General features: G+C 53.6%; 89 protein-coding genes (2 of these 89 cut by a window edge). 38 read left to right on the forward strand and 51 right to left on the reverse strand.

Annotation, left to right across the window (positions count from 1 at the left end; translation table 11 throughout):
- On the reverse strand, positions 1-297 hold the beginning of the coding sequence (locus ACRQ84_RS11305) for an IclR family transcriptional regulator (RefSeq protein WP_483816092.1). It extends 402 nt beyond the left edge of the window; the window shows 297 of its 699 coding nt (coding positions 1-297); it begins with the start codon at positions 295-297; the stop codon falls past the left edge of the window.
- 57 nt (positions 298-354) lie between these two features.
- Here ACRQ84_RS11305 and ACRQ84_RS11310 point away from each other — a divergent pair, with 57 nt between their 5' ends.
- Positions 355-2,613, forward strand: a complete 2,259-nt coding sequence (locus ACRQ84_RS11310; protein WP_483817916.1) for an FAD-dependent oxidoreductase — start codon at positions 355-357, stop codon at positions 2,611-2,613.
- Here the strand turns inward: ACRQ84_RS11310 and argO are convergent.
- The 6 genes from argO to tkt form a co-directional block, all read right to left on the reverse strand.
- The gene (gene argO, locus ACRQ84_RS11315) at positions 2,610-3,233 is read right to left on the reverse strand and encodes an arginine exporter ArgO (RefSeq protein ID WP_483816093.1); all 624 of its coding nucleotides are present in this window, start codon (positions 3,231-3,233) and stop codon (positions 2,610-2,612) included. The two genes, ACRQ84_RS11310 and argO, sit on opposite strands and share 4 nt — an antisense overlap.
- Before the next feature lie 127 nt (positions 3,234-3,360).
- Positions 3,361-4,236, reverse strand: coding sequence for a small-conductance mechanosensitive channel MscS (gene mscS / locus ACRQ84_RS11320; protein WP_064738115.1), 876 nt, complete (start codon positions 4,234-4,236; stop codon positions 3,361-3,363).
- Positions 4,237-4,424: 188 nt separating this feature from the next.
- On the reverse strand, positions 4,425-5,504 hold the full coding sequence (gene fbaA / locus ACRQ84_RS11325; protein ID WP_007890299.1) for a class II fructose-bisphosphate aldolase: 1,080 nt from the start codon (positions 5,502-5,504) through the stop codon (positions 4,425-4,427).
- Positions 5,505-5,610: 106 nt separating this feature from the next.
- The gene (gene pgk, locus ACRQ84_RS11330; protein ID WP_483816094.1) at positions 5,611-6,774 is read right to left on the reverse strand and encodes a phosphoglycerate kinase; all 1,164 of its coding nucleotides are present in this window, start codon (positions 6,772-6,774) and stop codon (positions 5,611-5,613) included.
- 51 nt (positions 6,775-6,825) lie between these two features.
- On the reverse strand, positions 6,826-7,845 hold the full coding sequence (gene epd / locus ACRQ84_RS11335) for an erythrose-4-phosphate dehydrogenase (RefSeq protein ID WP_064738117.1): 1,020 nt from the start codon (positions 7,843-7,845) through the stop codon (positions 6,826-6,828).
- Positions 7,846-8,187: 342 nt separating this feature from the next.
- Entirely contained in the window at positions 8,188-10,179 is a 1,992-nt protein-coding gene (tkt, locus tag ACRQ84_RS11340; RefSeq protein ID WP_483816095.1) for a transketolase, read from the reverse strand.
- Between the two features lie 273 nt (positions 10,180-10,452).
- Between tkt and ACRQ84_RS11345 the strand changes: the two genes are divergently transcribed.
- Positions 10,453-11,208, forward strand: a complete 756-nt coding sequence (locus ACRQ84_RS11345) for a metalloprotease LoiP (protein WP_064738630.1) — start codon at positions 10,453-10,455, stop codon at positions 11,206-11,208.
- Between the two features lie 147 nt (positions 11,209-11,355).
- Here the strand turns inward: ACRQ84_RS11345 and ACRQ84_RS11350 are convergent, their stop codons facing one another.
- Entirely contained in the window at positions 11,356-11,760 is a 405-nt protein-coding gene (locus ACRQ84_RS11350) for a YidB family protein (protein WP_064738629.1), read from the reverse strand.
- Positions 11,761-11,814: 54 nt separating this feature from the next.
- The gene (gene speB, locus ACRQ84_RS11355; RefSeq protein ID WP_007890305.1) at positions 11,815-12,735 is read right to left on the reverse strand and encodes an agmatinase; all 921 of its coding nucleotides are present in this window, start codon (positions 12,733-12,735) and stop codon (positions 11,815-11,817) included.
- A 650-nt stretch (positions 12,736-13,385) separates the two neighbouring features.
- On the opposite strand from speB, the gene ACRQ84_RS11360 reads away from it, so the two are divergent.
- From ACRQ84_RS11360 to ACRQ84_RS11385, 6 genes are read left to right on the forward strand one after another with little or no spacing between them, the layout of a single operon-like run.
- A complete protein-coding gene (locus tag ACRQ84_RS11360) occupies positions 13,386-14,162 on the forward strand; it encodes an ABC transporter permease (RefSeq protein WP_483816096.1) in 777 nt (258 codons plus the stop codon).
- A complete protein-coding gene (locus ACRQ84_RS11365; protein ID WP_483816097.1) occupies positions 14,159-14,824 on the forward strand; it encodes an ABC transporter ATP-binding protein in 666 nt (221 codons plus the stop codon). Before ACRQ84_RS11360 ends, ACRQ84_RS11365 begins: the two co-directional genes overlap by 4 nt.
- A 4-nt stretch (positions 14,825-14,828) precedes the next feature.
- Positions 14,829-15,827 (forward strand): galactosyltransferase-related protein, encoded by a 999-nt coding sequence (locus ACRQ84_RS11370; protein ID WP_483816098.1) that lies wholly within the window; start codon positions 14,829-14,831, stop codon positions 15,825-15,827.
- A gap of 15 nt (positions 15,828-15,842) precedes the next feature.
- A complete protein-coding gene (locus ACRQ84_RS11375; protein ID WP_483816099.1) occupies positions 15,843-19,580 on the forward strand; it encodes a CDP-glycerol glycerophosphotransferase family protein in 3,738 nt (1,245 codons plus the stop codon).
- Between the two features lie 47 nt (positions 19,581-19,627).
- Entirely contained in the window at positions 19,628-20,491 is an 864-nt protein-coding gene (locus tag ACRQ84_RS11380; RefSeq protein ID WP_483816100.1) for a hypothetical protein, read from the forward strand.
- A 20-nt stretch (positions 20,492-20,511) separates the two neighbouring features.
- Positions 20,512-21,294: an LbetaH domain-containing protein gene (locus ACRQ84_RS11385; RefSeq protein WP_483816101.1), complete on the forward strand. Its 783-nt coding sequence runs from the start codon at positions 20,512-20,514 to the stop codon at positions 21,292-21,294.
- A gap of 71 nt (positions 21,295-21,365) precedes the next feature.
- Here ACRQ84_RS11385 and ACRQ84_RS11390 read toward each other — a convergent pair whose 3' ends face one another.
- The 10 genes from ACRQ84_RS11390 to speA all read right to left on the reverse strand — a co-directional run bounded on the left by ACRQ84_RS11390 (position 21,366) and on the right by speA (position 52,052).
- Complete coding sequence (locus ACRQ84_RS11390; RefSeq protein WP_483816102.1) at positions 21,366-22,565, reverse strand: capsule biosynthesis protein; 1,200 nt, start codon at positions 22,563-22,565, stop codon at positions 21,366-21,368.
- Between the two features lie 3 nt (positions 22,566-22,568).
- Positions 22,569-24,596 carry a capsular polysaccharide biosynthesis protein gene (locus ACRQ84_RS11395; RefSeq protein WP_483816103.1) on the reverse strand — a complete coding sequence of 676 codons (2,028 nt, stop codon included), beginning with the start codon at positions 24,594-24,596 and terminating at the stop codon, positions 22,569-22,571.
- Between the two features lie 12 nt (positions 24,597-24,608).
- Positions 24,609-26,282: a polysaccharide biosynthesis/export family protein gene (locus ACRQ84_RS11400; RefSeq protein WP_483816104.1), complete on the reverse strand. Its 1,674-nt coding sequence runs from the start codon at positions 26,280-26,282 to the stop codon at positions 24,609-24,611.
- Positions 26,283-26,305: 23 nt separating this feature from the next.
- Positions 26,306-27,448, reverse strand: coding sequence for a capsule biosynthesis protein (locus ACRQ84_RS11405; protein WP_483816105.1), 1,143 nt, complete (start codon positions 27,446-27,448; stop codon positions 26,306-26,308).
- 276 nt (positions 27,449-27,724) lie between these two features.
- Positions 27,725-28,951, reverse strand: coding sequence for an HlyD family type I secretion periplasmic adaptor subunit (locus tag ACRQ84_RS11410; protein ID WP_483816106.1), 1,227 nt, complete (start codon positions 28,949-28,951; stop codon positions 27,725-27,727).
- Positions 28,948-31,119, reverse strand: a complete 2,172-nt coding sequence (locus ACRQ84_RS11415) for a type I secretion system permease/ATPase (protein ID WP_483816107.1) — start codon at positions 31,117-31,119, stop codon at positions 28,948-28,950. The genes ACRQ84_RS11410 and ACRQ84_RS11415 overlap by 4 nt, the downstream gene beginning before the upstream one ends.
- Positions 31,116-32,567 (reverse strand): TolC family outer membrane protein, encoded by a 1,452-nt coding sequence (locus ACRQ84_RS11420; RefSeq protein ID WP_064738618.1) that lies wholly within the window; start codon positions 32,565-32,567, stop codon positions 31,116-31,118. The genes ACRQ84_RS11415 and ACRQ84_RS11420 overlap by 4 nt, the downstream gene beginning before the upstream one ends.
- Before the next feature lie 74 nt (positions 32,568-32,641).
- A complete protein-coding gene (locus ACRQ84_RS11425; RefSeq protein WP_483816108.1) occupies positions 32,642-48,364 on the reverse strand; it encodes an Ig-like domain-containing protein in 15,723 nt (5,240 codons plus the stop codon).
- A gap of 386 nt (positions 48,365-48,750) precedes the next feature.
- On the reverse strand, positions 48,751-49,359 hold the full coding sequence (locus ACRQ84_RS11430; RefSeq protein WP_483816109.1) for an EAL domain-containing protein: 609 nt from the start codon (positions 49,357-49,359) through the stop codon (positions 48,751-48,753).
- Between the two features lie 713 nt (positions 49,360-50,072).
- On the reverse strand, positions 50,073-52,052 hold the full coding sequence (gene speA / locus ACRQ84_RS11435; RefSeq protein WP_064738615.1) for a biosynthetic arginine decarboxylase: 1,980 nt from the start codon (positions 52,050-52,052) through the stop codon (positions 50,073-50,075).
- A gap of 793 nt (positions 52,053-52,845) precedes the next feature.
- On the opposite strand from speA, the gene metK reads away from it, so the two are divergent.
- From metK to ruvX, 8 genes are all read left to right on the forward strand, one after another.
- On the forward strand, positions 52,846-54,000 hold the full coding sequence (gene metK / locus ACRQ84_RS11440; RefSeq protein WP_064738614.1) for a methionine adenosyltransferase: 1,155 nt from the start codon (positions 52,846-52,848) through the stop codon (positions 53,998-54,000).
- Positions 54,001-54,636: 636 nt separating this feature from the next.
- Positions 54,637-56,031 (forward strand): sugar porter family MFS transporter, encoded by a 1,395-nt coding sequence (locus ACRQ84_RS11445; RefSeq protein ID WP_064738613.1) that lies wholly within the window; start codon positions 54,637-54,639, stop codon positions 56,029-56,031.
- A 235-nt stretch (positions 56,032-56,266) separates the two neighbouring features.
- The gene (locus ACRQ84_RS11450) at positions 56,267-56,779 is read left to right on the forward strand and encodes a SprT family zinc-dependent metalloprotease (protein WP_483816110.1); all 513 of its coding nucleotides are present in this window, start codon (positions 56,267-56,269) and stop codon (positions 56,777-56,779) included.
- A gap of 75 nt (positions 56,780-56,854) precedes the next feature.
- The gene (gene endA / locus ACRQ84_RS11455; protein WP_483816111.1) at positions 56,855-57,562 is read left to right on the forward strand and encodes a deoxyribonuclease I; all 708 of its coding nucleotides are present in this window, start codon (positions 56,855-56,857) and stop codon (positions 57,560-57,562) included.
- Between the two features lie 73 nt (positions 57,563-57,635).
- A complete protein-coding gene (gene rsmE, locus ACRQ84_RS11460; protein ID WP_483816112.1) occupies positions 57,636-58,367 on the forward strand; it encodes a 16S rRNA (uracil(1498)-N(3))-methyltransferase in 732 nt (243 codons plus the stop codon).
- Between the two features lie 77 nt (positions 58,368-58,444).
- On the forward strand, positions 58,445-59,389 hold the full coding sequence (gene gshB, locus ACRQ84_RS11465; RefSeq protein ID WP_064738610.1) for a glutathione synthase: 945 nt from the start codon (positions 58,445-58,447) through the stop codon (positions 59,387-59,389).
- An 82-nt stretch (positions 59,390-59,471) separates the two neighbouring features.
- Positions 59,472-60,035, forward strand: coding sequence for a YqgE/AlgH family protein (locus ACRQ84_RS11470; protein ID WP_064738609.1), 564 nt, complete (start codon positions 59,472-59,474; stop codon positions 60,033-60,035).
- Positions 60,035-60,451 (forward strand): Holliday junction resolvase RuvX, encoded by a 417-nt coding sequence (gene ruvX / locus ACRQ84_RS11475; RefSeq protein WP_064738608.1) that lies wholly within the window; start codon positions 60,035-60,037, stop codon positions 60,449-60,451. Before ACRQ84_RS11470 ends, ruvX begins: the two co-directional genes overlap by 1 nt.
- 134 nt (positions 60,452-60,585) lie before the next feature.
- Here the strand turns inward: ruvX and ACRQ84_RS11480 are convergent, their stop codons facing one another.
- Complete coding sequence (locus tag ACRQ84_RS11480) at positions 60,586-61,578, reverse strand: type IV pilus twitching motility protein PilT (protein WP_483816113.1); 993 nt, start codon at positions 61,576-61,578, stop codon at positions 60,586-60,588.
- Positions 61,579-61,594: 16 nt separating this feature from the next.
- On the opposite strand from ACRQ84_RS11480, the gene ACRQ84_RS11485 reads away from it, so the two are divergent.
- From ACRQ84_RS11485 to hemW, 4 genes are read left to right on the forward strand one after another with little or no spacing between them, the layout of a single operon-like run.
- Entirely contained in the window at positions 61,595-62,302 is a 708-nt protein-coding gene (locus ACRQ84_RS11485; RefSeq protein WP_064738606.1) for a YggS family pyridoxal phosphate-dependent enzyme, read from the forward strand.
- 12 nt (positions 62,303-62,314) lie between these two features.
- The gene (locus ACRQ84_RS11490; protein ID WP_064738605.1) at positions 62,315-62,869 is read left to right on the forward strand and encodes a YggT family protein; all 555 of its coding nucleotides are present in this window, start codon (positions 62,315-62,317) and stop codon (positions 62,867-62,869) included.
- 20 nt (positions 62,870-62,889) lie between these two features.
- Positions 62,890-63,483, forward strand: a complete 594-nt coding sequence (locus ACRQ84_RS11495; protein ID WP_064738604.1) for an XTP/dITP diphosphatase — start codon at positions 62,890-62,892, stop codon at positions 63,481-63,483.
- Positions 63,476-64,618, forward strand: coding sequence for a radical SAM family heme chaperone HemW (hemW, locus tag ACRQ84_RS11500; protein WP_483816114.1), 1,143 nt, complete (start codon positions 63,476-63,478; stop codon positions 64,616-64,618). Before ACRQ84_RS11495 ends, hemW begins: the two co-directional genes overlap by 8 nt.
- 132 nt (positions 64,619-64,750) lie before the next feature.
- Here the strand turns inward: hemW and ACRQ84_RS11505 are convergent, their stop codons facing one another.
- The 4 genes from ACRQ84_RS11505 to trmB all read right to left on the reverse strand — a co-directional run bounded on the left by ACRQ84_RS11505 (position 64,751) and on the right by trmB (position 69,307).
- Entirely contained in the window at positions 64,751-67,117 is a 2,367-nt protein-coding gene (locus ACRQ84_RS11505; RefSeq protein ID WP_483816115.1) for an Ig-like domain-containing protein, read from the reverse strand.
- 273 nt (positions 67,118-67,390) lie between these two features.
- Positions 67,391-68,104: a YggN family protein gene (locus tag ACRQ84_RS11510; RefSeq protein ID WP_483816116.1), complete on the reverse strand. Its 714-nt coding sequence runs from the start codon at positions 68,102-68,104 to the stop codon at positions 67,391-67,393.
- Between the two features lie 157 nt (positions 68,105-68,261).
- Positions 68,262-68,588 (reverse strand): YggL family protein, encoded by a 327-nt coding sequence (locus tag ACRQ84_RS11515; protein WP_483816117.1) that lies wholly within the window; start codon positions 68,586-68,588, stop codon positions 68,262-68,264.
- Entirely contained in the window at positions 68,588-69,307 is a 720-nt protein-coding gene (trmB, locus tag ACRQ84_RS11520; RefSeq protein ID WP_064738600.1) for a tRNA (guanosine(46)-N7)-methyltransferase TrmB, read from the reverse strand. Before trmB ends, ACRQ84_RS11515 begins: the two co-directional genes overlap by 1 nt.
- A gap of 154 nt (positions 69,308-69,461) precedes the next feature.
- On the opposite strand from trmB, the gene mutY reads away from it, so the two are divergent.
- From mutY to mltC, 3 genes are read left to right on the forward strand one after another with little or no spacing between them, the layout of a single operon-like run.
- Positions 69,462-70,547, forward strand: coding sequence for an A/G-specific adenine glycosylase (mutY, locus tag ACRQ84_RS11525; protein ID WP_483816118.1), 1,086 nt, complete (start codon positions 69,462-69,464; stop codon positions 70,545-70,547).
- Positions 70,547-70,819, forward strand: a complete 273-nt coding sequence (locus tag ACRQ84_RS11530) for an oxidative damage protection protein (RefSeq protein WP_007890330.1) — start codon at positions 70,547-70,549, stop codon at positions 70,817-70,819. Before mutY ends, ACRQ84_RS11530 begins: the two co-directional genes overlap by 1 nt.
- Before the next feature lie 55 nt (positions 70,820-70,874).
- Positions 70,875-71,954 carry a membrane-bound lytic murein transglycosylase MltC gene (mltC, locus tag ACRQ84_RS11535; RefSeq protein WP_064738598.1) on the forward strand — a complete coding sequence of 360 codons (1,080 nt, stop codon included), beginning with the start codon at positions 70,875-70,877 and terminating at the stop codon, positions 71,952-71,954.
- Positions 71,955-72,027: 73 nt separating this feature from the next.
- Here the strand turns inward: mltC and ACRQ84_RS11540 are convergent, their stop codons facing one another.
- The gene (locus ACRQ84_RS11540; protein WP_483816119.1) at positions 72,028-74,175 is read right to left on the reverse strand and encodes an ornithine decarboxylase; all 2,148 of its coding nucleotides are present in this window, start codon (positions 74,173-74,175) and stop codon (positions 72,028-72,030) included.
- Positions 74,176-74,383: 208 nt separating this feature from the next.
- Here ACRQ84_RS11540 and acuI point away from each other — a divergent pair, with 208 nt between their 5' ends.
- Positions 74,384-75,367 carry an acrylyl-CoA reductase (NADPH) gene (gene acuI, locus ACRQ84_RS11545; RefSeq protein WP_483816120.1) on the forward strand — a complete coding sequence of 328 codons (984 nt, stop codon included), beginning with the start codon at positions 74,384-74,386 and terminating at the stop codon, positions 75,365-75,367.
- 96 nt (positions 75,368-75,463) lie between these two features.
- Here acuI and ACRQ84_RS11550 read toward each other — a convergent pair whose 3' ends face one another.
- From ACRQ84_RS11550 to ACRQ84_RS11570, 5 genes are all read right to left on the reverse strand, one after another.
- Entirely contained in the window at positions 75,464-76,243 is a 780-nt protein-coding gene (locus tag ACRQ84_RS11550; RefSeq protein WP_483816121.1) for a heme ABC transporter ATP-binding protein, read from the reverse strand.
- Entirely contained in the window at positions 76,240-77,238 is a 999-nt protein-coding gene (locus tag ACRQ84_RS11555) for a FecCD family ABC transporter permease (protein ID WP_483816122.1), read from the reverse strand. Before ACRQ84_RS11555 ends, ACRQ84_RS11550 begins: the two co-directional genes overlap by 4 nt.
- A gap of 95 nt (positions 77,239-77,333) precedes the next feature.
- The gene (locus ACRQ84_RS11560) at positions 77,334-78,176 is read right to left on the reverse strand and encodes a heme/hemin ABC transporter substrate-binding protein (protein ID WP_483816123.1); all 843 of its coding nucleotides are present in this window, start codon (positions 78,174-78,176) and stop codon (positions 77,334-77,336) included.
- Entirely contained in the window at positions 78,173-79,195 is a 1,023-nt protein-coding gene (locus ACRQ84_RS11565) for a hemin-degrading factor (protein ID WP_483816124.1), read from the reverse strand. Before ACRQ84_RS11565 ends, ACRQ84_RS11560 begins: the two co-directional genes overlap by 4 nt.
- Before the next feature lie 48 nt (positions 79,196-79,243).
- The gene (locus ACRQ84_RS11570; RefSeq protein WP_483816125.1) at positions 79,244-81,565 is read right to left on the reverse strand and encodes a TonB-dependent receptor domain-containing protein; all 2,322 of its coding nucleotides are present in this window, start codon (positions 81,563-81,565) and stop codon (positions 79,244-79,246) included.
- Between the two features lie 230 nt (positions 81,566-81,795).
- Here ACRQ84_RS11570 and ACRQ84_RS11575 point away from each other — a divergent pair, with 230 nt between their 5' ends.
- Positions 81,796-82,083, forward strand: coding sequence for an Rdx family protein (locus ACRQ84_RS11575; RefSeq protein ID WP_483816126.1), 288 nt, complete (start codon positions 81,796-81,798; stop codon positions 82,081-82,083).
- A 55-nt stretch (positions 82,084-82,138) separates the two neighbouring features.
- Here the strand turns inward: ACRQ84_RS11575 and ACRQ84_RS11580 are convergent, their stop codons facing one another.
- The 3 genes from ACRQ84_RS11580 to ACRQ84_RS11590 all read right to left on the reverse strand — a co-directional run bounded on the left by ACRQ84_RS11580 (position 82,139) and on the right by ACRQ84_RS11590 (position 84,046).
- On the reverse strand, positions 82,139-82,678 hold the full coding sequence (locus tag ACRQ84_RS11580; protein ID WP_064738590.1) for a PadR family transcriptional regulator: 540 nt from the start codon (positions 82,676-82,678) through the stop codon (positions 82,139-82,141).
- 88 nt (positions 82,679-82,766) lie between these two features.
- Positions 82,767-83,567 (reverse strand): siderophore-interacting protein, encoded by an 801-nt coding sequence (locus ACRQ84_RS11585; RefSeq protein WP_483816127.1) that lies wholly within the window; start codon positions 83,565-83,567, stop codon positions 82,767-82,769.
- Positions 83,568-83,902: 335 nt separating this feature from the next.
- Positions 83,903-84,046 (reverse strand): hypothetical protein, encoded by a 144-nt coding sequence (locus ACRQ84_RS11590; protein ID WP_231102700.1) that lies wholly within the window; start codon positions 84,044-84,046, stop codon positions 83,903-83,905.
- On the opposite strand from ACRQ84_RS11590, the gene ACRQ84_RS11595 reads away from it, so the two are divergent.
- On the forward strand, positions 84,047-84,103 hold the full coding sequence (locus tag ACRQ84_RS11595) for an SEC-C metal-binding domain-containing protein (protein WP_483817917.1): 57 nt from the start codon (positions 84,047-84,049) through the stop codon (positions 84,101-84,103).
- Between the two features lie 196 nt (positions 84,104-84,299).
- Here ACRQ84_RS11595 and ACRQ84_RS11600 read toward each other — a convergent pair whose 3' ends face one another.
- The 4 genes from ACRQ84_RS11600 to ACRQ84_RS11615 form a co-directional block, all read right to left on the reverse strand.
- Positions 84,300-85,166 carry a helix-turn-helix domain-containing protein gene (locus ACRQ84_RS11600; protein WP_483816128.1) on the reverse strand — a complete coding sequence of 289 codons (867 nt, stop codon included), beginning with the start codon at positions 85,164-85,166 and terminating at the stop codon, positions 84,300-84,302.
- A 215-nt stretch (positions 85,167-85,381) separates the two neighbouring features.
- Positions 85,382-85,549, reverse strand: coding sequence for a DUF2474 domain-containing protein (locus tag ACRQ84_RS11605; RefSeq protein ID WP_073991652.1), 168 nt, complete (start codon positions 85,547-85,549; stop codon positions 85,382-85,384).
- 1 nt (position 85,550) lies between these two features.
- Entirely contained in the window at positions 85,551-86,555 is a 1,005-nt protein-coding gene (cydB, locus tag ACRQ84_RS11610) for a cytochrome d ubiquinol oxidase subunit II (RefSeq protein ID WP_064738586.1), read from the reverse strand.
- Between the two features lies 1 nt (position 86,556).
- Complete coding sequence (locus ACRQ84_RS11615; RefSeq protein WP_064738585.1) at positions 86,557-87,978, reverse strand: cytochrome ubiquinol oxidase subunit I; 1,422 nt, start codon at positions 87,976-87,978, stop codon at positions 86,557-86,559.
- A 566-nt stretch (positions 87,979-88,544) separates the two neighbouring features.
- Here ACRQ84_RS11615 and yghX point away from each other — a divergent pair.
- Positions 88,545-89,435: a YghX family hydrolase gene (gene yghX / locus ACRQ84_RS11620; RefSeq protein ID WP_064738584.1), complete on the forward strand. Its 891-nt coding sequence runs from the start codon at positions 88,545-88,547 to the stop codon at positions 89,433-89,435.
- Between the two features lie 45 nt (positions 89,436-89,480).
- Here the strand turns inward: yghX and ACRQ84_RS11625 are convergent, their stop codons facing one another.
- On the reverse strand, positions 89,481-89,846 hold the full coding sequence (locus ACRQ84_RS11625) for a winged helix-turn-helix transcriptional regulator (protein WP_483816129.1): 366 nt from the start codon (positions 89,844-89,846) through the stop codon (positions 89,481-89,483).
- 97 nt (positions 89,847-89,943) lie between these two features.
- On the opposite strand from ACRQ84_RS11625, the gene ACRQ84_RS11630 reads away from it, so the two are divergent.
- Both ACRQ84_RS11630 and treF read left to right on the forward strand, forming a co-directional pair.
- The gene (locus tag ACRQ84_RS11630; protein ID WP_483816130.1) at positions 89,944-90,798 is read left to right on the forward strand and encodes an SDR family oxidoreductase; all 855 of its coding nucleotides are present in this window, start codon (positions 89,944-89,946) and stop codon (positions 90,796-90,798) included.
- A 358-nt stretch (positions 90,799-91,156) separates the two neighbouring features.
- Entirely contained in the window at positions 91,157-92,815 is a 1,659-nt protein-coding gene (treF, locus tag ACRQ84_RS11635; protein ID WP_064738645.1) for an alpha,alpha-trehalase TreF, read from the forward strand.
- A 317-nt stretch (positions 92,816-93,132) separates the two neighbouring features.
- On the opposite strand, the gene ACRQ84_RS11640 is transcribed toward treF, so the two are convergent.
- Positions 93,133-94,080 carry a diguanylate cyclase domain-containing protein gene (locus ACRQ84_RS11640; protein WP_483816131.1) on the reverse strand — a complete coding sequence of 316 codons (948 nt, stop codon included), beginning with the start codon at positions 94,078-94,080 and terminating at the stop codon, positions 93,133-93,135.
- Between the two features lie 281 nt (positions 94,081-94,361).
- Here ACRQ84_RS11640 and ACRQ84_RS11645 point away from each other — a divergent pair, with 281 nt between their 5' ends.
- The 4 genes from ACRQ84_RS11645 (at position 94,362) to ACRQ84_RS11660 (ending at position 100,102) form a co-directional block, all read left to right on the forward strand.
- Complete coding sequence (locus ACRQ84_RS11645; protein ID WP_483816132.1) at positions 94,362-97,613, forward strand: transporter substrate-binding domain-containing protein; 3,252 nt, start codon at positions 94,362-94,364, stop codon at positions 97,611-97,613.
- Positions 97,610-98,314 (forward strand): response regulator, encoded by a 705-nt coding sequence (locus tag ACRQ84_RS11650; RefSeq protein WP_483816133.1) that lies wholly within the window; start codon positions 97,610-97,612, stop codon positions 98,312-98,314. The genes ACRQ84_RS11645 and ACRQ84_RS11650 overlap by 4 nt, the downstream gene beginning before the upstream one ends.
- Positions 98,315-98,444: 130 nt before the next feature.
- On the forward strand, positions 98,445-99,509 hold the full coding sequence (gene uxuA / locus ACRQ84_RS11655) for a mannonate dehydratase (protein WP_483816134.1): 1,065 nt from the start codon (positions 98,445-98,447) through the stop codon (positions 99,507-99,509).
- 170 nt (positions 99,510-99,679) lie between these two features.
- A complete protein-coding gene (locus tag ACRQ84_RS11660; protein ID WP_064738577.1) occupies positions 99,680-100,102 on the forward strand; it encodes an ester cyclase in 423 nt (140 codons plus the stop codon).
- On the opposite strand, the gene ACRQ84_RS11665 is transcribed toward ACRQ84_RS11660, so the two are convergent.
- From ACRQ84_RS11665 to ACRQ84_RS11720, 12 genes are all read right to left on the reverse strand, one after another.
- A complete protein-coding gene (locus ACRQ84_RS11665) occupies positions 100,099-100,530 on the reverse strand; it encodes a MarR family winged helix-turn-helix transcriptional regulator (RefSeq protein ID WP_483816135.1) in 432 nt (143 codons plus the stop codon). The genes ACRQ84_RS11660 and ACRQ84_RS11665 overlap by 4 nt on opposite strands.
- Before the next feature lie 35 nt (positions 100,531-100,565).
- A complete protein-coding gene (gene fabF / locus ACRQ84_RS11670; RefSeq protein WP_483816136.1) occupies positions 100,566-101,831 on the reverse strand; it encodes a beta-ketoacyl-ACP synthase II in 1,266 nt (421 codons plus the stop codon).
- A 42-nt stretch (positions 101,832-101,873) separates the two neighbouring features.
- Complete coding sequence (locus tag ACRQ84_RS11675; protein ID WP_483816137.1) at positions 101,874-102,404, reverse strand: winged helix-turn-helix transcriptional regulator; 531 nt, start codon at positions 102,402-102,404, stop codon at positions 101,874-101,876.
- Positions 102,405-102,576: 172 nt separating this feature from the next.
- On the reverse strand, positions 102,577-103,269 hold the full coding sequence (locus ACRQ84_RS11680) for an amino acid ABC transporter permease (RefSeq protein ID WP_483816138.1): 693 nt from the start codon (positions 103,267-103,269) through the stop codon (positions 102,577-102,579).
- A gap of 15 nt (positions 103,270-103,284) precedes the next feature.
- Positions 103,285-103,971: an amino acid ABC transporter permease gene (locus ACRQ84_RS11685; RefSeq protein ID WP_196762321.1), complete on the reverse strand. Its 687-nt coding sequence runs from the start codon at positions 103,969-103,971 to the stop codon at positions 103,285-103,287.
- A gap of 111 nt (positions 103,972-104,082) precedes the next feature.
- Positions 104,083-104,898, reverse strand: coding sequence for a transporter substrate-binding domain-containing protein (locus tag ACRQ84_RS11690; protein WP_483816139.1), 816 nt, complete (start codon positions 104,896-104,898; stop codon positions 104,083-104,085).
- A gap of 20 nt (positions 104,899-104,918) precedes the next feature.
- A complete protein-coding gene (locus ACRQ84_RS11695) occupies positions 104,919-105,656 on the reverse strand; it encodes an amino acid ABC transporter ATP-binding protein (protein ID WP_064738570.1) in 738 nt (245 codons plus the stop codon).
- A gap of 10 nt (positions 105,657-105,666) precedes the next feature.
- Entirely contained in the window at positions 105,667-106,233 is a 567-nt protein-coding gene (locus ACRQ84_RS11700) for a peroxidase-related enzyme (protein WP_483816140.1), read from the reverse strand.
- Entirely contained in the window at positions 106,230-106,712 is a 483-nt protein-coding gene (locus tag ACRQ84_RS11705; RefSeq protein WP_483816141.1) for a CMD domain-containing protein, read from the reverse strand. Before ACRQ84_RS11705 ends, ACRQ84_RS11700 begins: the two co-directional genes overlap by 4 nt.
- Positions 106,709-108,163, reverse strand: a complete 1,455-nt coding sequence (locus ACRQ84_RS11710; RefSeq protein WP_483816142.1) for an NAD(P)-binding domain-containing protein — start codon at positions 108,161-108,163, stop codon at positions 106,709-106,711. Before ACRQ84_RS11710 ends, ACRQ84_RS11705 begins: the two co-directional genes overlap by 4 nt.
- 353 nt (positions 108,164-108,516) lie before the next feature.
- Positions 108,517-109,476, reverse strand: a complete 960-nt coding sequence (locus tag ACRQ84_RS11715) for a LysR family transcriptional regulator (RefSeq protein ID WP_196762317.1) — start codon at positions 109,474-109,476, stop codon at positions 108,517-108,519.
- 102 nt (positions 109,477-109,578) lie between these two features.
- Positions 109,579-110,487 (reverse strand): LysR family transcriptional regulator, encoded by a 909-nt coding sequence (locus tag ACRQ84_RS11720; RefSeq protein WP_483816143.1) that lies wholly within the window; start codon positions 110,485-110,487, stop codon positions 109,579-109,581.
- A gap of 131 nt (positions 110,488-110,618) precedes the next feature.
- Between ACRQ84_RS11720 and ACRQ84_RS11725 the strand changes: the two genes are divergently transcribed.
- From ACRQ84_RS11725 to ACRQ84_RS11745, 5 genes are all read left to right on the forward strand, one after another.
- Positions 110,619-111,929 carry an MFS transporter gene (locus ACRQ84_RS11725; RefSeq protein ID WP_483816144.1) on the forward strand — a complete coding sequence of 437 codons (1,311 nt, stop codon included), beginning with the start codon at positions 110,619-110,621 and terminating at the stop codon, positions 111,927-111,929.
- A 14-nt stretch (positions 111,930-111,943) separates the two neighbouring features.
- Positions 111,944-113,032, forward strand: coding sequence for a tartrate dehydrogenase (locus tag ACRQ84_RS11730; protein WP_064738563.1), 1,089 nt, complete (start codon positions 111,944-111,946; stop codon positions 113,030-113,032).
- Positions 113,033-113,191: 159 nt separating this feature from the next.
- On the forward strand, positions 113,192-114,598 hold the full coding sequence (locus tag ACRQ84_RS11735) for an MFS transporter (RefSeq protein ID WP_483816145.1): 1,407 nt from the start codon (positions 113,192-113,194) through the stop codon (positions 114,596-114,598).
- Between the two features lie 357 nt (positions 114,599-114,955).
- Positions 114,956-115,138 (forward strand): con-10 family general stress protein, encoded by a 183-nt coding sequence (locus ACRQ84_RS11740; protein WP_007893075.1) that lies wholly within the window; start codon positions 114,956-114,958, stop codon positions 115,136-115,138.
- Between the two features lie 71 nt (positions 115,139-115,209).
- Positions 115,210-115,343 carry the 5' portion of a ferritin-like domain-containing protein gene (locus ACRQ84_RS11745; RefSeq protein ID WP_483816146.1) on the forward strand. The gene runs 379 nt beyond the window's last position, so 134 of the gene's 513 nt are visible here — the first part of the coding sequence; the start codon lies at positions 115,210-115,212; its stop codon lies beyond the right edge, outside the window.

Below are 115,343 nucleotides of genomic sequence, written 5' to 3' on the forward strand. Positions count from 1 at the left end.
CACGATATCGCGCGGTGCATGGCGTTCCAGCTGCGGCAGCGCCTGTGCAAACAGCGAAGAACCGCGTATCGCCTGTGCCGCCAGCGCGTGAATGCCGGGGCCGGGCAGATAGCGGCGATGCTCATCCTGCGTTGTCAGTCCAATCGCCGCCATGGTCATCAGCAGACGATTGACGCGCGTACTGTTCATCCCCATCTGGCGCGCCAATTCACGACAACCTACGGCTTTATCACTGGACACCAGATATTGCAGGCAGCGAATACCGTCAATCAGGCTTTGGTTGGGTTGAGAAGACATAGATCACCTGCGGCGGGCAAAATCCAATCTTAGCCTTAGAGTCAGAGGAATGAAATGATGCAGACTTTCTCTTCACAAAATGTGCGCCACTTTCCGCAACAACGGCTACAAACGGACTTACTGATCGCCGGGGGTGGACTCGCGGGGGTGTGTGCCGCCCTGGCCGCTGCGCGCGATGGCCTTGACGTGGTGCTGATTCAGGATCGCCCGGTGTTAGGCGGTAACGCCTCGAGTGAAGTGCGTCTTTGGGCCAACGGCGCCACCTCACACATGGGTAACAACAACCGTTGGGCGCGTGAAGGCGGCATTATGGGCGAAATCATGGAGGAGAACCTGTGGCGTAATAAAGAAGGCAATCCAGTGCTGTTTGATATGGTGCTGCTGGATCTCGTGCAATCACAACCCGGTCTCACGCTGTTGCTCAACACGGTTGTTACCGATATCGAAAAATCGGGCCGCCGCTTGCAGTCGGTACAGGCGTTTAATGCCATCAACCAAACGCGTTATCAGGTTTCGGCTCAACAGTTTATCGATGCCAGCGGCGACGGTGTGTTGGGCTATTTGGCCGGCGCAGCGCATCGCGTTGGGGCTGAGTCCGTGGAAGAGTTAGGTGAGAAGATGGCACCGGGCGAGAATTTCGGCCACAAACTCGGCCACTCCATTTACTTCTACACCCAGCGCGTAGCGCAACCGGTGCGTTTTATACCGCCCTCTTTCGCACTGAAAGAGATCACCGCCATTCCGCGCTATAAACGCCTCAGCTCGCAACTGAACGGCTGCGATTTATGGTGGCTGGAATGGGGCGGACGCCTTGATACCGTGCATGAGAGCGAAACCATCAAGTGGGAACTGTGGAAAATTGTTTGGGGCGTGTGGGATTACATCAAAAACTCTGGCGAATTCCCGGATGCCGACAACCTCACCATCGAATGGGTTGGCCTGATTCCTGGCAAGCGCGAGAGTCGGCGCTTTCTCGGCGATACGATGCTTTGCCAGCAGGACATTATCGAGCAGCGCGATCATTACGATGCCGTCGCTTATGGCGGCTGGTCGATTGATCTGCATCCAGCCGACGGTGTGTACAGCGAACACGATGGCTGCCGCCAGTTCCACAGCAAAGGCACCTACACCATTCCCTTCCGCGCGCTCTACAGTCAATCGCTGGACAATCTGTTCTTAACTGGTCGCCTGATCTCCGCGACACACGTCGCCTTCGGTAGCGCCCGTGTGATGTGTACCTGCGGTGTATTAGGCGAGGTGGTTGGACGTGCGGCCGCAATCTGCCAGCAACAGCAGCTAACACCCACCGAGCTGGCGCAGCCGCAACGCGTTGGACAGTTGCAGCAGCATTTGCTGCGCCAGGGTGCGTTTATTCCGCGGCATCGGCTGTCGAATCCGGTGCGAAATGCGCATGTCACGGTAAGCAGCACTTTGCAGCTGCGCGACTTGCCCGCCGATGCCGGTTGGCAACCGCTGAAATCACGCTGTGCGCTGCTGCTGCCACTCAAAGCGGGTGAACGCTTACCCGCAATCAGCGTACAGCTACGCGTCACAAACGCGCAGAAAATGCAGGTATCGCTGCTCACCAGCGCTAATCCCGCCAATACCTGCGGCGACCGTCAACTCGCCACGCAAACTGCCACGGTAGATCAACCAGGCACTTATCGTCTGAGCTTTGATTATCTTGCCGATTACGATCGCTACGTGTTTATCGCCTTTGAGGACAACCCCGCAATTGAAGTCGCGTTGACCAGCCAGCGCTTGCCGGGCGTAATGATGGTTTTCAACAGTCTGAATCCGCGCGTGGCGAAACGCACACGTCAGATTAACGATGGCGATTACGGTGTTGATGAGTTTGATTTCTGGCTACCGCGCCGCGCGCCACAGCAGATTTTGCTGGCCTTTGCACTGGAGACGCCGCTGCAACTTTGGCACCGCGACTATCTGCTCAATGGCAGGTTACGTCCGGAACAGCACACCAACAGCTGGGTTCCGGCGCTGGATGATGCGCATCCCAGCGTGAGCTGGCAATGGGCCGAGCCGCAGCAGGCACAACACCTCACCTTACTGTTCGATAACGATTTCGATCACGCGATGGAAACCGTGCAAATGGGCCATGCACAGGCGGTGACGCCACACTGCACCACGCATTATCGCCTGTGGCTGGATGAGAGGCTATTGGCTGAAGTGACGGAAAATCACCATTCGCTCTGTCATCACGTGGTGCCAGAAGGCGTGAGTTTTAGCCAGATTCGGCTGGAGTTGATCGCCAGTGCAGGCGCGCTGCCTGCACTGTACGGATTACATCTGCATTAGAGAGCGGCAATACCCTGTCGTGCCAGCTGCATGGCGATAAACCACATCACGCCGCCAACCAGCAAATTGATGATGCGTTGTGCCCGCAGGGTGCGCAGCCGTGGTGACAGCCACGCCGCCAGCAATGCCAGGCCGAAGAACCAGATTATTGATGCGCTCACGGTGCCAAAGGCAAACCAACGGCGCGCGTCCGCTGATGGCAATTGGCTGCCGAGACTGCCGAGCACCACAAAGGTGTCGAGATAGACGTGCGGATTGAGCCAGGTGACCGCGAGAATGGTGGCGATGATGCGCCAGCGTCCTTGTTTTATCTCCGCATCAGACGCCAGCGACACATCACCCTGCCACGCACTGCGCAGCGCGCCCCAGCCGTACCACAGCAGAAACGCCACGCCCGCCCAGGTTATCAGCATCAATAAAACCGGCGATTGATTAAGCAACGCGCTGCCGCCAAAAATCCCACCGCAGATCAGTGCAATATCGCTGAGGGTACATAATGATGCAGTCATCAGATGGTAATGGCGCTTAATACCCTGATTCATGACAAAAGCATTTTGCGGACCTAACGGCAGAATCAGCGCAGCGCCAAGGGCAAGCCCTTGTAAATAAACAGATAACACAGAGTGAATCCTGAAGCTATGAAAGATGCTGTGCAGTATAGAGAGGCAAAGATATTAGAGGAAATTGAAAGAATTAATTGGCTATTAGAGTAGCTAATAAAAAGGCACCCGCAGGTGCCTTTCTTTTTTATTCGGTGCGCGCGAGCTGTTGTTGTTCGCTCTTCACCTGATGCAGATGCACATCCATCTGCGGATAAGGAATGCCGATGCCGTTCGCATCCAGCGCACGCTTGAAGTTTTTCATCAGATCCCAGTAGACGTTTTGCAGATCGCTGCTTTTGCTCCAGCAACGCACCACAAAGTTAAGTGATGAGGCCGCCAATTCATTCAGGCCGATCTGCACGCCAAGGTCTTGCAGCACGCGATCGTCCGCATCAACCACTTCACGTAACAGGCTAATGACCTGATCGACATCCGCATCGTAAGCCACGCCAATAATAAACTCGTTACGACGGATCGGTTCGCGTGAGTAGTTAACGATGTTTCCGGCAATAATTTTACCGTTTGGCACCACCACAATTTTGCCATCAGCACTTTTCAACGTGGTGGAGAAAATCTGTACGTTCTGCACGGTACCCATTACGCCGCCGAGATCGACAAACTCACCGGTTTTGAATGGACGGAAGGTCACCAGCAGCACGCCAGCCGCGAGGTTCGACAGCGACCCCTGCAACGCCAAACCCACCGCTAAACCGGCGGCACCCAGCACGGCGATCACCGAAGCGGTCTGCACCCCGACTCGTCCCAGTGCGGCAATGATAGTGAAGGCGATAACGCCGTAGCGCACCATCGCAGAGAGGAAATCCGCGACGGTGGCATCAATGTGACGTGCCAACAGTACGCGGTTAATCGCATTAGAGATGATGCGAGCGATGAACATACCGATGATGATGGTAATAATCGCCGCCACAATATTCACCGCATAGCTCAGGATCAGCGCCTGATTGCGTACCAGCCATCCACCAGCACTGTTAATGCCATCAACGACATTTAAGTCTTCCATTTGTAAGCCCTGTTATTGAGTTTCCCGCGGGAAAATGCAAAAAACTGCCAGATTGACTCCGACACTCCGAATACAAGGGTAAACAAAAATAAGGCGAAGCGCCAAAATTGGCCTGAATTCGTGGGATTTTCCGGATGAGACGCATAAAAAAAGGCCCTTTCGGGCCTTTTTTGTACTGTAAGGAAAAATTACAGTACGTCGACAGCGTTAAGCTCTTTGAAAGCTTGTTCCAGGCGAACAACCATTGAAGCCTGAGCAGAACGCAGCCAAACGCGTGGATCGTAGTATTTCTTGTTCGGGCTATCTACGCCGTTCGGGTTGCCCAGCTGAGCTTGCAGATAGTCTTCGTTCTTTTTGTAGTACTGCAGAATACCGTCCCATGTTGCCCATTGGGTGTCGGTATCGATGTTCATCTTGATTACGCCGTAACCAATAGACTCTTCGATTTCTGCAGCAGAAGAACCGGAACCACCGTGGAACACGAAGTCCAGCGCGTTGTGCGGCAGATTGTGTTTCTTAGTCACGTATTCCTGAGAATCACGCAGGATGGTCGGGGTCAGTTTCACGTTGCCTGGCTTGTACACGCCGTGCACGTTACCGAATGAAGCGGCAATGGTGAAACGTGGGCTGATTTTGCTCAGCTCGGTGTACGCGTAATCAACGTCTTCTGGCTGGGTGTACAGCGCAGATGCGTCCATGTGGCTGTTGTCCACGCCGTCTTCTTCGCCGCCGGTGCAACCCAGTTCGATTTCCAGCGTCATATCCAATTTAGCCATGCGCGCCAGGTACTTAGAAGAGATCTCGATATTCTCTTCCAGTGACTCTTCAGACAGGTCAATCATGTGAGAAGAGAACAGCGGCTTGCCGGTTTTCTTAAAGTGCTCTTCACCCGCGTCCAGCAGACCGTCGATCCACGGCAGCAGTTTCTTGGCGCAGTGGTCGGTGTGCAGAATGACTGGCACGCCATACTGTTCAGCCATCAGATGCACATGGTAAGCACCGGCGATAGCACCGAAGATTGCTGCGCCCTGTGGTTTGTCGGTTTTGAAGCCTTTACCGGCGATGAAGGCAGCACCACCATTGGAGAACTGAACGATGACCGGCGCTTTCACCTTGGCCGCAGCTTCCAATACTGCATTGATGGAGTCCGTGCCGACGCAGTTAACTGCTGGCAGAGCGAATTTGTTCTCTTTCGCTACCTGGAAAATTTTCTGAACGTCGTCACCAGTGACAACGCCGGGTTTTACGAAATCAAAAATTTTAGACATGGTTGTGTCCCGTTTCGTTACCGTTCATCCCCAACAGGGGATTGCGATTTGATTGCCCAACACAGGGCAAGCTTTCAGGCGACGCCAAAGCGCCGCCCCCAAAGAGTTACTGCTTAGCGCGCTCTTCCAGCATAGCAACTGCTGGCAGTTTTTTGCCTTCCACGAATTCGAGGAATGCGCCGCCGCCGGTAGAGATATAAGAGATCTTATCTTCGATACCGAACAGATCGATAGCAGCCAGGGTATCGCCGCCACCCGCAACAGAGAACGCATCGCTATCGGCGATAGCATTCGCCACAATTTCGGTGCCTTTACGGAAGTTCGGGAACTCGAACACGCCAACCGGACCGTTCCACAGAATGGTTTTTGCGCCTTTCAGGATGGCAGCCATTGCCTGAGCGGTTTCGTCACCGAAGTCCATAATCTCTTCGTTATCCGCTACTTCGGAAACCTTTTTCACGGTTGCCGGTGCAGTTTCAGAGAATTCCGTGCCTACGCGAGAATCGGTAGGAACCGGAATGCCGTGCTCATCACGCAGCTTTTTCGCGGCTTCAACGAAGTCTGGCTCGTACAGAGATTTACCGACGTTATTGTCGATAGCCACGAAGGTGTTCGCGATACCGCCGCCGACGATTACGGTGTCAGCAATCTTCACCAGCGACTGCAGGACATCAAATTTGGTAGAGACTTTAGAACCGCCAACCACAGCAACCAGCGGACGTTCTGGGTTGCTCATCACTTTACCCAGCGCTTCCAGCTCAGCTGACAACAGCGGACCGGCACAGGCGATAGGAGCGAATTTGGCCACGCCATGGGTAGACGCCTGAGCGCGGTGCGCAGTACCGAAGGCATCCATTACGAACACGTCGCACAGTGCAGCATATTTCTTCGACAGGCCTTCTTCGTCTTTCTTCTCGCCTTTGTTAAAGCGCACGTTTTCCAGCACCACCAGTTCGCCAGCGCCCACTTCCACGCCGTCGAGGTACTCTTTCGCCAGGGTCACGTTGGTGCCGTTCAGTTTTTCTTTCAGGTAGTTAACAACCGGCAGCAGGGAGAACTCTTCGTTGTATTCACCTTCGGTCGGACGACCCAGGTGAGAGGTAACCATCACTTTCGCGCCCTGTTTCAACGCCGCTTCGATGGTAGGCAGAGAAGCACGAATACGTGCATCTGACGTCACTTTCCCTTCTTTCACTGGCACGTTGAGATCGGCACGGATCAGAACGCGTTTACCAGCAAGATCCAGATCGGTCATCTTAATTACAGACATGGTGAACCCTCTCGTTGACTCTCATAAGTTTTGCCAGACGCAGTCCGCGTCTTACCTGAAACCGCTTGCGGCCATTGCTAACGTGGTGTCGATCATACGGTTAGCAAAGCCCCATTCGTTGTCACACCAAACCAGCGTTTTGATAAGGTGATGACCACTGACCCGCGTTTGCGTGCCATCGACTATGGCACTGTGCGGATCATGGTTAAAATCTACTGAGACTAACGGTAATTCCGTATAGTCAACTATACCACGAAACGCCCCTTCTGACGCGTTTTGCAGCAACGCATTGACCTCACACGCCTTCACCGCTTCGCGCACAGACACGCTCAAATCAATGGCTGTCACGTTGATAGTAGGCACGCGCACGGCAATCGCTTCAAAGCGATCGTTAAATTTCGGAAAAATACGGGTAATGCCAGCAGCAAGACGCGTATCTACCGGAATGATCGATTGGCTGGCAGCGCGCGTACGCCGCAAGTCGCTGTGATAAGCGTCAATCACCTGTTGATCGTGCATCGCCGAGTGAATGGTGGTCACAGTGCCCGACTCAATGCCAAAGGCGTCATCCAGCAACTTGATCACCGGGATAATGCAGTTGGTGGTGCAGGATGCGTTGGAGACAATGCAGTCAGTTTGTTTAAGAGCTTGTTCGTTTACGCCGAACACGACGGTGGCATCGAGATCGTTGCCGCCCGGATGCGAGAACAACACTTTCTTCGCACCCGCCTGCAAATGGGCTTCGCCATCAGCACGACTGCCGTACACGCCGGTACAATCCAGCACGATATCGACATTCAGTTCGCGCCACGGCAGCACATCAATTTCCGCCTGATGCAGGATGCGAATGGTGTCGTCGCCAACAAACAGCAGATCGCGTTCCTGGCGCACATCAAAGGCAAAACGTCCGTGGCTGGTGTCGTACTTCAGCAGATGCGCCATACCGGCGGCGTCTGCCAATTCGTTAATGGCGACCACGGTGATTTCAGCCCGGCGACCGGTTTCATACAGGGCACGTAATACGTTACGCCCGATACGACCAAAACCATTTATTGCTACGCGAACGGTCATCTCTACCTTCAACAACACCAGAAAAACGTGCCGATTAGCCTGAGCGTTTCACACCTTTTTGTACAGGGAATTATTACCTGTACACTCCGGAAAGCCACACGGTTTCGCTCACGACTGAAACGGTTCAGCTAGAGTAATGCAAGAGAGGAATAACGGGAATGATTGCGATCAAATGAGTGGCAGAATATTGGATCTGCGTCACAAAATTTGCCTTGGTGAATTATTACTACAGGAATAATTGAACCGTTTCAGGTCAGATACCCGTGCACTGCAGATGTGCGCGATGAATCGCGCCGCTACAGGCGGTGCATAACCGGTAGCGGCGCAATTTATTGCGCAAAATTACAGAATCGATTTCGCCGTTTTAACCACGTTTTCAACGGTGAAGCCAAACGCTTTGAACAGCTGATCCGCCGGCGCTGACTCACCGAAGGTGGTCATGCCGACGATCGCGCCGTTCAGGCCGGTGTATTTGAACCAGTAATCTGCGATTCCCGCTTCAATCGCCACGCGCGCCGCCACCGCTTTCGGCAGCACGGATTCACGGTACGCCGCGTCCTGCTTGTCGAAGGCGTCGGTGGAAGGCATGGAGACCACGCGCACCTTGCGGCCTTCTGCCGTCAGCTGCTCGTAAGCGCTCACCGCCAGTTCCACTTCCGAACCGGTGGCGATCAGGATCAGCTCCGGCGTGCCGCTGCTGTCCTTCAGCACGTAACCGCCGCGCGCCACGTTAGCCAGCTGCTCAGCGGTACGATCCTGCTGCGCCAGGTTCTGACGCGAGAAGATCAGCGCCGACGGGCCGTCAACGCGTTCGATGGCGTATTTCCACGCCACCGCCGATTCAACCTGGTCGCACGGGCGCCACAGGCTCATGTTTGGCGTCACGCGCAGGCTGGCCATCTGCTCAACCGGCTGGTGCGTCGGGCCATCTTCGCCCAGACCAATGGAGTCGTGGGTGTAGACCATAATCTGACGGATTTTCATCAGCGCGGCCATGCGTGCGGCGTTGCGCGCGTACTCGACGAACATCAGGAAGGTGGCGGTGTACGGCAGGAAGCCGCCGTGCAGCGCCAGACCGTTGGCAATCGCGGTCATACCGAACTCGCGCACGCCGTAATGGATGTAGTTGCCCGCCGCGTCTTCGTTGATTGGCTTCGAGCCGGACCACATGGTGAGGTTGCTTGGCGCAAGGTCAGCGGAGCCGCCCAGGTATTCCGGCAGGATTTTACCAAAGGCTTCGATGGCGTTCTGCGAGGCTTTACGGCTGGCGATTTTCGCCGGGTTGGCCTGCAGCTGCTCAATGAACTTCTGCGACTCGCTGGCCCAGTTTTCTGGCAGCGCGTTGTTGACGCGACGCTTGAACTCCGCGGCCAGCGCCGGATGCGCAGCGGCGTAGGCGGCAAACTTTTTGTCCCACGCGGACTCTTTCGCCTGGCCGGCTTCTTTGGCGTCCCACTGCGCGTAGATGTCGGAAGGAATTTCAAACGGACCGTGGTTCCAGCCCAGCTGCTTGCGGGTCAGCGCGATTTCATCGGCACCCAGCGGCGCGCCGTGCGAATCGTGCGTACCGGCTTTGTTCGGCGAGCCGAAGCCAATCACGGTTTTGCACATCAGCAGTGAAGGCTTATCGGACACCGCTTTGGCTTCTTCAACGGCTTTCCTGATGGCTTCTGCATCGTGACCGTCCACGCCGCGCACCACGTGCCAGCCGTAGGCTTCAAAGCGTTTGGCGGTGTCGTCGGTGAACCAGCCGTCGACGTGACCGTCGATGGAGATGCCGTTGTCGTCATAGAAGGCCACCAGTTTGCCCAGCTTCAGGGTGCCGGCGATGGAGCACACCTCGTGCGAGATGCCTTCCATCATGCAGCCGTCGCCCATAAACACGTAGGTGTTATGGTCTACGATGTCATGACCCGGACGGTTGAACTGCGCCGCCAGCGTGCGCTCAGCGATGGCGAAACCGACCGCGTTAGCGATGCCCTGACCCAGCGGGCCGGTGGTAGTTTCAACGCCCGCGGTGTAGCCGTATTCCGGGTGGCCTGGAGTTTTAGAGTGCAGCTGACGGAAGTTCTGCAGTTCGCTCATTGGCAGATTGTAGCCGGTGAGGTGCAGCAGGCTGTAAATCAGCATTGAGCCGTGACCGTTCGACAGCACGAAGCGGTCGCGATCTGCCCACAGCGGGTTAGTAGGGTTATGGTTCAGGAAGTCACGCCATAGCACTTCGGCGATGTCCGCCATGCCCATCGGGGCACCCGGATGTCCCGAATTGGCTTTCTGTACTGCATCCATACTTAACGCGCGAATGGCGTTGGCAAGCTCTTTACGAGAGGGCATCTTCTACTCCAGGTCGGATTAATGCTCCGCCACGCTTAACTTATTGTAATTAATCAGTTATAAGGCGAAGCGAGAAAAAAGTCGCACATCAATGTACATGAACATAAGGGCAAAAGTACATGCATCAGGGTGCTAAATAGCGGGTAAACGGTTGCATTTCCGGGCTTGTCTGCTAGCCATTGCACAATATGCGAGCTATAACCAAAGCGTTTAAACATCTGCGACTGTTTCAGGTGTTTGTTTTCTTTACCTTGTTACCTAAAGGATGCTGATATGAAAATGAGAGCCACCATCGTTGCTCTGGGAATGGCTTCGCTACTTAGCGGCTGTGAAGGAATGGATAATAACGCGCTGCTGCAATCCGGTGCGCAGGCTTACCAGGCCTATGCATTAAATGACTCACAGGTGAAGGCGTTAAGCGACCAATCCTGTGCGCAGATGGACAAAGATAATCAGGTTGCTCCCGCCAACAGTGAATATCAGCAGCGCCTGAATAAAATCGCCGCTGCACTGGGCGACAACATTAATGGCGTACCCGCCAACTACAAGGTGTATCAAACCAAAGACGTTAATGCGTGGGCGATGGCAAATGGCTGTATCCGCGTCTATAGCGGTTTAATGGATATGATGACCGACAACGAAGTGGAAGGCGTACTCGGCCATGAAATGGGGCACGTTGCGCTAGGACACACGCGAAAAGCGATGCAGGTGGCACTTACCACCACCGCGACACGCACTGCAGCAGCATCCGTCGGCGGCGTGATTGGCTCGCTTTCGCAGTCGCAGTTGGGTGAAATGGGTGAGAAATTAGTGAATGCGCAATTCTCGCAAACTCAGGAATCACAGGCCGATGATTACTCCTTCGATCTGCTGAAAAAGCGCGGCATCGATCCTATGGGATTAGCGACCAGCTTTGAGAAGCTCGCAAAACTGGAACAGGGCCGTCAGAGTTCGATGTTTGATTCACACCCGGATTCTGAAGCGCGCGCGCAGCACATTCGTGAACGTATTGCCGCAGACGGGAAGTAAATAGTGCTCGCGGTCCCCCATCCCGGCCTTCCCCCGTTAACGGGGGAAGGAGACGCAGCCATAGGCAGCTTCTGAACACACATATTGCAGCATCGTCCTCCCCCGTTAACGGGGGAGGACCGAGGTGGGGCAGCCCGCAAAGAACCATTAACGCTTAAACAACCCATCCACCATTGCACCCAGATCCTGGGTGTTCGATGTCTCGATGTGGCCTTGCGGCGACAGCTTATCAATCACCTGCGGCAACAAAGTGGCCAGCGTACCGGAAGCACCCTGCACATCGGTACCGAGCTTATCTGCCAGCGACTGCAGCTGATCCTGCCCAAGTGCGTTTTGGATGTCGCCGCCACCAATCGACTGATTGTCACCGCTCCCAATCCAGGTATTCAGCACCTGCCCCAGTCCGCCCTGCTGAAATTTTTGTAGCAGAACCTCAACGCCGCCTTGCTCCTGCACCCAATTCCAGATAGCCATCAATTGTTGGATTTGATTGCCCTGCCCGCTTCCGTTGCTATTTCCTAGCGATCCGACTAAATCGTCCAGTAAGCCCATAGTAGCCTCCGCAGATTAAATAAACGCCAGTAAGTGTAGCCGCAGTCAACAGGATTAACCTTTATTTGCCGCCTGCACGTGCAGCATGTCCAGCGCCAGCGTGGCTGCAGCCAGCGACGTAAGATCGGCGTGATCGTAACCTGGCGCCACTTCAACCAGGTCCATGCCGACGATGTTCATGCCCTGCAAACCGCGAATCAGCTTGGTCGCTTTATCGCTGCTCAGGCCACCAATCACCGGCGTACCGGTGCCCGGCGCGTGTGCGGGATCAAGGCAGTCGATATCAAAGGTCAGGTACACCGGCAGATCGCCGACGGTGCGCTTCACTTCCGCCAGGATATCGTCGACGCTGCGATCGTTGACCTGCGCCGCATCCAGCACGTTGAAACCCAGGCTCTTATCGAACTCGGTACGAATGCCGATCTGCACAGAGTGCTGCGGATCAATCAAACCTTCTTTCGGCGCGGTGAAGAACATGGTGCCGTGATCGAACGTTGGGCCGTTGGAATAGGTGTCGGTATGCGCATCGAAGTGGACCAGCGCCATTTTGCCAAAGTGCTTAGCGTGCGCACGCAGCAATGGCAACGTCACATAATGATCGCCACCAAAGGTCAGCATACGTTTGCCGTTAGCCAATAGTTTTTCAGCATGCGCCTGCAGTTTGTCCGACAGATCCTGTGAATCACCGAAGGCGTAAACCAGATCGCCGCAGTCCACGACGTTCAGACGCTGACGCAGATCGAAGTCCCACGGCCAACGGCAGCCTTCCCACGCCAGGTTGGTCGAGATTTGACGAATCGCGCCCGGCCCTAAGCGGCTGCCCGGACGACCCGACGTCGCCGCATCAAAAGGAACGCCAGTGATGACCCACTCAGCGTCGCTATCGTAAGGCTGGAAATTAAGCGGGAAGCGCATGAAACCGAAGGCGTTAGAAACCAGGGAGTTATCGTATTGATTGCCCAGGGTGTTATACATAATTCGTCCTCATTAAGGCGGTAATCGTTTCACCAGTTTAGGGTAAAAATAAAAAATCCCCTCCGCGTCGTTAACCCGACGAGGAAGGGATGGGTTATGGAGATTATCGCGGAGATTTCAGCCCCCTGCAATCAGCGTTCGTTTTTCAGTCAGTAAATATACGCCGGTAAAATAACGTTAACTTTGGCCTTAAAAACATGAATAAATTTAATTAACAAACCGTCAGCCATAAATAAATTAAGCCATTTCTTAAATAATAAAAAGAATTAATAAGGTAAATACGTCAAATAAAAAACAAAACTTAAATCTATCAAGTAAATTAAATTGATAGCCAAAAACACTTAGTATTATTAAACACCATTATGTAACGTTATTTAAATAAAACAGGAAAGGATTTTTAGGTGTCAGGGAATGATGTTCACCGCCATACGAGACCATGCTTTAAGAATCATCTGGTTGTGAGTAGGTTTGTGATTTATTTTTCCTCTACACATTTTACTCCTTTAAAAGTGAGATGAAGGCACCTCTTCTCTTACAGCCCTCTTAATATTTTTTCCAACATTACTGCCGCATTGTACTCAGCACATTGGTATCTGTTAAGCCAGGGGCGGTAGCGTGCAAATTATTTTATTTAGCCGATGAGAGAGTCAATGAGCAGAAGCGGATATGATGTGCAGAAATCTGCCATTAATGCATTGTTTTTTAGGGAAATACGCACGCGATTCGGCAAGTATCGCCTGGGATATCTATGGGCAGTATTGGAACCTTCAGCGCATTTACTTGTGCTACTGTTTTTTTTTGGTTTTATCATGCATCGCACCATGCCAGACATTTCATTCCCGCTTTTTTTACTGAATGGTATTATCCCCTACTTTATTTTCTCTAACATCACCCAGCGTTCGATTGGAGCAATAGAGGCTAACCAGGGATTATTCAACTATCGCCCGATAAAACCCATCGATACGATTATCGCCAGAGCTAAGTTAGAAACGGTTATTTACCTCCTGGTGTATATCATTTTAATGATTGTCGTGGGAATGACAGGAGAAACCATCACCCTTAATAATGTGCTGAAATTGGTTTTTGCGTGGGGATTGCTAATCCTGTTCTCATGCGGGATAGGGATGATATTTATGGTCACAGGACACTCTATCCCAGAAGCACAGAAGCTTTTACCCATTGTGCTAAAACCACTCTACTTTATTTCAGGAATTATGTTTCCGTTACACGCTATTCCTAAAGAGTATTGGCCCTACTTGCTGTGGAATCCGATTCTTCACGCGGTGGAACTGAGTCGGGAAGCTGTTGTAGTGGGCTATGTCAGTGATGGCGTGAGCCTGGAATATCTGGCAATTGTTACCCTGGCCACGCTCTTTATCGGCCTGGCAATATATCGCACCCGTGAAGAGGCAATGATGACATCATGATCAAGATCGAAAACCTCACCAAGTCTTATCGCACGCCAGCTGGAAGACACTATGTATTTAGAGATCTCAATCTGCACCTGCCGAGTGGTAAAAGCGTTGCAATAATTGGACGCAACGGTGCCGGCAAATCAACCTTGCTGCGGATGATCGGTGGCATTGATCAACCCGACAGCGGTTTAATTACCACAGATAATACGATCTCCTGGCCAGTAGGATTGTCGGGAGGATTTCAAGGCAGCTTGAGTGGCCGTGAAAATGTGAAGTTTGTCGCCAGGCTCTATGCCAAAAAAGATCAGCTAAAAGAAAAAATCGCCTTTGTAGAGCAGTTTGCCGAGCTCGGCAAATATTTTGATATGCCCATTAAAAATTACTCCTCTGGCATGAAATCACGTTTGGGTTTTGGACTCAGCATGGCTTTCAAATTTGACTATTATCTGGTTGATGAAGTCACGGCGGTGGGTGATGCAAGATTTAGAGCCAAATGCGCGAATTTATTCAATACACGGCATGCTGAATCGAGCTTCCTGATGGTCTCACACAATCTCAACTCATTAAAAAAATTTTGTGATATGGCCATTTACATTGGCAGAGACAACAAGGTTCTCCTCTTCGAAGATATTGACGAAGCCATCGACCAATATAGCCATGAATGGAAAAGTTAAGGAAATGGCAGCAAACTTAACAGCCCTTATTCCTATTGATCTGAAAAGACGTTCAAGAGACATAATAAATAAAGCCATATTCATCGCGTTTAATGCCGAGAAATCAAATGTAAAAGTCATTTTTGGGCATAACAATAGAAATGCCCGGCAAGATAAAATATTTATAAAAAAAACAAAAAAATACAGCAATGTAATAACCTCATCGATAAAGAGCAAATCTGAGGTTATTAATGTATCACAATTGAGAAACCTGGCATTTGAGCAGGTCGATACAGACATGATTGTATTGCTTGACGTTGATATCTTCCCTGATTTTTCGTTGTTTACCAGTTGCGCGACTGAAATAATTAATAAATCAACGCCTTTTCATATTCTTCCCTGTCTCTACTTAACAAAATATGGCACTGACTATCTCAGGAAAAAAACAAGTATTGAAGCGATTAAAGAAAAATACTTTTCTTTTTCGCGTAAGGAATTTTTGCACCTGGCATGTCCATCATCAATCGTGGTGATGAAATCTGAGGATTATCGGGAGATCACGGGGTTTAATCCCGCGTTCAACGGCCACGGTTATGAAGATTTTGACTTTCTACTCAGATTGGCTGAGCGCTATAACATGATAAATAAAAGTGCTGATTTTTTGCTAGAGACGTCACATCGCTCTCCACTTTTATCAACAGGCTTTAGAAAAGAGTTGGGGATGCAATGCATAAACGCGCTGATTGAGAAAAAAATGGCATTCCATCTTTATCATGCAAAAGATAATGAAGAGAACTATTACCAACGTAGAAAGATAAATTATCAACTTTTTTCTAAACTACACCAACATAACGTTAGCGTGGACGAACACTATTCATCGAGTTTGCTGGAAGAATTCATCCGGATATGTAAGGACAAAAAAGTAAACTATCAAACATATTCGATCTACTTCGACAATAAACCCGGACATCTGGATAGAACGGACACATTAAAACGTCGCATTAAGTTAATATTTAATTTTTAATATAAGTTAACAATCATGAATATAAAAAAACTGCTCAAGAATACCCTAACCCGCATCAGGACGATTGGGTCAAATGTACGTAATCCAAAAAGCATTCAATACACTGATAAAATCTCATTTATAATTGCTGGAGAAGATCAATCGCTGATTGATATAACACTCACCAGCATCAGGAAATCTGAAAAGTCAGGTCTTTTCTCAGAACATACTATTGCCACCGCAGATCAGGTAGATCATCTAGCGACTCCGTACGTTAAGATTATTTCCGCTGGTGATAGAGTAAACGAGTCTTTTTTAACTGAGTTCTACAAAAATGTAAACTTCAGCACTGCAGACGACATCATCCTTCATGCCTATTCGCCAGAGAGCGCTATTTTTCGATTAGACCCCGTTTTTGCGAACATCAAAACCATCAATAAAAATCAGCACGTGCTCATGAAGGAGTACGCTCTCCCTTGTCTGGACAATTGTATTATTAAGTCAGTTTTGGTCACCAGAAATCTTGCTAACCCTGAAACTCAGGGATGGATTAACAATATCGTATTTGCCGTGGAAGCTTTAACGCGCAGCACTTCACAGCATGGCTATCAATTCCTGAGTAACGCCTATGTTGGTTCCAAAAGCGGCGAGCGATTTGATACGCATATCCAGCAATTAGTCAAATCAGGTTCAGCATTCCTTGCATTACTCCATAGCATTGACATCAATGTCAAAGATATGCAGAAAGATGCATATAAATTAAAGAGTGTGCTGTTCCTTGTTCATCAGATAGTTCTGGTATTATTAAAAAACAAAAAGGCCGATGAAATCCTCACTACCAAAGAAAAGGATGCCGCCCAAAAACTACTAATCAGCATATTAAGAACCATTGACGCTGACATCATAAAGTCATTTTCCTCATCTAATTACAACCATATCCATAAGATTGGTTATTCAAGGATAATAGGTTCTCATGTTGAACGTGACATCTGCTATCTCGAAGAGGGAGATATTGAACATACTTCACTGAAATTTAAGATAGCGTCTCACTCAAGCACCTATCCGCGTTGTTTTATCGATAGCGATGAAGTTATCCCCACCAATGCTAAAATAAAGATGCTTTCTTTATTTGGCTTAGAATTTAGCTATGAAATATACTTATGGATTTCATTCGAAAATCAGGAACAAAAAATATCATTTACTAATACCTATCAAACTGAACTATTCATAGCAGGAAAAAGGCTGAAATCTGAAGGTTATGGAAAATTAGTTGAGCTGCTTGAAAGAAAAAATTTATTAAAAGAAAAATTACCGGCAAAAGCAAAAATATTACGATATTTCGCCAAATCAATGGTATTTAGCAAAAAATTTGATGCCTGCTGGATTTTTGTGGATAACGAACTACGTGCTGATGATAATGCGGAACACTTTTATCGCTATGTGAAACAAAATCAGCCTAGTGTAAATGCGTTTTTTTTACTCAACAAATCGTCTCCAGATTGGGGCCGTCTGAAAAATGAAGGATTCAGACTGATTGAGTTCGGTTCTCTGCAGCATCGGCTTGCGCTATTGAATGCAAAATTTCTGCTTTCATCACACGCTAACCCAGCGATTACCAATTATCTGCCGCGAAAGCATTACTGCGACATTATGAAGTTTAAATTTGTATTTCTTCAACATGGTGTTACCAAGGATGACCAGTCAGAATGGTTGAACAGCCGGAAAATAGATTATTTGGTCACTGCCGGTACCCCTGAGTTTAAAGACATCGCCAACGAAGGACGTTATCGCTACACCTCCAAAGAGGCCGTGCTTACAGGGTTTCCGCGTTATGACAACCTGAAAAAAACGCACACTGATAAACAAATTTTAGTCATGCCAACCTGGCGGAAAAGCTTATCAGGAGAACTGATTGCTAAATCCAGTAAGCGCGTTAAAAACCCCAACTTCCTGACATCACTTTTTTGTCAGCAATGGGGCGTTTTTTTACAGTCAGATCGATTAAAGAAAATGGTCGAAAAAAACGGCTATAAAATACTGTTTCTCGCTCATCCTAATTTAGTGGATTATCTGGAAGAACTGGCAATTCCGGATTATATTGCAATAGAACGAATGGAAAATTGCAGCATCCAACAGGTTTTTAAAAAATCGGATGCTCTTATCACTGATTTTTCATCGGTGGCTTTCGATGTTGCTTACATGCGTAAACCCATTCTCTATTTTCATTTTGATATAGATACGTTTTTCTCAGAACACTCATATTCAAAGGGATATTATGATTATGAATGTAATGGATTCGGTGCGATCGCCAATAATATTTCTACATTGCAAAGCAATTTAAATGATTTGCTGAAAAAAAACTGTCAGCTTAACGATTTTTACACTCAGCGAATCAATCAATTCTTCCCTTATGATGACAATAATAACTCAGCGCGGTTATATGAAACTTTAACAAATGTGCGAATCGGTTCGAGGTCTTTTGGTCTTATTCATCAGTATATTAAGATTCAGCTGGCTTCGTTCGATCTTGTCGCGACGGAAAAAAGCCTGGTTTTGTTAACAAAATCACGCATAAATCTGTTACCAATTGAAAGGGGTGAACTCACTAACACAGTAAATGAAATAGTATTTTGGGCTAAACTGCAAAACCGTCATATTTTACTGGCCAAACTAACTGCACATGCCGACATGCTAGATCTTCCTATTATCAGCATTGATTCTTCAACTCATGAGAATAATGACATTAATCCACTACGGCGCATTCTCAATATGGTTGTGGCTTTAAGTGAGGGTGATGTAAAACACTCATCCGGATGGCATAATTCATCTGAAACACTTTCCGATAATAATTATCTCATGCCGCAGACTAAAACGGCCTGTGAAATTATCATCCACAGCGCTAAAAACAATGTTTATTTGGCGACAACATTACTTGCCAAAATGAGAAGCATTGCACTATTTAAACAAGCAGCCATGCTACACGTGTTAGATTCAGTCAATCTAATAAAATTAGGTGATTTCTCAGAAGCATTAACCCATTTAAAGAAAATAACGTTAAGTGATGCCCAAAAAGACAATCTGTTAAGCCACATGTTGGATTATCATGCTAATGAGAATTTACGCGCCTTTGATTTAAAGTTCTTACATAGTAATCAACTTAGCCCTCGAGCAAAAGAAGCCTATTTGCTATTAAACAAAGAAATAGCGCCCGCGCAACTGAATGATTTTTTTGTCGCCGGAAACAAAAATGATACTTTGCTTAATGAGCATCTAAGTATGCTGTATGAAGGAAAAAAGTACACCCGGTTTATTGAGGCATTCGAGAACTACCCTATCGATAAAACGCATATTGAGAATGAAAGTAATCTAATCAAGTATCTGGTTGCGACTTTCCTGACGAGTGGCGTTAATGATTTGAAGATTAAAATTTCTCGATTATATCCAAAAGAGAGTTACATCAATGCTTTTGAGGCACAATTTTTAAATCGCAGCGAGGTAAACCTTGATATTTTGTATCAGATGATTGAACAAAGTATCGATAAGCAAGTTTATACTTATACCTGCTCGGAAATTTACAAGTACTCACTTCACTTCTACAAAAAAAACAGGCCGGGGCTTGCCAGAAAAATTACCACCATTTCAGTAATGAAAAAGCACGAAGACTATTACTCTGACAAGAAAAACTGGCACGAAGACAGTGATTACAGAACGTTAATTGATGCCGTTAAAGAATTAAACAATGTAGTGCAAGAACTTAATAGAATAGGATCATAAACATTAAACATGTAACTTTATTAGTGTTTCTGCGCAGAATAATCATCATGATTTTCCTGCTAATGCCATGCCCTCTTATTTCCATTGTTTATGCGGCTGGTGATGCAACGAAAATTAAGAGTCAATTCAATTTGCAGGGAATATTTTACGATACGGATGAAAAACTTTTTACCCTTGAGCAAGACTATATAAATAACTTGTCCATGATTTTCTATAACCACAATGATTATCGTGAACTACTGCTAAAAGATGCGGATATTGGCCATCAAGGCTTTGGTATATCCACATTAGAAGATGATCCTGCTATTTATATTTACACTGGAATTAAAAAGTCCGGATTACATATATTATTATTTAAATTAAAAAATAAAAAGGAATCATTAAAATATAGAATAAAACTGTTCCCCGATAGTTTCACACCAAAAAGTGAAACCATGCCTGCACTTTCAGGTGATGGCCGTTTTATTCTTGCTCGAGGACGGAGCAAGAACGGTCAGATGATTATCCGTGTTTTCGACACGGCAACGATTTATTCATCATTGAAGCAGAATCCCAATATTGATCTTAGTGATAACTACCTTTATCAGTGGCGGATTTCATCCCGAATAGCCAGTAAAGCTATCGGTTCATTACAACCCCTTCAGGCTATCGCCTCGAATGGACATGACGTCGCTTTAATCTTCGGTAATGCGCGACTGACACCAAAAGTGATCCTTTTTTATACTTTAGACGGCGAATTAAAGCGTATCGATACCCACGTAACTCCAGGCATTGAAGACGCAATGTTGTTCTCACAACAAAATTTTTATGAGCCGGAAGGTCTTTCTTACCAGAACAACATAGTGAAAATATTAATTACGTACGCTAAAGGGATCAATAAGCGAAACGTTATTTATAATTACATCAATTAAACTTAGATTAAGAACTACAAATGAAAATCATCCACTCAGCTTTCATTGAAAAAAACAGAGCAGATATCGACACCTGCATCGCAAAATTCGATATACTATTGAATAATTACCAAACCTTTACCCCCGCGTCTCTGGGTATAAAAGGTGATGATTCAAATAAAATTCATATCAAGGGGAAATCTATCCCTGCTGGTATTGAGTTAATTTTCACTGAGAAAGCTAAAAATTGTAATGTTGTCATCAATGAAAACTTTACCGGTCGTGCAAATAGATTTTCTCTTAAAAATGAAAACAATTTTTTGTATCTGGGTGAAAATATTAATATTAATAAAGTTTCTGCCGTCGTTTTAGGAATCGGCGATGCTATTTTAATCGGTAATGGCGTATCTGTTACTACTGACAACTCATGGAGTACCGGGTTTAACTCAGGCATGAGTGATAATGGATTGATAGTTGGCGATCACTGTTTAATAGCATCTGAAGTGGTGATTAGACCTGCGGACGGTCATATTGTGTTTGATATTAAAACCGGTCAACAGACTAATGTTTCTCACTCACCGATTGTAATCGAACCCTATTGCTGGCTGTCTCAACGCTGCGCAATTCTTAAAAATGTAAAAATTGGGGCGTGTTCAATTATCTCCTTTGCCGCGGTGGTAACGAAATCCTGCGCTCGCTTTAGTTGTATGGCCGGTATTCCTGGAAAAGCCTTTCCTTTGGATGGCAAGATGTGGCTTAGGGGACGTGGAAAAGAAGCAAAACAAATACAGGAACATTATCTCAAAAAATTCGGCGAACACTAAATAGCGACATTTATCTTTGGCACATAGTGTAATCAATCAATATGTGCTAATCCGTTTTAATTTCACCCTTCTCATTTATTAATCATGCGATTTTTTCCCCGTGCATAAAATTCCATGTTTAGCTGGGTGTTCTCCCTGAGATACTTTTCAAATTTACAGATAAGAATCGCATCCGGCTGGAATTCCGCTAGCCAGAAATCATCTAAACACCCTTGATAAGTCATACCTCTAATGTCATACATTGCTCTCCCCAACACCTTTAACGGTTTGATTTTCGCTAATGCCTTCAAGCCAACAGTACTGTTAATCGTGACAACAGCGCGTGCATGAGACAAAAGATCATCGAGAGGCAGATCGTGGACATAGATCACTTTGGTAGAAACACCGCTCTTCAGGGAAACTGATTTAATCAGCTGAGCGTAATTACGGTGTCCACGATCCATTGGATGATGCTTGAAAAGCAAATAGCTGTCTTGTGGTGCAGATTGGCAAAATGAAAGAATCACACTTCTGATATAATCTTCGATATCCGCATAAGGGCTGTGGTGAAAGATTTGACTGTCGTTATATACCTGTAATATTGCAAGGTAATATCGTCCACTCATCTCTTTTTTTATTTTATTTAACGCACTCTGCTGCTTTAATCTATACGCGACTTTTCGCCAGCAGGATCGTATCCAACATTTAGTTTCATACCAAATCGAGATGGATTTATGATGCTGGTAATTTACAAAATCATGTTGGTGATAACCACACATCAAGCAATACCAGACCGCATGAGCGATTCTCTTAACAGACGATGCCGCGTTCTTATTATATACTAAAGGAGAAGACGCTGTTAATGCATGATAAAATTCCGTATCACGCGGTAGCAAAGAGTAGGCGTTTACTCCGCCCTCTTCAAGGGTTATAAAGTTTGGCCGAAAATAACCTTCTTCAAAAACCAGAAAGCGCACATGCTTATCCTGAGCCCAACATTTCGCAGCCTGATGTAGCGGCCTGCAATCACCAAAACACAAAATGCTATCAAAGCCTGACTGCTGATATATTTCTGATAGCCAGTCTGGAAAGGCACTCAACGGCTTAAGATAGGTTAGAACATGGCGTTGACGACAATAGAATCGGTCACCGCCATTAAACACCACATTAATGGTTTCTCGTTCGATGGAATTCAACCAACTGGCGAGATCGCTAAAAAATGGCCCCATGGGACCCTGCAATAAAAGATATTTTTTACCGTCCAGTAACTTTGTGAATGCAGCGTTTTTCATTTCTCAAAGCATCGATATCTTAATGATGCGGAAAAATTTTCTGCATGTGCGTTTAATTTTATCTAAGCGGGTTCTTTCAATTTCTAACGTCGCTCTTGGTGTATTAATCAAAATATCCGTTGCTTCTTCCGCCGTTATCGCAGTGCGCCGCGTCGGGTGAATATAAGTCGGATACTCGATGAGCGCCTGATAAATTAAGTCATTTAGTGTGAGCTTTCGCAAACGGCGAGCACAGTGATACTCATCGTGCGTTAATCCCCATCCAGCATAGAATGGCATTCCATAACAGCAGACTTTTTTACCATGCAATAATCCTTCAAAACCCGCCAGAGAAGTCATGGTATGGATTTCATCTACCACCTGGATGCATTGAATCACATCAGCATTAAGCACCTGATAGTCAGCCAGCAACGCGACATCCGATTGCGCCAGCTGCCCTTTTCGGTTACCCACCAAAACATCGGGATGCGGTTTATAAATGATAAAAGCGTCAGGATTGCGTTTGCGCACTGCGTGTAATAATTGGGCGTTGGTTCTTACTGCACAGGTTCCGCTTCTGATCGATGCATCATCTTCTACCTGACCCGGAACCAATATTACGCGCTTACCCAACGCCGCTGGCGGCAAAACGAAATCAGCGCCCAGATTATATTTGCTGATTTTACTCTGCACTAGCCGTTGCTGTAATCGTTGCGCCCGCTGACGCTGCATACGCGTTAACTCACTTTCATTGAGCATTACTTCTAAATCACTGCTACGCGAGGCATCGTAGTAAATTCCACGCTTATCCAGCACCAGCGATAGCGGCGGCATCAGATTTGACCCCAATCCCGAAGAGCGTAAGAATCCATCTTCCATCCGCCAGATTGGCAAAAGTTTTGATTTGGCCCTCTCCTGCCAGCGCTGTTCACCGTTATTACCCCAAACTACACAAGCAGTCGCTCGATTCTCTCTGCGACTGAAGCTGAGCTTATTGGTTCGCGTCTGCAAAAAGGGTTTTAAGATGGTGTATTTCCACCATGACAAGCCCGGTGCCCAAAGATATCCGTTGCGCTGCTGCTGATAGCGACGTTGCATTTGCATCCAGTTCATCACTTCAAACAGCGTCGCCGGCTCGCCGGTTAGCGGATTGATATAACGGCTATAGCGAAAATAGGCAGCAGCGAAGAGTTCATTAAGCGTTGCGCATCCCCGGCGCCGGCTAAGCTGTTTAGCCTGAGTGTGACGGTCGTCGGTCAATCCCCAACCTGCATACCAGGGTTGGCCAAAACAGATGACAGGTTTGCCTGCCATCAGCGCTTCAAAACCGTACTGCGATGTCACCACGTAAACCCGTGATACGTGGCGAAGTAAGGATTGCGGACTGACGTTATCAGCCAGCAGTCGAACACGCGAAGTTGACTTCAATTGATGGTAATAGCCCGCTTTTTTCCCCTGCAAAACATCCGGATGGATTTTAACCCAGATGATGGCGTGAGGATTTTCACCCAACGCCGCATTCAGCATTGAAGCGAAATCATCCGCACCGGCATTGCCATAGGTCACTGACATATCACCATAAGTTTGATCTACGACCAGAACGATATCATCGGATAGGTGGTTGTCGGTGACGAACGCGGGCGCATGGTTATATTTTGATAGATCTTCGGCAACGATAGTCTTAATGGCATATTCTGCATCTGCCGCCAGCGCCTGATTCGCTTCACGATCGCGGATTAATGTCTCAAGTGCGCTGGGATGGCTGGCATCGTAATAGATGCCGACGTCATCCAGCACCATCGACAGCGGCGGCGCACCGTTGATACCTAAATCCAGCGAACGAATAAAACCATCTTCCAGACGTAAGATGGATTTACCCGCGCCCTGAGCCAGCGCCACAGGTTTATGCACGCTAGGGCGATGCCCCCAAACAGCAATCGAGGCGATGTCATCCGCAATTGGCATAAAGGGGCTGAGCTTCTGGCACGGCTGTGCCAGAAAGTTGCTTAAATAGGGAATACGCCAGATACCTGAGGAGAAAATACCGATCATCGCGCATTACTCCTACAGCGTCAGAACCACTTTCGCCGCGACAGCCAGCTGATAAAGGATGGTGGAGATACCACGCGTCACTTCGATGTTCTTCGACTCATACTTCGGCAGTACCATCAACTCATCACCGGGATTGAGGTAATCCACATCATTCGCATTTTCTGCCGCACCGTTCTGGCGAATGACAATAATGCGGGCATTACTCGCTTTCTGCGTCAGGCCACCACATCTGGCGATGTAATCTTTGGGACGCAGGCCTTTCTCCCAGCTGACGGCGTTAGGGAACAACACTTCGCCATGCACCAACACCAGCGAAGTTTTCTGCGGAATGCTGATGACATCGCCATCCTCCAGCAAAATGCCGTCGAGGTTCTTCTCATTGATGATCACTTCACCTTTCGGCACCACATTACGTGCTTTCGCCACAAAGCGGCTAATCAGTTGCGCTTCCTGATAACGCAAGCTTGCCTCTTCTTTGGTTGAGGATTGCACCGAAAGTGACGCTTCTTCGAGCTTCTGCAGCGCGAGATTCATCATCTCTTTCTGCCTTGCTGCCACAGAAGGACGATACAGTTGAATGGCATTCATCTGCGACATGCTGTTAGGACGCACTTTTGCCAACACTGCGCGCATGCTGGAACCGTAAGGCAACACCATGGCATGCTCACCGGAGTGCGCGCCCTCGATGCGAACCTGAATGGTGCTGGCGTAGCGATCGGTGCTGACAATCAGCGCGTCGCCATCCTGCAGGATGCGGCCCGGTGCAGAACTGATCGGATAATATTCACTGCGTTTAGCCAGACCTTGCTGACGAACAATGGTGATATTGGTGGCGCCTGGCTTAGCGCGCGCCCAGCTGAGTGCTTCGCTGACATCGATCGTGCTCTTCGCAAACTCAAAGTCATAACTGTTGAACACATCACCCCGCACGCTAAAGGTGTGCTGCCGTGGTCCCACCACAATGGTGTCACCATCGGCAAACTGGCTTAATCCGAGCTTACCTTTAAGCAGGAAGTCATACAGATTTACGCTGGAACGCACGCGGTTGTCGCGCTTAACCACGATATCAACGTAGCTACCGCGTTCAGGATCGATACCACCGGCTTTAATCAAATAGTTCAACAGGGAATCCGACGTCACACCGCCGTACAGGCCGGGACTGCGCACAAATCCGGTGACATAAACTTTGACCGGCTGCGCCTGCAGCAGTGACGCATAAACACTGACATTCGCCTGATAAACCTGTTTCACTTTGTGGGTGATCAGCGCGTTTAGCTGACTATTGCTGACGCCAGCAACTTTGACCGGACCCACATTCGGCAGGAAAATATTGCCTTTAGGATCAACCTGTAAGCTGCCGTCAAAGGTAAATGCGCCCCACAAGCGCACCTGAATGCTATCGCCGGGATTAAGGATATAGCCGGGATTGAAGCCCACTGTTGCACCACTGTCGGCGCTGGTGCCAGTAAACAGCTGAGCACCAAAGATGCGGCTCACCGGCACAGCAGCCACGGGAATGGGCGTATTGTCGAACCCCGCATTATCGACAGCGGGGTTCGACTGGCTATTGAGGAACGGTAACGCTGCGGCGCCAGTCAGATTCTGATCGGCATTGATAGCAATGCGGGCACTGGTTGATGCGGAATAACCGGCCGCAAGAAGGACAAATAATTTTAATATTTTCATGGCATGCTCTTTATGCGACAGCATTAATCCCGGTGATCTTCAATTACCGCCAGCAACAGTTTCAGCGTGCCATACATCAGGCAGCACACCAGAAGCCAACAGGCGATCAAATAAGGCGTATTAGGGAAACTCGTCTCCTGTGGCTGCTGAGGTGAACTGATCACCGACAGCACTTTCAGTTTGCGCGCGGCTTCCACACGTGTTTTTTCAATTGAGCTCTGCGCTAAGGTGAACAATTCGTTATCGAATGCGACCCTGGATTTAATCTCGTCAAAATCCACCGCCATACGGTTCAACTTGTCGCCCTGCGGAGCGGTGATTTTGCTTTTTTCGTTATCGATCTGCGCCTGCATTGCAGCAATAGCATTACGCAGGCTCACCACCTGGGCGGCATCATCACGAAGGTAGGTCAGCAGATTGCGCAACTCCGCTTCCATTTGAATCTTCTGCGCCGTGAGCGTATTCACCAACGCGCTGGCCGCTTGCGCCTGCGCTTCAGGATCCAGAATGTTGTGGCTGTTTTGATACGCCAGCAGCTCGGCGGTGCTGGCATTCAGACGCAGACGATATTTCTCCAGCTCAGCCTCGGCGAAGGCGAGCTGATCGCGCGCGATACGGTGTGACATCTCATTGATAAAGCGCTCAGACTCTTTCAGTAATGCCGTATTGAAACGCAGGGCAAACTCAGGCGTAAAACCCTGGGTTTTGATATCCAGCAGCCCGGTTTTGTCATCCCAAATCACATTGATGCGATTGCGGTAATACTGCAGAAAGCGCTCGGTCGAGGACTTTTCTGCCAGGTGGTTGAAGAAATCCAGGCCGCTGTGGCTAAAAGCCTGGCGAAAATTCAGCTGTTGATCGAGTGCGAACAGCATATCGGGCGAGTTGATGTACTCTTTCAAATAGAGCGCATCTTCAACCGAACCCGGGTTCGCCGCGCCCAGTAACAAGCCAACATTCAAACTATTGCGGGTGATGTCATCAGAACGTTTGATGGCGATTTTGGACTCACTCATGTAACGCGGTTGGCTGAAAATCACCAGATAGATAATCAGCAGCGCCATCGGCAGCAGAATGATAATTTTCGCCAGGTGCTGCTGAATGCCCGCCAATGAAACGGCAGAGAAGCAGTGACGCATCCTGGATACAGTGAGATTCGCTTTCATCAATATGCAACTATCATCAAATGTTGTTGGGTGGGTGGGCTGGTGTTGCCTATGCGTTCATCATTCGATACAAAAAATGAAAGTCACTTAACGTCGGCGTGATTTCTTTTTAAGAACTAAATAACGGCAGGCAGGATATAAGGATTGTGCGGGGAGCAATTTAAGAAACGACTTGATTTAAAAACGATAACATTCAGCCTGCTAAAGACGATTTTAGCGATAAAAAAACCGCTGAGTTCACGTGAAAACAGCGGTTTAGCGTTAGCTTGCGTAGCATCAGCGTTCGCGCATCGCCTCTTTGCCTTTATTAAACGGTTTGATCAGATAATCCATCACCGTCTTTTCGCCGGTTTTAATATCCACGGTCGAAACCATCCCCGGACTGATAGAGAAACGCTTGCCGGCTTTATTTTGCACGTAGTCGTTATCGGTGCGGATAAACACGCGGTAATAGTAAATCTCCGGCTTCACTTCGTCCTGAATGGTATCCGGGGAGATGCTCTCCACGACTCCGTTCAGGCCGCCATAAATCGCGTAATCGTAGGCAGAGATTTTCACCACCGCACGCTGGCCGGGGTGGATAAAGGCGATGTCACGCGGTGACAGGCGCGCTTCAATCAGCAGGCGATCGTTCATCGGTACAATATTCATTAGCTCACCATTCGGAGGTACCACGCCGCCAACGGTTGAGACTTTGATGTTTTTCACGATGCCACGCATCGGTGAGCGGATAGTCAAACGCGTCACCGTGTCTTCACGCCCTTTCACCACTTGCGCCATGCTGTCGGCTTCGGCGTTGGCTTTCGCCAGCTCCTCGCGCGCCTGCACGTAATATTGCGAACGCATATCGGTGAGTTTCAGTTCCAGATCCGATTTATCGCGCTGCAAACGCAGCACTTCCACGCTACTGGCAGCACCGGTTTTCGCCAGGCGCTGAGTAATGGCCAACTCGCGATTAGCCAGCGCCAGCGACTCTTTAAACTGCGCAGTGGCATCGCTGAGCTGCGCACGCCGCGTTTTGTACAAGCGCGCTTCAGAAGCCATGAGATCGGGAAACTTACTCAGCTCCGGCGGGAAACTCAGCGGTTGATCGTTCACTTCCGCATTGAGGCGCGAGGCAGCAGCCAATGCCGCACGATAACGTGCCGCACTTTCGCCGACGTTGGATTGCGAGCGTGTGGCGTCGAGGCGCGCGACCACTTGCCCAGCCTGCACCTGATCGCCCTCATGCACGTAGAGTTCAGTCAGAATGCCGCCTTCCAGCGATTGCAGCACCTGATCGCGCGAGCTGGGGATCACTTTGCCGGTGCCGGTTGAGACTTCATCCAGCACGCCAAACCATGCCCAAATCACCGACACGAGGATCAGTGCGGTGCTGATCACGATCAACCGCACCGCGCCGGTGTAGTGGCTTTCCGATCGCAATTCACCTAACAGATCGTCAGAAGAATCGACCTCTGCGGCCGTCACCAGTCGCAGTCTTGCGGGCAATTGTTTGATCATGATTGCGCCTCCGGCTGGCTGCCGTTGGCACGCGGGGCCGGCAAGGCGTTCTCTTTCGGGCTGTCCATCACCAGTTGTCCCTCTTTCAGCACCAACACGCGATCAACCAGCGCGAGGATCGCCGCCCGGTGCGTCGCTACGATCAGGGTGCGGCCATTCAGCCACTGGCCAAGACGTTCGATAAACTCCTTCTCGGTATGATCGTCGAGCGCCGCGGTTGGCTCATCAAGCAGGATAATGTTGGGATCGCGCAGCAGCATACGCGCCAGCAGCAGCGACTGGCGTTGGCCGCCGGAGAGCCCGGTGCCGCCTTCCATGATCGGATGATCGAGTCCGAGCGGCAGACGGCGAATGAAATCCGCGCCACCGCTGACGGTAAGCGCCCCGAAGATGGCATCATCGGTAGCGTGTGCCGCACCCATGGTGAGATTTTCGCGCAGCGTGCCGTGGAACAGGCGCGCGTTTTGCGTCAGCAGGCCCACGTTACGCCGCACGTCTGCCACATCAATATGCGGCAAGCTGAGGTTATCCAGCCGCAGTTCACCGCCAACCAAATCAATGCCGCCGACCATCGCCTGCAGCAATGTGGATTTGCCCGAACCGTTGCGTCCCAGCACCGCAATGCGCTCGCCGGGTTTGATGGTCAGGCTTTTGATGCGCAGCGCGATAGTCATTGAATCGGTGTAGTAACGGAACATCGCGTCGGTGAATTGATAGTGACCAAACAGCACCGGCGTGTGAATACGCGTCTCGTCCTTGCTGTTTTCCACCGGTAAATTCATTAGCGCATCCAGGCTGCCTTTCGCTGCTTTCACCTGCTGCCAGCGCGCCAGCACACCGCATAGCGTCGCCATCGGCGCAATCATGCGTGAGGAGAGCAACGACGCCGCAACAATCGCACCCGTGGTGATATCACCGTTGATCACCATCGGTGCGCCGATCACTATCACGCTGGCATACACCAAACCCTGCACCGTTACGCCCCAACTGATTAGCGAGTGCATCACTTTGCGCATCTCTACGCCCGATTGCGCAGTGATGCGAATATAGCTGTTCCACTGTTGCAGGAAGCGATCTTCCGCCTGCATCAGCTTGATGTCCTCCAGCCCTTGCACGCTCTCCACCAGCACCGCGTTACGCAGCGTCGACTCTTTCAGGTTCTGCTGCGCCAGTTTCGAAAGCTTTTTCTGGCTCAGCACGCCCGGCAAGATCATCAGCAGCACTGCCACCGGCGCAATCCATGCCAGCTGCGGCGCAATAATCGCCATCACCAGCAGGAAAAGCAGGAAGAATGGCATATCGACAATCGCGGTAACCGTGGTGGAGGTGACCATTTCGCGGATCGCCTCCAGCTCGCGCAGCTGCGAGATAAAGGTACCGGTCGAACGCGGCACCGCGCTGTTACGCAGTCGCAGCGCATGACCAAACACCCGATCGGAGACGCGCATATCGGCCCGCTTACCCAGCAGATCGGTCACATGATCGCGCCCGACGCGCAGGATATAGGTGAACACCACCGAGATGATCACCCCGATATACAGCACGTACAACGTTGGATAAGACTGGGCCGGGATCACCCGATCGTACACCTGCATCGAGAAGATGATGCCGACCAGCGCCAGCAGGTTGATCAGGAAGGATCCCAGCATCACATAACCGTACGGACGCAGATCGTGCAGCACCAGACGACGCAGCCAATCCGGCTTCACCGTGGCGAGATAGCGATCAACGCGGCTGTCTTTCGCCGCCGTTACCGGGCGCAGCGCAGCGGCAAAGCGGATCTCCGGCAGCAGCGTGGCCAGCGCAATCGGCGCAGGTTGTTCATCACCGGCGAAATGCACCCGCACTTCATCGTCGCCATCAAACTGGGTAATTACGCCCACCTGACCATCGGCCAGTTCAACCGCCAGCGGCAAGCGCCAGCTGGTGATCTCCCATTTGTTCTCTTCATACAGCTGCAGCGATAAACCGGCCTGGCGCGCCAGATGGCGCAACGCTTTATCACGCGTCTGTTTACCCTGCCATTCTGCTGCCGCCATGATCATGCCCGGTGAACAGGGCAAGCGATAATGGGTGGCAATCAGGATGATGGCGGTGGCCCATCCGTGTAAGGGCACATTGCCGCCGGACGCGCTGTCGGGCGCATCAGGAATCTGTAATTGCGTCATGGCTGGATCTCCACGGACTGGATCCGCTGATTATTCAGGGCAAACGCTGAGCGCATATGTCCGGTGCTGTAGAGGCAATCGAGCTGCAGCGAGCGTAACTGACTAATGGTTTGCTGCAGCGTGAAACGGGTCTGGAACACTTCCTGCTCGGCGTTAAGCACGTCCAGCAATGGACGCGTGCCGAGTTGCAGGTATTGATCCTGATAGAGCGACTGCGTTTTCTCACCCAGCGCCTGTTGCCGTCCCATAATGGCGAGGCTGAGCGACAGGCTTTGCGATTCGTTCTGCGATTCGCTCAACTGTTGACGCGCTTTAAGCCGCGCCGAGTTGACGGCCGCATTGGCGGCCTGCAGCGCATTGGCTGCCGCATCCCGGCTGGCGGTGATACCGCCGCCCTGATAAAGCGGCATTTCCACTTTCACAAATGCCGAATATTGCGTGCGATCCAGTGTTTCGCTGCCGGAGTAGTGGTTATTGAGATAATGCGTGACCTGCGGTTCCAGCGAGATGGTTGGCATGTTTTGCGCGTTGGCGTTATCGAGTTTGGCTTGTGCCTGATTAGCCTGCGCCCACGCCGCCAAAACGGATGGATTGAGCTTGTCATCGGCCTTCGCCACCTGACAGGATTGGGTAAGTTTGGTCGGGAAATCGTCGCTGACTTTTTTCACCAGCGGCCAGCCAAGATAGGTAGCCAGCGTGGCGCGCCAGCGATCGAGGTTGGCTTGATACTGCGTCAGCGTGGTACGGGCGCCTTCGATACGCGCATCGGTTTGCGTCGCATCGGAAAGTGACGCCGCGCCCTCTTCGTTACGCTGCCGCGCCAGGTCGCCAATTTTACTCAGCGCCGTCAGCTGTTGCTGGGCAATCTTCACCAGTTGCTGATAGCCCTGCACTTCCACCAATGCCGCCGCGGTATCATGCGCCACGGTATCAATGCTGACCAACACGTTGGCCTGCTCTTGCGCCACGCCTGCTTCGGCGGAGCGCACCGAACTGCTGACCTTGCCAAAGTCATACAGCATCTGCGACACGGATAATACAAATGAGGGGCTGAAGCCCTTTTCGCTATAAGCGTTGCTGTAGCCGTTGTTCATCCCGGCACTCACTTGTGGATAATACTTGGCTTTTGCTACATCAACCTGATTGGCCTGTTCCAGCATTTTGCCTACCGCTTGTGCAATATCGGGATGCCACTGAATGGCACGCTGCACGGCCTGATTGAGGGTGAGAAAGTCGGGGACGTTGGCGAGGGCGGGTTCCGCCACCTCTCCCGTTAATGAAGGCAGTTCTTGCTGTTGCGCTAAGCCTGCCGAGGTAATTTGCCCCGCTCGGGTTAACGCGTCACTGGCCGCTAAGAGGTGAGAACTGTAAAGTAAAGCCATGCCCGCACAGAGAACGCTGAGCTTAAACGAACGGCGAAAAGTTGCGCCTGAGTGCATCAGTTCCATCGATAGTCCACCAGTCAATAAAGAGAAAGGGGCACATCCCTGTGCCCTAACTGCATCCCTGCATCACATAGCGATTACGCCGTGTGGTTTTGGTGCGGTTGTTGCAGCAACTCCTCCAGAGAAACGTTGACGCCTTCCAGCGTAATCAATTGAGTCGCGCTGTAACCCGTACCGGTACCATCACGGTCAATTGAGAGCACCGTATTACCTTCTGAAGTATGATCCACTTTCACGAAATCATTAATATTACTTGTGGAATCATTCCAGCCGATAAGCAAGTTACTGACATCAATTTTGTCGCCTTGCGCAACATTGAAGTCGGTCCAGGTATCGTGACCGTTCCCGCCGGTGGCATCAGCAGTCGCCAGTAAGTGATACACCAACGTATCTGCGCCGGCACCGCTGGTGATGGTGTCGTCGTAGGCACCTCCGCTAAGGGTGTCAGCCCCCGCTGTGCCTGTGATGGTTGGATGTAACTCAATGGTGAACGACTGCGTGGTGATGGTGCCATCGTTCGCCGCCAGCGTATAACTGAACACCTCTTTATGCGTGATGGATTGTCCATCCACTCCCGCATTCAGCGAATAGGTGTAGCTACCATTGGCGGCAATACTCAGCACACCGAAGTCTCCGGCAACCGACGTGCTGCCTACGCTGTTAACCGTGGTGATATCACCGTGTTCATTAGTGATACTCAAGGTTCCAGTGTGCGTCCCCGAGGCAGAACCGTAGATGCTACCGCTGGCGTCGTGGTCACCGCTGGTGGTTTCAGCAAACAGGCTGTTTGCTGCCAGCAGCGTGGTCGCCGATGCCCCATTGTGCAGATTCACCGTCAAACTGGCCGAGGTCACCGTACCGCTGGCATCACGCACTGAGTAGGTGAAGGTATCCGCTGTTGGCAAGGTATCGATATTCAGCCCCGCCTTCAGCGCATAGGTGTAGTTACCGTGCGAGTCGATGGTTAAGGTGCCGTAGGTGGTATTGATCACGGTATTACCGTTAGCCGCCACTGCACTCCCCGACACGGTGGTGATGGCAGCACTTGCCGGGATGGTCCCCGCCACAGAACTGGTGTCGTTAGTCAGCAGGTTACCCGTCACGGTTGCGGCTACCGTCACCGCCAGCGTGGTGAAATCTGACACCGTACTGATAGTGGTGGTGGGCAGCAGGCTAACGCTAACGTTTGAACCGATGACAACGGCATAAGTGCCCGTTCCCAAATTGCTATAGGTCACGTTCGCGCCCGTTTGCGTACCCAGTGAAATCAAGCCGGTAGAGAGATAATTGCCTCGCGTGTTGATCAACAACCAGGTGCCGTTGGTCTGCTGCTCATAGAGATACATTGAGTAGGTCGAGATCAAACTGATACCGGCAACCGAACCGTTGAGCGTTACCGTGCGCGTGTCATCTGTTCCGACGTTAAAGACATAGGCATTGCCGTTGGTCAGCACACTGGCGTTCAGTATGCTGCCCAGCCCCACATTGGCGAGCGCCACATGTGAAACGCTGGTTGTGCCATTGTTAATCGTCGCCTGCGTGGTGCTGTAATCCACCTCGTTGGTGTCATTGTTGGCAACAACACGAATCGCCCCGAGTAATGGCGCACTGGATGAGACGTTACCCGCACGGTCTGTCTGAATAACTGACAAACTTGCGCCCGTAGTCTGGGCGGTAGTCAGGTTAACCGACCAGGTGCCACCCGCGCCGACCGTCGCGGTACCGATTGAGGCACCGTTGGCATCACGCACCGTCACCGTGGCGCCCACTTCGCCGCTACCTGTCACCACGCTGCCGGCATTATCAATTGCCAGAGCGCTAACTGCGGCAGGCGGTACCGTATCCACGTTGACCGTAACCGCAGTATTCGCGCTAACGTTGCCCGCCGCATCGGTGACCGTCACGCTCAACGGATGTGCGCCGTTTGCCAGCACCGCAGTGGTGAAGGTCCAGGCTCCGCCGGCCCCCACCGTCACGGAACCGAGCGCATTGCTGCCATCGAAAATGGTCACAATCGCGCCCACTTCCGCGGTCCCACTCAGCACTGGCGTGGTGTCACGCGTGTACGCGCCATTGGCTAACGTTACTGGCGTGCTGCCGGCGTCGTCGGTAATGGTGAGCGTACTGGCGACAGGTGCCACGGTATCGATGGTCAGCGTCGTCGAAACGGTTGGGCTAACGTTGCCCGCCGCATCGGTGGCCGTCACGTTCAGCGTATGTGGACCATTATTTAACGCCGTGGAGATAAAGCTCCAGGTGCCGTTGCTGCCCACCGTGGTCGTGCCCAACAGCACCGCGCCGTCGTAGACGCTGATGCGTGCGCCTACTTCTCCGGAACCGGTTAAGAGCGGCGTACTGTCGTTGGTAATGCCGTTATTCGGGATGGTGACCGCGGTGCTGCCGTTATTGTTAGCCGCGACAAGATTGGTCACCGCCGCCGGCGCCACGGTATCAATAATCACCGACGCCGAGGTGGTGCCGCTGACGTTGCCAGCGCCATCGGTCACCGACACGCTAAGAGGATGCGTGCCTTGGGTGAGCGCGGCGGTGGTGAAGCTCCAGGTGCCGCCGCTACCCACTGTTACGGTGCCCAACAGATTGCCGCCGTCGAAAATCGACACTCTGCTGCCCACTTCCGCCGTGCCGCTCAGGGTTGGCGTGGTGTCATTGGTAGCGCCGCCGCTTGGCACAACGGTATTGGTGACATCATTGGTGATCACCAGCGTTGAGGCCGTTGGTGCCACGGTATCGATCACCACGCTGGTCGCCGCTGAACGCGGTCCAACGTTACCGGCGGCATCCGTTACCGTGACGCTCAGCGGATGGGTGCCGTTCGCCAGCGTAGGCGACACAAAGCTCCACACGCCCTGGGCGTCAGCAACGGCGGTACCCAGCACCGTGTTGTTATCGTAAACGGTAACAATGCCGTTGGCTTCGGTGGTACCACTCAGCGTTGGCGTCGTGTCGTTAGTGGACGCGCCATTGGCCACCGGGGTGTTGGTGATGTCGTTGGTGACAACCAGATTGGTTACCGCCACCGGCGCGGTGGTATCAACAATCAGCGTGGTGGTGACTGGCGTACTGACGTTACCGGCCGCATCCGTCGCGGTGACGCTGAAGGTGTGTGCACCCTCCGCCAGCGTCGCGGTGGTGAAGCTCCACGCCCCGTTACTGCCTGCGGTTACCGAACCAATTGGCGTACCATTTTCACGGATAATGACCAAACTGCCCGCTTCAGCTGTGCCGGAAAGCGCAGGTGTACTGTCGTTGGTACGCCCGCCCTCGACAATCGGCACAGTGTTGCTGCCGTTGTTGTTAGCCGCTGCCAGCGTGACTGCCGCTGGCGGTGTGGTATCGATGATCACCGTTGCAGTGGTTGTACCGCTCACGTTACCCGCCGCATCGGTCACCGTGACACTGATCGGATGCGATCCCTGATTCAGTGCGCTGGTGGTGTAAGTCCAGTTGCCTGAACCGCCTACCGTCAAGCTGCCCAGTATCAAGGATCCATCGCGGAGGGTCACAATGCTGCCGGCTTCCGCCGAGCCGCTCAGGGTTGGCGTGGTGTCATTGGTTGCACCACCATTCGGCACGACGGCGCTGGTGACGTCATTGGTGATCACCAGCGTTGAGGCAGTTGGTGCCACGGTATCAATCACCACGGTCGCCTCCGCTGAACGCGGTCCAACGTTACCGGCGGCATCCGTTACCGTCACACTCAACGCGTGTGACCCGTTCGCCAGCGTTGGCGACACGAAGCTCCACCCACCCTGGGCGTTAGCAACAGCCGTACCCAGCACGGTGGTCCCTTCGTAAACGGTGACAATGCCGTTAGCTTCAGTGTTACCACTGAGCGTTGGCGTATTGTCATTGGTGGCACCACCGTTCGGCACTACCGCATTCGTGACATCGTTGGTGATCACCAGATTGGTTACCGCCAATGGCGCGGTAGTATCAACAATCAGCGTAGTGGTGACGGGCGTACTGACGTTACCGGCCGCATCCGTCGCGGTGACGCTGAAGGTATGTGAACCGTCAGCAAGCGTTGCAGTGGTAAAGCTCCATGCGCCGTTGCTGCCCGCAGTGACCGACCCAATTGGCACACCGTTCTCACGAATAATCACCAGGCTGCCCGCTTCGGCCGTGCCGGAAAGCGCTGGCGTACTGTCGTTTGTGGTGCCACCCGCCGCAATCGGCACGGGCGTACTGCCGTTGTTATTAGCGGCCCCCAGCGTCACAGCGGCTGGCGCAGTGGTATCGATGGTGATATTGGCGGTGGTAGTGGCGCTGAGATTACCGGCAGGATCCGTCACGAAGACGTTCAGCGGATGTGAAATGCCCGCCGCTAGCGCCGTTGTGGTGTAGCTCCAGTTGCCTGTTTCTCCCACCGTCAAGCTACCCAGTATGGTTAAGCCATCACGAATAGTGACGATGCTACCCGCTTCGGCTGAACCACTCAGCGTTGGCGTGGTGTCATTGGTCGCTCCACCGTTCGGCACGACCGCACTGGCATCATTGGTCACCACCAGCGTTGAGGCGGTTGGTGCCACGGTATCGATCACCACATTGGTCACTGCTGAACGCGGTCCGACGTTGCCGGCGGTATCCGTTACCGTGACGCTCAGCGGATGAGCACCGTTCGCCAGCGTAGGCGACTGGAAGCTCCACACGCCCACCGCGTTAGCAATGGCCGTACCCAGCACGGTGTTGTTTTCATATACGGTAACAATGCCGTTGGCTTCGGCAGTGCCGCTCAGCGTTGGCGTGGTGTCATTGGTCGCACCGCCGTTTGCTATCACGGCACCGGTGACATCATTGGTGACCGTCAGATTGGTCACCGCCACTGGCGCGGTGGTATCGACAATCAGCGTGCTTGTGACAGGCGTGCTGATGTTGCCCGCGGTATCCGTCGCGGTGATGCTGAAGGTGTGAGTACCTTCAGCCAACGCGGCAGTGGTGAAGCTCCAGGTGCCGCCGCTGCCCGCCGTAACCGACCCAATCGCCGTGCCGTTTTCACGGATAATGACCAGGCTGCCCGCTTCGGCAGTCCCTGAAAGCGCTGGCGTGGTGTCGTTGGTTCTGCCGCCTTCCGTAATCGGCACCGCAGAGCTGCCGTTGTTATTCGTCGCCGCCACAGTCACGGCCGCCGGCGCGGTGGTATCAATAATCACCGTGGCGCTGGTGATATCGCTCACGTTACCCGCCGCATCAGTGACGGTGACGGTCAGCGCATGGCTGCCTGTCGTCAACTCCGCCGTGGTATACGACCAATTGCCCGTGCCATCCACCGTCAGGCTGGTTAACTCCCCGTTGCCATCGCTAATCGTCACGATGCTGCCGACTTCGGCGCTGCCGCTCAGGGTTGGCGTGCTGTCATTGGTGGTGCCGCCATTCGGCACGGCGACGCCGGTGACATCGTTGGTGATCACCAGCGTTGAGGCGTTAGGTGCTATTGAGTCAACTGTCAGCGCCAGCGGTGCAGAACGATCGCTGATGTTACCGGCCGCATCGGTGACCGTCACGCTCAGGGCATGTGCGCCCTGACTAAGGGTTGGCGAGTTGAAGCTCCATTCTCCTGTTCCGTTGGCAATCGCGGTACCAATAACGGTGTTGCCATCGTAGATGGTCACGCGTCCATTGGCTTCAGCCAAGCCATTCAGTATTGGCGTGCTGTCGTTGCTGATGCCGTTAGTAATCGGTACCTGTATTCCGCTGCTGTCGCTGTTGGCCTGAAGACTGGTGGCCACCGCAGGCACCGACGTATCAACGGTGATGGTGAACGGATCGGATTGCGCACCGCCATTGACTGCGATGGTGATGGCATGCACTCCTTCATCCAGCGCCGCTGGCGTCAGGCTCCACTGCCCACCGTCCCCCGCCGTGACGTTGCCAAGCACCTCACCATTGTTGTAAACGGTAATGATCTCACCCGCCGTGGCTAATCCGCTGATCACTGGCGTGCTGTCTTTAGTGAAGGCACCCTCTTGCAGGCTCACTAATGTACTGCCGCTGTCGTCGGTGATCTCCAGCGTGGTGCTGGCTGGCGGTAGAGCCGCCTCAATATTGAGCGTAAAGGGTTCGCTGGCATCACCGATATTACCGGCTTGATCGGTAACTGTGACGGTGAAGCTATGTGGACCGTTGCTCAGTTGGTCAGGGGTAAAGCTCCAGCTGCCGTTGGCGGCAACCGCGGTACCCAGCAAGGTGGTGCCATCATACACACTGATGATTTCACCATTCACGGCGCTGCCACTCAGCGTCGGCGTGCTGTCGTCAGTGGTGGCACCCGGTAACAGATTACCCGGCGTGCCGACATCATCGCTGACTACCAGATCGCCCAGCGCAATCGCCGCTGGCGCCACGGTATCTACCGTGATGGTGATCGGCCCGCTTGGCTCGCTGGTGTTGCCTGCCGCATCGTTGACCGACACGCTGAAGGCATAGCTGCCATCGGTCAGGTTAGCGGTTTCAAAGCGCCATTCGCCGTTTTCGCCCACCGTGGTGGTGCCAATCACCACGCCATCCTGAATCAGGTTAATGGTGGTGCCTGCCACACCGGTTCCGCGCAACTCAGGCGTGCTGTCGTTCGAGAAGCCGCTGTTGTCCACCACCACTGGCGTGGCGTTGGCGTTGTTATACACCTCAAAGCTCGACACCGGATCGGGCGCAACGGTATTCACGGTAACGGTGACGGAGGAGGTCGCGCTGACATTACCCGCGTCATCCGTGACAGTAATATTCAGCGTATGCGTCGCATTCGACAGCGTGTCGGTGTTTAACGTCCAGCGGCCATCCTGCCCGACGACTGCCGATCCAATTGGCGTTGTCGAATTACCATCGTAAACCGTGACAAGAGCGCCAACCTCAGCTGCACCGCTGAGTGCCGGCGTGTTGTCATTGGTAATGCCGCCATTGGCAATCGTGACAGGGAGATCAACATTGTTGTCGTTCTGCAATAGCAGATCGCTAACCGGCTCAGGTGCCGTCGCATCCACCACCACCGTAAATCCGGTGGAAGGCTGGCTAACGTTACCCAGTTCATCGGTAACGATCGCGGTCAGCGTATGCGAACCGTCGGTGAGCACTGGCGTGTTGATACTCCAGAGGCCATCGACATTTGCCGTGGTGGAAGCAATTAGCGTTGTGCCATCGTAGATGGAGATCAGGCTATTCGCCTCGGCAGTACCGGTCAGCAATGGGGTGTTGTCATTGGTGGTGGCACCTTCCGTAATCGCGACAGGGCTGCCGCTACTGTCATTGTTCGCCACCAGCGTCGCCGGATCCGGTATCTCAGCATCCACGGTGAAGGTCAGCGGAGGGCTGGCTTCACCGGTGTTGCCTGCCACATCGGTGACCGTGACGCTCAGGCTATGATCGGCATTGCCTAACAGCGGCAGGTTAAAGCTCCACTGACCATCATCGCCAACCGTGACGCTGCCAATTTCTACACCGTTATCGCTGATCCTCACCAGGCTACCCGCTTCGGCAGTACCTGCCAGCAGCGGTGTGTTGTCGCCAGTGGTGCTGCCATTGGTGATAGCGGTTGGTGGATTGTTGATGTCGTTAGTGAGTGAGATATTGCCCGCCACTTCCGGTGCCGTCGCATCCACATCCACGCCAATGATCGCTGGCGCACTGACATTACCGGCAACGTCAGTGGCGGTGACACTCAGGGTATGCAGGCCATCTAACAGCGCACTCTCTAGCGTGAAGCTCCAGTTCCCGTCACTGTCAACGCGAACAGAACCGAGTTCAGTGTTTCCTTCGGAAATGGTGATAATGCTGCCGACTTCGGCCACACCGCTCAGCGTTGGCGTGTTGTCATTGGTAAGTCCACCGTTGGGAATGTCTGCGTTGGTGAGATCGTTGGTTAGCGTCAGATTGGTGACCGCTTCCGGCGCTATCGTATCAATCGTGACGGCAATGCTGGCGCTGGCGCCACTGGTATTGCCCGCCGCATCGGTGACGGTAACGCTCAGATTGTGCGTGCCGTCGGTCAGGGTGGGTGAGACGCTCCAGTTGCCCTGATCGTCTGCCGTCACCGTTCCCAGCACCGTGGTACCGTCCAGCAAAGTAATAATGCTGTTTGGCTCTGCGGTGCCCGCCAACTGCGGTTGATTATTATTAATGGTGCTACCCGGTTCGATCGGCGTATCCACATTAATCAGCTGAACATCTGCCGCGACGCCAGGTGCTTCACTGTCAACGGTAAAGGTCACAGGATCCGAATTGGCGCTGGTATTTCCCGCCGCGTCGGTAACCGTCACGCTCAGGATATGTTCTCCCTGCCCGAGTGTGCTGGTATAGGTCCAGTTGCCATTGCCCCCCACCACCACAGAGCCAATCGCTTCCTGCCCATCATAAAGGGTAACAAGCGCGCCAGGTTCCGCAGTACCGGTGAGTTCCGGCGTGGTGTCGTTGGTAAATCCACCCTCAGCAACCGGTATCAGCGTTGTACCATCGTTATTGTTCACTACCAGATCGTTCACGACATCAGGCGTGACGGTATCAACTGTAATGGTGAGCGCGGCGGAGTTTGGACTGACGTTGCCCACCTCATTGGTCACCGTGATACTCAGCGCATGGCTGGCATCAGACAGCACCGGGGTGGTGAAACTCCAGTTGCCCTGTGCATCGGTGTTCGCGGTACCCAATGCCGTTGTGCCATCGTAAATGGTTATCACGCTGTTAGCCGTCGCCGTGCCGCTCAGAACGGGAGTGCTGTCGTTGGTTGAAGCGCCATCGGTAACCGGAATAGCCGGTGTCTGGTTGTTGTTGTTCAACACAAAATCAGGCGCGTCAGGCACCGCCGTATCAATGTTAATCGTCAGCGTGTTACTGGCCGGACTTTCATTACCCGCGGCATCGGTGGCAGTGGCGCTTAAGGTATGGGGTCCATCGCCCAACGCTATGGCTGGCGTAAAGCTCCAGCTACCATCAATCGCGCTGGCCTGCACCGAACCGATTGGCGTCTCACCATCATAAATGGTGACCAGACTACCCGGTTCTGCCGAGCCCGCCAGTGAAGGCGTTGTATCATTGGTCAGACCGGTAATAGGTTCACCGGCGTTGTTGGTTGCAGCCAAATCAGCGATAGCATCTGGCGCGGTGGTATCCACCTCGAACACAATCGCACCTGATTCTGGCCCCACATTGCCTGCCGGATCGGTCACCGCCGCCGTCAGGCTGTGATCGCCCTCCTGCAGAGCAGGATCCGGCGTGAAGCTCCAGTTACCGTTGGTGCCAACGGTGGTGCTACCAATTATTTCGCCGTTGTCACGGATGGTAATGACACTACCGGCATCCGCTGTGCCACTCAGCACTGGCGTGGTGTCATTGGTCGCACCGTTGGTGGGAATCGGTACCGCCACACCGCTGGCGTCATTGCTGAGTTGCAGATTATCGACTTCACCCGGTGTGCTGGTATCGACGATGACGATAACCGCCGTGGATGGCGCGCTGGTGTTGCCCGCCGGATCGGTCACGGTGGTGGTCAGGCTATGGCTGCCTTCACTCAGCGGCTCAGCCGGCGTGAAGCTCCAGTTGCCCTCGCCATTAGTAATGGCCGTACCAAGCACGGTAGCGCCATCGGTCACCGTTACCGTGCTGCCCGCTTCTGCGGTGCCGCTCAGGGTTGGTGTGGTGTCATTAGTGGAGCCGCCCGCCGCGATTGGCGTACCGGCATCATTAGCGAACTGCAAGTCGCCCGCGACAGCAGGCGCTTGCGTGTCCACCGTGAACGTGAGCGGTATTGAAGGTTCGCTCACATTACCCACCGAATTGGTGACGGTGGTGGTCAAACTGTGATCGCCCTGACTCAGCGCTGGCGTAGTGAAACTCCATGTTCCATCAGCGCCTACCACCGCCGTACCGAGTATGCTTGTCCCATCCAGAACAGTGATGATGTTGCCCACCGCTGACGTCCCGCTCAGCACTGGTGTGGTGTCGTTCGTTGCGCCGCCCGCCGCAATAGGCAGCAGATCGGTGCCTTCATTGTTGTTGAGTGCAATACCGCCAGAGGCCGGAGGCAGTGAGGTATCGATGTTGAACTCAATCGGATTAGAAGCCTGACCTACGTTGCCGGCCGGATCGGTCACGGTGGTGGTGAGGCTATGGAAACCATCATCAAGCGGATCGGTAGGCGTGAAGCTCCAGCTACCATCACTGCCTGCGATGACCGAACCAATTGGCGTATCGTTATCCGAAACAATCACCAGGCTACCCGCTTCCGCGCTGCCACTGAACACTGGCGTGGTGTCATTGGTGGTGTCACCAGCAGCGATCGGCACCGGGGTGGCGCCAAAATCATTATTCAGCTGCAGATTGCCTGCCGCATCCGGTGCCACGGTATCCACTACCACGACAATCGGTGCCGTCGGCGCACTGGTGTTACCCGCTGGACTGGTCACGGTGGCCGTCAGGCTGTGGCTGCCCTCGTTCAGTTCCGGCGTGGTAAAGCTCCAGTCTCCACCGCTGCCAACAGTGACGGTGCCGAGCACGGTGCCACCGTCGGAGACAGTAATAATGCTGCCTTCAGGTGCACTGCCGCTCAATACCGGCGTGTTGTCGTTGGAGGCATCACCCGAATTGATCGGCACCGCCGCTCCGCCCGCATCGTTGTTCAGCGCCAGATTGGTGGGTGCGTCCGGTATAGTGACATCAATGTTGAAGGTCAGAGGCGCAGACGGATCACCGGTGTTTCCTGCCGTGTCGGTTACGGTGGTGGTCAGACTGTGTGCACCTGCCTCCAGTGTCGGTGAGGTAAAGCTCCAGTTACCGTCGTTGCCCACGATAGCCGTACCCAGCTCGACATTGTTGTCAGAAATGGTCACGATGCTGCCCGGTTCCGCGCGGCCACTCAACACGGGTGTCACATCGTTAGTCGTTCCGCCTTCGGTCACTGGCACCAGCGTGCCGGTGCTGTCATTACTGAGTTGCAAACCGGTCGCTACGGCCGGTGGCGTAATATCCACAATGACAATCACCGCCGACGACGACGGGCCAACGTTGCCAGCCGTATCGGTGACGGTGGTGGTGAGATTGTGCGTCCCTTCACTGAGCGGATCGGTTGGCGTGTAGCTCCAGTTACCATCGGTGCCCGTAATAGCCGTACCCAGCACGGCAGTACCGTCGCTAACTGTCACGGTGCTGCCCGGTTCGGCGGTGCCGCTGAGGGTTGGCGTGGTATCGCTGGTACTGCTGCCCGCAGCAATGGGTGTGCCGTCATCACTGCTAAATTGCACATTACCTGCCGCTGCTGGCGGTAGAGTATCGACGGTCAGTGTAATCGGCGTTGACGCCGGGCCGGTGTTGCCAGCCGGATCGGTGACGGTAGATGTCAGGCTGTGATCGCCATCGCTCAGCGGTGGCGTGGTGTAACTCCAGCTACCGTTGTCGCCCACCGTAGTGGTGCCGAGCACGGTGGTGCCATCAGAAATGGTGACCGTACTGCCCACCTCGCCGGTGCCGCTCAGCGTTGGCGTGTTGTTATTAGTGCTGCTGCCTTCTGGAATCGGAACGCCTGAGCCATCAGTTACCCCAACATCACCAGGCGCGTCAGGGATCGAGGTATCAACCGTGATGTTGATGGTTGGCGAATCGGTAATCTCGCCCGTGGTGGCGTTGGTGGCCGTTGCATGGAAGGCGTAGGTGGCATCCGTCAATGCGTCTGGCGTGAAGTTCCACTGACCATCACTTCCCGCAACGACGCTGCCAATCACCGTGTCCCCGTTGTACAGCGTAATCAGATCGCCAGCCCCCGCCTGCCCGCTTAGGATCGGCGTGGTATCGTGCGTGCTGGCATTGTTTGCCAGCTCCACTAACGTGCTGCCGTTGTCATCGGTTACGACGATCAGGCTGTTGGTGGTCGGAACACCGGCATCGACATTGAGGTTAAAGGCCGGCGAAGGCGCGCTTACATTGCCTGTCGCATCGGTTACGGTGGTGGTCAGACTGTGTAGCCCGTTGGTCAGCGCGGCATCTGGCGTGAAACTCCAGCTACCGTCATTACCCACCGCCGCCGAACCCAGTAGCGTGGTGCCATCATAAACACGCACCACCGATCCCGCTTCGGCACTGCCCGTTAGCGTTGGTGTGCTGTCATCGGTGGTGGTACCCGACGTCAGCACGCCAGTGCTGCTGCCGACGTTATCCGTTACGGCTAGCCCTGTCACTGCCGCTGGCGCGGTGGTATCCACGCTGAAAGCGATCGGTGCTGTAGCCAGACTGACGTTACCCGCCGCATCGGTTACGGTGGTGGTCAGACTGTGATTGCCATCAGCCAGCGTTGGCGTGGTGAAGCTCCAGTTGCCATCGCTGCCCACCGTTATGCTACCCAACACGGTGGTGCCATCAAAGATAGTGACCGTGCTCCCCGCCTCTGCGCTACCGCTTAGCACTGGCGTGGCATCATTGCTGGCGCTGCCGGCTGTTATCGGCTGGGTGATGTTGCCAGCATCATTGGTGAGTTCAATCGCGCTCGCCGCATCCGGTACCACGGTATCAACGATGATATTGATGGTTGCGGTATCCGTGACGTTTCCATTGGCATCCGTGATGGTGCCGTGTAAAGCATGCGCGCCGTTGGTCAGGTTGCGGACATAGAAAATCCACTGCCCATTGGTGTCGGCAGTTGTGCTGCCAAGCAGCGTGTCACCGTCATACAGGGTGATAAGGTTACCTGCGCCAGCCAGACCGGTTAATACCGGGCTGTCATTGCTGGTGCTGGCACCGTCAGTAAGCTGTCCAACGGTGTTATCATTTTCATCGGTGACTTCCAGTGAAGCCGTGGCGGGCGGAACATCGGCATTAACGTTAACAATCACTGGCGGCGTTGCAGGACCGACGTTACCCGCCGTATCCGTTGCGGTGACGGTGAAGCTGTGCTGGCCATTGCTCAGTGTTGGCGTGGTGAAACTCCAGGATCCGTTCGTTCCCACACTGGTAATACCCAGCAGCGTAGTGCCGTCATACACGCTGATAGTGTCGTTTGGTTCGCCGGTACCGCTCAGGGTAGGCGTACGGTCGTCGGTAATATCACCGGAAGTCAGCGGCCCTTGGTTAGCACCCACATTATCGGCGATGGTTAAATCAGCGACGGCGACTGGCGGCGTAGTGTCCACGGTCAACGTAATCGGGTCCGACGCCGGACCGATGTTACCCGCGGGATCGGTGACGGTGGTGGTGAGGCTGTGTGCGCCCTCACTCAGCGTGGGTGAGGTGAAACGCCAGCTGCCGTTGCTGTCTACTGTCGTGGTCCCCAACACATTGGTGCCATCCAGTATCGTAACGGTACTGCCCGGTTCGGCGGTGCCGCTTAAGCTTGGTGAGCTGTCGTTGGTGGTTCCTCCCGGCTCAATCGGTACCACGGTGCTACCGCTGTTGTTGCTCAGCTGCAGGTCGGTTGCCGCAGCAGGCGCGACATGGTCGATAGTGATGTTGAGGGTGGCCGAATCCGTAGTGATGCCATTGGCGTCGGTGGAGGTCGCACGGAAGGCGTAAGTGCCGTCGTCCAAAGGTGAGTCTGGAGTAAAGTTCCATTGTCCATCCGCCCCTGCAATTGCGGTGCCCAGCAGCGTGGTGCCGTTGTATAACTCGACGGTCGCCCCCGCCGATGCCAGACCGCTGAGGGTGGGAGTATCATCCTGGGTGCTGGAACCATCCGGCAGCACGCGCAGCGTACTGCCGGTGTCATCGGTGATCTCCAGCAAGCTGGTGGTGGGTGGAACACCGGCCTCCACAGTAAACCCAAATTCGGCCGAGGCGTCGCTCACGTTGCCCGCCGCATCGGTTACGGTGACGGTCAGTGCATGAGCGCCGTTATTCAACGCCGGGGTGGTAAAGCTCCAGGTGCCATCATTACCGACGGTAACGCTGCCAATCAGCGTTTGCCCATCATAAATTTTGACGATTGCGTTCACCTCGCCGCTACCGGTGAGGGTCGGCGTGCTATCGCTGGTGGTCGCCCCCGCCGTTATCGGGCTATTGGCACCGCTGGTGTCATCGTTGACCAGCAGATTGCTGGCAGGCTGGGGCGCCTGGGTGTCCACAGTGAAGGTAATTGGGCTGGATGCTGGCCCTTCGTTGCCCGCAGCATCGGTCACCGTGGTCGTAAGGCTGTGGCCGCCTTCAGCCAGCGTGGGTGAGGTAAAGTTCCAGGCACCGTTGCTGCCAACGGTGGCCGTACCCAGCACGGTATCGCCATCACGGACCGTGACGGTGCTGCCCGGTTCAGCCGTACCACTCAGCACTGGCGTGACATTGTTGGTCGCGCCCCCTGAGGCGATCGGTTGCAGGACACCGCCGTCGTTATCATTCAGGATCACACTCGCGGCCTCAGCCGGTGCGACGGTATCGATCGTGATGGTGATAATTGGCGTTTGAGTAACATTGCCGGAGGTGTCAGTGACTGAAGCCTGTAGCGCATATGTGCCGTCAACCAGCGCGGCCGGGGTAAAGGTCCACTGACCATCGCTGCCTGCAACCACGCTGCCCAGCACCGTGGTCCCGTTGTAGAGGGTGATCAGCGCGCCCGCCGTTGCCAAACCACTCAGGGTCGGCGTGGTGTCTTGCGTGCTGGCGCCGTTGCTGAGCTGAACCAGCGTGTTGCCGGAATCATCGGTGATCTCGAGTGACGTGGTAGCGGGCGGAATACCGGCTTGAATATTCACCCCATAGGCTTCAGACGCAGGGCCGACATTACCCGCCACGTCGGTCTGCGTAACAGTGAGGCTGTGATTACCGTTGGCCAACGCCGGTGTCGTGAAACTCCAGGCGCCATTGGCATCCACAATTGCCGTGCCGAGCAGCGTTTGCCCGTCATACACGCTGATAATAGCGCCGACTTCACCACTACCACTGAGTGTTGGCGTGTTGTCATCGGTAGAGGCACCATTGGGTACCGAGCCTGTATTACCGCCGGAATTATCGCTCAGCGACAAGCCTGTGGCAGCGACAGGTGCCACGGTATCCACGGTGAAATCCACCGGATTGGTGGCAGCGCTGGTGTTACCCGCCGCATCGGTGACGGTGGCCGTCAGGCTATGTTGCCCATCCGCCAGCGCAGGCGTGGTAAAGCTCCAGCGCCCATCTGCACCCACGGTTACCGTACCCAGCAGCGTGGTGCCATCGTAAATACTGACAATGGCACCGGCTTCTGCAGTGCCGCTGAGCGTTGGCGCGTTGTCATCAGTGATAGAACCCGCGTTGATTGCGCCCTGATAGGGCCCAACGGCATCATTAATGACCAGATCGCTGATGGCCGTTGGCGGCGAGGTGTCGTCTCCTCCGGGATTTGAAGGATTGGTTGGGGTAGTAGGGTCGGTCGGATTCGTGGGGTTACCCCCATTATCGTCACCCGGGGTGGTTGTTCCGCCACCGCCACCACCACCGCCGCCAGAACCGGCAACCAACGCACCAATACCGGCCAGGGCCGCACCACCGATACCGAAGGCGGCAATGGTGCCGTCATTGGTGGTGTTTTCCGCTAACAGACCTTCGGTGCTATCGATTGAGACGTAATGGAAACCTTCAGTGCCGGGATCTTCTACCCACCACATCGCGCCGCGATCGTCCTGCAGAACCAGATCGCTATCGCCGTTCGGACTGTAAAAATTATGAATAACAACAACTTCACCAGACTTTGTGGTGACGACTAAATCATTACCATTGCGTGTGAAAGACTTAATATCAGATTGATTAAGATGCAACTTCACTACACTAGGAGCGGTTAAATTAACTTGATTACCACTCAGCTCAGAAGCAATGGTCCCACCTTTGGGGGTTACTGAGATATTATTCATGTTATTGAGATCCCGCGGTTTCCATATTCACGCCCGGCATCTACAGATACCGGCTTTTACAGTGAATAATCACAATGATTATTCACTTCTTCTCTGGAGCGATCTCATACAGGCTTAGGATGAAATCGCGTTGAGTTTCATTGAGCCGCCATCCTGATAACTGATTGGTTTTATTTCTCAAAATAACCACGGGGAAGCGTGTTTTATTCTCAATCGGCCGGGCACAAAACACGTGAAATGTCTGGAGTCCGGTCTTTGACATATTTTTATCCCCGAGGGAGAGAACCAACCTAATTTTTTTCAGGATTACGCTATAAAATCATCAAGATAGGCACTCTGCCAAAAATAGCCCTGCATGCCATAAATTGCTTTACGTGACAGCAGATCTACCTGTTGTTGATTTTCAACACCCTCAACGATAACGCCGTTGCATAATTCGTTGAGATGGTCGAGCAGAATGTCAAAGGTGCGACCGTCGCCAAATTTCCAAAAAAATCTTTGTCTATCTTGACGATTTCAAATATTCCGCTATCGAGCATGGTCAGGTTGGAATAACCCGGTCCAAAGTCATCGAGCCATAAAGGGGCGGGCGTCACTTTCGCGACACCTTTTAAAATCAACAGATCGGCGCTGTTAAATCGCGCAGAGAAGAATGCTGATATTTCCAGACGCAACAGCGTCAGCCGAGACAATTTTTCTTGTATTTCAGCATCTTTAAAAATGCTGGTTACGATATCTCTATCAACATTGATACTGACAATCTGGTCGAACCCTTTCTGGTATAGCTGAATAAGTTTTTCGATCTGGTGGAGGAATAACTGCCATTTAACGTCAGCAGAAAGCTGACTGAAGAACCCTACATCCCTATTAGGGTTATGCTTATTATTGATATCCGCATCAACTGCAAGACGCGTTAATAACTCCCTGGCAATCACCTGGCCGGATAAATCATAAACCGGCTCCAACAAGAAGCTCGTCTTCGGTTGATTGCTCATTTCGCCTCCTTACTGCAACTGCCTGATAGCGTTAAACTGTCAGGATTTCTCATGTAAGAAGTAAGGTAATCATTGATAAAACTTAATATCTTAACTGGAGGTTAACGTACAACTTACAATTTGAAAAATAGATTTCAGTAAGGAGTATTGGCAACTTCAATCGTTTAAACCAATCGATAACGTAAGTAAATTTCTTTAAACTTCATAAAAAACACGGAAAATTCTTAGCTAAATTTAACTTAGTACCAGCCTTGACAGATTAAGAAACATCGAACCAAATGAAATATAACAATAAAATTTTAATCGCTATTGATTGCTTTTTATCCCTAACTCAAATTACTCAATAATTCATTTGGAATCTATGATTCCAAATGACGCCAATAAATAAAGTTTTCTATAGTGATTATTCAAACCTTAATGTTTAAATTTTTATTATACATTGCAGGAAATACATAACAGAAAGGCTGCTAAATCGCTGATAATCCATTACGTTATGTGAGGGTATTAAGAAAATAAGTCTTGCTGCCGATTCGCTTTCTAAGAAAAAAGAATGAGATAGCGCAGAGGATTTAAATCAGGGGGTTTAGTGGAAGGTTACAAATAAGCTAAGAGTGATCGTCTTCACAAATAAAAGTAAAACCTTAGCGTTGGGCGCGAAAATAGCAGGAAAAGAGAAAACCGAGCCCTTACGGACTCGGTTTGAGCGAGCTTAATTACTCATCTTCTAAATAGGTATAACCGTACAGGCCGCTCTCGAATTCTGCGAGGAACTGCGCACGCAGATCTTCCGCAATGTCGGTCTGCTGGGTCACCTGATCGCGGAACAGCGTCATCAGATCGTTGGGATTAAGCTGTACGTACTCCAGCATATCCGCCACGGTATCGCCCTCATCCGACAGTTGCACTTCCACGCTGCCATCCGGGAACGCAAATACATCTACCGCTTCAGTATCACCGAACAGGTTGTGCATGTTGCCGAGGATTTCCTGATACGCACCCACCATGAAGAAGCCGAGCATGGGAGGATTGTCGATATCGTATTCCGGCATCGGCATGGTGGTGGCAATGCCATCGCCATCGACATAGTGATCGATGGTGCCATCGGAGTCACAGGTGATGTCGAGCAATACCGCGCGACGCTTCGGCATTTTATTCAGCCCTTCCAGCGGCAACACCGGGAACAGCTGATCGATGCCCCACGCATCCGGCATCGACTGGAACAGCGAGAAGTTGACGTAAATCTTATCCGCCATACGTTCCTGCAGTTCATCAATGATCGGGCGATGTGCGCGGTTGCTGGGATCGAGGTGCTGCTGAATATAGTGGCAGATGCTGAGGTAAAGCTGCTCGGCCCAGGCGCGCTGACCAAGATCGTAAGTCCCAGACGAATAGCCGGTGTGGATATCGAACAGATCCATTTGGCTATCGTGCAGCCATTCGCGCAGCGAACGACGCACGTCAGGTTCGTGCATCTCCTGCCACGTATCCCACAGGCTCTGAATGGGACGCGGTGAATCTACATCCGGCGCGACCGGCGTGCTGAACTCGTTGCGTTCAACACCAATGATGTTGGACACCAACACGGTGTGGTGCGCAGTAACCGCACGACCCGATTCGGTGATCACCGTTGGATGTTCCAGGCCATTCTCTTCACAGGCGTCGCCAATCGCCCAAATCACGTTATTGGCGTATTCGTTCAGACCGTAGTTGACCGAGCAATCGGACTGCGAGCGCGTGCCTTCATAATCCACACCTAAACCGCCGCCGACATCGAAACATTTGATGTTAACGCCCAGCTTTGCCAGCTCAACGTAGAAACGCGCTGACTCACGCACGCCGGTAGCGATATCGCGGATGTTGGACATCTGCGAACCGAGATGGAAGTGCAGCAGTTGCAGGCTATCAAGACGGCCCGCTTTGCGCATGATGTCAACCAGCTGCAACACCTGCGATGCCGCCAGGCCGAATTTGGACTTCTCGCCGCCGCTCGATTGCCACTTGCCTGAGCCCTGCGACGCCAGACGCGCACGGATACCCAGACGCGGAATCACGTTCAGACGCTCCGCTTCTTCCAGCACCAGACGCACCTCGGTCATCTTCTCGATCACCAGATACACTTTATGACCGAGCTTTTCACCGATCAGCGCCAGACGAATGTATTCACGATCTTTGTAGCCGTTACAGACGATGACTGAACGGGTTTTACCGGCGTGTGCCAGTACCGCCATCAGCTCAGCTTTCGAACCGGCTTCTAAGCCCAACGGTTCGCCAGAGTTGACCAGTGACTCAATTACGCGCTTATGCTGGTTAACCTTGATCGGGTAAACCAGGAAGTAGTCACCTTTATAGCCGTAAGATTCACGCGCGCGTTTGAAAGCGGCGTTAATCGAGCGCAGACGATGCTGGAGAATCTGCGGGAAGCAGAACAGCGCAGGCAGACGCTGACCGTCGGCTTCGCGCTCTTTCACCAGTTTCGCCAGGTCAACGCGCACGTCCGGCTGATCCGGATCGGGACACACGCTGATGTGCCCCAGCTCGTTGACGTCGTAATAGTTATTACCCCACCAGGCAATATTGTAGGTACGCAGCATTCTGCTTGCTTCCTGATCGTTCATTGCCACCTCCTGCATGGAGCGGAGTACACCTTGTTCGCCAGCTGACGAACCCTTGATATTCTTCATGTCGTCAGACATCGCGAACCTCAATTTTCCGTTGAAATATGAATTTGTTACCGAGTTTTGTCATTGTGACGCCAGGTAAAAATTGCCTCATCCTGCTTGCTGCCTCTGTAAGGTTGCAACGTGCAATGCTGACTGTAAGTGTAAAACACCGCGCCGAAGTCGGGGCGAATAGCCTAAGACTTCCACGATTTATAGACAGCGGAATGCAGTAATAGGTGCAGAGAAATGTTAACCGGCGCTCGTGTCGGGCTGATTACCGCAACGAACAGAACTTCGACAGGAGAAAAGAACGGACCTGGAGTGGGAAAGGAGTGCCAGCGCGCCAAAACAGCGCAGTGAACCAAAAAGAGATAAAGAGTGGTTCATTACTTTAATCACCTCCATCGCCTGCTTAAAGCATGCGAGAAACGGCTTGGGTGAAGGTCAGATTAAAGGGCATCTGACGGCGCGACGCACGGCGGCGTCATCCTTTTTCGCTGTGGTCGACAGCAGCGGCGTTTTATACAGCCACCCGGGGTAAATTGCAAAATCTTTGTCAGCTAACTGCGCGCGGTGTCAGGAAATTATTCCACTTACAATGTTGCGGAAAATGCGGGATCGGAAAAAGCACTGGAAAAGTGCTCACTGAGTAACCTAGAATAGCCGTCCAGATGGTTTTCCATCTAAACTGATTAACATCCAGGCGGTGTGAGAAAAAGCTCTCGCCTCCTACTGCTTGCGGCTTTGCCTGAAGTGGCGTCGAGTCGGCCTGGTCCCGCTTGCGCTATGCAGTCGTATTCAAACCATTTTTAAGGTAAAGAACAGAATGGCTAAACACCTTTTTACATCTGAGTCCGTATCAGAAGGACATCCTGATAAAATCGCTGACCAAATTTCCGATGCCGTGCTGGACGCAATCCTTGAACAGGATCCCAAAGCACGTGTGGCCTGCGAAACTTACGTGAAGACCGGTATGGTGCTGGTTGGCGGTGAAATCACCACCAGCGCATGGGTTGATATCGAAGAGATCACCCGTAATACCGTACGTGAAATCGGCTATGTCCATTCCGATATGGGCTTTGATGCCAACTCTTGCGCAGTTCTGAGCGCGATTGGTAAGCAATCTCCAGACATCAACCAGGGCGTTGACCGTACCGATCCGCTGGAGCAAGGCGCGGGCGATCAGGGCCTGATGTTCGGCTACGCCAGCAACGAAACCGATGTGCTGATGCCCGCGCCAGTCACCTACGCGCACCGTCTGGTGCAGCGTCAGGCTGAAGTGCGTAAAAGCGGTTCACTGCCGTGGCTGCGTCCGGATGCGAAAAGCCAGATCACCTTCCAGTACGATGATGGCAAAATTGTCGGTATTGATGCGGTTGTGCTGTCAACGCAGCATTCTGAAGAGATCTCACAGGCGGATCTGCGTGAAGCCGTAATGGAAGAGATCATCAAGCCGGTTCTGCCAACTGAGTGGATCAACGCCAGCACCAAATATCACATCAACCCAACTGGTCGTTTTGTTATCGGTGGCCCAATGGGCGACTGCGGCCTGACCGGTCGTAAAATCATCGTTGATACCTACGGCGGCATGGCACGTCACGGTGGCGGCGCATTCTCTGGTAAAGACCCGTCTAAAGTTGACCGTTCTGCCGCTTACGCTGCGCGTTATGTGGCAAAAAACATCGTAGCCGCTGGCCTGGCTGACCGTTGCGAAATCCAGGTTTCTTACGCCATCGGTGTGGCTGAGCCAACGTCTATCATGGTTGAAACTTTTGGTACTGAGAAAGTCTCCACCGAGCAGCTAACGTTGCTGGTACGCGAGTTCTTCGACCTGCGTCCTTACGGTCTGATTCAGATGATGGATCTGCTGAAACCGATCTATAAAGAGACCGCAGCATACGGTCACTTTGGTCGTGAGCACTTCCCATGGGAGCAGACTGATAAAGCTGCACAGCTGCGTGAAGCGGCTGGTTTGAAATAAGCCCAGAAGCGCTATCGATATCGAGCCCGCCATTGGCGGGCTTTTTTTTGCCCATAGCGCAAGAATGTGTAGCTGGTCGCCATGAATGGCGTAATGCTCGTCATTTGAGAGATGAAAACCCTTATTACCGAGCGCACATTTCGTAGCGGCGCAATTCATTGCGCGATAAATCGCGCCGCTACGGAATGTGCGGTAATTAGATACGGCGCTTAACCGATCGGCATTACGCCATTTATGGCGACCACCACGCCTCATGCCTCACCAAGCCCCCGATTTAAGGCACATTGTTCTTTTTCAACTCGCGTCTACACTTCTTTCGCCTCGCTTACATCTTGGTGATAACGATTACATTTTGAAATCCTTTATCAATCGGCAATTTAGAGATTTTTCAGCGTAGTTATTACTCTGAAAATGCGTTATTTTCAGCGTCGTCTGATAGCCGGTATTTAGTGCGATGTCAGAAACTTAAAGGGTGCTATACCTTACTGGTTACGTAACTATTTCGGGCGGAAAATGCTGGATTGCAGGGTTTCAGCGTGTGTAACCGATTACACTGATGTGATCTTACTCACTTTTTTCCGCCGACAGGTTTCATAACATTGATAACAACAACGATGGATAAACTTTGGAGGCTTCATGCCTGGTAATAATCACAAGAGCAGAACTTCAAATAAGGTCATGACCTTGTTTGTCTGCTTTTTAGCGGCGCTGGCCGGCTTACTGTTTGGACTGGATATCGGCGTTATCGCTGGCGCTCTGCCTTTCATCGCGAAAGACTTTAACGTCACCGCGCATCAGCAAGAGTGGATCGTCAGCTCAATGATGTTTGGTGCTGCGGTCGGTGCGGTCGGCAGCGGCTGGATGTCATCGCGTCTTGGCCGTAAAAAGAGCCTGATGGCGGGTGCGATTCTGTTCGTTATCGGTTCATTGTGGTCTGCGGGCGCAACCAGCCCGGACATGCTGATCGCCGCGCGTGTGGTGCTCGGTCTGGCCGTGGGTGTCGCGTCTTATACCGCTCCGCTCTATCTCTCTGAGATCGCTCCAGAGAAAATTCGCGGCAGTATGATTTCGCTGTACCAGCTGATGATCACCATCGGTATTCTGGCCGCTTATCTCTCTGATACCGCCTTCGCCGATGCTGGCGCATGGCGTTGGATGCTCGGTATCATCACCATTCCAGCGGTGCTGCTGCTGATCGGCGTGTTCTTCCTGCCAAACAGCCCGCGCTGGCTGGCAGCCAAAGGGGATTTCCGCAGTGCTGAACGGGTGTTATCGCGTCTGCGTGATACCAGCGAACAAGCAAAACGCGAACTGGATGAAATCCGTGAAAGCCTGAAGATTAAGCAGTCAGGCTGGCAGCTGTTCCAGAGCAACAGTCACTTCCGCCGCGCGGTGTTCCTCGGCGTGCTGTTGCAGGTAATGCAGCAGTTCACCGGTATGAACGTCATCATGTATTACGCACCGAAGATCTTCGAGATCGCTGGCTTTGCCAACACCACGCAGCAAATGTGGGGCACGGTGATTGTCGGTCTGGTGAACGTACTGGCGACCTTTATTGCTATCGGTTTGGTGGATCGCTGGGGCCGTAAACCTACGCTGCTGCTGGGCTTCCTGGTGATGGCAGTCGGCATGGGCGTGCTGGGTACCATGCTGCACATCGGCATCCATTCGCCTGAAGCACAATACTTCGCGGTGGCGATGCTGCTGATGTTCATCGTTGGTTTTGCGATGTCTGCCGGTCCACTGATTTGGGTGCTGTGTTCAGAAATCCAGCCGCTGAAAGGCCGCGACTTTGGTATTACCGTGTCTACTGCAACCAACTGGATTGCGAACATGATCGTGGGTGCCACCTTCCTGACCATGCTGAACACGCTGGGCAACGCGCCAACTTTCTGGGTTTACGCGGGTCTGAACGTATTCTTCATTCTGCTGACGCTGGCGCTGATTCCGGAGACCAAAAACGTCTCGCTGGAACACATCGAACGCAACCTGATGTCAGGCAAAAAACTGCGCGATATCGGTCAGAAGTAATCCCGATAAGCGAATGCAAGGGCTGCCAACTGGCAGCCCTTTTTATTTCGGCTGCGCATCGCGCCATATAACCGTAGGGTCACCATCAATGGCGCCCCACGTTTATGGCGCTGAGTTATCGTAGGGTCGCCATTAATGGCGACCGCTTCACATTTAACCAGGCACCAGGCCGCCATAAATGGCGACCCTACGCACTCAGTTGATTCAACGGCTGCAACCTTTTATGCTTCCCTCCATGAAAACACCACGCCTTCCTATCGCCCTACAACAAGCCGTTATGCGCTCACTGCGCCACTTTCTCCAGCAGGCCAATGAGAAGCTGGAGCGGCGCTTTGATGAGCCCAATCTGGTTTACCAACAGCGTGGCACCGCTGCAGGAACCGCATGGCTGGAAAAGTGGGAAATCCGCATCAACCCGGTGCTACTGCTGGAGAATCAGCAGGCGTTCGTTGATGAAGTCGTCCCGCACGAGCTGGCGCATCTGCTGGTGTGGAAAACCTTTGGTCGCGTGCCACCGCACGGCAAAGAGTGGAAATGGATGATGGAGAGCGTACTTGGCGTGCCGGCACGTCGCACGCACCAGTTTGAAATCGACTCGGTGCGCAGCAACACCTTCCCCTATCGCTGCCGCTGTCAGCAGCATCAGCTCACCGTGCGCCGCCATAACCGCGTGCTGCGCGGCGAAAGCGAGTATCGTTGCGTACACTGCAAAACCTTACTGCAACCCGGCGAATTCTCAGCAACATAGCCTAATCTGATATCCCGCCTCTCGCCATTCTGTTACCCTGCCGCCCTTTTTCAGGACCAGGTTAATTTTTGGAATATGTCTCGCAAAACGCTGCTGTTACTTACCTTATTAGTTGCTCCGCTTAGTGCTTATAGCCTCAGTTTCACTAACTATCATCAAAACAACTTCAGTCAGGCCAAAGTCTATGCCGCGCAAATCAACGCCGATGCGCCAGCAGACTTCTACTGCGGTTGTAAAATCAGCTGGCACGGCAAAAAAGGCGTGCCGGATTTGAGCAGCTGCGGCTACAGCGTACGTAAAAATGCCAACCGCGCAGAACGTATCGAGTGGGAACATGTGATGCCGGCGTGGGAATTCGGTCACCAGCGCCAGTGCTGGCAAAACGGCGGACGCAAAAACTGCAGTAAAGATGCTGATTATCGCCGTATTGAAAGCGACCTGCATAACCTGCAGCCCGCGATAGGTGAAGTGAACGGTGACCGCAATAACTTCCAGTACAGTCAGTGGAATGGCGGCGAACAGCAATACGGTCAGTGCAGCATGAAGGTCGATTTTAAGCAGAAACGGGCGCAACCGCCGGAACGCGCGCGCGGTGCCATTGCCCGCACGTACTTCTATATGCGTGACCAATATCATCTGCGCCTGTCGCGCCAGCAAACTCAACTTTTTACCGCGTGGGATAAGCAATATCCGGTGACAACGTGGGAGTGTGAACGCGATAATCGCATCGCCAACGTGCAGGGAAATCATAATTCCTACGTACAGCAGGCTTGCCAGCGCTAAAAGCGCTACCCTACACTAGCTTTTTTCGATTGCGCCGTGTCCACTGACACGGCATAACGCTGGCAGGAACCGCATGCGTATACCTCGCATTTATCATCCCGAATCTCTCGAAGTAAACAGTGAAGTCTTTCTCGATGAAGACGCCGCTAACCATGTCGGGCGCGTGCTGCGCATGACGGCCGGTCAGCAAATTGAGCTGTTTGATGGCAGTAATCTGACTTTTAGCGCTGAAATCACCCAGGCCGATAAAAAGCGTGTAAAAGTAAGGATCCTTGCCAGTCAGCAGGATGATCGTGAATCCCCGCTGCATTTGCACCTTGGCCAGGTGATGTCGCGCGGTGAAAAAATGGAATTCACTATCCAGAAATCGATCGAACTTGGCGTGAATGTCATTACGCCCTTGTTTTCTGAACGCTGCGGCGTAAAGCTGGATGCCGAGCGACTGGCGAAAAAGATTCAGCAATGGCAGAAAATCGCGATTGCCGCCTGTGAACAGTGCGGCCGTAATCGTGTGCCGGAAATTCGCGAGCCGATGACGTTACAAGCCTGGTGTGCGGAAGCCGAAGATGGTTTGAAGCTTAATTTGCATCCGCGTGCCAGCCATAGCATCAACACGCTGCCGCAACCGTTAGAACGCCTGCGTTTGCTGATTGGGCCGGAAGGCGGCTTATCCGCCGATGAAATTGCCATGACGGCGCAACAGGGTTTTACCGATATTTTGCTTGGACCACGCGTGTTGCGCACTGAAACCACCGCTCTCACTGCCATTACGGCACTTCAGGTGAGGTTTGGTGACCTCGGTTAAGCGATACTTTCGGGTTCGAACGTAACTTCACAGCATAATGCTTTCGGGGTAGTTGCTTCCCCATTTAGGAGAGAATAATGATTAAGCTTGGCATCGTTATGGACCCCATTTCGTCCATCAACATTAAAAAAGACACCAGCTTCGCCATGTTGCTGGAAGCACAGCGCCGTGGTTACGAAATTCATTACATGGAGATGAGCGATCTCTCCTTGCGCGGTGGCGTGAGCTATGCGCGCACCCGTCTGCTGAGCGTTGAGCAGAATTACGATAACTGGTACACGTTTGGCAGCGAGCAGGTTATCCCGCTGGCCGATCTTAACGTGGTGCTGATGCGTAAAGATCCCCCGTTCGACACCGAATTTATCTATGCCACTTACCTGCTGGAACGCGCGGAAGAGCAAGGCACGCTGATCGTTAACAAACCGCAGAGCCTGCGCGACTGCAACGAGAAGCTGTATACCGCATGGTTTGCCGACCTGACGCCAGATACGCTGGTCACGCGCAGCAAAGAGCAGCTGCGCGCCTTCTGGCAGGAACATGGCGATGTGATCCTTAAGCCGCTGGACGGCATGGGCGGCGCATCCATTTTCCGCGTGAAGCAGGACGATCCAAACTTTGGCGTGATCACCGAAACCCTGACCAATCACGGCCAGAACTTCTGTATGGCGCAGAACTATCTGCCCGCGATTAAAGACGGCGACAAACGCGTATTAGTGGTGGATGGCGAACCTGTGCCTTACTGCCTGGCACGTATTCCACAAGGTGGCGAAACGCGCGGTAATCTGGCTGCTGGTGGCCGTGGTGAAGCCCGTCCGCTGAGCGACAGCGACTGGGAAATTGCGCGTCGCGTAGGCCCAACGCTGAAAGCCAAAGGACTGATTTTTGTCGGTCTGGATATCATCGGTGATAAACTGACTGAAGTTAACGTGACCAGCCCAACCTGCGTGCGTGAAATCGAGGCCGCGTTCCCGATATCGGTCACTGGCATGCTGATGGATGCCATTGAGAAACGCCTGGGCTGATGCCGTCGGAGTTTCCACTCCGTGAACACCCAAAACCGGCGCTGCCGCGGCAGCGCCGGTTATTTTTGGTATACGAGTGATAATGAATTTACAGCATCATTTTTTAATTGCGATGCCATCGCTGCAGGACCCGCTATTCAAACGCTCCGTGGTGTATATCTGCGAGCACAATGAAGATGGCGCTATGGGTTTGATTGTAAATAAGCCAATGGAAAACCTGACGGTCGAAGGCATTCTTAAAAAGCTTAAAATTAGCGCATCCGAACGCGATCCTGCCATCAAACTGGACAAGCCGGTGTTTGCCGGAGGTCCGCTGGCGGAAGATCGTGGTTTCATCCTGCACTCGGCGCAGCACATTTACTCCTCAAGCATTCGTATTTCAGACACCACGGTGATCACTACCTCGCGCGATGTGCTGGAAGCGATCGGCACCGCCTCTCAACCAGATAACGTGCTGGTCGCGCTGGGTTATTGCGCCTGGGAGAAAGGACAGCTTGAAGATGAGCTGCTGGAGAATGCCTGGCTCACCTCACCCGCTAATACCAATATTCTGTTCCAGACGCCAATTGCAGAGCGTTGGCGCGAGGCAGCACGCGGTTTGGGTGTCGATATTCATAATATCGCCACCGATGCAGGACATGCTTGATGGCCAATGAAACCTTACTGGGCTTCGATTTCGGCACCAAAAGCATCGGCGTCGCCATTGGTCAGCAACTGACGGGCACCGCCCGCGCGTTAACGGCGCTAAAAGCGCAGGATGGCACGCCAAACTGGAATCTGATTGAAAAGCTGCTGAAAGAGTGGCAGCCCGATTATGTGGTGGTAGGTTTGCCGCTGAATATGGATGGTACCGAACAGGAGCTGACTGCACGCGCGCGTAAGTTTGCCAATCGCCTGCATGGCCGTTTTGGCGTGCGCGTTGAGTTGCAGGATGAGCGCCTGAGCACCGTAGAAGCGCGTGCCGACCTGTTTGAACGCGGCGGCTTTCGTGCGTTGCAGAAAGGCCAGGTCGATTCACAATCGGCGGTAATTATCCTCGAAGATTGGTTTGAGACGCATTAAACCCTTACCCGTTATCTCATCCAGATCTGTCACATACCATAGCGGCGCGATTTATCGCGCGTATAAATGGCGGCACCATGACCATCCATGCATTGCGCAATAAATTGCGCCGCTACGATTTGTACTCAATCCCATCAAATCAATCCCGCCATCTGACGTCCCTGCTCGCTCTGCGCGAACGTTTGCATGCCAGCCTGCGCGCCGGTTTGCAATACGCCTGGCAACTGATGCATTTTGCCCTCGCGGATCAGGTTCGCCACCGCGGGTGTCGCCACCAGCACTTCAAACAAGCCAATGCGCCCGCCCGCTTTTGCCGGAACTAAACGTTGCGCCAACACCGCTTTCAGGCTGCCCGCTAATTGGGTGCGCACCAGGTTTTTCTCCTCGGCGGGAAACACATCCACCAGCCGATCAACCGCCTGCGTTGCGCCACGCGTATGGAGCGTAGCCAGCACCAGATGACCGGTTTCCGCTGCAGTGAGCGCCAGGCGAATAGTTTCACTGTCGCGCAGTTCACCAAGCAGAATCACATCAGGATCTTCCCGCAGCGCAGCTTTCAGCCCGTGCTGAAACGAGGCGCAGTGCGCACCGACTTCGCGCTGTTGAATCAACGAGCGTTGGCTGCGATGCACAAACTCAATCGGATCTTCAAGCGTCAGAATATGCCGCGCCTGCTGGCGATTCAGGCAATCCACCATGGCCGCCAGCGTGGTGGATTTGCCGCTACCGGTGGCACCAGTAATTAAAATCAGCCCCTCTTCCAGCTGTAAAAGTTGGCTCATCACTTCGGGCAAATGCAGGCTAATGAGATCGGGTGCCCTGCTGGCAATCAGCCGCAGCGCCAGCGATAACCCATGTCGCTGCATAAACAGGTTGGCGCGCAGTCGTTCGCCGCAGGCAAGCGTGATGGCAAAATCAACGTGTCCATTCTCCTCCAGCTCGGCCTGCTGCGGCGCTGTGAGCCACTGCTGCATAAAGTCTTCGAGCCAGCCGCCATCCAGCGCGCTTTGCTGCGGAATCGGCTCCAGCACGCCTTGCCGACGCCAGTGCGGTAAATGTCCGCTGCAAAGGTGCAGATCGGCGGCGTTATGCTTTACACTAAGGGCCACAATTTCATCCAACTCCATTTAACTTCTCCTGACTATGACTTCCATTGAGCACAACTTACAGCAAGTGCGTGAGCGTATCGCCGCTGCCGCCGCACGTTGCGGCCGCGCGCCAGAAGAAATTACCCTGCTTGCAGTGAGCAAAACCAAACCTGCGAGCGCGGTCGCAGAAGCCATTGCCGCTGGACAACAGGCGTTCGGTGAAAATTACGTACAGGAAGGGGTTGAAAAAGTGGCGGAACTGGCCGCACATCCTGATTTGCAATGGCACTTTATCGGCCCGCTGCAATCCAATAAAAGCCGCCTGGTGGCGGAAAACTTCGCCTGGTGCCACACCGTTGACCGGCAGCGCATTGCGCAGCGCCTGAACGATCAGCGCCCAGCGTCATTGCCGCCGCTCAACGTGTTAATTCAGGTAAATATCAGTGACGAAAACAGCAAATCTGGCATCATGCTGGAGGCGTTGCCGGAGCTGGCTCAGCAGATAGCGGCGTTGCCGCAGCTACGTCTGCGTGGGCTGATGGCCATTCCGGCGCCCGAGTCGGAATACGCGCGGCAACTGGCAGTGTGTCAGCAGATGGCTGCCGCGTTTCAGGCCTTAAAGCAGGACTATCCTGACGTCGATACGCTTTCTCTGGGAATGAGCGACGATATGGACGCGGCAATCGCCGCGGGCAGCACCATGGTGCGTATTGGCACCGCCGTTTTTGGCGCGCGGGATTATGCGCGACCTTCACAACAATAATTGAGGAACCTCATGTTAACACTGACGTTTTTAGTCAAAACGCTGATCGATTTGTACGTGATGGTGCTGCTGCTGCGCATCTGGATGCAGTGGTCGCGCTGTGACTTCTACAACCCGCTGGCGCAGTTTGTCGTGAAGATCACTCAACCGATTATCAAGCCGCTGCGCCGCGTGATTCCTGCGATTGGCCCGATTGATACCGCGTCGCTGCTGCTGGCCTTTGTGCTGACCACGCTGAAATATCCGATCCTGTTGCTGATTCAGGTCGGCGTGTTCTCGGTTGATCCCACCAACCTCTTGGTTGGCTTGCTGTCGCTAGTGAAATCCGCCGGTTATCTGGTGTTCTGGGTGATCATCATTCGCTCGCTGATGAGCTGGATCAGCCAGGGCCGCGGTCCGGTGGATCAGGTTTTGCTGCAGTTGACTGAACCGCTGATGTCGCCAATTCGTCGTATTCTGCCTGCGATGGGCGGTATCGATTTCTCTGCCATGATTGTGATTCTGGTGCTGTACGCACTGAATTTCCTCGGCATGGACCTGTTCCCAGGTCTCTGGTATTTGCTGTAATTCGTTAATCTGGAACTGTTATGCAAAAAGTTGTTCTCGCGACCGGTAATCCGGGCAAAGTTCGTGAACTGGCCGATCTGTTAGCGGCCTTCGGACTGGATATCGTGGCGCAAACCGACCTCGGCGTTGAGTCGGCGGAAGAAACCGGCCTGACCTTCATCGAAAACGCCATCCTGAAAGCGCGTCATGCGGCGGAGATTACCGGTTTACCGGCGATTGCCGACGATTCCGGCCTGGCGGTAGACGCGCTGGGCGGCGCGCCGGGCATTTACTCCGCGCGCTATGCAGGCGTTGACGCCAGCGATCGGCAAAATCTGGATAAGCTGCTGGTGGCGCTGGAAAACGTGCCGGATGGCGAACGTCAGGCGCAGTTCCACTGCGTGCTGGTTTATCTGCGTCACGCCGCCGATCCCACGCCGCTGGTGTTCCACGGTAGCTGGGCCGGGGAAATCACCCGCGCGGCAGCGGGCGCAGGCGGCTTTGGTTACGATCCCATCTTCTATCTACCTGAATTAGGTAAAACGGCGGCAGAGCTGAGTAAAGACGAAAAGCGCGCCGTCTCTCACCGTGGTAAAGCATTGACGCTGCTGCTGGAAGCGATGCGCAATGCCTGAGTTACCTCCGTTAAGCCTGTACATCCACATTCCATGGTGTGTGCAGAAATGTCCGTACTGTGATTTCAACTCTCACGCGTTAAAAGGCGAGGTGCCGCACATTGAGTATGTGCAGCACCTGCTCAACGATCTCGAACAGGATTTACCGCTGACAGGTGGGCGCGAAGTGCGCACTATCTTTATCGGCGGCGGTACGCCAAGCCTGCTGAGCAGTAATGCGATGCAGATGTTGATGGATGGCGTGCGTGCGCGATTGCCGCTGGCTGCCGATGCAGAAATCACCATGGAAGCCAATCCGGGCACCGTTGAAGCCGATCGCTTTAGTGGCTACCAGAAAGCCGGTATTAACCGTATTTCGATTGGCGTGCAGAGCTTTAGCCCGCAAAAACTTGAACGTCTTGGCCGCATTCACGGGCCGCAAGAAGCGGTACGTGCAGCGCAGCTGGCGGAAGGTTTAGGCCTGCGCAGTTTTAACCTCGATCTGATGCACGGTTTGCCGGATCAGTCGCTGGAAGAAGCGCTGGATGATTTGCGCCAGGCAATTGCGCTCAATCCGCCGCATCTGTCGTGGTATCAGCTGACGATTGAGCCGAATACCTTGTTTGGTTCGCGCCCGCCGACGCTGCCGGATGACGATGCGCTGTGGGATATCTTTGAGCAAGGTCATCAACTGCTGAGCGCCGCAGGCTATCAGCAGTATGAAACCTCGGCGTATGCTAAACCGGGTTATCGCTGCGAGCACAATCTCAACTATTGGCGCTTCGGTGATTATCTTGGCATTGGTTGCGGCGCACACGGCAAGCTGACGCAGCCGGATGGTCGCATCGTGCGTACGGTGAAAACGCGCCATCCGCGCGGCTTTATGAAGGGTAATTACCTCGATAAGCAGCACGACGTAGCCGAGAACGATAAACCGTTCGAGTTCTTTATGAACCGTTTCCGCCTGCTGGAAGCGGCACCGCGCGCAGATTTCCGTCGCTACACCGGCATGAATGAGCAAGTGATTCGTCCGCAAATTGATGCGGCGATAAGTGCGGGATACGTGGTGGAAACCAGCGAGAACTGGCAGATTACCGAAAAAGGGAAGTTGTTCCTGAATTCGCTGTTGGAGCTGTTCCTGAGCGATGATGAGTAAATCTGTAATGGGATCGCTGTGCATGGCGATCTTGCAGCGGAGCACTTCTAATGTTGTAAGGTGCGCAATAATGCGCACCGAGTTAACATAGCTACGTTTGGTTTAATCGTCGTGCATAACGATTAAATTACCTTAGCCGTAAGCAAGCTCAATTTCCTGATTGACCAACAGCGTGTAATTTTCTTTGCTATTGGTTATCAGCTTCCAGCTTTCACCACCGACCTGTACGTTATTCTGCGAAATTGACCAACCCTCGCGCCACTCCGCCTGATCAATAATAACGCGGTCGCCCCTATCGCCATCAATCATCAGCTGTTGCGTGCCATCGTTAATAAATAACCCGTTGCCGCCTTCGGTGAGCAGTGCGGTCAAATCCAGCTTGAGGGTATTATTGCCTTGTCCGGTAATATCCACCTGTTGCAAACCTTCAATACGTTCAACGATATCTGAAAAATCAATGTGCTGTTCTGCACCGTCAAAAACAAGTTTTCCGGTTTGAATCGCATCGATTGGCTGAGTAGTAATTAACCAGCTAGCTACATCAATAATATGCAATTCACCGGCGGCTGGCGCATAAATTGGCGCGGCTTCATTCGACGCGATACTTTTAACCCCGGTGCCTTCTCCGCTGCCCCAGGTCATGGTATCAATAGTCCAGCCAACATCATTGTAGGTTTTTACCCAACCATAGAACCAATAGTAACAGTAGGTATCGGGATCGGCCGCTGAATGTACCTCAATATACCCTATCGGCTTTTCTGCACTCGCCTTATAGTTAAATTGATAACTCTGCGATTCGTAATTAATAGTGCCACTTTGTGCCAGCGCCTGGATAGCAAGTAACGTACCGTCCGGTGAGTAAACTTTCACTTTTGCATTGCTATTATGCAGGTTAGCATAATTAAACGCGACAAAGTCTGTTTCACCAAAATCATATTTAACAATTGAGTTATCCAGCATCGTCACCGCCCGACCATGGTAATAATCGGTATGGGTTTTTATATTCGACATGATGCCCGTGTGAAAGGTATTAATTGCATCGCCATGCTTTAACTCGGTGACTTTGAGCTTGCCGTATTGATATGTTTGCCCGGTTGCCCAGTTATCATTACTTCTGAGCTCCCAGTCTTCACTGTTTCTTTCATACTTCGGCACAGATTTGTAATTCACCGAGTAGTTCTGTGAAGGAATGCTTTTATTTCCTGCGGTATCAACTGCCTCAACCGTGAAATTATTATAGCCTTCTCTCATATCACGATTAGGCGTAATCACCCAGTCACCCGCGCCATTTGCCTGTGCTATGCCGGCAGGCACCCCATCCTGATAAAGCGTGACGCTGCTGTAAGCTTCGGCTTTGCCTCTGAAGTCTAAGCGTGTATCGTCCGTTGTTTGACCCGATGCAATATTGCCTTGCTGCTTGCCCACGTCATCCCAGGCCTGAACGATGGTAGGCTGCGTGGTGGAACCATCAACAACCAGCGTCGTGGTACCGCTCCATTTACTGACGTTACCTGCGTGATCGATACTGCGAACCCGGAAATTCCAGCTACCATCGGCCAGATCAACTGGCGGCGTCCATTGCCAGTTACCATTACTGTCGACATTCACCGTCGCGGTTGTAATCCAGCTTCCATTCTTGCCAGCATACTGCACGCGCACATATTCACCGGGCTCACCACTACCGTGTAATTCTGGTCGGCGATCGTCGGTTGCCTTAGTAAAATCAAACTGCCCACGATTAAGACCCACGTCATCCTGATAATATTTTATTACTGCGTTATCAGGATTCAGCGTGTCTAATTCGAAGTTCCATTTCTGTGAGGATGGGCTGCGGTTATCAGCACGGTCTACCGCAACGGCACTGAGTTCATAATTTCCGTCTTTGGGTAAATTAACTTCCACTTCCCATTCACCGCGAGCATTAGCTTTTACTGAGGCCAGCGGCGTTTTATTGTTTTTATTATAGATGTACACAATGCTGTTTGCTTCCGCATTGCCACGGACGACAGGATTTGGATCGTTGGTGTATCCATTGCGCTTAATGCTTTCACCATTTTGCACACCGCCAGCAACGTCATCTTCAATAGCAATAATTGCAGGTTGTGCTGGTGGAATGGTATCAACATTATAAGCCACGGTAACAGGCGTTCCGATATTTCCCGCGAAATCTACCGGGGTAAAACTCAGGCTATATTCACCATCACTGAGCGGGCGTACTGGTGTCCATTCAATCGCACCGTTACGCACGGGCAGGGTTATTACCTGATTGCCATTCAGGGTAACTATGATCTGCTTTGTATCGGGTGAAGTGACTTCGACATACCAGCTCTTTTGTGGATCGTTATACCAGCCGGGTAATGCGTGGACGATAATATCGTCTGAATATAACCAGTCCGGATTAATGGCTGCTTTAGAACTTTCTTTATCTTGTTTATCTTGATTAGCGACATGTGGATTAACAACGATAAAATCATCAGAGAAATCAAAATTAATACTCATAACCACCTCGATGTGAAATATATTAAACGAGGTGTTATATTCTCACCGCTCAAATGACCCATTAACAAGAAGCGTCTTAATCTAAAAAAGACGCTTTCAAGTTAAATAATTTGTCACTAAGGCGATTTCAAGACATTTCACGTTTTAAGTAAATACAACAAGACATCAAATAAAACCAGCTTATCTTGTCATTTACCATAAAATAAAAAAAAGATAATCTTCTAGGTTTATCAACGCGAAATTATCTTATATAATCTGTAAAGATTGATAATTTTATTGAATCCCTTTTATCAATTCTGAGCGTTGTTTTTCTAACACCGTCACGCGATTACACACCTCGTGACCAAAATTCTGGAAATCTTGTTCCTGTTTATTCCATTCCGCCTGCACCGATTGCTGTAAGCCACCAAGGTTGCCCATGATCGCCTGTAGCGGATTGCTGCCGTTCGCCGCCTGGCTGCTGCCCATTTCGTTCAGGCTATCCTGCATGATGCCGCCAAGCGTGCTTTGCACCAGTTTCTCGCCGTCAGCACGAACCTGGTCGATAGCCTGATGGTGGAACGTCAGCCCATCTGGACGATGCTCAATAATACGGTTCATCTGCTCTTTAAGTTGACCATCCAGCTTAGTCAGGCGATTGCGCACGTTGCTGTTCGCGCCGAGCTTTTCAACAATCACTTTATCCAGCGCCACACGGCTGCGCTCCAGACGCGAAGTCGCCCCGCTATCGATCCACGGCAAATCGCGGCGCAGCGCCGTTTGATAATCAATGGCTTTCTGGCGATCAGCGTTATCCACGTTGACCTTTTGGCCATTGAACTGCACATCGCCCTGCGGAGTGATTTCGAGGTTGCCGTTGGTTCCCACCACCTGCACGCTCTGCGGTTTAACGATCACATCATCCTGTGGCTTAACGCTGCATTCATATGCAGCCTGAGCCTGAGTTGCCGCCAGCAGCAGCGCGGCGATAAGTGCCTTACGAACCATGAAATCTCCCTTTTTTACAGGCTTGAAGGTCGGGCGTTGAGCGTCGCAGCCATTTTTGTGCCGGCCAGCGCACAGCATCCGGAGCGTACATGAGTACGTGAGGAATGCGAGCACTGCCCGGTGCAAAAAGGGCAAGTAAGCTAGCCCGATACGATCTTTAGTCCCACCAAACGTCGAAGAGTTCAGTTACCTGCACATCAGACAGGTTGTGGGCTTCCAGCCATTTGCGCACCAGCTCGCGGTGCTCATCGGTGCATTTGCCGGTTTCCTGCAGGCAAACCAGACCTTCCCACACCAGATAACCGCTGCCGTCATACGCCAGACCGTTCGGCGCGATCACTTCATTAATGAACTGATCAACGGTGGCGTCGATTTGCTGCTCAGTAGTGCCTTCGGCAAAACGCCAGGCGACGGAAAAACCTAATTCCTGAAACTCATCAATATGCAGTTTTTTACGCAAACGACGGCTACGCTGTACGGCCATTATTTCACCCTCTCAAACATCAGATCCCATACGCCATGGCCCAGTCGCTGCCCGCGCTGCTCAAACTTAGTTAACGGACGCGTTTCGGGACGCGGCACGTAATTGTTACTTTCCGACTGATTTTTATATCCGTCGATGCTGCTCATCACGTCTAACATGTGTTCGGCGTAGGCTTCCCAATCGGTCGCCATATGGAATACGCCGCCCAGCTTCAACTTGCGCATCACCAGCTCAGCAAACGGCACCTGCACGATGCGGCGTTTGTTATGGCGCGCTTTGTGCCACGGATCCGGGAAGAACAGCTGCACCATGCGCAGCGAGTTATCCGGAATCATCTTCTGCAGCACTTCCACCGCGTCGTGACACATCACGCGCAGGTTCTCAACGCCCGCTTCTTTGGCAGAAGCCAGGCAAGCGCCCACGCCCGGCGCATGCACTTCCAGGCCGAGGAAGTTTTGATGCGGATTATTCTGCGCCATGGTCACCAGCGAGGCGCCCATACCGAAACCGATCTCCAGCACCACCGGCGCTTCGCGGCCAAACAGCGTCACCAGATCCAGCGGCTCCTGCTGGAACTCCACGCCCATCTCCGGCCATAAATTATCAAGCGCGAGCTGCTGTCCTTTCGTTAAGCGCCCCTGACGGCGCACAAAACTGCGGATACGGCGTAATGGCCGCCCGTTCTCATCAAATTCTGGGGTGATGACGTCATTAATCATGTTGAAGCCTGCTGGTTAGCCTGTTCTGGGAAACGGGCATTATGCAAAGTTAGAAAGCAGAAGCAAGCCTTTGCAATGTTCCGGTTTACACCCAGAGGTCTCTGTGCTGGAATTCCTGCCTGATTGTAGAGTAAACACGGAAAATTTCCTTCTTATGATGCAAGCGCCGACGTTCGCGCAACAAGTGCTGGATTGGTATCAGCGCTTCGGTCGCAAAACCCTGCCGTGGCAGCAGGAGAAAACGCCGTACAAGGTATGGCTCTCTGAAGTGATGCTGCAGCAAACCCAAGTTGCTACCGTCATTCCCTATTTTGAACGTTTTATGGCGCGCTTCCCCACGGTGGCCGATCTGGCGGCTGCACCGCTGGATGAAGTGCTGCATCTATGGACCGGCCTTGGCTATTACGCGCGTGCGCGCAACTTGCACAAAGCGGCGAAACAGGTGGTGGAAAAGCACGGCGGCGAGTTCCCGCGTAACTTTGACGATGTCGCGGCGCTGCCGGGCATTGGTCGCTCCACTGCGGGCGCGGTGTTATCGCTGTCGTTGGGTCTGCATTTCCCGATTCTGGACGGCAACGTAAAACGCGTGTTGGCGCGCTGCTACGCGGTCGGCGGTTGGCCGGGCAAAAAGGACGTGGAGAAACGGCTGTGGCAGATCAGCGAAGAGGTCACGCCCGCAAAGGGCGTCAGCCAGTTCAATCAGGCGATGATGGACCTTGGCGCGTTAGTATGTACTCGCTCACGTCCTAAATGCGAAATTTGCCCTCTTAGCAGCGGCTGCGTCGCCTATGCCAACAGCAGCTGGGCCGAGTATCCAGGCAAAAAACCGAAGCAGATCTTGCCGGAACGTAGCGGCTGGATGTTGATGATGCAGGATGGCGATGACGTGTGGTTAGCGCAGCGTCCGCCGGTTGGCCTGTGGGGCGGGTTATTCTGCTTCCCACAGTTTACAAGTGAGCAAGCGCTAACTGACTGGCTAACCGAGCGCGGCATTCATACCAAACCGCAGCAGCTCACGGCCTTCCGTCACACCTTTAGCCATTTCCACTTAGACATTGTGCCTATGTGGCTAGCGTGGCCTTCCGCTGGGTCGCTGATGGATGAAGCGGGCGGTCTCTGGTATAACTTAGCGCAACCACCGTCAGTGGGTTTGGCGGCGCCGGTTGAGCGCTTACTGCATGAATTGCGCCATCCCCAGCAGCTAAAACTGCATTCAAGAGTGACCGAAGAGGAAGAGTAATGAGCCGCACCATTTTTTGTACTTATCTGCAACGCGACGCTGAAGGCCAGGACTTTCAGCTCTATCCTGGCGAGTTGGGTAAGCGCATCTTTAACGAGATCTCTAAAGAAGCCTGGCAGCAGTGGATGTCCAAGCAAACCATGCTGATCAACGAAAAGAAATTGAGCATGATGAATCCGGAAGATCGCAAAGTGCTGGAGAAGGAGATGATTAATTTCCTGTTCGAAGGCAAAGATGTGCACATTGAAGGTTACACCCCGCCAGAAAAATAACCGTTCAGGGCTTCCCATTGAGGCCCTCTTTTTCGATTCAGGCACGCATTAACAAATGAATAAAAAACTGATAGCGCTATTAGTGATTGCACCACTTTTGGTCTCCTGCTCCGGACAAAAAAAATCGCCGTTTCATGAAGAGTGGGTTAAGGACACCAACGGTTTTGATATTTTAATGGGGCAGTTTGCCCACAATATTGAAAACATTTGGGGAATCAATGAAGTTCTGATCGCCGGACCGAAAGATTACGTCAAATACAGCGACGGCTATTACACCCGCAGCCACATCAACTTTGACAGCGGTAGCATCACCATTGAGACCATTTCCGGCACCGATCCGATGGCCAGCCTGCGTCAGGCAATCATCACCACGCTGTTAATTGGCGAAGATCCCGGCAATGTCGATCTCTACTCCGATGTCAACGATATTCAAATCAGTAAAGAGCCGTTGTTGTACGGCCAGGTGCTGGATAATACCGGTCAGCCGATTCGCTGGCAGGGTCGCGCCGGCAGCTTTGCGGATTACCTGATTCAAAACAAACTGCAGAAACGCACTTCCGGCCTGCACGTCATCTGGTCGGTCACCATTCCGATGGTACCGAACCACCTCGACAAGCGTGCGCACAAATATCTGCCGATGGTGCGTAAAGCCGCTGAGCAATATGGCGTGGATGCGTCACTGATTCTGGCGATTATGCAGATTGAATCGAGCTTCAACCCGTATGCGGTGAGCCATGCCGATGCGCTGGGATTGATGCAGGTGGTGCAGCATACCGCCGGTGTCGATGTGTTCCGCATGAAGGGTAAAGGCGGCAAACCAAGCCGCAGTTATCTGCTTGATCCCGAGAATAATATTGATGCGGGCACCGCGTATTTGTCGCTGCTGCAGAGAAGTTATTTGGGTGGCATTCAGGATCCGGTTTCACGGCGTTATGCGGTGATTACGGCCTACAACGGCGGTGCGGGCAGCGTGCTGCGCGTGTTCTCCAGCGATAAAGATCGCGCCTTCTCGTCGATTAACGGTATGTCGCCAGCGGAGGTGTATCAGACGCTGACGACCAACCATCCTTCGGCAGAGTCGCGACGTTATCTGTATAAAGTGAGCCAGGCGCAGCGCAGTTATCGTCGATTCTAAGATAGTGCGATGATTGAAACGGTGGGCATAAATGCCCACCCTCCGTGTAAGGTCGCCATTCATGGCGACCTTGTTAAACCATCATATTCGCCACCAAATACTTACGCCCGCTTTCATCTTCCTCGGTGTAAACCCCTTGCAGCTCTGGCGAGAAGCCCGGTAGCAGATTGATGCCCTCTTCCAGCGCGAGGAAATAGCGCTGCACTGCGCCGCCCCACACTTCGCCAGGCACCACGCACAGCACGCCCGGCGGATAGGGCAATGCGCCTTCTGCCGCAATGCGCCCTTCGGCTTTGGCAATCGGCACCAGCTCCACTTCGCCACGAATATAAGCCTGATGCGCATCCTGCGGATTCACCTTCACCGGAGGGAAGCATGCGGAACGGAACATCGCCTTCTGCAGATCTTTGACGTCGAAACTGACATAAAGATCGTGCATCTCCTGACACAAACGACGCAGCGTATAACCTTTGTAGCGTTCAATATTTTTGCGATAAACGCTCGGCAGCACTTCCGCCAGTAGCGCATCCTCGCGCACGTGCTGCTCAAACTGCACCAACATCGCCACCAGATGCGCCATTTTCTCCGGCGTTTCTGCTGGCGTCATCAGGAACAGAATCGAGTTAAGATCGCACTTCTCCGGCACAATGCCGTTCTCGCGCAAATAGTTGGCCAGAATGGTCGCTGGAATGCCAAAACGGGTGTACTCACCGCTGGCTGCATCAATGCCCGGCGTAGTCAGCAGCAGCTTGCAGGGATCAACCAGATACTGTTGCTGCGCGTAGCCGGCAAAACCGTGCCACTTCGCGCCCGGTTCAAGACTGAAGTAAGCGGGATCGGCGGCGATGGCTTCAGTTTCTGCCGCTTGCCATAGCTTGCCGTGTACTTTCTCCGGCAGGAACGGCTGAATCATCTCACAACGTTCCAGAATCGCTTTGCGCGCATCAATGCCGATGGTGACGCACTCGTGCCACATGCTGCGCCCCGCCTCGCCTTGGTGCATGCGGGCGTTAATATCCAGCGCCGCAAACAGCGGATAAAACGGGCTGGTTGAGGCGTGCAGCATAAACGCATTATTGAGGCGCTTGTGTGGACAGAAACGCTTCTGCCCACGGATGTGATTGTCTTTCTTGTGAATCTGCGAAGTCTGTGAGAAACCGGCCAGCTGCTTGTGCACCGACTGCGTGACAAAGATGCCCGGATCGTTGGCGTTCAACGTCAGCGTTAACGGCGAGCAGCCGGCCATCAGCGGGATGAACTGCTCGTAACCAACCCACGCTGAATCAAACAGGATGTAATCGCACAGATGTCCGATACGATCGACCACCTGGCGCGCGTTGTACACCGTGCCGTCGTAAGTGCCGAGCTGAATTATCGCCAGGCGGAATGGGCGCTCATCGTTGGCACGTTCGGGTGCCACTTTGGCGATTTGATCACGCAGATAAGCATCGTCAAAACAATGCGCATCAATGCCGCCGATAAAGCCAAACGGATTGCGCGCCGCTTCCAAATATACCGGCGTTGCGCCCGCCTGAATCAACGCGCCATGATGATTGGATTTGTGGTTATTGCGGTCAAACAGCACCAAATCGCCGCGCGTTAACAGCGCGTTGGTCACCACTTTATTGGCGCTGGAGGTGCCGTTGAGCACAAAGTAGGTTTTATCGGCGTTAAACACTTTCGCCGCAAACTTCTGCGCATCTTTAGCTGAGCCTTCGTGGATCAGCAGATCGCCGAGCTTAACGTCGGCGTTACACATATCAGAACGGAATACGTTCTCGCCGTAGAACTCATAAAACTGACGACCCGCCGGATGTTTGCGGAAGAAAGCGCCACCCTGATGTCCCGGACAGGCAAACGTGCTGTTTTGCATATCGACGTAGCGCGTGAGCGTGTCGAAGAACGGCGGTAGCAACTCAGCTTCATACGCTTGCGCGGCGTCTTCCAGCGCATCCCACTCTTCTGGCGCACCGTTGATTTCACCGGTGACGCCCGGCAGCTTCAGCACTTCTTCATCGAACGCATTGGCAACAAACACCGGCAGATTAAAGCCGATCTTGCGCAACAGCGTCAGCACGCCACTGCGCGTGTCTGAAAGGGTGATCACTACCGCAGCGACATCGGTAAAGTCGGTATTGTCCAGCGTCACCACGTCGCGCGCGGTGTTGAGACTAAGGGTTGGCGCTACAGCAACGCTGGCAGCAATTTTCAATGGGTTCATAACACAAATCCCTGAGAGAGGATGAGTGGGTGCCGATGGCACAGCAATGAGGAGATTTCCTCGGCGAAAGTCATAAGGGAGTTGATCACTGACTGGGGCGCAATCATGTCATCTTTTTTTTGCGGGAACAACCCGCGGCGGGTAAGGGTTGGGTAAGGGAAAAAAAGGAGTAGTATTACCCCACTTTCCTCAACCAGCCGGAGGCTGCATGTTCAAGGCATTGGTCATTGAAAATGACGAACAGGGCTACCGTACATCTCTGAAAGATCTGTCAGAAAAACAGTTGCCAGATCAGGATGTCACCCTCGAAGTAAGCTACTCCACCCTCAACTACAAAGACGCGCTTGCCATCTGCAATAAAGGCCCGATTGTGCGGCAATTCCCGATGGTGCCGGGCATCGATTTTGTGGGTCGGGTGATCAGCAGTCGCCATGCCGAATGGCAGCAAGACGACGTGGCGCTGCTCACCGGTTGGGGTGTAGGCGAGAAACATTGGGGTGGACTGGCGCAGAAAGCCAGCGTGTCGGGCGACTGGCTGGTGAAAGTCCCCGCCGCACTTAGCCCGCTGCAAACCATGGCGATTGGCACCGCTGGCCTCACCGCCATGTTGTGCGTACTGGCGCTGGAAAAACAGGGCATCACACCTCAGCACGGCCCGGTTTTAGTGACGGGCGCGAGCGGCGGCGTGGGCAGCTTCAGCGTCAGCCTGCTGGCGCGTCTCGGCTATGACGTGGTGGCTTCGAGCGGTCGTGCCAGCGACAGCGATTACCTGATCAACACGCTGGGCGCTACGTCGATTATCGATCGCGCGGAACTGAATGAGCCTGGCAAACCGCTGGCGAAAGAGCGCTGGGCGGCGGCGATTGATAGCGTCGGCAGCCACACGCTGGCCAATGTGCTGGCGGGCATCAAGCGCGATGGCGTGGTAGCCGCGTGCGGCATGGCGCAGGGTTTGGATCTGCCGACCAGCGTCGCGCCGTTCATTCTGCGCGGCGTGATTCTGGCGGGCGTGGATAGCGTGATGTGCGCGAAACCGCTGCGTCAGCAGGCGTGGCAGCGTCTGGCGGAATTGGTGGATGGCGAATTATTGCAGCAGTTAACCAAGGTGATTCCGCTAAGCGCAGCGCGTGAAGGCGCCGAGCAGTTGCTGGCCGGTCAGGTGCGTGGTCGGTTGATTGTTGATTGCCGCTGATGTGTTCGTAGGGTCGCCATTCATGGCGACCTTGTACGCATGAATCGCGGACTGGTGGGCATGAATGCCCACCCTACGAAAACCCAGGCATTGCCATCATGCTCGCAACTGAATCTGCGGCCTGCCCTTTCCCTCCTTTATCACCACATCCAGCTCCGCCTGATACCACCGCGTCAGCGTGTCTTCGTTCATCACTTCCTGCGGTGCGCCCTCTGCCACCAGCTTGCCTTGATGCAGCAGCAGCACGCGATCCGACCACAGCGACGCGAGATTTAGATCGTGCAGCACGGTGCAGACGCTAAAGCGTCCGTTGCGCGTCAGGCGATGCAGCAAACGCAAACTGTGCTGCTGCCAGAACAGATCGAGCGCTGACGTCGGTTCGTCAAGAAACAGCCAACCGCGCGGACCGTCGTCGTGCCATAGCTGCGCCAGCACGCGCGCCAGCTGCACGCGCTGCTGTTCACCGCCGGAGAGCGATCGATAATCGCGCTTTGCCAGTTCAAGACTGCCGGTGAGATGCATCACCTCATCAATTACCGTTTTCGATTGGCTGGCTGGCCACGGCGCGCGGCCCATCGCCACCACGTCGGCAGCGGGCAGCGGAAAACTGACGCTATTTTGCTGACGCATCACCGCGCGGCGCTGCGCCAGCGGTTCGCGCGGCCAGTCGTTTAACGGTCGATCGCCAAGCCAGCATTGGCCGGATTCCGGCATGAGAAACCCGGTCAACAGCCGCAGCAGCGTGGATTTCCCCGCACCGTTCGGGCCGATCAGCGCGACCATTTCGCCAGGCTGCAAGCTCAGTGAAACGTCATCGATTAAAGCGCGTGAGCCGTGGCTGAAGCGCAGGCCACGCGCTTGCAGGCAATCACTCATTCATCCCCCTTGGGCTGGCGCAGAATCAGCCAGAGAAACCACGGGCCGCCCAGCAGGCTGGTTAACAGGCCCACCGGCATTTCCGCCGGAACCACCACCGTGCGCGCCAGTGTATCGGCTAGCAGCAGCAAAATTGCGCCCGCCAGTGCCGAACCGGGCAGCATCCAGCGATGATCGCTGCCGAGACAGAAACGCATCAGGTGCGGCACCACTAAACCGACAAATCCGATAATGCCGCTCACCGCCACGGCGGTACCCACCAGCAAGGCGCTCAGCACCAGCAGCTGACGCTGCGTGCGCTTAACGTCGATGCCCATGTAATGCGCATCCTCTTCACCAAGTTGCAGCAAATTGAGACGACGCGCGCGCAGCTGAATCGCCATCAGCGCCGGCAGAATCAGCACCGCGCACACCGCCAGACTCGGCCACTGTGCCGCACTCAAACTGCCCATGCCCCACAGCGCCAGCTGACGTAGCTGCTGATCGTTACTCAGCCATGACAGCACGCCAACCGCCGCGCCGCACAAGGCATTGATGGCGATGCCGACCAGCAGCAGGCGCGACAAATTGCCTAACGCCATACGGCTAAAACTGAAGATCAGCAGCGTTACCACCAAACTGCCGATAAAGGCGGCAATGCTCGGCAGCCACAGCGCCAGCAGCGGCGGTAAGCCAAGCGGAATGATGATTGAGAGCGCCACCGCTAAACCCGCGCCGCTGCTGATGCCGAGCAAGCCGGGATCGGCCAGTGGATTGCGAAACAATCCCTGCATCACCGCGCCGGATACCGCCAGCGCCATGCCGAGCAGCACAGCCAGCAGCACGCGCGGCAGGCGGATGTTGATCCAAATTTGCCATGTCATATCGCTGAACGGCGCACGCCACAAGGTACGCATGGAAAGTGGCATTGCGCCGAAGTTGGCGGCCAGCAGCATACACATCACCATGCTGATGCCCATCAAACACAACCAGCGCAGCACAGAGGTATTAGTCATGTTTTTCCCCTAAATCATTCAAGGTGCAGGAAGGCAGCAAGTGTGCGCATCCCCAGAAGCTTACATCAGTAAGTGACTGGGGTGAGGACACGCAGCTAACGTGCCTGCGGCTTGAAGTATGACGGGGAAGCGGCTTCGGCGGCGTGACGCAACTTGATGAGAACGCCCGGCGTATCCAGGCCAAAGCTCAGCAGCGCCATTTCATCGACCACCAGCAACGCGCGATGCTGACCGGCCGGCGTCATTGCCAAACCGGGCAGCGCCCACACTTTCTCTTCGCCGCCCAGCGTACGCAGGCCATCTTCACCTACCACGATCAGATCCGGCGCCGCCGCGACCACGCCTTCCTGCGACAGCTGCTGGTAATGCGGCACCGCCGCCATCGCGTTAATCAGACCCGCGCTGCGAATCGCGCCATCCGCGCCGGTTTGTGCGCCCGCCGCCTGGGTGCGCATGCCGCCGTGCGCCATGATAAACAGCACTTTAATCGGCAACGTTTTTTGCGGGATCTGCGCGCGCTGCTTGTTCACTTTTTCGATCAGCGCGGTGGCCTCATCTTCACGATGCAGCGCTTTGCCGATAGTCGCGATTTTTTCTGGAATGGCGTCGAGGCTGTTTTTGCCGGTGACATCCACTACTTTCACGCCAGCTTGTGCCACTTGCTGCAGTACCAGCGACGGTTTTGCCAGCTCGCTACTCAGCACCAGCGTCGGCTTCAGCGCCAGAATCCCTTCGGCATTCAGCTGCCGCATATACCCAACATCCGGCAGCCTATTGGCCTGCGCCGGATGCTGGCTGGTGCTGTCGCGGGCCACCAAATCCTGCTGCGCATCCAGGGCATAGATGATTTGCGTGACATCACCGCCAATCGAGATCACCCGCTCCGCCGCTACAGCGGGGAGCGCCAGCGCACTCAGCAGCAACAGAAGTTTTCTCATGCTGCTCCCTCCAGCGACATCACCTGCTCACGCCAGCGCACCTGCTCCGGTGAGCCTTCGCTGCGCTGACCATACAGCTGCGCGATCTGCGTGCCGTCGGCGGCAAACAGTTCCAGGCTGGTGACGAAGCCGTCGCCGCTCGGTTTACGTGTCACCCAGCTTTCGCTGATGCGATCCGCCATCAAGTGCAGCGTGAAGGTGGGATTGAAGATGTTGATCCAGTTATCCATCGGCATCAGCTTCTGCACCGCGCCGGTGAAGATCTGCGTGCAGCCTCGGTTGCCGATGAAAATCATGATTTCGTTGCCATCCTGCTGCGCCAGATCCAGCAGCTGCGCCAGAGAGTCATTGCTCACCTGACGCGCCAGATCGTCCGGCACCGCGCGAAACGCCTGCGGGCGCGAAAGGTTGTGGCGCTTCAACAGACCAAAAAACTGATGCACATCGGTGATGGCACGCCATTCGGCTTCCACTTTACTGGCATCAATCACACTGCTGTATTGCGGCACGCTGGCGGGCTGCGGATCTAACGCCGCGGCATTATCCACCACGAATTCGGTAAGCAGCGCATCCCAGGCAGCCATATCGGTGTTATCGGTGGTGTAGATTTTCAGCACCGCATCAGCGTGGCGATCAAAAATCTGGATGCTTTGACGTTCACCGTGGGCGCTCTGCTCACGCAGGAAGAACGCGCTGTGCCACTGATTGGGGAACAGACGCTGATCGAGCGCGCGTGGGTTGAGAATCAGCCCGGCATGTTCGCCAAGGTGCAGATTTTCATATTTGCCCAGCTGCTCGTGGACCGCATATTCATTACGGGTGATGCTTTTGGTTTCACCCACCGCCGCCAGTGCTGCCAGCAGCGCCGGGAAATTGGTTTTTAACGCCTTTGCATCCTGGCCAATACGCGCTTCACACAGCTGCGCTTCGCCAATGCCCATTAACGCCGCCAGATCGCGCGCGTACTTTTTCGGATGTTCGCCTTTCAGCGCCAGATAGTGATCGTAACGTGGGTTCATTGCCTTGCTCCGTGAAAATGCCCTGCGCTGCCGCAGGGCGAAAAGGGATTAGAAATCGACGTTCACACCCAACTGGAAGGTGCGGCCTGGCATCACCGCCAGGTTGATGTCGTTGCGTTCCTGGGCATTGCTGCTGGTCAGCGTGCGGCTGCTGGTGTAGTCCCAGTATTTGCGGTCGGTAATGTTGTAGATGCCGCCGCTCAACTTGACGTTTTTCGTCGCCTGCCAATACGCCGTGGCATCCACCATGCCGTAACCCGGTACGCGCATATATTCTGCGGTGGAATCGGTAATTGCCGTGCCGCTGTTGGTGTAGCTTTCGCGGTTGGTCGCCGTGGCCTGCTTGCCTTTCACGAAGGTGGCGGTGAGCGCTGCGCCGTAGCCGCGTGCTTTGTCATCCCACGCCAGACCAACAATCGCTTTCAATGGTGCGACGCTATCAAGATCGATGTACTTGTCACCGGCGTAGCTGGACTTCGATTTCCCTTCGTTATAGCCCAGCGCAAAGGTGCTGCTCAGACCATCGACCTGCGGGAACCAGGTGCCGTAATTCACTTTGGTGGTGATCTCAGCACCATAAATGTAGGCCTTATCGCGGTTTTCAGCCTGATAGCTGGTGTAGATGTTGCTCGGTACGTTGACGAACATCTCCGGATTGGTGGCGCGACGATAGCGAGTGTAAGCGATGAAGTTTTTGTACTGGTTGTAAAACACCGAGGTGTTCACCGTTACGCCTTCGGTCGCCTGCCCTTTCAGGCCCCACTCGACGTTGTTGCTGGTTTCAGTTTTCAGATCGGTGTTCCCAATCAACGCATACTGCCCGCTCCCGGCATAGCTGGAGCCGAGATTCCATGAACCGTACAGCTGGCTGGTGGTGGGGAACTGCACGCCGCGTTTGTATTGCAGATAGGTGGTCAACGCTGGCGTTATGTCGTACTGGAAGGTCAGCGATGGCAGCACCTGCGTGTCGGAATTGGTTTTGCCGTACAACGCTTCGACCTGCTCTTCGGTCAGCACCGTGCTACCGGTGGTAAGATCACCCAGATCCTTCGGCTTAGTGCTTTGATACATCACGCGCACGCCGGGAATGATCGCGAAGTTGTGGCTATCCAGATCGAAGTTGATCTTATCCTGCAGATAACCGGCCACGGCAAATGTGCGACTGTCTGACTGTGGCTGCGTAATGGCGCTGAAGGTGCTTGGCGCTGGCGCCTGACGGAACGGACGCTCGCTGTTATCCAGGCGCGCGTTAACACCGGCACTCAGCTCATGACGACCAAGCGTTTTGGTGCCGCGCGTATCGAAGCCGTAGGTATCGACGTTGAAATCGGAGTAGACAAAGCCATACTGGCTGGCGCTGGTCGGTAGCCAGGTATTGTCATGCGCCTGGGTTTGCTGCCAGTAAAGGCGCGTGGTCAGCGTATCGATGAAGTCGTTATATGGCGTCCACTCATCCGCCAGATTGATGCCCCAGCGGCGCGTATCACTCTGCTGCTGCGCAGTGCCCCACACGGTATTGCCGCTGGTGTCCCAGGTATCGTAATGGCTGTGATTGGTTTTGTGATAGTAATCGAAAGTGGCGCTCAGCTTGTGCTGATCGTTGGGCTGCCAGATGCCGGAGGTCATAAAGGCATCGGAGTGCCAGTTAGCCGGATAGGCGTCTTTTACATCGCTGTTGTTGCGGGTTTCCTGGCCATCGCGACGGCTGTAAACAAACAGGCCGCGCAGCTCATCATCGCCAGCGGCGGCGGTGATGCCGTTGTGCCAGCTACGATTTGAGGAGTCGTAATCGCTCTGATAACCGAAGTAGGTATTTTTGTCGCTGGTAAGATAATCGTCGGCGGTTTTGTTGTGGAACGAGACGTTACCGCCGATGGAGGTATTCGGCTGATCCACCGCCGTGGCGCCCTTCTCGATATCGACGCTGCCGAACATGTAGGGATCGATGTAATCGCGGCCAATACCAAAGGTGTTGTTGCCGGTGCGGCTGACGTAAGGACGTCCGGTGGCATCCGGAATCGGAATGCCGTCGATATCCATCCCAACGCGATTACTCTCCAGACCACGAATGTTGTAACCAGTGTAACCCGCGCGGTCGAAGCCGCTTTTCCCGGCAGACGAACCGCCGCTGGAACCGGTGGCGCTGATTAACGGCTCATAACGCATGATCGAACCGAAATCGTTCGCACCGCGTTTTTGCAGTTCTTGTGCGGTAATAGTGGTTTTATTGCCGGCCTGCTGCTTCGGCGCGGTAACGGTGAGAACCGGTTCGTCGCTGGCGGCAAAGCTGCAGGCGGCATGAATCGCCGCAGACAAAATGGCAACGTTGAAAAGGCGTGGCTGATTTAATCCCTGAAAGAGTGAAGACATGCGCGAAATACCTGGTTAATTGTTAGTATTCGCTCACTTGCTTGCTGCCGGAAAGTACGGGCTTTGTTGAAAAGACCGTAAAAAGTTATGGACTTAATTTATGTAATAAATAATTTCGACAGAAATGTAATGCAATTGGTAATCATTATCAATAGCATTTACACTAAGATGTATCTTAGACAGCACATTTTGTTAACTTGTTTATAATCAATAATTAAGCAGAGACACCTATGACACAGAAACCCGCCATCACCATTCACTACTGTACTCAATGCAACTGGCTGCTACGTTCTGCGTGGATGGCGCAGGAGTTACTGCATACCTTTGCCGAGGATTTAAGTGCGGTAACGCTTAAGCCAGGCACCGGCGGCGTGTTTGAGATCCAGATTGATGGGCTGGTGATTTGGGAGCGTAAGCAGGAAGGCGGATTCCCGGATGCGGCCGCGTTGAAGCAGCGCGTGCGCGATGTTTGCTGGCCGGATCGGGTGCTGGGACATGTGGATAAGAAGAAGAGCTGATTGCGCACCCTGCAACAGAACGGTCGCCATGAATGGCGACCCTACGGGCGATCATTTAACTTTTGGCGATTTTCTCCGCCGCTTCGTGCAGCGCGTTGATCACGATCGCCAGCGCCTCATCCGAAATATCTTCCTGTGCCAGACGATGATTCAGCGAGTGTTTGATCAGGTGAATCGCCTGCTCAACCTGCGGGATGCTGCGGTTATTTACCAGAATCGCCAGCGAGGTTAATCGCTCGATAATTGCGTCCACATTGTCACGATTTTCTGCCAGCAGCGCCGATCCGCTGTCATTCAGCGCATAGGCTTTACGCGATGCCTGCGCATCGACCACGCGAATCGCATCCATCTCTTCGAGCAACGTCAAATTGGGATAAATAATGCCGGGACTTGGGGAGTATTCCCCTTTGGAGAGTTCTTCAACCGATTTGATCAGCTCATAACCATGTGCAGAATTGTTCGCCAGAAAATGTAGCATTAACAGGCGGATATCGCTGGCATCCAGCATTCGCTCCCGACGCTTCTTGCGTGCGCCTGCACAGACGGTACGCGGTGCGTGATCGGACTGCGATGGAAAATCCCGCTGCTGTTTCATTGCCTTCCTGAGCATCAATTAAGGGAGGTTGATAGTAGTCCGCCGCCTGGCAAAATTCAACACAGGCGGCAGCGCGCAGGTGGAGGGGTTATTTTTGATGCCAATACGCCACAGCACGAACGTAATCGCTATCTGCACCGCGTCCCTGGGTGAAGTAATCGCTCAGCAATTTCACCGCTTCGCCCTCGCCGGTCAACCAGATGAAGTATTCATTAGCGGGCAGCGCGATCTTATCCAGCTGCGCCGTTATTGGCGCAAGGTTCGCGGCCTGCAAGGCACCGCTGCCCAACCAGCTCACCTGCACATCGGGCAGATCGGGCAGATCGGGCAGATCACCGAGATAATCGCGGCCGGTGGCTTCATCTGCACAGGCTAACAGATGAATTTCTTGCGCCTGCATTTCGGCATAACGACGTTTAAAGGCCGGTAAGCCGGTTTCATCGCAGACATAAATCTGGCAGGCATAATCAACGGGCACGATAAGCGAACCGCGTGGGCCGCCCATGACAATTTGATCACCTACGCTGGCTTCGTTTGCCCAACTGCTGGCAACGCCGCCATCGTGGAGGTAGAAATCGATGGTCAGGGAATCTACGCCGTTAAATTCCAGCGGCGTGTAATCACGCGCGGCAGGACGGACGCCGCCCGGCCATACGATGCCTTCATCAGTCATCTGCGGCAGCGCCAATGTTTTGCCCGGACTTTCCGGGAAAAACACTTTGATGTGATCGTCAAACGACGGCGAGTTGAAGCCCGCCAGATCGCTGCCGTTGAAAACAATGCGCCAGAATTCACCGGCAATCAGCGTCTTGCTGACCACGGTGATATGGCGAAAACGCAGTTCATTGCGCACACGGCGTGGCGCGCGTTCGGAAGGGTTAGTTTGCAAGTGGTGTCTCCCTAAAAGATAGTGAAAGTCATTCTCATCTGATGGGGCAAGAATAGTTATGATATATCTTCGATGCAATGCCGAAAAATGCTATTAGGAGATTGTGGCGATGGAAAAATCTGTGCGATCCGCAAGTGGTCGCCATAAATGGCGCCCCTACGGGTTTTGTAGGGTGCGCATTTATGCGCACCGTTTACATGGACGCACGGAATTTGAGACATGGCTAATCGCACCTGGCAATGCAACAGGCGTAAAGATTTTCATAGGGAAGCTCATCCTGCCGGACATCAGGCACGAGCAGTGCGACCGGCAAGCGAGATTAAAGCGCAGAAATATTAAGCCTGATGATTGCCGCAGTTAACAAAACTGCCATCATCCTGGCTATGTTTCGGCAGCACATTGTCGCCAAGGATTTCACGCTGTGCGCAATGTGTTTGATGCGGATGCAGTCCGCCCGGCGGTGAAAAAGGTTCAGCCATCTGTGCACTTGCCAGCGAAGAAAACGCTACAAGCGCTGTCATGAGAAACAACGGTAGAAGTCGCATAATTTTTTTTGTCTATTCACTATAGCGGCCCGGAATGGACCAGAAATGCAGGTGATTATCCAGCCTGATGTGTGGCGGCTGGTGATTTACGCGGCCAATCAGGTTTCGATGGAGAATTTTACGCCTATTACGGCATTGAGTTTATAAAATCGTGCGGTTTGTCACGGTTTACCGCACGAATTATGCATTACTTATCCGCCACCGGGATATAGAACGTCCCTTGCAGCAGATCTGGCGTACTGTATTTCAGATCCAGCTTAAGCAAATCCTTGCCCGGACGACGTGCCACACCCAACGCGGGCAAGTGGTTGTAGTAGATTTCAGCAGTGAAGGCGTTGATCTCTTCCGGCGTACCGTGCCAGTCAATCTCAGCATACAAGCCGCTTTCGCCGGTCCAATTCTGCACGTTACGTGGCAACATATCGGCGTACTGACTTTCCAGCGCCTGGAACAGGCTGATGTGCTGCTGATCGGCCGAGTGCAAACCCGGACTAAACTGGAAACCCAGCCAGCCGCAGCTGACATGTTGACCGGCAAAAGCGATGAAATCGCGCGTATGCTGCGCCACCACATGATGATGATGATCAATGTATTCGCCGAAGCGGCATTCCCACTCAATCACTTCACCACACAGCTGAATCTCCGGCTTTTGCGCCAGACGCGCATTGACCCATTCACGCTGGGTGGAAATGCGGCTGTGGAAATCCTTCATCAACATCTCCGGAATGCGGCGGTAGGCGCCCGGCGTCATCGAGAAGTGACTTTTAAACACGCGTGTAAAATTTTGCTGATTATCAAAACCAAAACGCACGGCAATATCGATCAGCGGCATGCTGGTCAGACGCAGCGCCATCGCCGCCATGGTCAGACGACGTTTGCGCGTGTAGGACGCCAGCGTTTGTCCGGTCATCTCTTTGAACATGCGCTGCATGTGCCACTTGGAGTAACCGGATTTCAGGGTGATCAGATCGATGTTGAGCTCATCGGTCAGGTTCGCTTCTATCCAGTCCACCAGATCGATGATGTATTGTTTTTTCAGATTCAGGCTGAGCATGATTTTGATGGTCGAATGAAGTGGTTAACGTAATGAATATGCGTTATTAGTCACATAAATATAACAAAAACGTATTACTAACGTAAGGAAGAGTAAACGTAGCGCAGCGGGAAAAGCATTAATTGCTTAGGTTACTAATGTTTTTTGGGGCTTGGGAATAAAAAAAGGTCGCCATGAATGGCGACCCTACGATGCGTATCGACGAGGGGAGATTCTTAATGCGAACGCATGCCCGCCGCCGTCATCATCATACGAAACAGTGATGCCACCACACCGAGTGCCAGCACGCTTGCGCCGTAAATGACCACCAGCCACATCACCTGCTTCCACCACGGAATCTTAGTTTCAGTGTGAGTTTTCATGTTGCTGACCTCGGTTTTCATATCAATGGTATCCTTCGTCGGCTTTGATTTTTCCGCGGAACACGTAGTAACTCCAGAAGGTGTAACCCAGAATCACCGGAATAATCAGCAAGCCGCCCACCAGCATAAATGCCTGGCTGCTCGCCGGAGACGCGGCCTGCCAGATGGTGATTGACGGTGGAATGATGTTCGGCCAGATGCTGATGCCCAAGCCCGAGAAGCCAAGGAAAATCAGCGCCAGCGTCAGGATGAACGGCGAGTAATGCGCTTCACGTTTAATGGCGCGCACAATGCCCCACGAACACAACACCACCAGCACCGGAACCGGCAGGAACCAGAACAGGTTCGGACGCGAGAACCAGCGCTGCGCGATATCCGCGTGCGTCAATGGCGTCCAGATACTGATAATGCCCACCACCAGCAGCAGCGTCAGCGTCAACGGCGTAGCCAGCGCAGACATCTTACGGTGCAGATCGTGTTCAGTTTTCATGATAAGCCAGGTACATCCCAGCAGCGCATACGCAATGACCAGGCCGACGCCGCAGAACAGCGGGAACGGCGCTAACCAGCTCATCGCCGAACCGGCATATTCACGACCCACCACCGGGAAACCATTCAGGATGGCGCCAACGGCCACGCCCTGACTGAAGGTCGCCAGCAGTGAACCGGCAATAAACGATTTATCCCAGAACGCGCGGTGCTCCAGCGTAGCTTTAAAGCGGAACTCAAAGGCCACGCCACGGAAGATCAGGCCAATCAACATCGCGGTTAAGGGAATTGACAGCGCATCCAGCAGCACCGAGTACGCCAGCGGGAACGCGCCATACAGCGCCGCCCCGCCCAGTACCAACCAGGTTTCGTTGCCATCCCACACCGGCGCAACGGTGTTGACCATCATGTCGCGCTCGATGGGATCTTTGTTAAATGGCAACAACAAGCCAATCCCAAGATCGAAGCCATCCATCACGATGTACATCAAAGTGCCGAAGACGATGATGGCAAACCAGATAATTGAAAAATCGATCATCTTAGTGCTCCCCACTCTTTTCGCTATGGGTCTTCGCCGCTGACAACGGACGCGCAGGCGTGTGATGCTGGCCTGGACCACCGTGATCAACTTCTTTACCTTCGCCCGTTACCGGACCTTCTTTAATCAGACGCATCATGTAGAGGTAACCGACACCAAACACAGATGAGTAGACCAGAATGAACGCCAGCAGGCTGATGCTCATGTGCATATCGCCATGCGCTGACACCGCATCAATGGTGCGCTGCACGCCATACACTACCCACGGTTGACGGCCAATTTCGGTAGTAAACCAACCGGCCAGAATCGCGATTAAACCTGATGGGCCCATCAGCAGGGTGAACCACAGGAATGGACGCGAGTGATACAAGCGACCTTTGAAGCGCAGCCACAAAGAAACCACGCCAAGCGTAATCATCAGCAGGCCCAGCGCCACCATCACGCGGAATGACCAGAAGATGATGGTTGAGTTCGGACGGTCTTCTTTCGGGAAGCTCTTCAGCGCAGGGATCTGTTTTTCCAGGCTGTGCGTCAGAATCAGGCTGCCGAGGTAGGGAATTTCCAGCGCGTACTTGGTGCGCTCCTGATCCATATCCGGCACACCGAACAGAATCAGCGGCGAGGCTTCACCCGGCTTGTTTTCCCAGTGGCCTTCAATCGCCGCGATTTTCGCCGGCTGATGCTCAAGCGTGTTGAGGCCGTGCGCATCACCGATCATCGCCTGAATCGGTGCCACAATCAGCGCCATCCACAGCGCCATTGAGAACATCTTACGAATCGCGGGATTGTCGTTGCCGCGCAGCAGATGCCACGCGCCCGATGCGCCAACAAAGAAGGCGCTGGCCAGGAAGGCACCGACCGACATGTGGAACAAGCGATAAGGGAAGGAAGGGTTGAAGATGATTTTCAGCCAATCTTCCGGCACCACGATGCCGTTCTGGATGATGTAGCCCTGCGGCGTATGCATCCAGCTGTTAGACGCCAGAATCCAGAAAGTAGAGAAAATGGTGCCGAGCGCCACCATGCAGGTTGCGAAGAAGTGCAAGCCTGGGCCGACGCGGTTCCAGCCAAACAGCATCACGCCGAGGAAGCCCGCTTCGAGGAAGAAGGCGGTTAACACTTCATAGGTGAGCAGCGGGCCGGTAATACTGCCAGCAAACTGTGAGAAACCGCTCCAGTTAGTCCCGAACTGGTATGCCATCACCAAACCGGATACCACGCCCATACCGAAGTTAACGGCGAAAGCTTTCGACCAGAAATGGTAGAGATCGCGATAGGTCTCGTTACGGGTTTTCAGCCACATCCCTTCAAGCACCGCCAGGAAACTGGCGAGACCGATGGTGATGGCTGGAAAGATAATATGGAAGGAAACAGTAAAGGCGAACTGAATCCTGGCCAGATGAAAGGCGTCTAATCCAAACATTGCTTACCTCATTGCCACAAATTACACCGAAATTATTACTTATATTTAACAAGCAGAACCCAGCGTGATATTTCACTGTGCTTAAAGAAATGTCGCATCACTGTAAAAGGAAGTGATGCAAACGAAAATAAACAGTGGGAATGGGTAAAACTATAACAGTGTTTTTTGATTTCGATCATTGTTTTCAATAGAAACTAATACTTTAAAATCACCACCTTAAGGTTAAACACCCTCATTTATTGTGACATTATTGTTATTATTTTTAACGTGTTATCGCTATGCTTATCAGGTAACCGCTTCATTTATTTATTTTTTAGTGCGCCAAAAAAAGGGTTTATTTCTTCTCCGGAACTTAAGCATGTAAATATTTCCGGACAATACGCCATGATCTTAATTGTTAATTAAAAGATAAAGAATTTAGAACAAAAAGATATATTGCTGCTGCTTATTAGTGACGTGATGTAAAGCCCGCGGCGTTAACTTACTGCTGCATGGCATTTGCCAGCAGCCACAAGCTGTGCTTTTTTAGAGCAGTAATCAACCAGTTAAACAGCGAAGGAGAGGTTATGGCCCGTCTTACTGCACAGGATTTCCCTCAGGAACTGCTCGAGCTTTACGATTACTACGCCCACGGCAAAATCAGCAAACGCGAATTTATCTCAATGGCGGCAAAATTCACCATTGCCGGTATGACGGGCGCCACGCTGCTTAGCGCCATGAGCCCCAACTATGCGCTGGCACAGCAGGTGGAATTCACCGATCCGGCCATCAAACCCGAATACATTCATTATCCGTCCCCGCAAGGTCACGGCGAGGTGCGCGGTTATCTGGTCCGACCGGCCAATGCGTCAGGCAACGTGCCTGCGGTGGTGGTGGTCCACGAGAATCGTGGCCTCAATCCTTATATTGAAGATGTGGCACGACGCGTAGCCAAAGCCGGTTATATTGCGCTGGCACCAGATGGCCTGAGCTCGCTCGGCGGTTATCCCGGCAACGACGAGGAAGGCAAGGTGATGCAGGCCAAAGTCGATCCCACCAAGCTGATGAACGACTTCTTTGCCGCGATCGATTTCCTGATGCATCACGAAGAAAGCACCGGCAAAGTCGGCATCACCGGCTTCTGCTACGGCGGCGGCGTGGCCAACGCGGCGGCCGTAGCCTTTCCCGATCTCGCCTGCGCGGTACCGTTTTATGGTCGTCAGCCCAAAGCCGAAGATGTGCCGCGCATTAAAGCGCCGCTGCTGCTGCACTACGCCGCGCTGGATAAAGGCATCAACGAAGGTTGGCCCGCCTATGAAGAGGCGCTGAAAGCCAACCATAAAATCTATGAAGGCTATGTGTACCCGGGCGTGAATCATGGCTTCCATAATGATTCGACGCCGCGCTATGACAAAGCCGCCGCCGAGTTAGCCTGGAGCCGCACGCTGGGCTGGTTTGAGAAGTATTTGCACGCGTAGCCTGGTGATCGCCGTGTCGTAGGGTCGCCATTCATGGCGACCGCTTCAATGCGCTGGCTTTAAAATCCGATGCACATTGCTCTCCAGCCAATCCGCCAGCCCGGTCACCTGCCCTTCCACTTCGCGGCCTAATGACGTCAAACGGTACTCAACGTGCGGCGGCACCACCTCATAGGCAATCCGCTCAACAAAACCATCCTCTTCCATATAACGCAGCGTCTGCGCCAACATACGTTCGCTGACGCCGCCAATCTTGCGACGCAGCTCGCTAAAGCGCAGGGTTTCTTCGCGCAGCGCCAGCAAAATCAGTACGCTCCAGCGACTGGTGATGCGCTTCAGCACTTCGCGTGAGGGGCAATTAACGTTAAGCAACTCGCCGCGCGTAAATTTTTCACTCAACTTTTCAGACATTTAATTATCTTCCCCCAAACTAACAAATCTGTAAGTACTTACTATAAGTTAGCTTATCCCGTAGGCTGTTTCCATACCCGTTCACAAGGAAAACATCATGATTGCAATTACAGGTGCCACTGGCCAACTGGGCCGCTTAGTGATTAACGCATTACTGAAAAAAGTGCCGGCCAGCGAAGTGATTGCCGCCGTGCGTTCGCCGGAGAAAGCGGTCGATCTGCAAGCGCTGGGCATTACGCTACGTGCAGCGGATTACGGCAAACCGGAAACGCTGCAAAGTGCCTTTGCCGGCGTCGATAAACTGCTACTGATCTCCTCCAGTGAAGTCGGCCAGCGTGAAGCGCAGCACAAGGCGGTGATTGATGCGGCAAAAGCCGCCGGCGTGGGCTTTATCGCCTACACCAGCTTGCTGCACGCCGATACTTCGCCGTTGGGTTTAGGCGTTGAACATCGTGCGACTGAAGCGCAGCTAAAAGCCTCTGGCATTCCATTCGCGCTGCTGCGTAACGGCTGGTACACCGAAAACTACGCGGCGAGTATTGCGCCCGCGCTGGCGCATCATGCCTTTATTGGCGCGGTGGGCGAAGGTCGTATCGCTTCAGCGGCGCGCATTGACTATGCCGACGCCGCGGCAGAAGTGATCAGCCGTGACGATCAGGCTGGCAAAGTGTATGAACTGGCTGGCGACGACAGCTACACGCTGGCGCAGTTTAGCGCCGAGATTGCTAAACAGTCGGGCGAGCCCGTGGAATACATCAACCTGCCGCAGGCCGAGTTTGCCGCCGCGCTGAAAGGTGCCGGTTTGCCGGATGGATTATCGGATATGCTGGCGGATTCGGATGCAGGCGCTGAAAAAGGTGGATTGTTCGATGAGAGTCACACGCTGAGTCAACTGATTGGCCGCCCTACTACACCGTATGCAGAGGTGATTAAGGCTGCGTTGCAGAAGTAGCGTAAACAGGTCGGCATCAATGCCGACCCTACGCGATTTTGTAGGGTTGGCATTGATGCCAACCTTGTTAATCACCGCTGCGTTTGCCATAAATTGATCAAGCCATCTCGCCCTTTTTTGCACAAATTTTAGCGATTTTCTTAAATACAGATAAATCTGTGCGGTTATTTAAACATCCATCCTAAAAGCCGCTTTCATTTCCTGAAATATAGCCCGTTGTAATCGCTGAAAAATCATAAAAACCCGCGATCCATCGACATGATTTATTACGTTCATAGATAAATCGCATTGTTGTTTCGCCCGTTCAGAGCTCTATAATTTGTTCTTTACGCATTCAAGAATTTACCAGGAGGCTGCTATTAATACTAACCAACAGCAATATAACGCTTTCGAGGATCGACGCGCTGATGCTGAACTGGAGTATCAATATAATCCTCACGAGTTCGTTCGCGAAGGTATGCAGGATTCGGAGCCTGAACCCGAGCTGATCGAGGGTTTGCCCGCGCCGGATGCGCTGACGCCTGCCGATCGCTACATGGAACTGTTTGAGCAGGTGCAGACATCGCACATATTTGCCGACAGCAAAACGTTCCCGGACTGCGCACCAAAATTCGATCCGCTGGATATTTTAATCCGCTTTCGTCGTCGCAAACGCGCCGCGGATTTCGATCTGGAAAAATTCGTGCATGAACATTTTTATTCACCGCAGGTGAATGAGAGTTTTTATGTATCCAATCCGGATAAAACCTTAACCGAACACATTGATGATCTGTGGCCGGTATTAACTAAAATGCCGCAGCAACATTTAGCGCACTCATCGCTGCTGCCATTGCCAAAACCCTACGTGGTGCCTGGTGGCCGATTCGGAGAAACCTATTATTGGGACTCCTACTTTAGCATGCTCGGCCTCGCCGATGCGGGACGCGACGATCTGCTGCGCCACATGGCGGATAACTTCGCCTGGCTGATTGATAATTACGGTCACGTGCCGAACGGCAACCGTACTTACTATCTCAGCCGTTCGCAGCCACCGGTGTTTGCGCTGATGGTTGAACTGTTTGAAGAGGATGGCATTCGCGGCGCGAAACGCTACCTCGATCAGTTGATGAAAGAGTATCAGTTCTGGATGGACGGCGCGGGCGAGCTGATGCCGCATCAGGCTTATCGCCACGTGGTGCGCATGCCAGATGGTTCGCTGCTGAACCGTTACTGGGACGATCGCGATACGCCGCGCGATGAGTCGTGGCTGGAAGATATTGAGACCGCGAAGAAATCGGGTCGTCCGGCGAACGAGGTTTATCGTGATCTGCGTGCCGGTGCCGCATCGGGCTGGGATTACTCATCACGCTGGCTGCGCGATCCGCAGCGTCTGGCGAGTATCCGCACCACGCAATTTATTCCGATCGATCTCAACGCGTTCCTCTACAAACTGGAACTGATGATTTCGACGCTATCTCACGCCAAAGGCGAAGAGCTGACGGCGCTGGCGTGGCAGAAAAAAGCCGATGCGCGTAAGCAGGCGATTCATCGCTATCTGTGGGACAACACCGCCGGGGTGTACCGTGATTACGACTGGCGCCGCGAGCGCTTTGGCGCATTCACTGCCGCTGCGGTGGTGCCGCTGTTCCTCGGCCTCGCATCACCAGAGCAGGCGCACTTGCAGGCCGTTGCGCTGCGTCATCTGTTACTGACGCAGGGTGGCCTGTTAACGTCAATGGTGGAGAGCGGCGAGCAGTGGGATAAACCCAATGCCTGGGCTCCGCTGCAGTGGATGGCGGTCGTGGGTTTGAATCACTATGGTGAAGAGACGCTGGCGACAGAAATTGCCGTCAACTGGCTGAATACGGTAAACAATTTCTATTCACTGCACCATAAGCTGGTGGAGAAGTACGATATCAGCGGCGATCGCGCCCGTCCGGGCGGCGGGGGTGAATATCCGTTGCAGGACGGCTTTGGCTGGACCAACGGTGTCACCCGTCGGTTAATGACGATGTACGGGCATTTGCTGGCAGATTGATTGAGCAGCGGTGCGCATTAAAGCGCACCGCAGGGTCGCCATTGGTGGCGTAATGCTCGTCAGTTAAGCGCCGTATCACATCGCCGCACCTTCCGTAGCGGCACAATTTATCGCGCAATGAATTGCGCCGCTACAATGTGTGCACTCGGCAATTCGAACCGCAGGGATGCGGTGAGAGGCGGCGCTGAGCAGGAGCGAATCGCCGCCGGTCCGTCAGGAATCGTGAGCGAGTGAAGGCACCGCGTAGCGGCGGTTTAGGGGCAGCTATCAGTGTCTGCCCGGTGATGCCTGAAGGGCGACCTGACGGTAACCATGAATCAACCCGCCAGACCAAAACCTTGTTTACCGTTCTTCTTAATCTGATACATCGCTTCATCAGCTCGCGTCAGCGCCTCATCAAAGCTGTCGCGATCCTGCACTTGGGCGATACCAATCGATGCACCAATCTGCGCGTGGCCATTATCAATATCAAATGGCGTCAGCGCCGCATCCAGCACCGCCTGCATCATAATCCGCACTTTTGGATAGTCGATCAGGAACGGCATCAGCAGTACAAACTCATCGCCACCCAAACGGCCAATCACCACATTGGGCGGCACGGCGTCGGTAATGCGCTGACTGAGCTGAATCAACACTTCATCACCGCTGCGGTGGCCCAGCGTATCGTTAACGTGCTTAAAGTTATCGAGATCGATAAACGCCACACACAGCGGCCCCAGCGCTTTCATTTTGCTGAACTGCGTCTGCAGTGCATGGCGGTTGGTGAGGCCAGTGAGCGGATCGTGATGTGCCAGAGAAGAGAGCTGTGCTTCATACTGCTTCTCTTTGGTCATATCGATATGCGTGCCGGTCACCTTGATCGGATTCCCTGCGGCATCCCATTCGGTGACGCGTCCGCGATCCAGCACCCACGTAATCTTGTCGTTCTTGCCGAGCATACGGTGCAGCGCTTCGTAATAAGGCGCTCGCCCCTCAATATGATCATAAAACGCCTTCAGCACTTCGTCCGCATCATCGGGATGCAGGCGTTCACGCCACACGTCGAACTGCGCTTTGGTCTCTTTTGGCTGGAAACCCAGCATTGAGCCCCAGCGGCGGTTAAAAATCACCAGCTTGCCGCTGGGAATATCCAGCTGCCACAAACACAGCCCGGTTCCATCCAGCGCGGCACTCAGCTTATTTCGCGCGTCATGCGCTATACGCTTTAATCGCGCATTGTGCTTTTTCAGGTTCTGGATCTGCTGACGCAGCGCTTCTTCTGACATGGTTAGCTGATGGAGAGGAAATAAGCGCTATTTTGCCTGCCTGGACGTTGCTGTAAATAAAACAAATGAAAAGCCGATTAGACGCGGTAAATTGCAGCGACTTCAGAAGTTACGTCGAAAGTTTCCAGAAAAAACAGCTGACTAAACTTAATTAAGTTCCCACTTTTAGTAAACCTCACGCGGCAATCTAAGAAAATTCTTAATTCCGTTTAATAACTGCTGCGCTTCGTGCCGCTGTGAAGGGGCATCGGATACAGGTATTGAGGAGTGAGAACGGGTTTATGGGTAAACGCATTTTAGGCATGATCTTGCTAATGGGCTGGTGCTTTTCCGCCTGCAGCGCCACCACATTAACCTTCACGCCGCGTTATGGCCTGGTTTCTCCGGGCGTCACCCTCAAGCCGGAAAGCCAGCGCTGGCTGGCGCGTCATGCCGTGTTACGCGTCGGCGTGTGGAGCCACTCGTTACCGCCCTACTCGGTTGAATTTGAAAAAGATACGTTCGAAGGTCTCTCTGCCGATTACCTCGATATCGTCGCGAAAACGCTGAATCTGCCAGTGGAAATCAAACGTTATGCTACCCGCCTGGAACTGGTTGAGGCGTTAAATAATAAGCAGGTCGATATAATTCCCTACTATCCACAGGCGGCCAATCACGAGAGCAAGCTGGCACTGAGTATCCCTTATTCGCTGGCACAAAGTGTGTTAATTAGCCGTCGCCAGGCAAAATTTGATCGCGAGCTGAAAGATAGCCGCTTTCGACTGATGTATTACGGCGATGATGAACTTAAGTCATTGTTAGAAAAGCGTTATCCCGACGCAACTTTAGCCCCCGCCTCGCCGCCACTCTGGGCTTATACCGATACCGCGCTGAGTGAAAACACCGTGTTCTGGAGTAATACCGCCACCCAGCGTTATTTATCGCAGCGCGGATTACAGAATGTTATTGAAGGCCACAGCACGCCGTACGTAAATGATGTAGATGCGCGTTTTGCCGCGCGCGCCGACAACGAAGCGCTGATCGAGACCATCAATGAAATACTCCGCAATATTCCGCTGCGTAATGCCGTGCAAATCGCCGAAGCATGGGGCCTTGATTATCAATCGGTGGTGAAGAACCATCCGCTCGATCTCAGCGATGAAGAAGCCCGCTGGCTGGAACAGCATCGCGATATCACCCTGAATTATGATCCCACGCATCTGCCCTTTACCTTTTTGGATGGCAAACAGCGCATCACCGGACTGAGCGTCGATCTGCTTAAGCTGATTTCGCAGCGCACCGGCATCCGCTTTCACTACAACCCCATTCAGGGGTTGAGCAACATGCGCGATGCGCTGGTGAATCAACGTGATGCCCTGATCGTGGTGAGCGATGGCGCGTCGCCGCAAAGTGAACACATCCGTTTTACCCGCACCTATATCTATTCGCCTTGGGTGGTGATGACGCGCAAAGAGAGTTCCTGGCGCAGTTTTGATGAGATGGCCGGCAAACGTATCGGCATTTACGAACGTTCGTATTACCGTTTTGACCTGCGTCAGCGCTGGCCAAAAGCCCATTTTATGGAAAAAGTGGTCTCGATTGATGCACTCGGGCAGTTGCAGGATGAGCAAGTGGACGGTTTTATCGTGCCGTACGAATCCGCGCAGTATTTGCTGAATAATCACTTTAACGATCGCTTCAAAGTGGCGTTTGTTGCCCCTTTGCCGATGTTTCGCATGGCAATGGCAGCCAATGCCGCCGATGTGCACTTGATCGCCATCCTGAACAAAGCGCTGTCCGATATTCCGCAACCGACTATGCAGTCGCTGATGGAGCGCTGGATAAAATATACGCCACCCGCTACCAGCACCTCATGGCAAAGCTTCCGCAGTTACGGCTTGCGCATCGTGGCGGGTGCGGCCATTTGCCTGCTGTTTTTCCTGTGGCGCAACCATCTGCTGAAATCCTCACTGGCCAAACAGCGCCAGCATGAAAAAGAGATCAGCAACCAGCTGCACTATATCGAAACCCTGCTGGAGGATGTGCGCAAGGCCAAACGTGCAGCGCTGCGATCCAGCGAGGCGAAAAGCACCTTCCTGTCGCACATGAGCCATGAAATTCGCACCCCGCTGGCGGCGCTGATTGGCCTGCTGGAAATTGAGCATTTAGGCCAAAGCGATGCGGCGCAGCGGCAGAAGAATATCGATCTGGCGTGGGAATCGTCGCGTTCGCTGCTGTCGCTGGTGGGCGATATTCTTGATCTGGCGAAAATCGAATCCGGTCACTTCAGCATTCGCCATATGCCGATGTCGCTCAGCGATGTGGTGTACGACACCGAAGCGCTGTTCCGTCAGGTAGCGCATAACAAAGGCCTGGCGCTCACGGTGATGCTGGATATCGAACAGGACAGCGTGCTGTTTGATCCGGTGGCGCTGAAGCAGATCCTGGCAAACCTGGTGAGCAATGCCATTAAGTTCACCGCGCAGGGCGAAGTGGAAGTGGCGCTGTATCAGGCCGACAGCAGCAAAGCCGAGTATGTGCTGGAGGTGTGTGACAGCGGCATTGGCTTAACGCCTGGGCAGCAACAGGCGATCTTTGAACCCTTTATACAGGTTGAACAAAGCACCAACCGCGTCAGCGGCACCGGGCTGGGCCTCAATATTTGTCGCCGCCTGGCGGTGATGCTGGGAACCGAGCTGCACGTCGAGAGCGAACCCGATGTCGGCAGCGTATTTATGCTGCGTTTTAGCGCGCCCGCCGCCACGCTCAGCGATATCCAGCCTGAGCGACAACCGCTGGAGGAGATCGCGCAGGTGTCATTAAGAATGTTGATTGTGGATGACAACGCCACCAATCGACAGCTGTTAGCGCAGCAGCTGCGTTACGCTGGCCACCATGTGCTGGTGGCGGATGGCGGTGAAGCGGCATTGTCTCTGTGGCGTGAACACGAGGTCGACCGCGTCATCACGGATTGCAATATGCCGGCTATGGATGGCTTCGAACTCACTCGCCAGCTGCGGATTGAAGAGAAATTGCTTAATCGCCGTCGCGTACCGATTTATGGCCTCACGGCGATGGCAGAGGAGCGCGTAGCACAGCTCGCTACGCAGGCCGGTATGGACGGCTGCCTGTTCAAACCGCTGGAGCGCGCGCAGCTGTTGCAGGTGGTGACCGGCAGCGCCAGCGGCGGCACGCGTAATGAAACGCTGCTAACGCTGGAAAATCTGGCGGCCAACGATCCGCAAGCCTGGCGCGATCTGGTGACCACCGCGCAGCAACAGAACGCGCGCGATCTCGCCCAGCTGCAATTGGCGGTTGATAGCGACGATTTCGCCAGCGCGCGCCACGCCGCACACCAACTGCTCGGCAGCGCCAAACTGCTGCGCGCCGACGCCCTACAACAGTGCTGTCTCGCCGCCGAGCAGGCAGCCGAACAACAGCAGCGTGCCCTCCTGCAGCAACTGATGCCTGCGGTCGTCGCGGCCGTCGTCGAGCTGGAAGCGCTGTTCCAGCATGCACTGGACAATAATCCCCATAATGAGGTGAAACCATGAAAGAATCTGCAATCTGGCAGGTTGCCGTATTAGACGATCATCCTTTGATCGGTAAAGCGATTCAATATCGACTGGCGCAGGAAGACGCGCTGGATCTCGCCGGTGCCTTTTCGCAGCGTCAGCAGCTGATGGCTTTTTTACAACGCCAATCGGTCGATGTACTGGTGCTTGACTACATGCTCGGTGAGGAGGAACTCGACGGTTTGCAGATGGTGAAACAGCTGCGCGTTCGTTATCCCGAGATGAAAATTCTGGTCTCTTCTGCGGTGGAGAAACCGGCGATAGTGCAACTCCTGCTTAAAGCGGGCGTGCATGGCTTTGTCGGCAAAAGCGAAGACCAGGAAGTGTTAATTGCCGCGCTGCATCAGGTTTGTCGCAATAAGCGTTTTCTCACCGCGGATATGCTGTTGGAGATGGATAAATTCCAGGAAAGCGACCGTGAAATGCATGACTACCTGATGCCACGACAAATGGGCGATGAGATTACGCTGCTGATGCGCGAGCTCAGTCCGCGCGAAATCGAAGTGATTCGCTGCTATCTGGACGGATTGAGCATCACACAGATTGCCGGCAAATATGCGCGCAGCCGCAAAACCATCAGCGGACAGAAACAGACCGCGCTGCGCAAGCTGGGCCTGCGTTCTGATTTGGAGCTGTTTAAGTACAAAGAGCATTTCAGCGTGTTGGTGCAGCATCATTAAGCGTCATCGCAGTGGATAAATTGTGTTCTGTGACGCGGATCAAAGCTTAATCGCCGAGCCGCGCTGTCATGATGTTTACTAGAATGGTAGTTTATCAGTTATCACAGACACGATAACGGTGGATGACATTATGCAGCTGACAATGCGTTGGTTTGGTCCAAAAGAAGATAAAGTTTCTCTGGAATATATTCGCCAGGTGCCGGGCGTACGCGGTGTGGTTGGCGCACTCTATGACGTGCCGGTGGGTGAAACCTGGCCGGTTGACAAGATCAACGCGCTGGTTGAGCAGGTGCATGCCGCCGGGCTGACAGTGGAAGTGATCGAAAGCGTTAACATCCACGACGACATCAAAATCGGTTTGCCGAGCCGCGATCGATACATCGAAAATTATAAGCAGAGCATCCGCAATCTGGCCGCCGTCGGCGTGAAGGTGATCTGCTACAACTTCATGCCGGTGTTTGACTGGATGAAGACCGACATGAACTACGTGCTACCTGACGGCTCGCTCACCATGGCGTTCGAGAAGAAAGGCATCGATAAAAGCCTCGACGAAGTGGTGCAGGAAGTTCTCGGCAATTCGAATGGTTTCGCCCTGCCGGGCTGGGAACCGGAACGTCTGGCGAAAGTGCAGGATCTGTTTGCCCAATACAAAGATGTTGATGACGCTAAACTGCGCGAAAACCTCGCTTACTTCCTCAAAGCGGTGATCCCGGTGTGTGAAGAAGTGGGCGTGAAGATGGCGATCCATCCCGACGATCCACCGTATTCGATCTTCGGCCTGCCGCGCGTGGTGAAAAACCGCGACGATCTTGATTGGATCTGTAATGTGGTCGATTCTGAAGCCAACGGCATTACGTTGTGCACCGGATCGATTGCAGAAGATCCCAACAATGATGTCTACGCCATTCTGGCCGAGTTCTCGCGCCGCAAACGCATCCCGTTTGCCCATGTGCGTAACATCAAAATCATTCAGGACAAAGATTTCTACGAGTGCGCGCACCCGACGGAATACGGCTCGCTGGATATGTATAAAGTGCTGCAATCGATGTATGACAACGGCTTCGATGGCTACATCCGCTCGGATCATGGCCGCTTTATCTGGGGCGAAACCGGCCGGCCGGGCTATGGTTTGTACGACCGCGCACTCGGCACCACCTATTTGCTGGGACTGTGGGAAGCGCTGGGTAAGCGCTGATTTTTCCTCAGGTGCGCATGAATGCGCACCCTACAACACTCGCCATTGTTGGGTCGCCATTCATGGTGACCGATTCACGCATAGTTCACCGCACAACATATCAAACCCGCGCGACTCACTTGCCGTTAAATATGTACAGTTAAACTGTACATATTCAGCGGAGACTCATCATGTCAGAACAGAACAAAGCCGTGGTACGCCGTTTCAATCAGCAGGTGATTGCCGAAGGCGATCGTCAGGCTTTCGATCAGCTCGTCGCGCAGAATTTTATTAACCGCTCCGCGCCGCCCGGCGCGCCCAGCGATGGTGAAAGCTTATGGCACACGTTCGATCAGATCCTGCGCCCCGCGTTCTCTGATTTGCAGGTACACATTGAGGATCAGATCGCCGAACGCGATTGGGTTACCACGCGCAAAAGCATCCGCGGCGTGCACAGCGGATCGTTGATGGGCATTGCGCCCACCGGTTTAGCGGTGACGATCGCAGTAATCGATATGGTGCGCATCGAAGCGGGAAAATACGCTGAACATTGGGGCATGAACACGCTGGCGGCGGTGATCGATCAGCTGCGCAGCGCCAGCGCGGCGGATTAAAGCAGCTTACGCAGCGCCGCCAGACCCGCTTGCAGATCGTCACGATCCTGCTGGTTAAGCGTTGCGTCAATGCGTGCGGCAATCCAGGCAACACGCTGTTCGCGCGCCGCGGCCAGCGCAGCGCGGGCCCGATCGCTGAGCACAATCACTTGCGCCCGCGCGTCCTGCGCGCTTTTCTGCCGCAGCACCAAACCCTGCGCCTCCAGTTCATTAATCACTAATCGCATGCTTTGATGCTTCACGCCGCGCAGCCGTGCGAGGTCGGCGATGGAGAGCGCGTCATGGCTGTCGAGCAGATCTAAGGTTTCATATTGCGAAGTGCGCACGGTCGCGGTGCTTACCCGCACATTGCGTACGAAGTGGCTGACAAGCTGGCGGAGCGCTTCCGCCAGCTGTTGAGTTTCAGTTTCAGTGGTCAAAGAGGGCATTCCTGCGCGCTATCAATGCCCCCATTATAGAAAACCTATCGCCAGGCTTTAAACAACAAACTGGCATTAACGCCGCCAAAGCCAAATCCGTTAGACAATGCATAGGTCATTGCGGTCGGTTGTGGCTGCAATGCCACCAGATTTAGCCCGGCAGCGGCTTCATCCGGATACTGCAGATTCAGCGTTGGCGGTGCAATTTGATCGCGCAACGCCAGAATCGAGAAGATCGCTTCCACCCCGCCCGCAGCACCCAGCAGATGTCCGGTGGCGGATTTGGTGGAAGTGATCGCCACATTGCTGCCGGCAAACAGCGAACCGATCGCGGCCAGTTCGCCTTTGTCGCCCACCGGCGTCGAGGTGGCATGCGCATTAATGTGCTGCACCTCAGCAGGCGAAATGCCGGCCTGCGCCAGCGCGCTTTCCATCGCGCGTCGTGCCCCTTCGCCATTTTCTGGACCGGCGGTGAGATGGTAAGCATCGGCGCTGGTGCCGTAGCCCACTAACTCCGCCAGCGGCGTCGCGCCGCGCGCCTGAGCATGCTCCAGCGATTCAATCACCAACAAACCCGCGCCTTCGCCCATCACAAAGCCGTCACGGTCACGATCAAACGGACGCGAAGCCTGCTCAGGACGATCGTTAAAGCCGCCCGACATCGCTTTCGCCGCCGCAAATCCGGCCAGGCTGACGCGATGGATCGCCGCTTCGGTGCCGCCGCACAGCGCAATATCCGCTTCGCCACTGCGAATCAAGCGGGCGGCATCACCAATCGCCTGCGCACCCGCCGCGCAGGCGGTCACCGGCGCGCCAATTGGCCCGCGAAAACCGTGCGCAATGGAAACATGTCCGGCGGCGAGATTGGCCAGGAACGAGGGAATAGTAAACGGCGACAGACGACGCGGCCCACGTTCAGCTGTGGTTTCCACCGCGTTGGCGATTTCGTTAAAGCCGCCAATGCCGGTGGCGATGACCGTGGCGGTACGTTGCTGCGGCCCCACATCCTGCGGAAACCAGTTGGCCTGCGTCAGCGCTTCATGGGCCGCCACCAACGCAAATTCGATAAAGCGATCCATCTTTTTGCGATCTTTGGCGGCAATGATGCCGTCGGGATTAAAGCCGTGCTGCGGATCCTGCCCTAACGTTGGCACCTGTCCGGCGATCTTGCAGGCAATGTCCTGCACCATTTCCGGCGGTAAGGCGCTAATACCCGACTTTCCCGCCAGCAGCGACTGCCATGCCGCTTCCGTTCCACAGCCCAGCGGCGACACTAATCCCATGCCAGTAATAACAATTTTTGTGCTCATTGATCGCTCCTTCCAAAGGTGTGCGTATCCGGGGTGCCCTGCTTACAGCGACGGCGGCGCAAACTTTTGCGTGTGATCTCCGGCGTGCTTTTTCTGCAGGTAGTCGTGGCGATAGAGAATCATCGGCGACGCCGCCGGGCCCGGTACCATCTGATATTTTTCCAACGCGAGCGGCTGGCCATTGTCGCTATCAACCAGTTGCACTTGTACCGGCCGCTGCGTGGCGATTTCCACCAGCTGCATCTGGCGACCTTCCGGCGAGAAGTGTGTGCTGCCCCACTCCGCCAGCGCCAGAATCACGCTGCGGAAATCGCGCCCGGCGGGCGTCAGGTGGTATTCAAAGCGTGCCGGGCTGGTGCTGTAACACACCTTCTCAAGCAGCCCATCCTCCACCAACTCTTTTAGCCGACGTGAAAGAATATTGGGCGCCACGCCGCTGCTTTTCTGGAATTCATCGAAGCGGGTAAAACCGGCCAGCGCATCGCGCATGATCAACATGCTCCAGCCATCACCTATGCGGCCAAGGCTGCGCGCGATGGGACAAGGCATGTTGCAGAGAGGTTGGTTTTTCAAGGTTGGATATCCGACATTGTTCTGGTGGCGGATACTGTTGCAGAATGACTTTCATTTTGCAAGTAACTTGCAGAATGAAAGTCATGATGGCGATAAAAAAGGTGCGCATGAATGCGCACCCTACAACGACTCGGTACGGATTTGTAGGGTCGCCATTCATGGCGACCGGGGCTTACGTCCGCACCCGCAACGCCGCCTCAATCTTGTCGGCGATCTTGGTGACGACATACGCAATCACCATGTAGAACACCACGGCAACCAGGAAGGCTTCGAGATAGTAGAAATTGAGCGCTGCAGTCAACTGTGCCTGCGCAAAAATATCCACCACTTCAATGGCAAACGCCAGCGACAGCGCTTTCATGATCACCATAAAGGCGTTCGCCAGATCGGGGATCGCCGCCACGATAATCTGCGGGAACATCACCCGACGGAACAGCTGGCCGCCGCTGTAGCCAAGCGACAACGCCGCGTCCGATTGTCCGCTATCAAACGAGTTAAGCGCGCCCTTCCACACTTCCGCCTGAAACGCCGCTACGCAGGCGCTCAAGGCGACAATGATGATCACCCAGTTTGGCAGCGAGTGCGCATTCACTTTCACGCCAATGAGCGTGGCGACAAAGTCCAGCGCCGGCGGCAAACCGTAATAGGCGAGGAAAATCACCACCACCATCGGCACGCCCTTGAAGGCAATCTTGTAAGCGATCACCAACTGGCGCAGCACCGGTATGCGACGATGCTCCACAAAAGCAAACAGCCCGCCGAGCAGCGTTGAGCAGATAAACACCGTCACCGCCATCAGCAACGTTACCGGCACGGCATCGAGAATGCTCCAGAAGTCCGGTAGCAAAACCTCAAAATCAAACATGGTTTCTCTCCCTTATCAGACGCTGGTGAATTTGACGCGTGCAGCGGTTTTCGAGCTGTATTTCGCGTGACGTTGTTCGAAGTAACGGATAATCAACCAAGCCACGCCGCACAGCAGCGAATAGAGCACCGCCAGCACCAGATAGGTACCGAACTGATACTGGTTGTAGTCGCGTTCCATGATCAGATGCGCGGTCGCCATCACATCCGCCGCACCGATGTACATCACCAGCGCCACGTTGTGAATCAGATAGATAATCGCATTGCCGTAGCCAGGCAGCGCATAATGCACCGCTTGCGGTCCGACTATGCGCAGCATTTTCTGGCGGAAGCTGTAGCCCATGCTATCGGCGGCATCGTGCTGGCCGCTCTCCACGGCGAGAAACGCCGGGCGCATCACTTCCGACAAATAACCGCCGTGATAAAGGCTCAGGCCAATCATCGCCGCAATATTAGCAGTGACAAAATCGCTGAAGCCAAACTGCTCGGCCACCAGCGGCAAGCCATAAAAAGCGACAAACAGCTGCAGCACCACCGGCACGCTGCGCGCATACGAGACGTACAGATCGACAAACTGGCTGATGACCGGAATGCGGCGCACGCGGAATACGGTGGCGATCAGCGCCAGAAAGAACCCGACGATCATCGCGACAAACATTATGCCAAGCGTCAACGGCAGCGCCGAGAGCAGCTCGGGAATCATCGAAGATAGATTCACGGTGAAACACTCCTGCAAAAAAAGAGCCGGTGAATGCGTCGTAGGGGCGGCCTTCAGCCCGCCCTTGCCAACGCATCATCGAGCACAGTGAATCTATTACTTCATGTACTTCGTGACATCTTCGCCAAACCACTTCTGCGCCAACTTATCCAGCGTGCCGTCGGCTTTCAGTTCTTTCAGCGTTTTGGTGATGTCATCATTCAGCGCCTGGTTCTCGGCAGAACGGTGAATCAGCACGTAAGTATTGTTGACGGCCACCGGCTCGCTGGCTTTGATCGCCAGTTTCTGGTTGTCGATCACCGTTTGCTCACCGAGGTTAGAAGGCAGGATCAGCGCATCATATTTACCACGCTGTACTTCTTTCAGACGATCTGGATACGGCACGCCCGCGCTCGACGCTTTGATATCGACTTTGTCGTTCGGGTTGTCTTGCTGCCACTGCGTGACGAATTTGTACACACCACCGCCGGCGGTGACCGGCACGATATTTTTACCGACCAGATCTTTCATGCCGTTGATATTGCTATCGCTGCGGCTGTAAATCTTCATCAGGCTGGCGCCAATAGGTGCATCGGGAATCAGGAACTGTTTGCTACGGGTCGCCGCTTTGTAATAGCCGCCGCTCGCCATGTCATATTTACCGGTCGCCAGACCGGTTTCCTGGGCGATATCCGCCGCACCTTCCATCACGAATTTGTACTGCGGCAGTTTGGCATTGATGGCTTTCAGCACGTCCGGCTCGTAGCCCTGCGGCTCGTGGCCAATCGCACCCCACGACAGCGGTTTAGACTCCGCTGCAGTCGCGATTTTGATGGTGCGCACCGCGTCCGCGAAGCTGTTGCCGCTGATGAGCGCCAGTGCGATGATGCCAGGCGCGGCCAGGCGACGAAATGTGGTTTTGATTGCAGGCATGTCGTTGATTCCTTTAATTATTAGAATACGCGTTCTGAATTGAGGAACTGTGCAAGGCGTGGCAGGGTTGGATTATCAAATATCTCACTCGGGCTGCCCTGCGCGGCCACCACACCCTGATCCATAAAGACAATGCGGTTGGAGATACTTTTGGCGAACTGCATCTCGTGCGTCACCAGCAGCGAGGTAATGCCGGAAGACGCCACATCTTTAATCACTTTCAGTACCTCGCCCACCAGCTCGGGATCGAGCGATGAGGTCGGCTCATCAAACAGCATGACGTCCGGACGCACCGCCAGCGCACGGGCAATGCCGGTACGCTGCAGCTGACCACCCGAAAGCTGGGATGGATAGTGATCGAGCTTGGCACCCAATCCCACACGATCCAGCTCCTGCACGGCGATGTCGCGCGCTTGCTGCTTAGTTTTACGTTGAATGACGATCAGCGGATCCATCACGTTTTCCAGCACCGTCATGTTTTTGAACACGTTGAACTGCTGGAACACCATCGCGGTACGCAGGCGGATCGCCTGGATCGCCGCTTTATCTGGTGCCTGATAATCCATGCGAATTTGATCGAGCTGTATAGTGCCCGACGCCGGTTTCGCCAGATAGTTGATGCAGCGCAGCAGCGTGGTTTTACCGGTACCGCTTGGCCCGATGATCGACACCACATCGCCGCGTTTTACTGACAAATCGACGCCTTTCAGGATCGGTGTGCTGCCGTAAGCGAGCTTAATATTGTTGAGTTCTAACATGCAGCAGCCCTTATTTATTCAGATCAGCATGGCCAAGCACATGCATCAGACGGTTAGCCCAGCCAAAAATGGCGATGGCGTGGATCAGATCGATAATCTCCTGATCGTTCATGCCGACCGCGCGCAGTGCCGCCATATCCTCGGCGCTGGCTTCTGCTGGCGTGACTGACAGGCGGCGAGCAAAACGGTAGATCGCCGCGTCACGCTCGCCCAGCGCATCAGCGCGATCGAAGTAGATCGCACTCACCACCGCATCACTTTCTGCCAATTGCGCATGGCGGCGCGCGTGAACCACTGCGCAATATCTGCAGCCGTTGACGATTGAAGCCCCTAACGCACCGAGCTCCCGATCCGCGCGATCCAATCCGCCCTCTACATACATAATGGCGTTGAACAGCACGGTGCGCGCCACGTAGCTGTCGGGATCGTGTGCCAGCGTGCGCACATATTCCGAGATCTTCTTATTAGATGGCGTCACTTTCATCGCATCGAGCTGCGCAGGTGTGGCATCTGCCACCTCAACCGGCGTGATGTAAGGGTGCCAATACAGAGGCTTAAGATTAACCGACGGAATCATGCAGACCTCAACAAACGTAATCCGGCCGCGACGCGCGTCTGGAAGTTAACAAAAGCGATCAGTTCAGAGAGCGCCACAATCTGCGGATTGCTCAATCCTGCCTGCTCCAGCAGGCGAATATGCTGCTCGGTGGCGTTCATCGGCTGCTGGGTAACGAGGTCGGCGTGGCGCGCAAGGGTTGCCAGCGGTTCAGCCAGCTCGCTTGCGCCAGCTGCCAGCGCCAGCAGTTGATCTGATGGCTGCAAGGTTGCCAGCTGCGCCTGATAATCGGCTTGCAACTCGGCATCGTTATTGAGCATCGCCATGCGCTGCGCCAGCGCAAAACGCACGCCCGGCGCTAAGCCCTGATCGTCATTAGGTGCCAGCACCGATAGACGGCACTGTTCCGCGCCATCAACAAATTCCGGGCGCAGGCGGCGCGTTCCATACAGCGCATCTTCAGCGTTTAAGCCCACTGCGCGATCAATTGCGTCACTCACTGCGCGTTCTCCTGGTTGAGTAAGGGCGTGGAATCCACCCATTCGTCGCCCTGCAATTCAGGGGTGTCAAAAGCCTGTAAGTTGGCGTAATGCTGCTCAATGTCTTCGGCAAACAGCGAAGCGGTAATACCGCGCACCAGACGGTCGGCACCGGCGCTTACTGCCGGAATGTCACCTGAGACTTTGCCGTGCGTTAGCATCGCGGCATCGTTGAAGCAGTGAATATGCGCAAGCAGCGGACATGCGCCAGGCGTTAATTCACGGAATTCGAATGCGGGGCCGAGATCCGGCGCTTCCAGCAGATTGGCGCGCGGCGCGCCCATCTCTGGCTGATAGCGTCCGTCACGCCAGCTACGGATATGCGGCGCGAGAGCGGCAAACTCTGGGCGACCGTGGAAATCGTTGCTAAAACCGGTGGCGGCTATCAGGAAGTCATAGCGCATCGGGCCTTGGGTGGTTTCAATCAGTAAGCCATCGCCTGCTTGTTTTACCGCGATAATGCCGCAGTCGAGGAAGAAGCGCGCATTGGCATGACGCGACACGCGCAGTGTCGAGGAGCGCGGAGGCGGGGTTTGCGTGGCGGCGGTGTAATCGACAAACTTCCATTTCCACGCGTCCGGCACCTGATGCATGCCGTGTACCACGCCCTGACTGCCAATGCCGGTCATTTTATTAATGCGCGGCATCTGTTTGCGACGAATCAGCAGATCTACCGCGCCCGCGCCGTTTTCCAGCGCGGTGGCGGCGTTATCCATCGAGGATGCGCCCGCGCCAATTACCGCAATGCGCTTGCCCTGCAGGGCAGAGAAATCAATGTCGTCGGCGGAGTGCGCCCAGAACTGGCGATCAATACCCTGCAGGAAGTCCGGCACAGCAAAGCCGCCGAGACCAGAACGTCCAGTGGCCAGCACCAAACGACGGGTGTAAATGCGGCCGGTTTCGGCACCGCTGAGATCGAGGGCAATCAGATCGCCTGTAAAGGCAATATGGGTGACGCGCACGTTATTGCGCACCGGCAGATTCAACACCTTGCGATACCAAATCAAATAATCCATCCATTGCGCTTTGGGAATTTTATCCAGCGCCTGCCAGGCGTCTTTGCCCCACTGCGCGGTGAACCACGCGCGGAACGTCAGCTGCGCCATACCGAGCGCTGGACCGTGCAATGACTTCGGCGAACGCAGCGTTTCCATGCGCGCAAATGTCACCCACGGACCTTCCAACCCGGCAGGTGCGGCATCATACGCCACCACATTAGTGATGCCGGTGAACTGTAATTTGGCCACCGCCGCCAGCCCGCACATGCCCGCACCGATCACCACCACGTCACGCACGGGTGCGCCATCCTGCGTGCGCTCTGGCACCCAGGATTTCGCGGGCAGTTCAAGATATTCCAAATCCTGCTGAAGCTGGTCTTCCAGCGCGGCAAGGCCATCGGCGGCATGAGTCATACACATTTTCCCTGAAAGAAGCGGCAGCCTGAATGCGGGCGAAAACCACTCAAGCGCGGTGGTAAATTTGCATTTTCATTATCCCCATAACACATAGTTAAAGGGTAATAATCACCAAACCGCATAGTAAGAGCTAAGATTTCGCATAATCCTCTTGCCCTAATTCGGAGTCAAGAATCACGCTCAGCTTTTGACCAATGGATTTCTTATATCTTATGCCAGAAATGTTATAAGGCTTTTAAGAGGAAATTTTTCATACGCTGGCTGATGACTTAAATCACGCACCTTCCGTAGCGGCGCGATTTATCGCGCAATAAATTGCGCCGCTACAAAATACGATTTGGCTAAGAGGTTTAATCCTGATTAATCAGGCGCATAATGCGTGGATGCTCGCTGGCGGATAGGCGTTCAAAACCGGGCAGCAAATCGGCGGCAGCGCGGGCGATTGCCTCGACCAATGACTGTGCGGCAGCGGAGATTTGGCGCCCCTGCGGCGTGATGACACCAAAGTAGTAAGGAATATCCTCCTCAAGCTGGCGGATCGCTACACCGGCCAGCGGCATGCCCCAGGCGGTAACGGGTTCGAGAATGGCCACGCCGAGTCCGGCGCGTACGCAGCCAAGCATATTAGCGGATGAGTTGGTTTCGATGGTTTCATGCAGCGGCGTTTTGACCTTTTTCAGCGCTTTTTCATAGCGCCCGCGCAGGCGCTGCGGGCTCCAGGGCGCAATCAAACGGCGTCCGGCCAGGCTGCTCAACGACAGCTGCGTGTGCGCGGCCAACTCATCATTTTCCGGCAGCGCCACTACGCACTGCGACTGTCCAATCCAGTGCAGCTCCACCGCGTGATGTTCCAGCGGCAAACTACATAAACCGAGATCGGCTTCGGCAGTTATCACCGCATGTGCGGTATTCACGGCGGATTCACTGATGATCTGCACTTTGTTCTGCAAGTTAAGCGCGGCCAGTGCCTGTGGCAATAACCCCGCCGCCAGCGCGGGCGTGGCGGCAATGCTCAGTGGACGATGCTGCTGATGGGCAATCTCCTGCGCACGCAGGCGGATCTGTTGCAATGAGAGCAGCGCCTTCTGCACGTACTGATGCAACTGCAGCGCCTCTTCCGAGGGATGAATACGCGGTCCGTTGCGGATAAACAGCGGATAACCCAGCGATTGTTCCAGTTCCTGAATCAAACGCGACACCGCCGGCTGCGAGCGATTAAGCGCCTTCGCCGCCGCCGTAACGCTACCGGCGGAGATCACCGCCGAGAAGGCTTCCAGCTGCCGCAAATCCAGGTCGTTTAAAATGGTCATCGCGCGTTTATCCCCTAACTCATTGATCATTCCCGACATTGGCGCGGGAAAGTTTTCATCATAGAGAGAGTCGTGGCAATTAGCCACTGGATGGAAACAGCGCTACAGCTTCGCCGTCAGCTGACCCTCATGCTCATGCATTAAGCGCAGCATCTCGCGCAGAAACGCATCTTCGTTGCCCTTCTGCCAGGCAATGCTCAGCGGCAAACCTTTAATCTGTTCCGGTAAATCCAGCGCAATATAGCGCACGCTGTCGCTATTCATCGTGCGGTACGACGCAGGCACCACGGCCAATCCCAAACCGGCCGACACTAAACTCAGAATGGTTTGTTTCTCTTCGGCGAACTGCGCGATGTGCGGCGTAAATCCCGCCAGTTTGAACAAATTCATCGTCAGATCGTGGCTGTGCGGGCGCGTGCGGCGATCGGGAATAATCATCGCTTCATGCTGAAAATCAGCCACCGCCACCCGTTCGCGCTGCGCCAGCGCATGCTGAATTGGCACCGCCAGCACGCAGCTTTCACGGGTAATAAAACGCACCGCTAAAGACGCATCGATACTTTGCGGTTCGCGGATAAAAATCATATCCAGCCAGCCCGATTTTAATTTCGGGATTAAATTAATGGTTTTGTCTTCAATAATATGAATATCACTGTGCGGATGCAGCGGCACAAATAAGTTGAGTAAAGCCGGAACTAATCCGCACGCGGCGCTATCGATGGCGCCAATGCGTAATGTACGACGTTCATCTTTTAATCCCACTTTAAATCGCTGCGCCAGCGCATCAAATTGATCGATTAACTTGCTGGCCTCGTCAAAAAATATTGCACCTTCGGCGGTTAATGAAACATTGCGCGTCGAGCGATTTAACAAGCGCACGCCAAGGTCTTCTTCCAGTAAACGGATGAAGCGAGAAAGTGACGCAGGCATCATTTCCATTCTTTGGGCAGCGCGCCCGAAATGGAGTTCTTTGCCTACGGCGACAAAACAACGCAATTGATTTATATCCACATTTCCCTCGCCCGTTGATTATGCAAATACTTTATATAATCCACGCCTGATGATCCGCTAAAGCAAAACTGCATACTGAACGCGAAGACAAAAAAATAATACTACCCCTACACAATCTGGAGCACTTTAATATGAACTCTCACCTCGAAAAAAGGGTGATGCGTAAAGTGACGTTACGCATTGTGCCCTTCATCATGCTGCTCTACTTCATCGCCTTTCTCGATCGCGTCAATATTGGTTTTGCTGCATTAACCATGAATCAGGATTTAGGTTTCTCACCCACGGTATTTGGTTTTGGTGCCGGAATTTTCTTCCTTGGTTATTTCCTGTTTGAAGTGCCGTCGAATTTAATTCTGCATAAAGTCGGCGCACGTATCTGGATCGCCCGCGTGATGATCACCTGGGGATTAGTCTCCGGCTGCATGGCCTTCGTGCAGGGCACCACCAGCTTCTATGTGCTGCGCTTCCTGCTCGGCGTAGCGGAAGCCGGTTTCTTCCCCGGCATCATTCTCTATCTCAGCTACTGGTTCCCGGCGGCGAAACGCGCACAGGTCACCGCCATCTTTATGGCTGCCGCACCGCTTTCAACAGCACTGGGTTCGCCGATCTCTGCTGCGCTGCTGGAGATGCATGGCCTACTGGGCTACGCCGGTTGGCAATGGATGTTTGTGCTGGAAGCCATCCCGGCGCTGCTGTTCGGTATCGTGGTGCTGTTCTACCTCACCGACCGTCCGGCAAAAGCGAAGTGGCTGAACGATGAGGAGCGCGCCTGGCTGGAAAACACCATGCGGGCGGAGGAACAGGCGCGCGCCGCCAATCAGAGCCACAGCAGCGCATGGCGCGGACTGGCTGATAAACGCGTGTTAGCGCTGGCACTGGTCTATTTCGGCACCTCAGCGGGCTTGTACACGCTGGGCATCTGGTCGCCGCAGATCATCCGCAGCTTTGGCGCATCCTCAATGGAGATCGGTTTCCTCAACGCCTTCCCGGCGGTAATCGGCGTGATCGGCATGATCCTGTGGGCGCGCCATTCGGATCGCACCAAAGAGCGCAGCTGGCACGTGATTAGTGCCTGTTTACTGGCGGCAGCCGGACTGATTTATGCCGGCAACGTCAGCACGCTGTTTACGGTGATTATCGCCCTGACGCTGGTGACCGTTGGTATCAGCGCCTCCAAACCGCCGCTGTGGAGCATGCCGACGCTGTTCCTCAGCGGTCCAGCGGCGGCGGCGGGTATCGCCACCATCAACTCGATTGGCAACCTCGGCGGTTTTGTCGGCCCGATGATGATTGGCGTGATTCGCCAGCAAACCGGCAGCTACAGCTGGGGCCTCTATTTCGTGGCGGGACTGCTGGCGATCTCCGCCATCGTGGTTCTGCTGCTCTCTGCCAGCGGCAATAAGCCGCAAACGGCGGAGCTTCCTCATCCTCATACTCATTAATCTGGAGAAACAACATGCGTAACTATTCGATTGCCGCTATTCCCGCAGATGGTATTGGCCCGGAAGTGATCTCTGCCGGTGTGGAAGTCTTGCACGCGCTGACGCGGCAGGATCCGCAGCTGAAGTTCGATGTAGAGACCTTTGACTGGGGTTCGGATTACTACAAACAACACGGCGTGATGATGCCGGAAGATGGCCTGCAAACGCTGAAGAAGTTCGATGCGATTTATTTCGGTGCGGTGGGTGCGCCAGACGTGCCGGATCACATCACGCTGTGGGGTTTGCGTCTGCCGATCTGTCAGGGCTTTGACCAGTACGCCAACGTGCGCCCCACAAAAATCCTGCCGGGTGTGACGTCACCGCTACGCAATCGTGGTCCTGGCGATCTTGATTGGGTCATCGTGCGGGAAAACTCTGAGGGCGAATACTCCGGGAACGGTGGGCGAGCACACCGCGGTTTGCCGGAAGAGGTGGGCACTGAAGTAGCGATTTTCACCCGCGTCGGCGTGACGCGCATCATGCGTTATGCCTTTAAACTGGCGCAGTCGCGCCCGCGTAAACTGCTCACCGTGGTGACCAAATCCAACGCCCAGCGTCACGGCATGGTGATGTGGGATGAGATTGCCGCCGAAGTAGCGCTAGAGTTCCCGGACGTGCAGTGGGACAAAATGCTGGTTGATGCCATGACGCACCGCATGACGCTGCATCCACAAAGCCTCGACACCATCGTGGCCACTAACCTGCACGCCGATATTCTGTCGGATCTGGCTGGCGCGTTGGCGGGCAGTCTCGGCGTGGCGCCGACCGCCAATATCGATCCCGAGCGTCGCTACCCGTCGATGTTCGAACCGATTCACGGCTCAGCGTTTGATATCACCGGCAAAGGCATTGCTAACCCGATCGCCACCTTCTGGACCGCGGTGCAGATGCTGGAGCATCTCGGCGAGCGCGACGCGGCGGCGCTGATTATGCAAGGCATCGAGTTTGTCTGCGCCAAAGGCATTTTGACCCCGGATGTCGGCGGCACGGCCAACACCGCCGAGGTGACGCGTGCGGTAGTGCAGTTTATTACGTCCAAAGCCAGCGTGGCAGAAGCCATCTGATTTGCCCTGTGCGGGGCCAATCATCGCACCTTTCGTAGCGGCGCGATTTATCGCGCAATGAATGCGCCGCTACGACTCGTGCATGCTGTGATTTTGATTTGCACCCTAAGCGCTTTTCATTAACAGTCTCTGCATACCCTTGTTTTCGCAGGACCTCGCATGATTGACTCAGGCAGAGAAGCCAGACCGAACTCCCATCACACCCTGCTGTTAGCGTTATTGGTCGCCGTGACCTTTTTTATGGAAAACCTCGATGCCACGGTGATCACCACCGCGATTCCACAAATGGCGCGGGATTTCGCCTCAAGCCCGGTGGCGCTGAATATCGGTGTTAGCGCTTACTTACTTGCGGTGGCAGTTTTTATCCCGATGAGCGGCTGGCTGGCGGAGCGCTTCGGCGCACGCACGGTGTTTGCCAGCGCCATTCTGATTTTTACCCTCGCTTCCATCCTGTGTGGCCTGAGCGACACGCTGGCGATGTTCACGCTCAGCCGTATTCTGCAAGGCATTGGCGGTGCGATGATGGTGCCAGTGGGTCGCATGGTGGTGCTGCGCGTCACCGAGAAAAAGGACATGGTGAAAACCATCGCCTTCATTACCTGGCCGGGGCTGATTGCGCCGGTGCTCGGTCCGCCGCTGGGTGGTCTGATTGTTACTTATGGCCACTGGCCGTGGATTTTCTGGCTCAATATTCCGCTCGGCATCCTCGCGATCATCGCCACCGCTTATCTGGTACCGCAGTTCAAAACAGAGCAACCGCGCCGGTTTGATGTGCAGGGCTTTGTGCTCACCGCCACCGCCTGCACCTCACTGATTATTGCGCTGGAAGCGCTGGGACAGATGCATCTCACGCTCGGCATTCCACTGTTACTGCTTGGCGTGCTGTGTAGCTGGCTGGCGTATCGTCATAGCTTCCGCCATCCGCAGCCGCTGCTGCCGTTTAGTGCGATGAAAATTGCCACGTTCCGCAATGCGGTGATGGGTGGATCATTCTTCCGCGCCTCAATCAATGCGGTGCCGTTTTTACTGCCATTGCTGTTCCAGCTGGGTTTTGGCTGGAGTGCGGCGCAGGCCGGCGCGATGGTGCTGTGGGTGTTTGCCGGTAATCTGGCGATGAAACCGGCCACCACCTGGCTGATGAAGCGCTGGGGTTTTCGTCGGGTGCTGCTGGTTAACGGCGTCATCAGTCTGGCGGCGATGCTGAGCTGCCTGCTGCTCAATCCGTCACTCGGCTATTTCGCGATTGCGGCGATTTTGTTTATTGGCGGGCTGTCACGTTCGCTGCAGTTCAGTTGCTACAACAGCCTGGGCTTCGCCGATGTGCCGCAGGCCAAAATGAGCGATGCCTCGGTGGTGTTCAGTATTTTCTTCCAGTTCAGCATGAGTGCAGGTATTGCATTGGCCGCGTTGTTCCTGCGTGGCGCCATGCTGTGGCACGAGCATACGACGATTGCACAAAGCGACATCCATGTCGCCTTCGCTGGCGTCGCCGTGTTGGTGCTGCTGTCGCTGTTTGATGTGGTGCGACTGGAGAAAAATGCCGGTGCGCAGGTGCTGGTGAAATAAATACTGCACTATAAGCAAATATCTCATTATTAGCCCTCAGGGCTTAAGGGCTAATAATAATTTTGCACATTAAAATCGACGAAAAAACAAAAAACCACTTTAATGCTGATTGATTTCATCACTTTGTACCAAGCTGGAAATATAAGCGAAGCGGACAACAACCTCTCAATATTTTATTCATCGAGCTTTATTTATTAAAAATAAAAAAACAACGGAATTAAACTACGAAAAATAACTGAGCAATATCAACACAGATAAGATAACTCTTAATTACAGTGCCTTGTGCGTTAGGCTTTTACGACTAGCCTTAAGTAGCAAGTCAAATATTAGTTATCCCACTTATCTGAGGTATTTATTATGACAACACCACGTGGAGGTTCAGGCAATTTTGCCATGGACCCAGAAAGAGCCCGTGAAGCGGGAAAAAAAGGCGGCCAACTGAGCGGCGGTAATTTCCGTAATAATCCCGAACGGGCAATTGAAGCCGGACGAAAAGGCGGAAAAAAAAGCCGGCGCGTAGTGGATAAATCACCAGAGTGACGTTATTGCGGCGGCTACAACTTCAGGTCGCTCGTCGCAATAACATTCTTCAATGTCAGGAAAAATATATTATGAGCAATGACAACAAAGAGCACTTTCTCGATTGGGTAAGGGATGCGCATGCGATGGAAAAACAGGCCGAAAAGATGCTGGAAAAGATGGCAGCGCGCCTTGAACACTATCCCGATCTTAAATTGCGAATCGA

Origin of the sequence: Pantoea sp. E2023-21 (genome assembly GCF_051302795.1) — a bacterium.
Lineage (GTDB): Bacteria > Pseudomonadota > Gammaproteobacteria > Enterobacterales > Enterobacteriaceae > Pantoea > Pantoea ludwigii_A.

What these genes read in the sequence shown, in the direction of transcription:
- ACRQ84_RS11310 (WP_483817916.1), top strand. Translation starts at nt 355, where the DNA reads ATGCAGACTTTCTCTTCACAAAATGTGCGCCACTTTCCGCAACAACGG.
- mscS (WP_064738115.1), bottom strand. Translation starts at nt 4,236, where the DNA reads ATGGAAGACTTAAATGTCGTTGATGGCATTAACAGTGCTGGTGGATGG.
- fbaA (WP_007890299.1), bottom strand. Translation starts at nt 5,504, where the DNA reads ATGTCTAAAATTTTTGATTTCGTAAAACCCGGCGTTGTCACTGGTGAC.
- pgk (WP_483816094.1), bottom strand. Translation starts at nt 6,774, where the DNA reads ATGTCTGTAATTAAGATGACCGATCTGGATCTTGCTGGTAAACGCGTT.
- epd (WP_064738117.1), bottom strand. Translation starts at nt 7,845, where the DNA reads ATGACCGTTCGCGTAGCAATAAATGGTTTTGGTCGTATCGGGCGTAAC.
- tkt (WP_483816095.1), bottom strand. Translation starts at nt 10,179, where the DNA reads ATGCCCTCTCGTAAAGAGCTTGCCAACGCCATTCGCGCGTTAAGTATG.
- ACRQ84_RS11345 (WP_064738630.1), top strand. Translation starts at nt 10,453, where the DNA reads ATGAAAATGAGAGCCACCATCGTTGCTCTGGGAATGGCTTCGCTACTT.
- ACRQ84_RS11350 (WP_064738629.1), bottom strand. Translation starts at nt 11,760, where the DNA reads ATGGGCTTACTGGACGATTTAGTCGGATCGCTAGGAAATAGCAACGGA.
- speB (WP_007890305.1), bottom strand. Translation starts at nt 12,735, where the DNA reads ATGTATAACACCCTGGGCAATCAATACGATAACTCCCTGGTTTCTAAC.
- ACRQ84_RS11360 (WP_483816096.1), top strand. Translation starts at nt 13,386, where the DNA reads ATGAGCAGAAGCGGATATGATGTGCAGAAATCTGCCATTAATGCATTG.
- ACRQ84_RS11365 (WP_483816097.1), top strand. Translation starts at nt 14,159, where the DNA reads ATGATCAAGATCGAAAACCTCACCAAGTCTTATCGCACGCCAGCTGGA.
- ACRQ84_RS11370 (WP_483816098.1), top strand. Translation starts at nt 14,829, where the DNA reads ATGGCAGCAAACTTAACAGCCCTTATTCCTATTGATCTGAAAAGACGT.
- ACRQ84_RS11375 (WP_483816099.1), top strand. Translation starts at nt 15,843, where the DNA reads ATGAATATAAAAAAACTGCTCAAGAATACCCTAACCCGCATCAGGACG.
- ACRQ84_RS11380 (WP_483816100.1), top strand. Translation starts at nt 19,628, where the DNA reads ATGATTTTCCTGCTAATGCCATGCCCTCTTATTTCCATTGTTTATGCG.
- ACRQ84_RS11385 (WP_483816101.1), top strand. Translation starts at nt 20,512, where the DNA reads ATGAAAATCATCCACTCAGCTTTCATTGAAAAAAACAGAGCAGATATC.
- ACRQ84_RS11390 (WP_483816102.1), bottom strand. Translation starts at nt 22,565, where the DNA reads ATGAAAAACGCTGCATTCACAAAGTTACTGGACGGTAAAAAATATCTT.
- ACRQ84_RS11395 (WP_483816103.1), bottom strand. Translation starts at nt 24,596, where the DNA reads ATGATCGGTATTTTCTCCTCAGGTATCTGGCGTATTCCCTATTTAAGC.
- ACRQ84_RS11400 (WP_483816104.1), bottom strand. Translation starts at nt 26,282, where the DNA reads ATGAAAATATTAAAATTATTTGTCCTTCTTGCGGCCGGTTATTCCGCA.
- ACRQ84_RS11405 (WP_483816105.1), bottom strand. Translation starts at nt 27,448, where the DNA reads ATGAAAGCGAATCTCACTGTATCCAGGATGCGTCACTGCTTCTCTGCC.
- ACRQ84_RS11410 (WP_483816106.1), bottom strand. Translation starts at nt 28,951, where the DNA reads ATGATCAAACAATTGCCCGCAAGACTGCGACTGGTGACGGCCGCAGAG.
- ACRQ84_RS11415 (WP_483816107.1), bottom strand. Translation starts at nt 31,119, where the DNA reads ATGACGCAATTACAGATTCCTGATGCGCCCGACAGCGCGTCCGGCGGC.
- ACRQ84_RS11420 (WP_064738618.1), bottom strand. Translation starts at nt 32,567, where the DNA reads ATGGAACTGATGCACTCAGGCGCAACTTTTCGCCGTTCGTTTAAGCTC.
- ACRQ84_RS11425 (WP_483816108.1), bottom strand. Translation starts at nt 48,364, where the DNA reads ATGAATAATATCTCAGTAACCCCCAAAGGTGGGACCATTGCTTCTGAG.
- ACRQ84_RS11430 (WP_483816109.1), bottom strand. Translation starts at nt 49,359, where the DNA reads ATGAGCAATCAACCGAAGACGAGCTTCTTGTTGGAGCCGGTTTATGAT.
- speA (WP_064738615.1), bottom strand. Translation starts at nt 52,052, where the DNA reads ATGTCTGACGACATGAAGAATATCAAGGGTTCGTCAGCTGGCGAACAA.
- metK (WP_064738614.1), top strand. Translation starts at nt 52,846, where the DNA reads ATGGCTAAACACCTTTTTACATCTGAGTCCGTATCAGAAGGACATCCT.
- ACRQ84_RS11445 (WP_064738613.1), top strand. Translation starts at nt 54,637, where the DNA reads ATGCCTGGTAATAATCACAAGAGCAGAACTTCAAATAAGGTCATGACC.
- ACRQ84_RS11450 (WP_483816110.1), top strand. Translation starts at nt 56,267, where the DNA reads ATGAAAACACCACGCCTTCCTATCGCCCTACAACAAGCCGTTATGCGC.
- endA (WP_483816111.1), top strand. Translation starts at nt 56,855, where the DNA reads ATGTCTCGCAAAACGCTGCTGTTACTTACCTTATTAGTTGCTCCGCTT.
- rsmE (WP_483816112.1), top strand. Translation starts at nt 57,636, where the DNA reads ATGCGTATACCTCGCATTTATCATCCCGAATCTCTCGAAGTAAACAGT.
- gshB (WP_064738610.1), top strand. Translation starts at nt 58,445, where the DNA reads ATGATTAAGCTTGGCATCGTTATGGACCCCATTTCGTCCATCAACATT.
- ACRQ84_RS11470 (WP_064738609.1), top strand. Translation starts at nt 59,472, where the DNA reads ATGAATTTACAGCATCATTTTTTAATTGCGATGCCATCGCTGCAGGAC.
- ruvX (WP_064738608.1), top strand. Translation starts at nt 60,035, where the DNA reads ATGGCCAATGAAACCTTACTGGGCTTCGATTTCGGCACCAAAAGCATC.
- ACRQ84_RS11480 (WP_483816113.1), bottom strand. Translation starts at nt 61,578, where the DNA reads ATGGAGTTGGATGAAATTGTGGCCCTTAGTGTAAAGCATAACGCCGCC.
- ACRQ84_RS11485 (WP_064738606.1), top strand. Translation starts at nt 61,595, where the DNA reads ATGACTTCCATTGAGCACAACTTACAGCAAGTGCGTGAGCGTATCGCC.
- ACRQ84_RS11490 (WP_064738605.1), top strand. Translation starts at nt 62,315, where the DNA reads ATGTTAACACTGACGTTTTTAGTCAAAACGCTGATCGATTTGTACGTG.
- ACRQ84_RS11495 (WP_064738604.1), top strand. Translation starts at nt 62,890, where the DNA reads ATGCAAAAAGTTGTTCTCGCGACCGGTAATCCGGGCAAAGTTCGTGAA.
- hemW (WP_483816114.1), top strand. Translation starts at nt 63,476, where the DNA reads ATGCCTGAGTTACCTCCGTTAAGCCTGTACATCCACATTCCATGGTGT.
- ACRQ84_RS11505 (WP_483816115.1), bottom strand. Translation starts at nt 67,117, where the DNA reads ATGAGTATTAATTTTGATTTCTCTGATGATTTTATCGTTGTTAATCCA.
- ACRQ84_RS11510 (WP_483816116.1), bottom strand. Translation starts at nt 68,104, where the DNA reads ATGGTTCGTAAGGCACTTATCGCCGCGCTGCTGCTGGCGGCAACTCAG.
- ACRQ84_RS11515 (WP_483816117.1), bottom strand. Translation starts at nt 68,588, where the DNA reads ATGGCCGTACAGCGTAGCCGTCGTTTGCGTAAAAAACTGCATATTGAT.
- trmB (WP_064738600.1), bottom strand. Translation starts at nt 69,307, where the DNA reads ATGATTAATGACGTCATCACCCCAGAATTTGATGAGAACGGGCGGCCA.
- mutY (WP_483816118.1), top strand. Translation starts at nt 69,462, where the DNA reads ATGATGCAAGCGCCGACGTTCGCGCAACAAGTGCTGGATTGGTATCAG.
- ACRQ84_RS11530 (WP_007890330.1), top strand. Translation starts at nt 70,547, where the DNA reads ATGAGCCGCACCATTTTTTGTACTTATCTGCAACGCGACGCTGAAGGC.
- mltC (WP_064738598.1), top strand. Translation starts at nt 70,875, where the DNA reads ATGAATAAAAAACTGATAGCGCTATTAGTGATTGCACCACTTTTGGTC.
- ACRQ84_RS11540 (WP_483816119.1), bottom strand. Translation starts at nt 74,175, where the DNA reads ATGAACCCATTGAAAATTGCTGCCAGCGTTGCTGTAGCGCCAACCCTT.
- acuI (WP_483816120.1), top strand. Translation starts at nt 74,384, where the DNA reads ATGTTCAAGGCATTGGTCATTGAAAATGACGAACAGGGCTACCGTACA.
- ACRQ84_RS11550 (WP_483816121.1), bottom strand. Translation starts at nt 76,243, where the DNA reads ATGAGTGATTGCCTGCAAGCGCGTGGCCTGCGCTTCAGCCACGGCTCA.
- ACRQ84_RS11555 (WP_483816122.1), bottom strand. Translation starts at nt 77,238, where the DNA reads ATGACTAATACCTCTGTGCTGCGCTGGTTGTGTTTGATGGGCATCAGC.
- ACRQ84_RS11560 (WP_483816123.1), bottom strand. Translation starts at nt 78,176, where the DNA reads ATGAGAAAACTTCTGTTGCTGCTGAGTGCGCTGGCGCTCCCCGCTGTA.
- ACRQ84_RS11565 (WP_483816124.1), bottom strand. Translation starts at nt 79,195, where the DNA reads ATGAACCCACGTTACGATCACTATCTGGCGCTGAAAGGCGAACATCCG.
- ACRQ84_RS11570 (WP_483816125.1), bottom strand. Translation starts at nt 81,565, where the DNA reads ATGTCTTCACTCTTTCAGGGATTAAATCAGCCACGCCTTTTCAACGTT.
- ACRQ84_RS11575 (WP_483816126.1), top strand. Translation starts at nt 81,796, where the DNA reads ATGACACAGAAACCCGCCATCACCATTCACTACTGTACTCAATGCAAC.
- ACRQ84_RS11580 (WP_064738590.1), bottom strand. Translation starts at nt 82,678, where the DNA reads ATGAAACAGCAGCGGGATTTTCCATCGCAGTCCGATCACGCACCGCGT.
- ACRQ84_RS11590 (WP_231102700.1), bottom strand. Translation starts at nt 84,046, where the DNA reads ATGGCTGAACCTTTTTCACCGCCGGGCGGACTGCATCCGCATCAAACA.
- ACRQ84_RS11600 (WP_483816128.1), bottom strand. Translation starts at nt 85,166, where the DNA reads ATGCTCAGCCTGAATCTGAAAAAACAATACATCATCGATCTGGTGGAC.
- ACRQ84_RS11605 (WP_073991652.1), bottom strand. Translation starts at nt 85,549, where the DNA reads ATGAAAACCGAGGTCAGCAACATGAAAACTCACACTGAAACTAAGATT.
- cydB (WP_064738586.1), bottom strand. Translation starts at nt 86,555, where the DNA reads ATGATCGATTTTTCAATTATCTGGTTTGCCATCATCGTCTTCGGCACT.
- ACRQ84_RS11615 (WP_064738585.1), bottom strand. Translation starts at nt 87,978, where the DNA reads ATGTTTGGATTAGACGCCTTTCATCTGGCCAGGATTCAGTTCGCCTTT.
- yghX (WP_064738584.1), top strand. Translation starts at nt 88,545, where the DNA reads ATGGCCCGTCTTACTGCACAGGATTTCCCTCAGGAACTGCTCGAGCTT.
- ACRQ84_RS11625 (WP_483816129.1), bottom strand. Translation starts at nt 89,846, where the DNA reads ATGTCTGAAAAGTTGAGTGAAAAATTTACGCGCGGCGAGTTGCTTAAC.
- ACRQ84_RS11630 (WP_483816130.1), top strand. Translation starts at nt 89,944, where the DNA reads ATGATTGCAATTACAGGTGCCACTGGCCAACTGGGCCGCTTAGTGATT.
- ACRQ84_RS11640 (WP_483816131.1), bottom strand. Translation starts at nt 94,080, where the DNA reads ATGTCAGAAGAAGCGCTGCGTCAGCAGATCCAGAACCTGAAAAAGCAC.
- ACRQ84_RS11645 (WP_483816132.1), top strand. Translation starts at nt 94,362, where the DNA reads ATGGGTAAACGCATTTTAGGCATGATCTTGCTAATGGGCTGGTGCTTT.
- ACRQ84_RS11650 (WP_483816133.1), top strand. Translation starts at nt 97,610, where the DNA reads ATGAAAGAATCTGCAATCTGGCAGGTTGCCGTATTAGACGATCATCCT.
- uxuA (WP_483816134.1), top strand. Translation starts at nt 98,445, where the DNA reads ATGCAGCTGACAATGCGTTGGTTTGGTCCAAAAGAAGATAAAGTTTCT.
- ACRQ84_RS11660 (WP_064738577.1), top strand. Translation starts at nt 99,680, where the DNA reads ATGTCAGAACAGAACAAAGCCGTGGTACGCCGTTTCAATCAGCAGGTG.
- ACRQ84_RS11665 (WP_483816135.1), bottom strand. Translation starts at nt 100,530, where the DNA reads ATGCCCTCTTTGACCACTGAAACTGAAACTCAACAGCTGGCGGAAGCG.
- fabF (WP_483816136.1), bottom strand. Translation starts at nt 101,831, where the DNA reads ATGAGCACAAAAATTGTTATTACTGGCATGGGATTAGTGTCGCCGCTG.
- ACRQ84_RS11680 (WP_483816138.1), bottom strand. Translation starts at nt 103,269, where the DNA reads ATGTTTGATTTTGAGGTTTTGCTACCGGACTTCTGGAGCATTCTCGAT.
- ACRQ84_RS11685 (WP_196762321.1), bottom strand. Translation starts at nt 103,971, where the DNA reads ATGATTCCCGAGCTGCTCTCGGCGCTGCCGTTGACGCTTGGCATAATG.
- ACRQ84_RS11690 (WP_483816139.1), bottom strand. Translation starts at nt 104,898, where the DNA reads ATGCCTGCAATCAAAACCACATTTCGTCGCCTGGCCGCGCCTGGCATC.
- ACRQ84_RS11695 (WP_064738570.1), bottom strand. Translation starts at nt 105,656, where the DNA reads ATGTTAGAACTCAACAATATTAAGCTCGCTTACGGCAGCACACCGATC.
- ACRQ84_RS11700 (WP_483816140.1), bottom strand. Translation starts at nt 106,233, where the DNA reads ATGATTCCGTCGGTTAATCTTAAGCCTCTGTATTGGCACCCTTACATC.
- ACRQ84_RS11710 (WP_483816142.1), bottom strand. Translation starts at nt 108,163, where the DNA reads ATGACTCATGCCGCCGATGGCCTTGCCGCGCTGGAAGACCAGCTTCAG.
- ACRQ84_RS11715 (WP_196762317.1), bottom strand. Translation starts at nt 109,476, where the DNA reads ATGACCATTTTAAACGACCTGGATTTGCGGCAGCTGGAAGCCTTCTCG.
- ACRQ84_RS11725 (WP_483816144.1), top strand. Translation starts at nt 110,619, where the DNA reads ATGAACTCTCACCTCGAAAAAAGGGTGATGCGTAAAGTGACGTTACGC.
- ACRQ84_RS11730 (WP_064738563.1), top strand. Translation starts at nt 111,944, where the DNA reads ATGCGTAACTATTCGATTGCCGCTATTCCCGCAGATGGTATTGGCCCG.
- ACRQ84_RS11735 (WP_483816145.1), top strand. Translation starts at nt 113,192, where the DNA reads ATGATTGACTCAGGCAGAGAAGCCAGACCGAACTCCCATCACACCCTG.
- ACRQ84_RS11740 (WP_007893075.1), top strand. Translation starts at nt 114,956, where the DNA reads ATGACAACACCACGTGGAGGTTCAGGCAATTTTGCCATGGACCCAGAA.